Here is a 115343-nt window from a genome sequence, read left to right as displayed (position 1 = left end):
TTACGTCGACCATGATGAGTTTGTCACGAATCGAGGTATCCTTTTCTGCTGGCTCTGCTTTTGCCTCTTGTTGTTTATCCGTTAAGGACGGTTGATCGACCATCGCTTCATTTGAACAAGAGGGTAATGGTACGAATAATAAAATGATGAGCAGCAGGACGACGACGAGACCTGCTATCTGTTGCAAACGTGGAACGGTCAAGACGAATCCCTCCTTTTCCCACGACTCTAACAGGTCACTACAGACTTCAGGAAACGAAGGAATACGCACTAACCATTCTTTACAGCACGATCCTGCGGTGTTTCGTCGGATGAAAGTCCTACCATCCATACCGTTACTTTGAATTAGCATCTGTTTCACGAACAAAAAAATCCGTCTCCTTCAAGCAACACGAACGTGTATCGCTAAAAGAAGACGGATGAAATCACTTTTACATTTTTTCGGCAACGAAGAAGATCCGCTCGACTGTCTCAGAAGGAGCGTCCGGTCCAAAATCGCCTGTGACCGCGAGAACCCGGAATCCGGCTTCGCGTAACCATGTTACGTATTGTGCCGGAGGATACGTCCGCTGATGATGCGTTTCATCGACACGCTCATAGCGACCATCCTCCTCCTCGATGAAGAATGTCAGTTCATGGACGACAGAAAGCGGCGCTTCACCAGGATCCGCGAACCAGATATACGAGCTTTGTTCCGCATGTGTCGCATACGTCTTCCCATTGAACAGCGTCTCCATCTTGTAAGGGGAGTGTGTATCAAACAAAAGACGTCCACCCTCCTTTAGAATCGCTGCTACATGTGTAAATGTCTGTTTGACATCCTCTTCCGTCTGGAGATAATTCAAGGAGTCGCATAGGATCGTCACGGCATCGACAGGTGTCGGCAATTCGATTTCGCGCATGTCTTGCGCCCAGAATTGAATAGTCAATCCTTCTTCCATCGCTTTTTCCTGCGCGACTTCGAGCATCTCTTCAGATAAATCGATCCCGAGCATCTCATAGTGGGCTGCTAATGCAAGCGTCGCCGTACCCGTTCCACATCCGATATCAGCAATCGTACTTCCAATCGGAACGTATGCTTTGACCCAGTCAACCCATTGATCGTACGGGACGTCTTGCATCAATTCATCATAGATGTAGGCGAACTGTTCGTATGCCATTAGTTGACCTCGACTTCAACCTTTGGAGCATCTGCCCATAGTTTTTCGAGGTTATAGTAATCACGATCGTCACGGTGGAAGACATGAACGACGACGTTTTCAAGATCCGCCAACACCCAACGTGCCGCATCGAATCCTTCGAGGCGTTTGATCGGCAGGTTATGTTCGTGCGCGACTTCTTTGAGTTCACGCGCGATCGCCTGTACTTGTTTTTCTGAATTCCCTTCACAGATGACGAAATAGTCGGCAACTGGTGAGATGCTCGACATATTCAGGACGACGATATCTTCAGCACGTTTATCGTCGATGGCATTTACGATTAATTGTAATTCTTGTTCGACTGTCATAGGACGGTCCCCTTTCGTTTGGCCGCGACGAAGGCATTATAGGTCTCAATCGTTCGCGGAAAGATGATAGCTTGTTTCGTACATAAAAAATGAATCGTCTGACTGAGTGTTGCGATGACGGCGTCCGTCAAATCCTGCTCGGCTACTTCACGAAGCACTTCGACACCCGAATAACTACGATTCGGCTCAATCGCATCCGCGACGAAGATGATTTGATCAAGTAACGGCATACCAGGTGCCCCTGTTGTATGATTCGCGATGGCCTGATAAATCACGTCTGAATCAAGACCAAGTTCTCGACGCACAAGCTCCGCACCCACTGGCGCATGAAGTAGTTCGTCATCATAGTCGAGTAAGATCCGTTGATTCAATTCAACGGCAATCGAACGCATCTCATTCGTATCGCGGTATTTTGCATAATCATGGAGCATGGCAGCAAGTGTTGCTTCTTCTTCGTCAACACCATATTTAAGAGCCAAGTGTCGTGCCGTCTCGACGACACCTAACGTATGCACATAGCGTCGCTCAGGTAATGTGTTTTCAATGATTTGACGTGCTTCTTCAAGGCGCATATAGATTCCACTCCTCAATCCGTTGTCGAACGGCTTCCGGTACAAGGTAGCGAATGCTCCGTCCGCGCGCGACCCGTTGCCGGATATCCGTCGAAGAAATTTCTAGCAATGGCATATCGACCGCTTTCACACGGGCACCACGCGGAATCAAATACCGACTTCCCGGTCGAGCGACGGCACCAAAGACGACTTCCTCGTATAACCGTTCAGCTTGATACCACGTATCGAGACTAACGAGTGAATCTGCGCCGATTAGAAACAGAAACTCATGCTCCGGGTATCGGTGCTTGAGTGCACGAATCGTATCATACGTATAGGAAGGTTCTTTTCGCTCAAATTCAATCGCAGAGACAGAGAAGGCAGGGTTCAATGCAATTGCTTCTTCTACAAGACGGAGACGCTTAGTTGCGTCTGTGACAGTACGTTGTTTATGCGGTGGTACATTCGCTGGTAAAAACCAGACCGCATCAAGTTCGAGTTGTTCCTGCGCTTGTTCGGCAATCAGGAGATGACCGATATGCGGAGGGTCGAACGTTCCGCCCATCAGTCCGATTTTCATCGTGGCAATTCGAGCGTCTTGTTCTCTTTTGATTCTTTATAGAGAACGATGACTTTTCCGATGACTTGAACGAGTTCAGCATTCGTTCCTGCGACGAGTTCTTGTGCGACATCCTTTGGTGCGTCCGCACAATTTTGTAGTACTTGTACTTTCAAGAGTTCCCGCTTTTCGAGCGCATCCATCAAATCAGCGCACATCGCTTCACCGACTCCATTTTTACCGACTTGGAAAATCGGGTTTAAATCGTGAGCTGTCGCGCGTAAAAAACGTTTTTGTTTACCTGTTAACATGATTAAAATTCCTCCAATTGCTTTCGTATCACCTGCTCGCCAAGTGCGAGATCAGGTGCTTGTCCGGTGAAACGTTCAAATGCTTCAGCCGCTTGTAAGACGAACATCGGGACGCCGTCGAGTGTGTCGAGACCTTTTTCAGTCGCTTCACGCAATAGACGGGTCGGCGTCGGTCGATAAATAATATCACAAATCAAAGCGTTCGTCTCTGTCAATTCAATCGGACGTGCTTCGACATGTGGCGCCATCCCGACAGAGGTCGTATTGATGATGACGTCGTAACTCGTTAAATCAAATGTTTCGTGCCATGGCAAAACGTGTGTTCCGAATTCATCGGCAACCGCCCTAGAGCGTTCTTCTGTGCGGTTCGTGAGCGTCACATCTCCCGGTAGCGCAGCAATGATTCCTCGTGCTGCACCGCCCGCACCAAGGACAAGTGTCTTTTGAAATGACGGACGACGTTCTGTCAACGCACGGACGAATCCGATTCCATCTGTATTCGCACCAATCAACTGCCCATTCTTCCAGTATACCGTGTTGACGGCGCCCGCTTTTTGAGCTGCCGGCTCCAGCCGATCCAGGTACGGAATGATTGCTGTCTTATGGGGAATCGTCACATTGATTCCATCCAGCTGATGCATACGTAATTTTGTAATAATTCGTGGCAATTCATGCTCCGTTACATCGATAAGGTCATAACAGCCGAAAAGCCCAGCCGCTTCCAGCCAAGCTGTATGCAGCTCAGGTGAAAGTGAATGGGCAATCGGATGACCGATGACGGCAAAGCGCATCAGACGAGCGCCTCACGTAAAGATACAGCGACACCTTTCGGGGCATACGCAGCGACACGTCCACCTTTTCCATGAACCGCAACCCACCCGAGTCCACTGAAGACGATATCCGTCTTCATGTTGTCGCGGAGACTGAATTCATGACGGACGAGCGGAGGCAGCATCTCACGCGTCTTTTCGTTCGGCGGAGACAACAGCTCACCGTTATGGTTCGCATATAAATCGTCTGCTTTTTCAAGCTTCGTCCGGTGAACTTTCAATTCGTTCGACATATAGATGACGAATGAACGCTTGTTCCCTTCCATATAGTCCAATCGCGCAAGACCTCCAAAGAAGAGCGTCTGTTGCGGATGGATTTGGAAGACTTGCGGCTTGATCTCTTTTTTCGGTGTGATCAGCTTCAAGTCCTTCGCATCAACGTAGTGAGCCATTTGGTGATGATTAATGATCCCCGGTGTATCATACAGGTTACAGTTATCGTCAAGTGGGATGTCGATTAAATCTAGTGTCGTTCCTGGGAAGTGACTGACCGTGATGACGGCCTCATCCTCTTCACCGAAACGTTTGATGACTTGGTTGATCAGGGTCGATTTCCCGACATTTGTACAACCAACGACATAGACGTCGCGTCCTTTTCGATAATAATCGATTTTCTCAGCGAGTTCATCGACCCCGTGACCTTTTTTCGCACTGATCAGATGAACGTCAACTGGACGTAATCCAAGTTCTTTCGATGCTTGACGCATCCAGTTCATGAGACGGTTCGGATTTAATGACTTCGGTAATAAATCGGCTTTGTTCCCGACGAGTAAGACATCATTTTTTCCGACGAACCGATGTAATCCCGGTAACCAGCTCCCATTAAAATCGAAGATATCAACGATTTTAACGACAAGTGCATCTTTTTGACCGATTCCGTCTAAGATTTTAACGAAATCATCGTCCGATAAAGATACATCTTGAATTTGATTGTAGTGCTTTAATTTAAAACAACGTTGGCAAATGACCATTTCACGATCAAGTGCAGATTTAGGTGCGTATCCTGGTGCTTTTGTGTCTTCCGTTTGAATGGCGACACCACAACCAGCGCAGTGGATTTCTTCGATCATATTATGTTGAGCCGCATGCGGGAATGATTTCCCTTCTCTTTTCACCGTAGCGCCCTGCTCGCTACTCCAAGAGCGTAACTTCCGACCTCTCGCCGTACATGTTGCGACTACTGCCTTCCCTTTCATCTACCGATCTGACAGGGTTATTGTTGCTTATCCTGACGAAGTGTTTCGATCGGATGTTTCAGTGCAGAAGGATCTTCCTTGACGCGTTGTGTCAATTTATAGATTCCTTTGCGTTTCATCCGGTGGAAAATGACACGTTCCATCAGGCGATTGAATTTCGTGACGACACCGTCCGTCTTAACGACGGGTTGAACGTGGATGACTTCGATTCCAACGGAGTTTGCACCGAGTACATCCGTAAAGAGTTGGTCCCCTAAAAAGACGACTTCTTTCGCGTGATAGCCGAATTCCGTCAATGCCCGTTTAAACCCGATAGGAAGCGGTTTTCGAGCAGGCGCAATATAATGCAATCCGAGTGGATCCGCGAACTTCTTAACGCGGTCTCCGTTATTGTTCGATACGATGATGACGTCAAAACCATATTGATTATTCACCATATCCAGCCAAGCAACCAATTCGTCTGGAGCATCTGCGATATTCCATGCGACGAGCGTATTATCAAGATCGGTCAAAATAGCTTTGACACCGTTTCGTTTGAGCATTTCAAGGTCGATATCGTAGATCGAAGCCACGAAATGTTTCGGATAAAGTCGTTTGAACAAGAATAAAACCTCCAGATAATGGTCTAGCTCTATAGTTAAGTTTAAGAAACAGTTATGCTCTTATCGTTCGATTATAGCACAATCAGGTAGCAAGAGCGACGCACAAAAGAAAACGGAAGGCGAACCTCCCGTTTTCTTAATAATACCGAATCCACAAATAGAGTTGGGATAGGATCAACGTCACAATCGTGATCGGTGCTCCGTAAATCAAAAAGCGCATATAGGTGAATTTTTCACCTTGTCGTGTCGCAAGACCCGCGACAATGACGTTTGCCGATGCACCGATCAATGTCCCGTTACCACCGAGACATGCACCGAGTGCAAGGGACCACCATAAAACATCCACTTTCGCATCTGCTGGTGTAAGTCCGATCCCAGCAGCTACATCATTGATGAGCGGGATCATTGTCGCGACAAACGGAATGTTGTCAATCGTCGCACTCGCGATACCGGACAACCAAAGAACAGCAGTTGCTGTCGTCTGAATGTCACCGCCTGTCAAATCAATCGTCTTCTCCGCAAGATATCGAATGATACCTGCTTCCTGAATTCCACCAACAAGTACAAAGAGTCCGGCGAAGAAAAAAATCGTCGTCCATTCAACACGTGCAAAGATTCCTTCTAGCTGATGATCGTTTTCAATCGTCAGCAACATCAGGACGGTCGCTCCAAGAATTGCGATCGCTGGTGCTTCGAGATGGAGTCCGATTCGATCAAGCATCGGATGCAATACGAAGAGTGCAATCGTACTAACGAGTACGACACTACTCCGCGTGACGAGTTTTCGACTGACAATATAACTCTTTTCATCGATTTCCATCAATTTTTGTCGATCTTCTGCCTCGACGTGCAGTTGCTTCCGGAAGACGAAGTACAGAATGCCGATCGTCACGACCGTAATGATCAGGATGATTGGTGCAAGATTCAGCAAAAAGGCATTGAACGTTAAGTGTGGATTCGCGGCACCGATCATGATGTTCGGTGGATCGCCAATCAAGGTCGCCGTCCCACCGATGTTCGCAAATAATACTTCGGCGAGCAAAAACGGAAACGGCGCGATTTTAAGTATCTTTGTAATCGAGAAAGTGATCGGGACAATCAATAAGACTGTCGTGACGTTATCCAAAAAGGCAGATCCAAGTGCCGTCAATGCGGATAATAGAATCAACACTTTGATTGGGTCGCCTTTTGTTGTCTTCGCCGCACGAATCGCAATATATTCAAACAATCCAGATTGATTGGCAATCGTAACGAGAATCATCATCCCAATTAATAAGACGATTGTTCCCCACTCGATGTATTCAAATAATGCAGTCTCGAGATCCACAATGCCGACGATGACCATTGCGAGCGCTCCGAGTAGAGCGACGATCGCCCGGCTTACTTTTTCACTGATGATAAAGCCATAGGTCACTAAAAAAATGATAAGTGCGATATATGTCTGGACCTGTGTACTTCCGATTTCTGCTAATGCCATTGCCGGCATGATTCATTCCTCCTAAACGTAAGGAGACGCCCCGAACGGGCGCCTCGCTCTCATGAATGCCATTGTCCGAGGCGTTGCCCCATTAAAACTGGTCCAATCGCTTGTGTATCTAATGTCAATGCATCTTTCGGACAGATCAGGACGACCGTTGAACCGAAAGAAAAGTATCCGAACTCATCTCCTCGACGAAGTTCCTTTGCTTCGTTTGTCCGAACGATTGAGTTGACGTTGAGTGCACCGACCATGACATGTTCAAGTGCATGTTTTCCTTGGACGATACGTGTCACGCGACGATAGTTCCGTGTCAATGGACGAAGCGCATGTGTGAGACCGATCTCATTCACCGGTGCCGAATCCCGACCGAGCGTATAACTGGTCCGGATCGTTCCGTCCATCGGTACATGGACACGGTGGTAGTTTTGCGGACTCAAGTAAAAGATCATCACACGTCCCCCGACATATTGTTGCGCCTCGTAATGGGAACCGAGTAACTCTGATACCGTATACGATTGTCCTTTGACGGTAAAGCGGCTATCAGCCGTCAAGTCGTCAACGACAGACAACATACCGTCACACGGACTGACGAATGCGCCTTCTGATTGATCAATTGGTCGCATTTCCGGTTTGACATGACGAATGAAAACGTCATGTAAACTCGAATACGCTTCTAAATTCCGAGTCGCTTCTGCCATATTCAAATCATATGCCCGAACGAACGGACCGATGAACGGACGACTGACCCGGCTCATCGCAAACCGTTTCAGCTGTTTGGCAACAAGCGGGTGTCCATTTAACTCGAACACGCGAGAGTAGAACCATTTTTTAATCATTGAGATCACCGGATGATTCTTCTTTTGAATCCTTTACTTCTTTTCCAGCAAAGAACTCTTTGTAGCTGTCTTCTGTTTGTTCACCAGCTACCCGTCCGACTTCCTTACCGTCCTTAAAATGAACGACCGTCGGTGTACCCTCGATGCCAAACGTGTCCCAAGCTGACTGTTCGAAAGCAAGATCGATTTGTTCGAACGGAATGTCTTGTTTTTCACCAAGCGGAACAAGATATGGTTTTACTTTTTCGCAGTGCACGCATCCCGTTTGATAGAAATACGTATAGAATTCGTCACCGGATTTTACTTTATCCGAGACTTGTGTAGCTGTTAGATTGCCATTCTTCGATGCGGAATCATCACGATCCGTGAAGACGAGCAGTAATCCCCCAACCAATACGATCAAGGCAATGACTCCCGCTGTAATCCAGTTCGCTTTGGATTGCGGTTTTTTCGTGTTTTTTCGTTTCGACTTCTTTGACACGTCTATCCCTCCGTCATTCTGGTATAAGCCATTTTTTCTGAATCATTATAGCATGACCATTCGCAAGAATCGTATCGATTTGCAAAGCGTCATCAATCAGTAACAGATCAGCACGTTCTCCGGTCGCTACCTGCCCACCCGAAACGCCATATGCATCCGCGACATGTCGCGTGATCGTCGAGATTGCCTGATCAAAAGCAACACCATGCTCTACTGCATCGCGCACGGCTTGCATCAAGGAAGATGGTTTTCCTGTATCGATTCGCACTAATCGACCTGCATCATTAAACGCCGGAAGACTTGCACCAGCGTCGCTCGACATCGTGATCTGCTCGGGTGGGATTCCCGCTGCTAGAGCACGGGCAACAGCCTGCCCTGCCGGAATCTCTCCTTCATCAACGAAGCTTTCTGTCGTACACGTCGTGAAATCGATTCGTCCGCCCTGTTTCGCCCAAGCGAGTCCCGCCTCAAAAATCCGTTCACTCCGATTGATATGCGTCGGGAGAAATTGCCCTATTGGAATATCAGTCGTTTCAATCACTTCATGTAATAAATCAAGCCCTTGTTTCCCGTCTCCGATGTGGACGTTCATCGTTCCCGACACGCCTTTGACCATGCCGGCGATTCGAGCCTCTGATGCTAACCGCGCGAGTTCATGGGCAGTCGGCTGTGTCGATCGGTGATCATTGATGGCAATCTCTCCGATGCCAATCACTTCATTGATGAGGACGATATCATGCCCTGTCGAATGTGTCAGGAAGACGGGTGGCACCATGTAACTTCCGCTCAAGAGAAAGGGACGAATACCGGATGCGGCATATCCTCGTATGTGTGCCAGTAGATCAATTCCGGTTCGTGTCCAGCCATCTGTTCCGAGCAATCCGACGACTGTCGTGACACCGCCTTCGAATATGTCACGAACAGTCAACGGAGCCGTTCGTGTCGCAAATCCGCCTTCCCCTCCTCCACCAATTGGATGTAAGTGTCCATCGATGAAACCAGGAACTAGCCGTTTGCCGCGACCATCAATCCGGTGTGTAATCAGTGCTTCATCTATGGTATAGGAACCGATTCCGATGATCTGATTTCCTGCTATGTAGATATTTTGCGGCATCTGTTGCCACATGACCTGTTCGATAACGATCATCGCTCATTCCTCCTTAAGACAAAAAGCGAGCCTATCGTCCAAGTGACGATATCTCGCTTTTCCTTATTCTGCCTTAGTCCCTTGACCAAGACCTAAATCTTCATTGACGGCATCGAGTGCGAAGACGACAAGTGAAGTGACGACAGACATCGCTGTCGCGAATCCAAAGCTATACGATACTGCATCAACCGCTGATACGATGAACACGGCTGTGTTCACGAGTAAGAATGACCAAAAGAATGTAACGAGAAAACGCATGATTTCCCCTCCGTTTCCATAACGTACTATAGTGTTGTCCTACGATTTGTAGTATACCATTTTTTAATCTAAGCAACAGCCTTTCTCCGTTTTTTTCAAACGCTTTCTTTTCCTTGAAAAACTTCATCAATTCATACAGGCGACTGTCACTTCGTATGCTACAGTAGAACTAACGAAAAGAAAGCGGAGGATTTCATCATGACTCGTCACTTAATTGCTGTCGATCTCGACGGCACCCTTTTAAAGGATGATAAAACGATCAGTGTGGCGAACATCGCTGCGCTTCAACGTGCACGTGCAAACGGTCACGAAGTCGTCATTGCGACAGGACGACCGTTCCGTCACGCTCGAAAATATTACGAACAGCTTGGATTAACGACACCGATCGTTAATTTTAACGGTGGTCTCGTCCATCACCCGCAGAATGTTCATTTTGAAGTCCAGCACCATCCAATTCCACTCAAGACCGTCCAACATATTTTGGAATCCGTCGCTGAAACAAAGACACAAAATATCGTTTGTGAAGTCACGGATCATGTCTATTTTCAATATGATCCAGTCGGTATCTACGAATTTTATACCGATCATGCCTTGTCTGTCACAACAGGAGATTTACGAAAAGTACTTCTTCACGAACCAACGTCACTTTTGATTCATGCTAAAGGAGAACATGTCGATGAGATTCGTTCCGAACTATCCGGTGTCCATGCTGAGACAGTACTTAATCGTCAATGGGTAAAACCTGAATTCATGGTCGAAGTGATGCGAAAAGGTACAAGTAAGGCGATCGGTCTTGCTCACATCGCGCATCATCTCGGGATTGATTCCCGACAGATCGTCGCGTTTGGTGATGAGGAAAATGATTTGGAAATGATCGAGTATGCTGGTCATGGTGTTGCAATGGGAAACGCCATCCCTGCCTTAAAACACCTGGCAAATGGCACGACGAAGCGAAACGAGGACGATGGTATCGCGTACTATTTAAAACATGTCTTAGGACTCGCATGAAGAGATACGAAAAGGCACTTGCTGCATATCGCAGAGCAAGTGCCTTTTTCATTATCCTTTTCGGAAGTATCCAACGACCGAGTCCGTCGCGACGACGTTGATGAATACTGTCTCGTCCGCTTCCCGACAAATCCGTTCGATATCCCGCAATTCGTGACGCTCAATGACCATCATCAACGTCGCTTTCTCAGCTCGTGAATACGTACCGATCGAAGGAATCTGCGTGATTCCACGAATGATGTGCTGATGCAGAGCCGTCGTGATGTCATCCGCATGATTCGTGACAATAAAAATCGTCAAGCGTTGGTTACTTGTATGAATCTCATCGACGACCTTAGAAGTCACGTAGATGAAGACGATCGTATATAAGGCAGTCGACCAGCCGAACAACGCACCTGCCAATAATGCGATCAAAAAGTTCAAGACGAACAGATATAAGCCGACACTGCGATCGGAGAAACGGGCAAAGATGAGGGCGACGATATCAAACCCACCCGTTGAAGCACCGAATTTAATCGTGATACCGGTACCAATCGCAAGCAAGACCCCTCCAAACACTGCATTCAGTGTCTGATCACCTGGTATGACAGCATATTGAGGAATAAGACCAATAAAAATTGTCGTTGCCAGAACCGAAATCAACGTGACGATTGTAAAACTCCGACCTAACATGATCCATGCAAGCACGATCAAAGGTAAGTTCAGCGCTAAGAACCAAACGTTTTCACCAAACGCAAACGCTGTATTTTGAAGGACTTGCGTCAAGATTTGGGCAAGTCCTGTAAATCCAGTCGAATAAACACCACTTGGAATCAAAAACCAGTTCATGGCAACGGCAATGACGAATCCTCCGATCGTAGCCACGATCACTTTTAACATACTTTCCTTTACTACTGCTGTCACATGCCGTTCTCCTCTCATTCATAACTATCTTGAAACACTTTAGCACATTCAAATGTCGTCGGATAGTCAAGATTTCCAAAGATTGATGTTCTTTTTCATGATGGCGTTTTCATTTGTGACAAAGGTGTCCTCTAATTCGTGTTACACAAAAAAAGAACCGACTTGGCATCAGTTCTTTTTCATCGTATTTATACTGTCATCGAAGCAGGCACCGTAATATTTCCTCCTGCCGGAACTTCTACAGTCGTTCCATGAACGTTTAAGCTGAATGCTTCGCCTTCCGTCTGAGTGATTTCGACGGCGTTTGGCTGAACATGGACATGGATATGATGACCGCGCCACTGCATCCGGAACGCATAGCTCGTCCAGCCTTTTGGCAACATCGGCTTAAAGGACAACGTATCGTTCGCTACCCGTAATCCGGCGAATCCATGGACGATCGACATCCAAGATCCAACCATCGACGTGATGTGTAATCCGTCTTCTGTATCATTGTTGTAGTTATCGAGATCAAGTCGTGCCGAACGTTGGTACAATTCAACTGCCTTTTCCTCATAGCCGACTTCCGCTGCAATGATCGAGTAGATACATGGAGATAATGATGATTCGTGAACCGTACGTGGTTCATAGAAATCGAAGTTCGCTTTCTTCTCTTCTAGACTGAAGCGATCCGTCAAGAAGTAGAGACCTTGCAGGACATCTGCCTGTTTAATGAATACAGAGCGAAGGATCCGGTCCCAAGACCAATTCTGGTTCAGCGGAAGATGTTTTGGATCGAGTTCAGCGACCAAAATTTGTTCCTTATCCATGAAGCCATCCTGTTGCATGAAGATACCAGGAGCTGCTTCATCTTTTGAATAATACATCTTCGCGTCGATATCTGCCCACTTCGCCAGTTCCTCATCCGTCAACGCTAATTGATGCATGAGTTCTTGCAAACGTTCTGGTTCTTCTTGTGCTAGATGACGGTGAACGGTCTGTGTATATTCGAGACACCATGCTGCGATCAGATTCGTATACCAGTTGTTGTTCACGTTGTTCTCGTATTCATTTGGTCCCGTCACCCCAAGAATCATGTAGACATCCTTATGCACCACATAATTGACACGGCTTGCCCAATAACGAGCAATCTCGACTAACACTTCAAATCCGTATTGTCCGAGATACGACGTGTCACCCGTGTAGTTCGTGTAATTATAAATCGCATGCGCGATCGCGCCGTTCCTGTGAATCTCCTCATGCGTAATTTCCCACTCGTTGTGGCACTCTTCTCCATTCATCGTCACCATTGGATAAAGCGCACCCTTCATCCCGACATTCTTATCCGCGTTTTCTTTTGCTTGCGGTAATTGATTATGCCGATATTTGAGTAGGTTCCAAGCCACTTCCGGCTTCGACGTCGCGAGGTAGAAGTTCAAGCAGTACGCTTCTGTATCCCAATACGTCGCACCGCCATACTTTTCGCCCGTGAATCCTTTCGGTCCAATGTTAAGGCGTGAATCTTCGCCTGTGTATGTCTGGAACATATGGAAGATATTAAATCGAATCCCTTGTTGTGCTTCGACATCTCCTTCAATCTTCACGTCTGCTTCTTCCCAGTGATGCAACCACGCTGCTTCATGTGTCGCAAGTAATGTATCAAATCCGGATTCGAAAGCGGTATGAACCCGTTTCATCGCTTGTTCCAGTAATGCGTCGATGTCATAGTCACGATTCGTTACGAGCGCAACGAATTTCTCGACAGTGACACCTTCTCCGACTACTGCTTGTTTCGTAAAACGATTCGCGACATACTGCGTATTGCCGTCAACGACTTCACAACGTGCGCCTTCGACATCCGTGATCATAGCTGCTGTCACATGCCAATCAAGCTTTTTCGTCTTCGACGTGACGTAACCAAAACGCTCTTCGATTCCGTGTTCAACGGGAAGCCAGAACTTCTCATCATAGTTTGAGTCTTCATTCTCAACATCCGCATCGAGATACGATTCAATGATGATCTCTGCTTCGAAATTGACAGGTGTTACCGTATATTGCAAGGCTGCGATTTCTTTATCGACAATCGAGAAGAAACGTTTGGATTCAACTTTTATTTCCTCTTCCCCATGTTTCAACAGCATCGTCCGTGACAACACACCGTGTTGCATATCGAGTTCACGTTTGAAATCGACGACTTCCCACGTGTTCAAATCAACTGCTTTTCCATTAACGGATACTTTTAAGCCCATGATATTGACAGCATTGAGTACTTTCGCGAAGTATTCCGGATAACCATTTTTCCACCAACCAACACGTGTCTTATCTGGATAATAAACACCTGCGACATACATGCCTTGATGTGTGTCACCTGTGTACTCTTCTTCAAATGTACCGCGCATTCCCATATGACCGTTTCCGATCGATGTCATCGATTCTGCTAGTCGATTATCTTCTGGATGAAAACCAAGCTCTGTAATTTTCCACTCATTGACCTCAAAAAGTCGTTTCATCGTCAAGTCGCTCCTTTTATGCTAAACATGTCAGCTAGCCTGATCATGTAAGCGTTTCATCTGTACTCTACATTCTTTATTGTACACATAAAAAGCTTCAATGCAATCGTTTGCACGAAAATAAATTTCTTTTTCTGCAACCGCTTCCTTTTACTAGGAATAGATGTCTCTTGCATCAAAAAAAGTCTATGATTAAACCCGTCGGTTTAAACATAGACTTTCGTTTCATGCTTCGGATTTTCCGCCACAAGACTGACGGACGACAAGATAGTGTGGGACAATGACGCGTTTCCCATAAGGCGTCGCATCTTCATTGATTTGTTCAATCAAGCAATTCGTTGCTTCAAAGCCAAGTCCAAAGATATTGATTTCGACAGAAGTCAACGGTGGACTTGAGAATTCTGCGATGAACAAGTTATTGAAACTGACGACAGCCATTTGATCTGGTACACTGATGCCCATCTCATTGAGCGTACTCATGACACCAAGTGCCATCATGTCGTCACTGACAACGACAGCGGTCGGTGGGTGTTCAAGTGACATTAGTCGTTTGACTGCTTCAGCCCCTCCTGTCGTCATAAATGGTGCGCTGACAATATAAGACTCTTGAATTGGAATGCCCTCTTCCATGAGAGCCGTCTTGTATCCGCCGACACGCTCTTGCGTCACGGCTAAGTCCTGTGCGCCACCTACGAATGCGATGCACTCGTGTCCGAGTTGATGTAAATACTTCGTTACCTCTCGACCTGCCAGATAATTATCCGTATCGACATACGTGACGTGCGACGAATCACTGAATGGTTTCCCGACGACGACGAACGGGAACTTCGAGTCTTGCAAAAATTGAACGACTTTATCATCCGTTCGGGAATAAAGAACGACGACACCATCGACGCGGCGACCCTGAACCATCGAGACGACACCTTCGTAAACCTCTTCTTCCGAGACACCTGTCGTCATATAAAGCGAATATCCATTTTGATGCGCTTTTGTACTAATCCCTCGAATGACTTCCGAAAAGAATGGATTTTGAAGCGTTTTTGTTGCGGCACTCGGCATGACGAGACCAATCGCTTGTGTCGTCCGATTCGCTAGACTGCGCGCATGAACGTTCGGATAGTATCCGAGTTCATCCATCGCCTGTCGTACCCGTTCTTTCGTCTTTTGACTGATACGCGAACTGTTCGCGATGACGCGTGACACCGTCGAGGGTGCGACATTTGCCTCCCGTGCTACATCCTTGATTGTTACCTGCATCCCCTTCACCTCACATTTCCCCTACTTAAGTATTTTATTTCGTTTGACGTTGCATCCGTTTACGGTGAACGAGAAGAAGTATGAGCGCTAAAATTGGAGCGATTGCACCGATTGCGACGATCGACCACCAATTGACTTGTGATTTTTCGATGACGTAGCTATTTGCGCTACTTGCATCGAGCGTGATTTCATACGCGTCACCATCTTGACGCACCAAGTCTGAGAATAAAAGGCCTCTCAAACGCTGATCATTACCGATTTCCTTCGCAGATACACGTAAGCTCGTTTTTTTCTCCCCAAGATTAATCGCATAAACGACTTGTTGTTGTTTGGTTTCCCGTGAGTAGACCGCCATATGATCCGTTTTTGCGATCAAGCGTTGCTTCCCTGTGGCAAACGCTGGGTAGTCCTCGCGCATCTCATTCAACGTTTTTACGTACTGTTGCATCTTCTTGTTTTGATCAAATGTCATCATCATCCGGTTTCCGGGATCCTCACCGCCTGGCATCGCTACCTCTGTTCCTTGGTAGACGATTGGCATACCTGGAGCAGCATAGAGTGCAAACAGCGCTAATCGAAGTTGACGCTCCTCTTCTTTTGCGCCACTAATCTTCGCTTCCGTGATGAAACGTTTGACATCATGATTGTCAATGAAAGTTGCAAGTCCTTTAGCATTCGGATTAAACGTAGTATCTCGATTATAAACTGAATCGAGTTCTTCCGCTGAACCATTTTTGCGGGCAAACTGGTCCTTAACCCCATAATAAAACGGGAAATTCGTGACGGAATCAAAGCCTAATTTTGAATAGGAGGCAATTTTTCGCGGATTTCCGTCAAATACTTCAGCCAGTAAGAATAAGTTTGGATGCTTTTCCTTTACTGCAGGAATGAATGTTTTCCAAAATGCGGCTGGCACATGGCGAACCGTATCCAGTCGATAACCGTCTATACCCGTTTCATCGACCCAGTAGTTCGCAACATCAATTAAGTAATTCACAACTTCAGGATTTTCCGTATTGAAGTCTGGTAAATCAAATAACCAATTATTTTCGACTTCAGATGGGTTATTCCAGTTCATGATGGGTTGATTTTTATGGAACCAGTCCGGTTTTTCTTTGACCATTGGGTGATTCGGTCCTAAGTGATTGACGACAAGATCGAGAACGACCTTAATATCTCGGTCATGCGCTTCCTTGACGAGACGCTTGAACTCTTCTTTTGTTCCAAAATGCGGATCAATCTCGTAATAATCATCCGTCCAGTATCCATGATACCCATTTGGGCGGTTCTTAAAGATTGGTGTTAACCAAATTGATGTGAAGCCTTTTTTCTTGATGTAATCAAGACGTTTCGTCACCCCTGCTAAATCTCCACCTTGGAAGGCTTTTGGATTCTCAGGATCCGCCTCTCGGTCATTACTCGGGTCTCCGTTCTCGAACCGATCAACCATGATGAAATACATCCGTTCTTTTTCCCAACTTGCTGCTTCCCCGATCATCGGTTGAAGTCCGATAGACAAGAGAAGCGGCAAGAGGAGAAGCATTATGCCTCGTCTCATGCCGCTGATTTCCCCCTTATGATTATCCTTTCGTTCCACCAGCTGTCAAACCAGAAACGAAGAAACGCTGGAATGCGAAGAAAAGAAGAACGATTGGAACTGCTGATAATACGGCACCTGCCGCGAATAACGTAAAGTTGTTGTCGAACTGCTCTGACACCATGTTATACAACCCGACCGCAAGCGTCTGTTTCTCAGGAGAACGCAGCACAAGCGATGCTAAGATGAAATCGTTAAATGGAGCCATGAAGTTGAACAACGCGATGACGGCGACCATCGGCTTTGCGAGCGGTAAGATGATTTGCCAGAAGATTCGTAAGTGACCGGCACCATCCATCCGTGCCGCCTCATCAAGTTCTTTTGGAATCGTATCAAAATATCCTTTGGCAAGATACGTATTCATTGGAATCGCGCCACCTGAATAGAGTAAGATAAGCGCCAGATGCGTATCAAATAATTCTAACATATTAAGCAGGACATAAATCGCAATGATTGCAACGAATTGCGGTACCATCTGCAACACGAGGAATAGGATTAGTGAATTTTTCCGACCGACAAAGCGATAACGTGAAAAAATATATCCTGTTAACGTAATCAAAGCGACGGATACCACCATCGTGATGACGGCGATCTTAATCGTATTCAAGTACCACATGCCGTAATCCGTTTTTGCTGGATCAAACAAATCGAAATAGTGAATTAATGTCGGATTACTTGGGAAAATATCCGATGTAATGCTTTTCCCTGGGTTCAGTGAGGTACCCACGACCCAAAGAAGTGGATAGACGATAATGATGGAGGCGATCGTCAAAATGAGATATGACAACGCCATATTAATTCGGTTTTGTTTTCTCATATTAGATCATATCCTCATCTTTGAATGATTTTGAACGCTTGAACTGAATGACGGCAATCGTCATGATGAAGAACGACAACACAAGCGTGATGGCTGCTGCGAATCCGTATTGCGGATTTGAGCCGAGCGATAATTTGTAAATCCATGAAATCAAGATATCCGTTCCACCTGCTGATTGTCCCGGTACTGCCGGTCCACCATTGTTGAAGAGATAAATGATATTGAAGTTATTGAAGTTGAACGTATACTGCGTGATTAAGATTGGTGCCGTTGCAAATAGAATCATCGGTAACGTGATTAGGCGGAATTTCTCGCCTGCTGTTGCTCCGTCAATCGTCGCCGCTTCATAAAGATCTTCAGGAATCGACTGTAAGATTCCTGTCGTCAGCGTCATGATGTATGGGAATCCTAACCACCACTGAATACCAATCAAGGCAAGCTTCGTATACGTCGGATCCGTCATCCAGTCGAGACCATTCTCAAGACCGATCGCTGGTAACAATGTCGTATTGAAGACACCGAAAGTTTCATTGAACATCGAGCGGAAGATCAAAATCGTGATGAACGCTGGTACTGCCCATGAAAGAATCAAGATCGAACGGAAGAAACGTTTTCCTTTGAGTCCTTTTTGATTCAGCAAGACTGCAAGGCCGATTCCAATTGCGATGACCCCTGTCGTCGAAGCGACGGTCCAGACAAGCGTCCAACCAAGAACGCTCACGAACGTATCACGGAAAATATCGACGGTGAAAATGTTCAGGAAGTTTTGGATGCCGATCCAGTCGACCAGCTTCGCTGGTGGTGAGTTGTTGAATTTGTAGTTCGTAAACGCAATCAAGAATGTAAAGATCAACGGTAAGACGACCGTGAACACTAAAAGTACTAGTGAAGGAATCAACATCGCGTACGGGAACCCGTTATCGCGGAAGTTCCGTAGTTGCATCTTCAAGGAAGGTACTTCGAGGTTCATGTCACGTAACTTACCGATTCGATACGCATCGATAAAGTTCCAGACGTAAATGGCGATACCAAAGACAAGTAAAATCAAGGCAATGATGCCCTCGACCATTAGAAAGATCGAGTGATCCCCCCTTACGCCTGGTACCTCACCGAGTGTAATCAAGCCCCAGATCGCTCCGCGATCGCCAGGACCATTTCCGGCTCCTTTGAAGAACAGTTCAAAGTTAACGAGGAAATATGAAAGTACGACAATAAAAAATGTCGCGCCTTTAAGGAATTGTTTATTGTATAGTTGTCCTACTCCTGGAATGATCGACATCAGCGCCGCAATCTTGCGGTGGTTCGTCTTTTTTTCAGGCGTTGGATTCGTCGGGTGTGGTGTTGCAATCGCAGCCATCGTCCGTTCTCCTTTCCAAAGGTCATGTCTGACCTCAGGCTTCTCTTCCAACCATAAAGATGAGGGGGAATCCAAGATCCCCCTCTCTTTATCTCTTTGTCATGGATTCATGCGTTCCACTTACGCTTATTGATTGTTTGCTTCGATTTGTTGCTTGATTTGTTTGACAGCATCATCTGCTGATTTTTGTGCGTCTTGTTTGTTCGTTGCAACAAGTTGAAGTGCTGCTGCCATCGGCTCCCAAACTTGACCCATTTCAGCGATGTTCGGCATAGGTACACCGTTTTTCGCTTGCGCGAAGACTGCTGCTGCGACTTCATTGTCCTTGATTGTTGCATCTTCTTGAAGTTCAGTGACTGGTGGGATCTCGTTGTATTTCTCGAACATTGCTTTCGCGTTATCTTTACCAGTGAGAGAAGCCAAGAACTTTTCAGCCCACTCAGCATTTTCTGAGTATGCTGAAATTGCGTATGTTTTTACACCAACGAAAGTTTTGATCGGTTCACCGTTTGGAAGTTTTGGAAGTTCCGAAGCTCCAAGGTTGATACCTTTTTCCTTATAACTTGCAACAGCCCATGGTCCGTTCATGACAGCTGCGGCTTTTTTATCACCGAAGAGTTGGTCCATGGCTTGACCACCGCCACCACCGATGAGACCTTTCGGGAAGAGACCCTCTTTATACCATTTACCGATGTAATCCATTCCTTCGACGGCACCTTTATTGTTCAAGCCGATATCTGCTGGATCCAATTTGCCACCATTGTCTTTGAAGACATAACCGCCGTATCCACCGATTGGACCGTATGCGAAGTAGAAGTTGTCCCACAGAGCAAGGAATCCGTACTTACCATCTTTTTTCTTTTCAGTAGACAGTTTGTATAAGTCATCCATCGAAGTTGGTGCTTCTTTTAGTTCATCTTTATTGAAAAGGAGGATTGGTGTTTCAATGGCTTTCGGATATCCGTAGACTTTCCCGTCAAACGTTACTGCTGATTTTGCAGTATCGAGGAACGGCTCAAGTGCTTTTTCTCCGTCTTTAAGTTCAGCAATCAACCCTTGGTCAACGACTGTACCAATTTGATCGTGAGGAAGAAGCATGATGTCTGGTCCTTTACCTGCTGGTCCATCAAGTGCTACTTTCTTTTGCTGATCCGTCATTTTGACTTCTTTGACTTCGACTTTCACGCCTTCTTTTTCTTCGAACGCTTTAGCTGCCGCTTTTGTCGTTTCAGCTTTGTCTGTATCTTCCCAGACGACGATTTTAGATGGTTTTTTACTGCCTGATTCTGAAGATGAAGAATCAGAATCTGATCCACCGCCACATGCTGCAAGTGCACCCATTGCCATGACAGATACAGAAAGACCTGCTACGAATTTTTTCATTTCCATGATTGAAATTTCCTCCCCAAGTTAACTTATGAATGATACGTTTTAATGCACAGCGTTTGCATAAAGGCACAACCATTTTCCCATGATAACAACCAAATGGTTGTAAGCGTTTTATGAAAACGTTTGCATCACCTTTACATTTTTATTATACAATCTAAAATCCTTTTGACAAGACCTTTTAATCAATTATTTTCTTACATTTCAAAAACTTTTTATTTCTGATTTCATTATTTGAATCAAATGCTAGGTTGGATAAGCAAACAAAAAGAAAACGTTTTCATTTTTATCGTTTGCACAACATGATGCAAACGATTGCATCATACTCTCGACTTTTATCAGGAATCCTTGATTTCATGGGATTGCAATTGACTTTAAGAAAGCGCTTTACTATTCTTAGGTCGAAGATATAATCAATACGATGCAAGCGATTGCGTTAAGGAGTGACTGCCATGTTCAAAGAAGCTGTGTTTCACCGTGCGATGTCTCCCTTCGTCTATAAGTATGACGAGCGAACAATCCACATCCGTTTACAAACAAAAAAAAATGACGTTGATCGCGTCGATTTGATTTGGGGCGATCCGTATGATTGGCATACTGAAAACCCAGATGCCGCCGACTGGAACTTCGATCCCTCGAAATCAAACTACTGGAATACATTCGAAACGCCGATGAAGCGTAGTGGCTCTGATGAACTATATGATTATTGGTTCATTGATGTCGTTCCACCCTTCCGTCGTCTACGATATGGTTTCCGTCTCCATGACGGTGCGACAAGCCAAATCTTTACAGAGCGTGGATGGTTCGACGAAAAACCACTTGATGACACTGGATATTATTTCTGCGTTCCTTTCCTTAATGCAGTCGACGTATTTACTGCACCAGATTGGGTCCAGGATACGGTTTGGTATCAAATCTTCCCAGACCGCTTCGCAAATGGCGATACGACGAACGATCCGGCTGGTACACTTCCATGGAACAGCACGGCACCAACGACGACGAATCTCTTCGGTGGAGATTTCCAGGGTGTCATCGATCATATCGACTACCTTGTTGAGCTCGGTATTACTGGCATTTACTTCTGTCCGATCTTCTTGGCGAAATCGAATCATAAATACGATACGATTGATTACTTAGAAATTGATCCACAGTTCGGCACTAAAGAAAAATTCAAGGAAATGGTTGATTTGTTACATGCACATGGTATTCGCATCATGCTAGATGCCGTCTTTAATCACGCTGGCTTCCACCATAAAGCCTTTGCTGATATCCGTGAACATGGTAGTCATTCGACATATAAGGAATGGTTCCACTTGCGCGATTTCCCACTCGTGACCGAACCGCTACCGAACTACGATACATTTGCTTTCGTACCTGAGATGCCGAAATTCAATACCGAGAACGATGAAGTAAAGTCATACTTACTCCATGTCGCCCGCTATTGGGTCGAGGAATTCGGAATCGATGGCTGGCGACTCGACGTCGCCAACGAGGTCGATCACGCATTTTGGCGTGATTTCCGTCAAGTCGTCAAGGAAGTCAACCCTGACACGTATATCCTTGGTGAAATTTGGCATGACTCACAGGAATGGTTGCTCGGTGACCAGTTTGACGCCGTCATGAACTATCCATTTACGAATGCCGCTTTGAATTTCTTTGCTTTAGATAAGACTAAAGCAACTTCGTATGCGAACGATATGTCGCATGTATTGTTCTCAAACACGATGAATGTCAATGAAGTGACCTTTAATTTAATCGGTTCACACGATACACCACGTGCGTTGACGCGTGCTGGCAATAACAAACAAAAGCTTCGTCTTCTCTTGTTATCGATGTTGACGTTCTCGGGTAGTCCCGTCATCTATTATGGTGATGAAATCGGTCTCGATGGCGATCAAGATCCAGGCTGTCGGAAATGCATGCCATGGGATCCAGAGGAGCAGGATCAGGAGTTATTCGCCTATACGCGACACTTGTTACAGCTTCGAAAGCAGCATAAGACGCTTGCGAACCAAGGTCACATTTCTTTCGTTCATGCGAATGATGAGACGAATACGATCATCATGCGTCGCATGAGCTCGGAAGGATTGTATTATATCTACTTCAACAATTCAGATGTTCCTGTTTCGCTGACCGCTCCACAAGCTGGTCGAGGACTTGATTTATTGACGAACACGCACCAGCAGACACTCGATGTCTCACTCCCTGCGTATTCGGGAACCATCATTCAAGTGTTATAAAGAATGAAAATGTCTGTACATCTGTCTTCTACTATAGAAGCGCATGTACAGGCATTTTTCTGTCTTTACCTTCTATTTCATAGAAACACGTTAATCAATACTCATGGATTAGGGTATAGGGTACAGAAAGGAGGGCATCCTCCATGGAAATTTTCTTTTATGCCGGTCTCATCCTTATCGGCTTATTTACGATCAGTTATTTGAGTGAGCGATTCCATGTTCCAAGTATTTTAGCTTTCATCTTGATTGGTATCATCCTTGGATTCTACTACGATCCTCCAGAGGAGCTGAAACTTGGAGGGGAAGCGGGCATCATCGTCTTATTCTTTTTACTCGGTCTAAAATTTTCAGTAGCGGACTTGCTGATTCAGCTCCGTTCGATTTGGAAAGCAGGTATCATTGATATCATTCTCTCCTTTGGTGGTACGATTCTGTTGACCTTATCGTTCGGTTTTTCCATCGCCGAATCGTTTTTGATCGGTTGTGTCTTGTATGCGACAAGCTCTTCGATTTCTGCTCGATTGCTCGACCGCGAACCGGACAAACATCAGGACGTGAATCGCTTCGTGCTGTCCTTACTCGTCTTCGAAGATTTGATGGCACCGATCCTACTGACGACGGCCCCGTTCGTTTTAGGGACTGAGACGTTCTCGGTTGCCAAAATCAGCATCATCTTTCTCGGCTTCGCTTTCTTTTTCATCGCTTTAGTCATCATGACGTTGTTCATAAGAAGACGGAAACGACTCGTCGATTCACTCTATCGTCATCCTGATGCCGGCATCGGAATCATCGGCTTGATCTTATTATTTTCCGGAATCGGCATCTTGTTCGGATTGTCAGAAGTACTCGGTGCCTTCATCATCGGCATTCTATTAACTGAACTGGATGAGACGCGCTATCTTAAACGATTGGTCACGCCGTTCCAAGACTTATTGTTGCCCCTGTTCTTTATCACATTCGGAATGTCATTTGAATTGACTGATGGATTACCGATTGATCTGTTTTTTGTTGCACTTGTTATTTGGGGAGTCGTCTCGAAATTTTTAGTCGGCTACTTCGGCGGAAGGTCTTTTGGTCTATCGAATTATCATGCAATCGAATCTGGCTTCTGTCTTGGTCCACGCGGTGAATTTTCGATTCTCTTCATAACGCTCGCTAGTGGCGCTTTCGTGACATTGACTGGGATATACATCTTTGTTTCTGCTTTTCTCGGAATTCTACTATTCCGTATCTCTACGGGATTAACGAATCGCACCCATGCGACCGCACGAAAAATCAAAAAGAAATTGAAATAAAAAAGACGTCGGCGCATCGTGCGTCTCCGACGTCTTTCTTCTATAGATAACCTCGATTCATCGTCCGACAAAAACAGGGCGTTTTTTTTCGATGAAGGACTCAACCGCGTGACGGTGATCTTCTGTTTTTCCAGCACGTGACTGGTAGATGATTTCTTGAGCGAGCATTTCCTCCAAATTATTTTCATAACTCGCTGCTTGCAGCTGCTTAATGTACCCGATCACTTTCGTCGGACGATTCGCTAGCTGACGAGCAAAAGCTGTGACCTCTTCTCCAAATTTCTCTGATTCGATGCTTCGTGTCGCAAGATTGAGCGAAACGGCTTCGTCTGCTGATATCGTATCACCGAGTAACGCAAGCTCCGTTGCTTTTGCTGCACCGATTAGCCGAGGTAAGAAATACGGAGCCCCTGCATCCGGGACAAGACCGATATTGATGAATCCGAGCGACAATTTCGCTTCCGCGTGGACGAGCCGGAAATCGCAGGCAAGCGTCAATGATAAACCGGCACCTGCCGCTACACCATTGATGGCAGCAATCGTCGGTTTTTTCGATTTAGCGATTGCCCGAACGACAGGATGGTAATACTGCTTTAGATATTCACCATGGTCGAGCTCAGGAGAGACAGTTTTTAAGTCTTGTCCTGCGCAAAAACCGCGTCCTTCACCAGTCAAGACGATGACTCGTACTTCTTCATCTTGATTTGCTTCTTCTAAAGCGTCTGCGAGTTCTTCTAATAAATTCGAGGTTAATGCATTCAATTGTTTCGGTCGAGCGAGCGTTAACGTCGCAATCTGATCCTTGACGACATAATTCAGTTCTCGTTTCATCGGATTCCCCTACCTTTTAAAAATGAATGATTGTTCATTATGATGTATTCGTGATATTTTATGAAAATCCTTTTAAATCTCTATTTTTTCGATGAAAGACAAAAAACCCACTTTCATTATGAAAATTGAAGGCGTATAGTTTCAAAAAGATAAAGAAACACTATTCGTTTTATGAAACAAAGGGGATTTATTTTATGAAAACAGTCAAGCAACCAAGCTTATTCCACATTACGTGGCCATTATTCATTGAAATCGCACTGCATATGAGTCTCGGAATCATTGCAACGTTGATTTTAAGTTATTACTCGGATAGCGCTGCTGCGGCAGTCGGCGTATCCAATCAAATTTTGAATATCTTCATCATTTTATTCAATATCACATCGGTCGGTGCAACGATCATCATTGGTCAGTATCTTGGTGCAAGAAAGACACAAAATGCTCGCCAAACTGCTCGATCCGCTTTTGCAATTAACTTGTATACCGGTCTCATCGTTTCTCTGACCGTCGTCTTGTTCGGAAGACAACTTCTTGGATTTTTCTCATTAGAAGGAGAGACCCTCGTTTATGGCGAAACGTTCATTAAGATCGTTGGTTTGTTCCTTTTCTTAGAAGCCATCTCACTGACACTGGGTGCGATTCTTCGGAGCCATGGATTCACTAAAAATGCTATGTACGTCACGCTACTCATGAATTTCGTTAGTGCTTTTGGTAACGTCATCGCTGTTCTTGGACTCTTCGGCATTCCCGTTCTCGGTGTTGCTGGTGTCGCTTGGTCGATCGTCATCGCCCGGACAATCGCTGTCCTTGTGTTGTTCTTTGTCGTTTACCGCAAACTTTCTTTACGTTTTACAGTAAAAGACTTGATTCATTTCAATCGTGAGGATGTGAAACGAATCATGAACATCGGAATCCCATCTGCTGGTGAAGGGATCTCGTATCAATTCTCACAACTCATCATCACAGGATTCATCGCAACGATTGGTGAAGCAGCGTTGTCTGCTCGTGTTTATGTATCAAACATCACGATGCTTTGTTTCCTATTTACGCTTGCCATCGCTCAAGGAACTCAATTACTCGTCGCACGCCAAGTTGGTGCTCAACAATTTGAACAAGCATACGGACGTGCTGTGAAAACATTGAAGATCGCTGTTTTCGCAAGCTTCATCTCAGCTGTCGCTCTTGCTTCATTCGGTTCATCGATTCTATCAGCATTCACATCGAGTCCTGAAATCATTGCAATCGGTATCCCACTACTCTGGGCAAGTGTCATTCTTGAACCAGGTCGCGCAATGAACATCGTACTGATGGGAACTCTTAAATCGGCAGGAGATGTTCGTTTCCCTGTCGCCATCGGTATTCTATCGATGTGGGGAATCGCGGTCGTCCTCAGTTATACACTTGGTCTTGGTTTCGGTCTCGGTTTACTTGGAATCTGGATTGCCTTCTCTGCTGACGAATGGTTCCGTGGCATTTTCGCCATGAAACGTTGGCACGGACGGAAATGGGTTCAATACTCACTCGTCAAAGGAGAAACACATGAGCAAAACGAACGTCGAGAGGCTTCTGAAGCAGTCTAAGATTGACTTCGAATCCCTCACTTATCCTGTTGATCTTGATGATTTATCTGCTGAAGCCGCCGCTAGAAAGATTAATTACCCCCTTTCGACCATTTTTAAAACCCTTGTTTTGAAAATGGTCGAAAATAAATATGTCTTCGTCGTCATTTCGGGGGAAGAAGAACTCTCTCTAAAGGCAGCGGCTAAAGCATTGCATTCGAAAAAAGTCGCGCTTGTTCCGATGAAGGAGTTAGAATTCCTGACTGGCTATATTCGAGGTGGTGTCTCTGCCATCGGTGCTAAGAAGAATTTTCCGGTTCTTTTATCGGATCGTGCTATCCATGAACCATTCATCATCATATCCGCTGGAAAACGTGGACATCAAGTTCGATTGAATCCTCATGATTTTTTATCTTTCACTCAGGGGATTCTCTTTACGAACGGCTGAATTCCATCTCCTAATTATGGTATGATGAGTAGTATCGATGAAGTGGCAGGAGGAATCATTTTGTGGAAAGATCGTGTTCGTAATTCAATACCCAACCTATTTACGTTCGGAAATCTGTATTGTGGTTTTTTAGCTATCGTCATGGCAGCAAAAGGTGATTTTCAAAATGCCACCTTACTAATCGTCATCGCGATGATGCTTGATAGTCTGGACGGACGTCTTGCTCGGATGCTTGGTGTAGCAGGCGACTTCGGAAAAGAACTGGACTCATTAGCAGATATCGTGACATTCGGTGTCGCACCTGCAATGATGGCCTACTATACGTATTTCTATGAATTCGGAGAAGTTGGTTTACTAATCTCTGCTCTGTTCCCGTTGTTCGGCGCATTCCGTCTTGCCCGGTTTAATTTATCGGCAACGAATGTGGCATCTGCTTATTTTTCAGGTGTACCGATTACAGCGGCAGGTGGTATTTTGGCTGTCGTCACGTTGTTTAGCGGACGAATGAACGACTTGATGGTCCCACTCGTCTTTACAGGTCTTGCCTTCTTGATGGTCAGTCGTGTCAAGATTCCAAGCTTTAAAGACATTCCCGTTCCGCGCCATACGTTCGTCATCACCTTTACGTTGCTGTACGTGACGTATGTCATGATTGCGCGTAGCAATGAGTGGTCGACGTTTTGGTTCGTTGCTGTTCCGTTGTATATCGCGTTTCTCCTTTTCTCATTTATCAAAAAGAAGAAGCAAAAACAACATTCAAACGGATGATGATAGGAAGTGGTTCGGTTTCTCTTGCGAGAAGCCGGACCACTTTTTTTATAAGACCGCTTCTCCCTCGCTCGTTTTCAAGATATATGGGTATACTTATGACAGAAGCTATTTTGGAAATGGAGGAATGTCACGCATGGAGCAGTTTCATAAACGTCTTTGGATTTTCTTTTCGATTTGGTTCGCCATTGGCTTGATCTTAGTCGGTTTTTCGTTACTTCCCCCTTGGCTCGAGTGGGCCAATGCCGTCTTTTTATTCGCTTCCGGCTTATACGCAGCTCTCTATTTTTGGCATGTCTTACCGAAGGGACGTCTTGTCATCCCCTTCATCTTTTTTGGTTCGATCATCATTGAGTCGATTGGGGTCCATACCGGTTGGCCGTTCGGAACATATCGTTACGAGTCGGATTTCGGTGTCCAGTTATTAGGTGTGCCGATTACGATTGGGGCTGCATGGTTGTCGGTCATGGGTGCGAGTCTCGCTTTCTCCCGTTTGTTCTCATTTCGCTATAGTACACTGATTCTCGTTCCATTGTTTGCCGTTTGGCTCGATTTAGCGATCGATCCTGTTGCTGCTAACGTGAAATCGTATTGGCTTTGGCAAGACGGTGGCTGGTATTACGATATTCCGACACAGAATTTCTTCGGGTGGTATGGAACGGCGCTCGTCTTTTCCTTTTTCATCAATCGCTATCAAGTCAAAGCGACGGATGCCGCACTCGAACAAAACAATCAGTATCTCTTTTTGATGTTGCACACTTTATTCGGTGTAACAGCAGGAGTTGCTGGTCTCTATGGCGTCACTTTGGTCAGCTTAAGTGCGTTCATCGTCTATTTCATTGTGAAACGAGGGGTTATCGTTGAAAGAAGCAAACAAAAGCAAATTAGCTGAATCCGTATTTCATGCGTATGTTGATCATGCTTTGATCCGACGTCATTTCCATCGTGTCTTATATCGAGCAGACGATCTACCCGTCCCAGGACTCATGCTTGCTACGCATAGTTCTTGGTGGGATGGCATGATTCTCTTTCATTTAGATCAAACCTGTTTCCGTCATGATCCGTATGTCATGATTGACCAGGCAGGACTCGCCCGTTTTCCATTCTTCTCCCGTCTCGGAGCTTTCTCTGTCGACCGGACATCGTTCTCTGATATCAAAAAAAGCCTTCAATATGCAAAAGCACGACTCCAAAACGGTAGCAGCGTCTGGATGTTTCCTCAAGGTGAGGAACGGCATCAAGAAGAACGACCGATGCACTTAGCAAGTGGAGCAACGCAATTAATGCGTCATGCGGATACCGTGTCTCTCGTCGCCTTCTACTATTCGTACGGACATGAACAGCAACCGGATGTCTATGTAAGGACGCGTCGCTTTTATCCATTGTCTGACGAACGATCCAGTGTCCAAGTAAAACGTCTGACAGTAGAGCTAACAGCACTATATGACGACATACGAGCAGATGCGATGGCAGAGCGTGTTGATTTGTATCGCTGTATCTCAAAACGAAGGGAACCACTCCCTGCGCGAACGGAGCGCTGGTTACGGGCACTTCGGTCATGAGTTGGTTCTTTTTTTTCCTCGCTCTAGCTGTCTGTCTCTACACATGGGTCAATTTAGCTTTTTTACCTCGATTAACGGATGCCGTTCAACCAGATAGTCTAGCAATCTGCATCCCGTTACGTAACGAGGAGCGCAATGTACGAAAATTATTAGACGCACTGGAACCCGCTTTGACATCAGGTATGCACGTCTACTTATATGAAGATCGTTCGACCGATCGGACGCGTGAGTTATTGCTCGATCGGATTGGTCAAGACAATCGTTTTACGGTGATTGATGGTCTTCCCTTACCAGTAGGCTGGGCAGGAAAGGTCCATGCGTGTCATCAACTCGCGAGACGAACGACAGAGGACTATCTATTATTTCTCGATGCTGATGTGACACTGACACCTGATGCAATTTGTCGCTTATACGGAACGTTACGAACAGAACGAGCCGTTTTCCTTTCTGGTTTTCCGTCATTTCCTGTACCGACGTTTCTCGGGAAGTGTTTGATTCCGATACAACATGTTCTTATCGCACAGCATCTTCCGATTCCGTTTCGCAAGGTGAAACATCCGGCTTTTGCCGCTGCGAACGGAATGGTCGTCCTCGTCGAACGACATGCTTACGAACAAGTCGGTGGACATGACAGCATTCGAACGGCTCTTGTAGACGACCTAGAGCTTTGTCGTACATTTAAACGACATGGATGGACAACGACACTTGTCGAAGTCGCCCCAGTTGTTTCTTGCGACATGTACGCCACGAATGAAGAGGTCTGGCAAGGTTTTCTAAAGAATGTCTTTCGTGGGATGAACGATTCCTACGTCGTCGGATCATACTTTCTACTCTTTTACTTGATTCAAGCAAGTGTCCTACCTTATCTCATCCTTCACCCATCCTGGCAGATGGGTGGCGCACTGATTCTTCTTTACTTAGCAAGATTCCGGATCGATCGTGCGGCACAAATCCGACATGTTTGGTGGCTTCATCCACTGGCGGTACTCCTTTATGTCATCTTGCTAGCCAGTGCGATGATTCGAAGCTTTAGGAAACGGGAAATCACATGGAAGGGTCGAACCTATTCATAAGGAGGAATCAATAGTATGAAACATATAGCTGTCATCGGAGCCGGTCTTGGTGGACTCAGCGCCGCCATTTCATTAGCGGCAAAAGGGTTTCGTGTCACTGTCGTCGAGCGTAATGCACATATTGGCGGCAAGATGATGCCGATCGTCACAGAAGGACATCGCTTCGACTTCGGACCGAATACGATCACAATGCCGGAAGTCTTTCAGTCTGTCATTCTCGAGTCCGGAGCAGATCCCGATGAATACTTTACATTTACGAAACTCGAGCGCCATACGATCAATCACTTTTCAGACGGACGCACGTTAACCTTTTCGTCTGGGCGAGAAGCGATGCGAACAGAAGTAGATCGTTTCACGAACGGTCAGTTGGCGAAAAACGATATTACCGGTTACCAAGAGGAAGTCGCGAAGTTGCATACGATCGCCAAACGACAATTTTTCACAAATATCGATTCATATGTCCGCCCTTCCCTTTGGCGTGACATGCTAAAAGTGCATCCCTTTCAAAGTCTCCATGGACTGCATAAACACTACTTTAAGGATAAAGAGTTAATTCAGGCACTTGATCGTTATGCGACATATATCGGGAGCAGTCCGTATCAAACACCTGCTACCTTCAGTTTAATCGCTCATTTAGAACTAAATGACGGCGTCTACTTCACGAATGGCGGCAATACAGCAATCGCAGAAGGATTCGCTCGACGTGCAAAAGAACTCGGTGTCGTCTTCCGGCTTGGAGATGAGGTGACCCAGATCGAAGTCGTCGACGGACAAGCAACGGAAATCGAATTGAATCATTTAGAGTATCTACCCGTCGACTTCGTCGTCATGAACGGTGATTTGTTGACACAATATCCACGTCTGATCTCAGAAACCGCACGACCTGATTTTAAAAATCCGACGCCTGCTCAAGTCGAACCGTCCATTTCTGCCTATGTCCGTTGCATCGGTCTCTCACGGCGAATCGAAGGACTGGCTCATCATAACGTCTTCTTCTCTTCAGATTACGAAGCAGAGTTCAAAGCACTTTTTGATGAAAAACGTTATGCGGAGGAACCGACGATCTATATCTCCAATTCTTCCGTCACAGCCCCAGAAATGGGACAAGCGGGTGACAATCTGTTTGTACTCGTCAACGCGCCTGCGACAGATACTGGACATGCGATTGATTTTGATACGTATGATCAACTGATCAATCAACGGTTGCAGTCGTTTGGAATTGATATTTCATCAGATGTCGTCTACGAACAACGGGTCACACCACAGGATATCGAACAAACCTTCTTTGCTTATCACGGCTCGTTGTATGGCTTGTCATCCAATGGCATCCGGTCGTCTTTCCTCCGTCCGAGCAACCGTTCAAAGAATGTTCACAATTTGTTTTTTGCTGGTGGATCAACGCATCCTGGTGGTGGTAGTCCAATGGTGACGCTTTCAGGAAAACTAGCAAGTGAACGAATCGTCTCTGCTGTCGCCGCTACCCTGTGAACGTTATGTGAATTGCATATCAATCACTTGTACGGACAACTAAGATTTGATACGATTACTTCGAGTTCAAGAGGTAGTGATTGACCCCACATCCTCAATCAAGCGCAAGGTGACTTCCCCGAGTCAAGAGCGTTGAAGAACTTACTTTTTCTAACCAGCGAAATCAAATGGGACCCACCCATTTCATCACGTGACTCATCGTGTGTCCATTCGCATGACTTACGACGTTCCCCCTTAGATCGTCTCATCCGAATGGTCCACAGATAGCTCGATAAAGAAAAGACCATCCCCGTGGTCGAAACAGACCTATCTCGTAGTCCAGATGTTCGCTCTGGTGTAGAAGTAATCTGAGACTCCCCGGTCTCAGACCATAGAAAAAAGACCTTGGTCCCCGCCAAGGTCTTTTTTCTATGGTCTTATATTAAATCGTTGCGAGCAACTTCATCTTTTGCCAACGGCTGACGTACGCCCGCTTCGTAAAGACGTCGTAATGATTATCCCGTGCCGCATCGAGGATACCACGATATAAGAAGGCAGCTGCCTTTAAAGCGCGTCTGCTCTCCCGCGGATACCGATCAAACGATGGAATCGCCGCATCATACAGATGCTCTGCTCGAAGTGCAACCTCTTCCCAAAGACCAATGAAGTCTCCTGAAGGGCGACCAGCGAGTAATGACTCCGCTGTGACACCGTATGTCTCCATCCATGAATGGGGCAAGTAGATGCGGCCGCGTTTTGCATCTTCTCCGACGTCTCGCAATATATTCGTTAGTTGCATCGCGATTCCAAGATCAATAGCAGATTTACGGAGATCAGGCTGTTGCGGTGCAAGGATGGGCAACAACATCAAACCGACAGTACTCGCTACGTAGTAGCTGTATTGCTCTGTCTCCTCAAGCGTCTGATAACGATTTTTCTCGATGTCCCAACGCATACCTTCCGCAAGTTCGAGAAAGGGTGTCTCATCCATTTCGTAACGTTCAAATACATCTGCTAACGCAATCCATAACGGTTTATTTAGTACTTCACCATTGCGGAATCGTTTGAATTCATTCAAGAAAGCTAGTAAACTCTCTTTCGGCGTATCCGACTCATCGACGGTATCGTCAAGGAACCGGCAAAATGTATAAATCGCATAAACAGCTTGTCGATCTGCTTTTGGTAAGAGTGAAAAGGCTTTATAGAACGTTTTAGATCCGGACTGAATGACTTCCTCACATTTGATATACGCGTTCTGGATCGTCACTGAATTCATGTTTCCACCCCATCTCTTGTTCCATTCGGTTTACGAGTATCGTTGCGCCCATCATGACGACTGGTACTCCTCCACACGGATGCACCGATGCACCGACGGCATATAGTCGATCGATATCTGGATATGGTTTTGCCTGTGTTTTTAAGGCAGCTGATTGACGAATCGTCGGAGCAATTCCAAAACTGCCACCTTCGTATAGTCCAAATGCCTGTGCATCATTCGGTGTACGAATCTTCATTTCTTGTATCTTTTCCCGAAATCCGGGATGATGATGCTCGATTTTTTCGAGTACGGTCTCGACGAAGTCTACTTTTTCATAATCTTTCACACCATAGCCACGGGGAGAAGGAATTAATGAATAGACGACGCTATCGTCCGTTCCTGTTAAACTACGATCAATCTGACTCGGATGGAACAGATAGACTGCCGGATGTTCAGGTAATCGTCCTTTTTTAAAGATGTTTGTCATGAGTGGTTCCAAGTCATTCGGCATCAAAAATCGATGCACCGGTAAGTCAACTTTCCCTTTCATCTTGAAATACAGCAATAGCGTCCCGCCTGAAGGAGTATATGTTTTAGGTTGTTTACCTTCCACAAGACGTTCCATTAATGGAAACTCTCCATTTAGTACGATTTGATCGAATGCTTCATGTGTTCCACCTTGTAAGACGATTTCCTTCGCCTGTCCCTGGTCAACGACGACTCGTTCAACGGGTGCCTCGAAGACGAACCGGACACCTCGTTCGACTAATGTGTCATACATGCGTTCAGCAAGTGAGAAATAACCGCCTTTTACATACCAGACACCTTCTGCTTGTTCCCGGTATGGAATCAAACCATAGATGGATGGTGTCGTATACGGATTTCCTCCGATATAAAATGTTGGGAAACTGTATGCCATGCGCAAATATTTACTCTTGAAGTATCGCTTCAAATGATCATGCGCTGTCTCTAAAGCGTGCATCTGTAATAATGGACGCATCATTTCTGGGTGCAACAGCTCCGTTTTCCGACGATAACCACGTTCTAAAAATTTCGATACACTCGTCTTATAATCCTTTTCTTTTTGATGCATGAATTCATAAAATCCACGACCTTCGCCGAATTGGCGTTCGATCGCAATGGCTTGGTCCACGACATCAGATACTTTCGTAACGACGGTCCCGTCGTCGAAGTGAAGGTCATACAATGGATCCACCCGTTCGAGTTTTACTCCCGTCACGCCTGCTTCTGCCAACTGCTCTTTCAACTTACCTGGCATCAGGACGATTGTCGGACCTTCATCGATGCGTCCACCGGATTCAAAATCGACGGATCGTAATCGACCACCGACATGCGCTTCTTTTTCAAAAATCGTAATCTCGACTCCCGGATGTCTTGCTGTCAGCAAAAGTGCTGCATGCAGTGTTCCGACTCCTGCTCCTACGAATCCTATTTTCATGTCCGCACCCCTTCTTTTTTGAGCACGAGTTCTGCCGTAATACGCGCGGATTCGAAGATTGTTGGTAAGCCGCTCCCTGGGTGTGTGCCTCCCCCGACAAGATACAAGTGATCCAGCTCTTCAAACTGGTTATGCGGTCGGAAATACATCATCTGTGTCAACTGATGCCCAAGGTTAAACGTCGCTCCTTGATGGATCCCCATCGCTTCCCAATCGTCCGGCGTGAACATCTCTTCGACTTCGATTGCCGCTTCAATCCCTTGATACGGTGAACGCGTTTCAAGCGTATCCAGAACACGTCGACGTAATTTTGGTCCTTCGATCGACCAATCGAGTTCCGAGTAGTTGTTCGGAACCGGAACTAACACATACATGGCGGACTTTCCTTCAGGTGCTAGTGTCGGATCAAGAACGGATGGATTTTGAACATAAAATGAAAAATCATCGGATAATTCTAAAGTCTGCGTCATCTCGCGAACGTTTTTCTCGTAGTCTTCCGCAAAATAAATCGTGTGATGTGGCGCATCGAATGTCCGATTGACGCCAAGATACAACATAAACGTCGAACACGAGAATTTTTTGCGATCAATTTTTGGTCGGGACCATTTTTTCAGTACTCCTTCCGGTACAAGGTGATTCATCGCATGTGCGAAATCAGCACCGACGATGACTTCATCAAATAACTCATGCTGACCTGACTCAAGGATGACCCCTTCGACGACTTTGCCGTTTAAGATCAATTGCTTGATGCCTGTACCTAACTGAACCGTTCCACCGAGTTCTTCGATGGCACGTTGCATCGCAAGTGGCACCTGATGCATCCCACCAATCGGATGATGGACACCGTATGCATGTTCCATGTAAGACAAGATGGAGAAACCTCCTGGGCATTCCCAAGCCGACATCCCTAAGTACTTCGCTTGGAACGTAAAGGCATACTTCAGTTCTTCGCTCGTGAAATAGTCGGACAAGACATCATAAAGTGATCGCCCGAGTGAGAGACGCGGAAGTGCTGTTAAGACACGCGGTGACAAGTAGTCCGTTAATCGGTCATGACGTGTCTGTAGAATCGGCATCAACTTACCGAGCTTTAACGCTTGCTCTGCCATGAATCGATCGTACCCTTCCCCATTTCCCGGAAAGTGGCGCTCGATCGTCTCTTTCATCCGGTCCCGATCCGTCGTCATCGTGAACTGTTCTGTTCCACCTTTGAAATAGAGTGTATACATCGGATCAAGTGCCTTTAGATCTAAATAATCTTCTAACCGTAGACCGGCTTCGTGAAAGACGTTTTCTAAAATATGCGGCATATTAAGAAAAGTCGGTCCTCGATCAAATGTGTATTCACCTAGCTTGACGGCAGAAGTTCGTCCACCGACTTGCGGTTGTTTTTCATAAACGGTGACGTCTACTCCTTTTCCTGCTAATAACAAGGCACATGCAAGTCCCCCTGGTCCTGCTCCTATCACTGCTACGCGTCGCTTCACCCAAATCTCTCCTTTTTATCTCTCATCGTTTCAACTATTATACTAAGCACATAGTAAGAGCGACAAATTTGAACTGTCTTCCAACTGTAAAAACGCCAGACTTCGCTTAGGAAGTGGCGTTTGCAGTCACGATATACCAAGCACCTTCTTTTAAGAATGGTGTGATCGAAATATTTCCAAACCCAGCTTTCGATAAATCTTCTTTCAATTCTTCCTGGCTTGGTAATGGATACAAATTCTCATGCAGTGTCATAAAGGCATTGAATGCTGCTGAGAACGGTGCACCATGTGAACTGTCACGAAGTGGAGTGACGAGAATGACTGTTCCATCATCTTTGACGAAACGGCGTACCCCTTTTAGTAAAGCAAGACGTTCCGGTTGTGGGAAGTAATACAAAATATTATTCATCATGACACCATCATACGTTTCTTTTACGTCAAACGTTTTGATGTCTCCGACGACGAAGTCAATCTCTCCACTCGTATCTCGTCGTCTCGCTTCGGCGATGACCGACTCTTCAATATCGATTCCAGCGAGCCGCAATTCAGGTAACGCTTCATGAATTTTGCGAAGATAACCGCCATAGGCACAGCCGATATCGAGCAGTGATGTCAGATTGCGACTTCGAATGATATGACGTACAGCCGGGAAAGCAACGGTCTCGACAAGTGCCGACGTTTCGGCAACGATGTCGCCATGTTCTTCTCCATTAAAGACTTTCTGTTGCCCCTCTTCTAGGAATTGTGGATAAGAGAACAAGGCGGGTAAATGTAGCTCCATCATCTCAGATAACATAAAACCGATACTACGATCGTCTGATTGAGAAAGTTCTGGCAATACATGACGCGTCGCCGTATAACGTAAATCTTTTTTCTTTAAATGACCGACAGCTACGCCAACCTCAAACCAGCGGGATAACGCTTCCTGTGTCAGCGGACGTCGCATCCGTAGTTGCGCTTCCGCCTGCGTCGCTCCCGATTGAAGAGCATCGAATAACCCATATTTATAACCGATGTATCCATGCCAGAGTGGTAACACCGGTTCTGCGCGTTTCATCCATTTCCGTGCCCGGAAGACCTTCGTCCATTCCTTCAACTGTGCCACAAGCGTTCCCCTCTCTACTGTGTAATACATCCCTTTTCCCAAATAACAACCACTTGTAAACAAAAATTACTAGCAGACACGACAAAAAGAGTCCTTTCGACCCAAAAGGTCGAAAAGGACTCTTTGATTTCGCATAAAATCAGAAAAACTTCATACCGTATGGAAGCGAATAGCCAAGGAATACTGTCACAAGGACAAGCACGATGAATCCGATGACGAAACCGGAATAGGCTTTTCCTTTTTTGACACGAACGAGTGTCAATTCTCCGAAGATGAGCGTCAAAAGACCTGCTGTGATCTTCGCATGGTAGAGTGGATCTGGATTTTCAGACACCCCCATGATTTTAATGTACAGGTAAAGACCTGTCGCGAACGTCAATAAAAGCAGAAGACGGAACGCCATATGAATGCCTTTTGCGGCTTTCTTATTGTTCTTGTACATCGAAAACGCGACGAAGAACGTAACCAATAAAAGTACCCAAAGTAAGACGTGTGTGTGAACGAATGCTGTGATTGGCATTTCATTTCCTCCTTTCTTTTCCTATTTCATCGTATCTGATTTCCGTACGAACACCTAGTGTTATTTTGTTGCTATATGGTTTATTCAGGAGATTGTCACATGTGTGGACTGAACGAGTGGGAATTTGACAGTGAAAAGACTCCCTTCTCTTACGACCGATTCCACATGAATTTCTCCCCCATGACCGGTGACGATTTCTTTACAGATGGCTAGACCAAGGCCCGTACCACCGATTTTCCGACTATCCGAGTTATCGACGCGGTAAAACTTTTCGAATAGACGACTGAGTGATTGTTTCGGAATCCCGATTCCCTCATCCCGAACTTGAAGAATGACTTGATCACGTGATGTCGTGAGTACGACATCAATCGCACCACCAGATGGTGAGTATTTCACCGCATTATTCAATAAATTATTGAGTAACTGTCTGATTTTTTCTTCATCTGCTTCAATGACAGGCAACTGATTTCCTTCGTGACGGAACGTAATCCGGTGGGCTTGTGTCGAAGCCGCATAAAAGTGTGTCGTTTCTTCAGCAATCGCATGAATGTTCACAGATGTCTTTTTGTACGATTGTGTACCTGACTCCATGCGCTGGACGTCTAAGAAATCGTTGACGAGATTCGCAAGACGTTCTGTTTCGGAATGGATCGTCCGTAAGTATCGATCTTGGCGCGATTCTTCAATATCTCGATTGAGCATGAGCTCTGTAAAACCATAAATCGAAGAAAGCGGTGTTCGAAGTTCATGAGATACAGTCGAAACGAGTTCTGATTTCAAACGATCCATTTCGGTTTCTTTCGTCACATCCCGCATGACAAGCATCGTTCCTTTATGCACCTGATGAATGTGAATCACCTCGACATAAAATTGAATGAATACCGTTTCGTTTCTAATCGAGAACTGTAGACTATCTGTCGGTAATTCTCCACGAAGAACTGAATCAACATATCGACTGAAGTTTTCCGGTTCATCGACGACGGATTGAATGACTTCTAAGCATGTTTGAAGTGTTTCTTGTTCCGCCTGGACACCATATCGCAGTTCCGGGAATAGATCGTACAGTGGTCGATTGACGAAAACCTCTTCTTTCCCTGGCTCAAGATAGATGACCGCTTCACGAATTGAATCGAGAATCCGTTCCGTTTTCGTTTTTTCTCTCGTCATCTCGTCAAACAAACGCATCCGGAGAAGGGATAACGACAATTGACGAGAGAAGGACATGACATCCCGCATCTGTTCATTCGTAAACTGATCGCGGTAACGGACCAGATAGATATACGCGATGATATCATCTGCGGTTGGATCGAGAATCGGCACAGCCGTTTCATACATATAGTACGGGTACGGTAACGGATGATTGCTCACGACTTGTTTAGAGGAGTGAACTGGTGTCTTGAGTGATTCTGCTCGTTTTAACAGTGACGCATCGTTTTGAAGTAACTGCTCTGCCAGTTCATCCGTCATACCATAGGTGACGACGGAATAACTCTCTTCCTCATCGACGAATACTAATGCACCAATTTCAGAATCCGTGATCGTGACGAGCTTCTCGATGATTTCCGGATAAGCGGTCAACGATTCACGTGCCGCGAGCGTCTCTGTCAGATCATTCCGGTACTGAAGGTGTTGTTCATTGCGCATCGTCAGTTCCAATGCTTCTTCAAGTTCCTGTTGTTGTGCTTGCAATTCTTCTTGCTGCGCTTGTAATTCTTCCTGCTGGGCTTGCAACTCTTCATTTTTTGCCAATAGATGCTGTTTATTCTCAGAAATCGAACTTGCCATCTGATTAAACGATAGTGCTAAAATACCAATCTCATCTTTACGATTCGGTACTTTGACGCTTGAAACATCTTCACCATTCGCAAGCCGTTGACTGTTCTTCACGAGAGACAATAATTCAATCGTGATGCGACGAATGAATGGATAGATGAAGAAGATCAAAACAGCGATCAAAACGACGATATTCGCTAACCAAATCAGTTGCGTCGTTCGGATTTCCTGCTCCAATTGATCACTTGTCCGTTGTGCCCAATCTTCCAAAAATTCACGATAACCGCCGAGTGCCAGTTCACTTTTATTAATCTCTGATAATACATCGATGTTTCCTTGACTATCTAACTGAATCTTTCCTTCAGTTAACAACTTTTGACCGAGTGGCAATTCAGCTAGCGTCGTTCCTTTCAAGAAGGATTCTGTAATATCTCCTGACTCTTTCGCTTTGACATAGGATTGAACAAGCGGCAAGATTGCATCGAAATAGTATTGATATAGTTCTCTCGAGGACTGGGCGAATGCCTTTCCTTGATCGTAGATTGCATTTTTTTCGAACCAATCCGTTTGCTGAGCAATCTTATCTTGTTGAGCCATGACTTGGGTATACAATTCTTCATTTCCCATCAAGGCATAGCCACGCATGTTGAATTGAACATCCTGCCATTCTTCCCATAGAGCCCCTGCGCGTGCACTGCGATCTCGGATGTCTTCTAATTTCGCCCGTGTCGCTTGCAATTTCGTATCCGTGTAGTTGTAGACGATCAATGATGAAATCATCAATGTAGCTAATACGACATAAAAGGATGCCATAAGTTGGCGTCCGATTTTTCGATTAATCCACTTGGTGATCACTCAATATTCCTCCTACTACATCAATCAACTCAAGAGGACTAAAGGGTTTCGAAAAGAAGTAGTTTGCACCGATTTCTTCCGCGCGCTCTCGATCAGATTGTTGACTTTTAGCGGTCAACATCATAATTTTCAAGTGTTGCTTATCTGGATGTTGTCGAACTTTTTCGATGACTTCGATTCCTGTCATCCCAGGCATCATGTAATCCAACAGAACGAGGTCATATTCCGTGTTCATGATTTTTTGATATGCCTCGTCTCCGTCCGTCGCTTCATCAATCGTATATCCTTCATCTTCTAGTGTATCAAGTACCAACATACGTAAGACATCTTCATCTTCTGCTAATAAAATACGTGCCATCTATTAAAACCTCCCAAAATTATCCATCATTAAAGTGACATATCTTCTTTATTTTACACAGTTTTTTCACAATAAGAAACGGAAATCACTCCATACCTTGATTTTATTCCTTTATTCCTCATCCCTCTTTCGAACTATACTAAAACCTCCCTCGCCTCTACCTGAAGTAGGAGGACAAGAGAGGTCTCAGTCGTAAAATTAAACTAAATCAATCGTTTCTCCTAAAGCAAAAGCATAAATGACTTTCCGCGAGATTCGAATATGAAGAATAGCTTCTAATGCTTCTTGGTATAGATTCAATTGAGTCGCATACCGTTCACGTAACACATCAGCAGGTGTCTGTCCGACTTCCGTCGTAACGATTTGATCCGATTTATAGTCGAGTAAGATATATGACTCCCCATCCTGAATCAAGCAGTCGACGATTCCCTGCATGACTGCGTCATCCACTGGACCCGTCCAGTCTTTCCGAAAACGTGATGCTCCGATTTTATACGTAAACGGTAACTCTCGATAGACGTGGTTTGTCCGTAGTCGTTTGCTGAACAATTGTCCGATCTCGGAGTCTAGGAACTCTTGCAACTGTGGTGTTGCTTCCCGCATCGTCGTCGCTTCGATAGGTGTGATTCGTTCCATCGTTTCCCATTGATCGATCTGTTCTGAAATCGCTGTATCCGGTTTGTATAATTGCATCGCTAGGTGTAGGACCGTTCCTCGTTCCGCTCCACTAAGTACAGGTCCAAGGAATTGTGGCGTTCGGTAATACGTCGTCTGGCGATACGTCGTTTCAAATGCTGCGCGTTCCAACTGTTCCGCGCGCTTCAGTTCCGTAACGGTCTGTTTCGCTGCCGTCTCTGTCGCGAGTAGATGCGGATACTGATACGAAAATGCCGATTCAACGATTTCTTTGACGTGCGTATTGACGGGCACATCAATTTTTTCAAGCTTTTGGACGTGTTCGAGTTGCTCCACGAGTGTTGAGATTTCTTGATACGGTGCTAACTCCTCTAAAGACATCATGCGAATCGACCAGTTCGTCTCATCCGGACGTAGTAAACTACTGCGTAAGACTGCCGGAACGACCCATTCCGCATAACTCTTCGCTTGGCGCCGGTCATTTTCAGGTAGTAAGACTTCGTCGAGTGGCGTCATCTGCCAGGCCACCATTTGATCTTCTAAATCCTTGACTGTCCCGACGAGAATCAATTTTTCCTTCGCTCGAGTCATCGCAACATACAAGACGCGCATCTCTTCTGCCTTCATCTCGCGATCCATTTCCCGACGGATGACTTCCTTCAATAGCGTTCCAGATCGCAAACGACGAATCGGATCAATGGCGTCTAGAGCAATGCCATACGTCTTATGCAACTGAATGGCCTGCATTTGATCCTGTTTGTTGAATTGCTTCGTCAATTGGCTGACAATCGTCACGGGGAACTCGAGTCCTTTTGATTGGTGGATCGTCATGATTCGAACGACGTCCTCGTCTTCTCCAAGCGAACGGGCTTCTGCGAAGTCTTCTCCTCGTTCGATCAACCGATTGATCAGGCGTAGAAAACGATATAGCCCACGATAACCGGACGTCTCATATTGCTTTGCCCGCTCATATAAGGCATTTAAGTTAGCTTGACGACTTCTGCCTCCAGCGAGACAGCCGACATACTCAAAATAGCCAGTCTGATCAAACAATGATCGAATGAAGGCAGGAAGCGCACTCCCACGTGCTTCGGTTCGCCATGCTTGAATCTGACGGATGATCTCGTCTATTCGAATACCAAGTGCTGATTCCTCTGTCGCCATCGCGAGTGCCGCCTCATAAAAGCTTCCTTCTTTTTGTTTTGCTCGAATCCGCCCTAGATCACGATCCGCCACACCGAAAATCGGCGATCGTAACAGACTGGCGAACGGGATATCTTGAAGTGGATTATCGATTGTCTTGAGTAACGCCATCATGATTTGAATTTCCGTCGCTTGGAAATATCCGCCCGTCGTATCTGCATAGACCGGAATCTCATACTGTTCGAGTACTTCAACGAGTGCCTGAACACGCTTGCCGCGCGAACGGGCCAAGACGACGATGTCACGGTATTCGCATGTCCGGAATCGGTTCGATTTCGCATCGTAAATCAGATGTGGATGTTTAGAGTCGACGAGTTCTAGAATTCGTGTTGCAATCGCTCGTGCTTCAACTTCTTCTTTTTCACTATCAAGCGGATCAATCAAGAGTAATTCAGGGTCGACTTGCTCTGATTCTAAATAACTTATATTACCGAGTCGAAGGTGCGCCGCTTCATCGTAATCAATTTCTCCGACTGTCTCATCCATGACTTGGCGGAAGATTTGATTCGTTCCATCCAACACCTCGAGGCGACTGCGGAAGTTCTTTGTTAAATCGATGCGTGTTCCGACGTCGGTCTGCTGGAATCGTTTGAATTTCTCCAGGAACAATCCTGGTTCTGCATGTCGAAATTTGTAAATGGACTGTTTGACATCACCGACCATGAATAGATTCCCTGTTGCCTCGTCCGTTTTCGAAACCAGTTGAATGATGCGTTCCTGGACTTCATTCGTATCTTGGTATTCGTCGACCAGTACCTCAACGAAGCGTTCTTTTAGAAGTTTTGCCACATCCGACGGTTGTCCCTCTTCCGTCAAGATCTCTAATGCAAAATGTTCAAGATCCGAAAAATCAACAATTCCACGTTGTTGTTTCGCTTCGAGATAATCATTTGCGAATTGACGCACGAGTGTAACAATCGTTTCTACATGTCGGAGCTGTGATCGTAAATCCTCCAAGTAATCGACACCTGTTTTTTGAACAAACAGTTCTTTCATTTTCTTGAATTCTGCAACGAGTCGTGTCCGCTCTGTCTGGAACGGTTTGATGCCTTCATCTCCGCGCGGACTTTTCCAACGACCGAATTCTACTGCTTGAAACGCAAGAGCAACCATCGACCATTGCCGTACTGACGTTTCAAGTACTCCAAAAGGAGCGATATCCTGTCGCATCATCTGTCCCATTTCCGTATACCCGGACTGTTCCAATTCAAAAGCAAGTTCTCGATAACGTCCTAGTAGATTCGACAACGTCTCCCATTCCAGTTCGACCAATCGTTGCATGAGCGGAGACTCATCCGGATCGATTGGTTGATCGTACTGATTGATTAAATGCGCATAAAACGCTTCCGGATCAGGTAAGGATCGAGAAAAACGGTAGAGATTTGAAATCAGCGAAAGCATCGCTTGATCGTCCCGATCTGATGTATAACTATCGATCAAATCATAGAATCCTGGATCCTCAGAGGCATAGAACGACTCAAAGACCGCTTCTAAGACATCATCTTGCAGTAATAACAGTTCAGATTCGTCAGCAATCCGAAACGCCGGATCCAAACCGATCCGATAATAATTCTCACGTAGAATCGATAGACAGAATGAATGGATCGTCGTAATTTGTGCCCGGTTCATTAATTGACGTTGTTTTTTTAGATACAGATCATCCGGTGCCTCTTTGATACGCTGATCCATGACCTCAATGACTCGCGTTTTCATCTCACGCGCTGCTGCATTCGTAAAGGTAGCAACAAGAATCCGATCCGCCGACAACTCATCTTCGGGATCGATCAATCGTTGCGTCAGCCGTTCGACGAGGACAGCTGTTTTCCCTGATCCAGCAGCTGCTGAGACTAAGATATGTCCTCCCCTTGCTGAAATGGCTTGTTGTTGTTCTTCCGTCCAACGCACGCTCATTCTTCATCCTCCTTCAATCGTTCCAGTACCTCTTTTTCAGACATCGGTTTTAATGGACGATATTGATTTCCGAGTGATTCATCGAATTGACAGACTGAACGATATTCGCAGAAACTACACGGTGTCCGTTCCTGATAATCGAATGGATTGATTGCAATATCCCCATCATAGATATCTTGACTGCTGTCTTTTAATGCCTCCCACGCATGATCCATCAGTGCCGATAAATCTGCCTCTTGTACAACACCCTTCGTCTGTGATTTATGCAGTCCATTTTTCGTGAAGGTCACTTTGACGAGTGGGGATTTTTTTCGTTCATCGTATGCAATATGATCCATCGCTCGCAGTACCTCATCATTCTCGAGAATGACGCCTTGCATCTGATAGGACTCGAGTAATAGTCGATTACGTTCTGCTTCATCAGCAGATAAATCGCCTCGTAGCATCGGATTTTTAACATGGAAATACAGCGCACCAGCAGGTTTTGCCTGCTGTTGATACAGCAACTCTGACTGTTCCACGACTGTTTTCAAATACAGCAACATCTGTATGGCGAGTCCGTAATAGATTTCCGCAAAATCTAGTCCTCGTGCACTCGACTTATAATCTATGATACGGACGTATAACTGGTCACCGATCATCGCCTGATCAATACGGTCAATGCGTCCTGTGAATTCAATTTCCGTTCCGTCTGGTAGCGTAAAGCGTAATGGTGGAAACGTCGCATTCCCAAAACTGATTTCAAATAGATCTGGTTCAAAATCCGTTCGCTTCGCCTGCTCGACGAGCATCTTAGCGGTCTGTTCGACGACATCCGTCAACTTTTTCTTGATATAACCAAATCGACTTGAGCTCATCAAAATTGCATTCTGGATTTCTGGTGTCACCTTTTCAACAGCTTCCTTCGCAAGTGTTCCACATGTCTCACTATCGAGCTCGCGCCAGTGCCGTCCGGAAGCTTTGATACTGAGCGACAGATCATTTAATGCGCCGTGGAACAGATTTCCGATGTCCGGCGCTTCGAATTTATAGAGCTTTCGCTCGCGTAAACGAAGTCCATACCGAGCAAAATGTTTATACGAGCAAGCATTATACGTTTCAAAACGCGAAACGCTCGCTTGCAGAGACTCGCCATATAAGCGATGCGCCAACCCTTCCGGTAACGCTTCCGCTTGATTTTGATAGAACAAGGCACTTGAGAATAGACCCATTCGTTCGCGTCCTTGTCCGTTTTCAAGAAGTGAATTATATACTTGAAACCAAATTGGCTGAATCGGATAACGTCGTTGCAAACGGCGGAGTTCAATCGCCGTCGCTGCTGCCGCGCGATCGGGACTCGTCACGAAATCGAGTTGTTCTTGCGGTGCATGTTCGCCAGCCTCCGCAAACTGTGTTTTGATCGGACGATCAAGCAACAGTTGCCGCTTCAATTGTTTCGTGATTGCCGCCGGCTGCAACGCCTTTCCTTCTTCATCGACAAGCGCATAACTGACATACAATGCTTCACTTGGAGCCATCATCCCTTGATACAGATAAAATAGTTCATCATCAAACACATCGAGGGACGCTTTTCCGACCGGAATACCATGTTCATGTAAAAAGTCATGATCATTTTCGGACAGTAACTTCGATTGATCTTGGACGAACGGAATCAGACCATCATTCGCTCCCAGTAAAAAGACGACTTTCACTCGTTGCAATCGTCCACGCACATAATCCGTCGCAATGACTTGATCAAGCGATGGGGGGACAAGTGCAAAACGCAGACTCTCAAGTCCTGTCTCGACCATTTGGACGAACAAGTCCGTTGATAAAGTATGCTCAGGCGCAGCAGCTTCTAGCTGTTCGAATAGGTGAAGAATCGCTTCATACACTTGATCATGTTCCCGAGCAGCAAGTAACTGATCTTGCTCTAATGCTTGCTTGCGCCATTCCATTAAATGTTCTGCAATTTTTTGTTCTTCGAGGAATTGATAAAGACCTTTCGTATACGCGCTCATCGTCTTTGCCTGCTTTAACCGACGGTGTAACGGTTCAATCAAGTCGACGACGAACGTACGGAGATGATTCAATTCCTCTTCTTGCGCGATTTCCTCTTCCGTTAAGCGAACTTCCTCTGCTAAGCGTCGCTTTAATTGCCACGGTTGTTGCCACATCGACCCTTTGATGCCGCGTTCGAGCACGAACGTCTCGAAACGATCGAGCGCTAGACGCGCATCTTCTGCTGGAATCGGTAAGAGCTCCGTCTTCAGTAAACGAAAGACCGTTTCTTCCCGATAACCCGATGTCACGATGTCTAAAGCAGATTGAATCAAGTCAACGAGCGGATGATGGATCATCGACTCACGTTGATCCAAGAAATACGGAACATCATACATGTGGAAGGCTCGTTCCAAGTGATCCGCATACGGTTCAAGATGTCGTACGACGAATGCCATTTCATGAAATCGATATCCTTTTTGTCGAACAAGTTGAATCGCTTTCCGCACGGCTGATTCTGCTTCGACTTGCCGGTTGACTGCAGCTGTCATCTGAAAGCCGTCAACGTCATGATCGACAGATGGATAACCTGGCTTTAACAAGGCCTGCTCTAAATGCCGTAGCCCTTCTGATTGAAATTTGATTGGCTGTTCATACAAGACTTCTTCGTACGGAATCGATTGTTCCTGCATTTGCCCGATCAACTGCATGTAGCAACGCTGGGACACACCAAAAGACGTTTGTTTTGCATAAGGATCCGCCGCGTCCATTGTAAAACTAATATGCATTTCAGCCACTTGTTGCATCAAGGCAAGCAGTACTTGTTGTTCCTGAAGCGAAAACTCATAAAATCCGTCGACGATGATCGTCGCTTGATCCAGTCGCGCTTTCGGAAGCAACTCAAGTAACGTCGTATAATAATCATCCGCATGGAGTGCCTTATCGACGATTCGTTCCGCAAAGCGCTCATAAATCAACGCAAGGTCGTTCAATTTTGGTGACCGTTCGAGAGACCGATCACTCACTTGACGCAACATATCTGGCTCGATCAATGAGCGTTTAAACGACGCGATGAGTTCATCAAGTCCTTGGAAAAATCCTGGCATATTTTTCGTACGCTTAAAAATCTTTAACTCGTCTTCTGATTCCTCGACGACCTGTCGGAGTAATAATTGTGTTCCTGTCTCATCGAGAAATGGAATTGCTTGATTTCCGTAATCGCGTAAAATATGAAACGCAAAGCGCCGTAAACTCATGACTTCGAGACGAACAAGACCTGCTATCCGTTCATCTGTCGCAATCCGACGCTCCATTTCAAATGACATCTGATCCGGAACGATGAAATACATCTTCTCGCCTAGTGGTCGTTGCTCGAGTTCTTGTACGACGCGCTCAATCAATTGTGTCGTTTTCCCACTACCAGCACGACCAATGTGCATATGGTTCATCAAGAAAACCTCCTCTACGTTTTTATGTATCATTATTATCGCACAAATAAGAACAAATGTACTGTTTTCGACGCATGTCTTTTCGATATGGATTTGCTATAATCAGAACACATCCTAATGTAAGGCAGGTGATGATTTTTGTCGCTCTATGAAATGCTTGGAGGCGAGCAAGTACTCACCTCTTTGATTCATTCGTTCTATCATCAAGTCTACCATGATTCCTTATTGCGTCCGTTATTCCCTGATGATCGACACCGTGTCGAACAGGCACAATTCGCCTTCTTGACCCAAATGACAGGAGGTCCACGCGATCCGAATCAACCGCCGACGAGTTTAGCGATGATTCACCGGCTATTGCCGATTCAAAAAGAGCATGCCATCCGTTGGTTGGAACTGATGGAAATAGCTTCTCTTGATACGATTCCAAATGAAGAAGCGCGACTCCAACTCCTCGAGCGATTACGGATTGGCGCAACGAATGTCTTACGTGTTTGCGAAGCACACCAGATGGACTGAGGGATTTTTCTTTCTCATCTGTCCATTTCCATGTAAAATAATAAATGGAGGCGATATAACATGACGGAAGAACAAGAACAACGACCGGAACTCGTAAAGAATGCGATTGAGCAAGCAGAAGCATCGACGAACGAGGACGATACACTCGAAGAAGAACAAACCGAAGAACAAAAAAAATTGGACCATATCAAAGGTCTCGTCACCCTTGAACGCGGTTCTGATTACTACCGTGTCGTTTTTTATGACGATCATAAACACTTGATTTTCAAGGAACTCGATTACGACCGTGTCGACTTTGTAGGTCGGTTCTACAATGATAGCTTTGATCCGACGAACTTGACGGAACTAGAAGAAATCGCAGACAAAGCACTTTCGACTTCTTTACGGAAACGATTCCTTTAAGACATAAAAGAAGCCGTCCTCCCAACTGGAGAACGGCTTCTTTTTTATTGATCGGATTGTTTTTTCTTCCTACGAAGGACATAGGCAAGAACGCCACCTGCGACAGCGATTCCTGTTGCCGCCAAGATTGGAAGTAAGACTTTTTTATTAGATGCTAGTTTTTGTTTGACTTGTTCAAGTCGCGATTCATTCGTCTCTTTTAAGGCGATCGATGTTCGACGATTCATCGTGACATGCTTCGCAGCATCCGTCACAACGATTCGTTTCGTGACCCAACGGCGATTTCCGGCATCATCGACGACTAGTTGTCGCGCGCGTTTGATTCCTTTGATTCGTTTACCCGGTGTATTTTCCGGACGTACGATGCGAGAACTGATAAAGCGTCTGCCACCTGTCGCACCAAATCCAGGCTGCAATTTTCGGCGATTTAACCATTCATATGATTCATTCATCGTGTCGCGGTAAAAGTTACCGCTTCACCTCCCTATGATTTCTCTCTCTACTTCTTTCTCCTTACATAAGTAAGATTCCTGTTATGTGTTTCCACTTTTCATCGATTCTTAAACTCCGGCAATTGGAAGCGCCGTTGCATTTCATACGCCAGTTCCAACGTTTTGATTCGTTGCCGTTCGATGCTGTATGCGGATGCGTCCGTATCAATACATTGACCTGTCTGAAACTCTACCTGTACTTTTCCAGACTTTTTTTGAACAGTCTTCATTTGCTTGAAATTGATCCAAATGCATTCCGCCTTTTCTTTTGCGGTCGTCGGAAAAAATATCGTTTGTGCCTGCCAATCTACTAAAACAGGTGTCTTTCGGTTCGGACCAAGAATATGTCGCGCTGCTTCGATCCGTCCACGCATCGATGAACCAAAATATAAACAGGATTCTTCAATCAACTTAATCGGATGACCCTCTAAAATACTTTCCGAATGCTCCTTGATGACAAGTGTCTGTGGTTCACCATATTGACCATATCGTGGAATCAAAGCTAACGTTTCTTCCGTAACTGGGTATGACATCTCCTTCACTCCCTTCCTGAATTATATTGGTTATATCAAACTTCCTTCTACTCTGCATGAGTATACCGATTATTTCCTAACGAAAAAAACGAGATCCTAGGATCCCGTTTTTAAAATTCTTCTGGCTTTTTTTCCTCTTGTTCAATAAAGTGACGTGGGAAATTAAAAATCACACAAACTTTCCCGACTCCATTTCCCGCAGGGCGATTCTCAATTGCTACCGTACCATCATGACGCTCAACGATCCTTTTGACAATGTAAAGACCAAGCCCAAACTTCCCTTCTTTGCCCCGTGAAAATTGATGAAACAAGGGCGAAGAGTCATCAAGTGGCGGTCCATCATTTTCAATTTCGATATGAACCTGATCCGCTGTCCCAGACAGTCGGATGTCAATTTGTGTTTCAGCATAACGAATCGCGTTGTCCATGACGTTTTCGAGTGCAACTCGTAATTGTTCCCCTTCACCAAGGACGATTCCCGCTTCTCCACTAACATGCCATTCGAGTGACTTCGTTCCAGAAAAACGATTTTTCAGCAGGTGTATCATCCGATCGATATCGACATTATCCCACGTAGAACGATCGAGCTCGAAATAGTCGAGCTTCGTGACGTAAAGAAGAGCCGCCACTTTTTTCTCTAATCGTTCCGCTTCCTCATCAATGACCGATACGGAGCCGGTTAAATCACCATCTGGATAGATCCCATCTGAAATGGACTGAGCATAACTTCGAATGACCATGATTGGCGTCTTCAAATCATGTGAAATATTTTGAAGCAACGATTTTTGTGCCTTATCCTGCTTTTCAAGATCCATCCGCATCGCATCGACGGACCGTGCCAGTCGACCGATTTCATCCCCACGATCGAGCGGAAGTGGTGTATCCCACTTTTGAGCCGCGATTTTCCCGACTGCTCTTTCGATTTCGACGAGCGGATGTGTTAGACGACGCGCCAACCAGAAGGCAATGAATAACGTAAAGATACTACCGATGATGACGACGAAGCCGATTTTTGAAAACAGTTGTGTAATCAGTTCTTGTCGATAAGCATCCCAGACGTAAGAGACACGATAGTAGGTTTCGCCGCTCTCTTCCATTTTACGAATACTATAATAAACGTCTTCTTTATCAAGACGCGTCGTATACTTTGCCGTAACTGTTTTTTGATCAATTGCATCACGGTACATCTGATTGATCAGTTGTTGCGGTGCCCCACCGTAATAAAGTTTTCCGTTCTTAGATAGCAATAGGATATTAACTGATCGAGATTCTTGTTTTCGACGATCGAATTCAATCGGATTATCTTGTAGCATCTCGATGACAGAGGCATCCTTCGAGAAGAAGACCTCACTATTCTCAAGCGTCGAATAGACCTGTTCATCGATGAAATTTCCGATCGATGAGCGGATGACAAGGAGAATGACTGCAGATAATGTGACGATGACGAGCAGAAACATCGCCCAAATCTGAAATCCGAGACTGCGATTTTTCATGCAGACACCAAGCGATAGCCAATACCATAGATCGTTTCGAGTTCCAGTTTCGATAATTTTTTACGGACACGACGGACAAGATCATCGACGACGCGGTCCGAACCGAAATAATCGTCACCCCAGACACTGACGAGAATCTGCTCGCGAGACATCGGCGTCCCGATTTGTGTCGCAAATAAAATCAGTAGATCATACTCTTTTGAGGTTAGATCAATTTCTTGACCGTTCTCCTCGATGATTCGTTTCTCAGGATAAATCATATAATCGCCGTATTGAATGACGCCACTTTTCGGTGTCGCATACGTACGTGCTAAGATTTTTTTGACACGAATGACCAGTTCGCGCGGAAGGAACGGCTTCGCAATATAATCGTCCGATCCCATCTCAAGACCAATGATCTTATCGATATCCTCATCACGCGCCGAAATGAAAATGACGGGTGTCGTTTCATCATGCGCCTTGATTCGCTTAATCAATTGAAAACCATCCATATCCGGTAGCATGATATCTAAAATCCACAAATCTGGCTTCTCTACGATCGCAGAAGCAGCTGCCTCACCAGATGTAAACGATTTAACCTGCCAACCTTCTTGTTCCAAGTACTTTACGAGTACACGATTCAAGTTCACTTCATCATCAACCAAATAGATTGTATGCATGGCTCTCACTCCTCGACTAATGTGCTTTGTTTCAGTGTATCAAAGGAATTCCGCAAAATTATGGGAGAGTGGATAATAATTCAAAAAAACCTTTCTTTTCAAAAGAAAAGAAAGGCGAAGTCATAAATTTTCTATTATTTGACGAGACGGAGCGCTGGATACGCTACTTGCTCGTTCTTTGAAGTCGCAGGTGCCACCTGTTGACGTCGTTCCATTTTCACGACGTGCGTCAAAAATCCAACGCCGCCTCCTAGCAATACTGTTACACCCGTCATTAATAGAATCTCCATTTTCTTCGCCACCTTTTCCATCGCAATTGATAATCAGTATCATCCTCAAACTGACTATAGCATGCTTAAACGAAAATGAGAAGCGTTCTCACAAAATTAATCATCTAAAAACTTTTTTTGTTCTAGTTCATGACGTTTTCGAATGATCTCCTTCCAATCGAATTGTCCTTGTTCGAGTCCATTGATTAAAATTTCGGCAGTTCCGACATTCGTTGCGAGCGGCAGATCGTACACATCGCATAATCGAATGAGTGCGGAGACGTCCGGTTCATGCGGTTGCGCCGTTAGCGGATCGCGTAAAAAAATCACGATATCGATCTTTCCTTGCGCCACGAGGGCTCCGATTTCTTGATCACCGCCGAGTGGTCCAGATTTACAGCGATGAACATGTAAATCTGTCGCTTCCATGATCCGTTGCCCGGTCGTTCCTGTCGCATACAATGTATTTTTCTTGAAGAATGCAGCATAAGCTCGTGTAAACCCCATCATCTCATCTTTTTTTTCATCATGTGCGATCAATGCGATATTCATTCGTATCCCCTCCTTCTTGTCTATGCACAGAAAAAGAACTTCAGAAACCTGAAGTTCTTGAAACACTCATGAATTCGTCGGTTGCTTCTTCAACACGGTCCGTAAAATCTTTCCGGTCGTATTACGAGGTAATCGATCGATGAACTCAATCTGTGTCGGACATTTGTATTTCGCGAGTGATGTGCCACAGAATGTCCGCGCCTCCTCTTCTGTCATCGTCTCACGGACAACGACGAATGCTTTGACAGCTTCGCCCATCTCCTCGTCCGGTATGCCGATAACAGCGGCTTCAATGATATTTGGATGCTGATAGAGCACTTCTTCGACCTCACGTGGGTAGACGTTATAGCCACCGACGATGATCATATCTTTTATGCGATCGACGATATAGAAATAACCATCTTCATCACGACGAGCCAAATCACCCGTATATAACCAGCCATCGCGTAACGTCGCTTGCGACTCTTCTGGCATCTTGTAATAACCCGTCATGACGTTTGGTCCACGAACAATCAATTCTCCGACCTGACCATCTGGTAATTCCTGTCCGAGTTCATCGACAACTTTGTTTTCAACATCGACGATCGATGTACCGATCGAGCCTGGTTTCTGAACACCATCGACCGGATTGAAACAAGTGACGGGCGATGCTTCCGATAAACCGTATCCTTCGAGGATATGACACTGGAATGTCTGATCAAACGCTTCAAGGAGTGGTACTGGAAGACTCGCTCCTCCTGAGACGAATAGACGGGTTGACTCAAAATAGGTCGCGTATTCCGGATGTGCCTTCACGGTTTGCAGTAAGAAATTATACATCGTTGGCACGCCTGCAAAAATCGTCACCTGTTCTTTTTTCGCTAACTCAAACGTCTCTTGTGGTGAAAACCGTGAAGCAATGATGATTGAGGCTCCATGTGCGAGCGAAGCATTGATGACGACTGTCAAACAAAAGACATGGAACATTGGTAATACGGCAAGTGTCCGGTCTTTACTTGATACGTGTAGATAATCTCCGATTGAGCGCGCATTTGACGTCAGATTACGATGCGATAACATCGCACCTTTTGGTTTTCCTGTCGTCCCACTCGTATAGAGAATGACGGCGATGTCATCCAGTTCATTCGTCACGTCTGTCAATGGATGTTCGATTTCGAGCCAGCGATCGAGCGTGATGAACGTAACTTGTTGATGTGTTTCGTTTGGTCCTTCCTGATCCGCATAGGGAACAGAGACGACAATCTTGAGGTTCGGTAAATGAACGAGACGATCTTTTGCAGCTTCGACAAGCGGAGCAATGCCTAAAATCCCTTTCACATCACCGTTCATCAGGATATACCCGATTTCATCCGGCGTGTATGTAGGATTGATTGGAATTGCAATAGCTCCTTGTTTCATGATGGCATAGTACGCGACTAGGAAGGATGGACTGTTCCCTAAGATAAGCGCAACATGATCGCCCTTTCGAATTCCATTTGCTTCAAGCGCGCCGGCTGCCCGGTGAAACTTCTCGACGAACTCACGATAGCTGACTTGCGTGTCCTCAAACACATACGCCGTTGTGTCCGGATGTGTTCGAGCTGTCTCCTCAACGGATTGAATCAATCCAAGCATGAGCAAAATTCCCCTTTCGAATGAATGACTATTCATTTTTTACGTAAAAAAAATCCATACGTAGTCAAAAGCGACCGTATGGATAGTGTAACACTTTTTGGAAACGTTTTCACCGAGTTTCTTTTTAACCGTTAACGATGACACCACCATTTAAGTGAAGGACCTGTCCTGTCATATAACTTGAATCGTTACAGGCGAGGAAGACATAAGCAGATGCCATCTCGGCCGGTTGCCCTGGGCGATCCATAGGTGTATTCTTACCGAACGTCTTGACTGATTCATCCGGGAACGTCTCCGTGATGAGTGGTGTCCAAATCGGACCAGGCGCGACGGCGTTGACACGAATTCCCTCTTTTGCCAGATTCATTGAAAGACTCCGCGTGAAGCTAACGATTGCTCCTTTAGTAGCGGAGTAGTCGATCAATAATACGTTCCCCTCGTATGCTGTCGAAGATGTTGTATTGATGATGGCAGAACCAAGTGAAAGGTGCGGTAGTGCGGCACGGGCAAGACGCATCATTCCGAAGATATTTGTCTTGAACGTCTTCTCCATCGACTCATCCGTGATATCCTTCAGACTATCTTCTGGTTTTTGCATACTTGCATTGTTGACGACGATATCTAAGCGACCGAAATGGTCGATCGTTTTTTGAACAAGTGTTTCACAGTAGTCTGCGTCCCCAATATCTCCTTTAGAAAGTAGGACTTCGCCTCCTAATTCTTCAAGACGCGCCTTCGTTTCTTCTGCTCCTTCTTGATCGCCATAGAAAGCAATGACGACCTTTGCCCCTTCACGGACATAAGCAATCGAGACAGCACGACCAATTCCAGAATTGCCGCCTGTGACGATTGCGACCTTTCCTTCAAGCTTACCTGCTGCCTTATAATCATCACGCTCATAATAAGGTAACGGTTGTTCGTCCTCCGTCTTCGGTAATTGTTTTGAAATCTGTTCAAAATCGATAAAGTCCGTCAACGAACCTTCTAAAAAGTTATCTTTATTATAGCCCATGAAAAAAACTCCCCCTATGCTGTTGATAGAAGGAGTTTTCCCATAAAGACTTACGCTAAAACGTCTAGCACCTCATCAAGTTCGATGGCGCCGAAATATTTTTTCAATTCGTACCGACCGAGCACTTCGCGAAGAGACGCGCGATCATAACGTGTACCTTCAAGCGCCCGTGCGATTTCTTCCGCGTCCTCGACGCCAAAGAAGTCACCGTAAATCTTCGCTTCTTCAATGATGCCTTTTTTGACATTCAATCGGAAGTCAATCGTTCCGATCGGGAAACGTTTTTTTTGAATGACATCGAATTTCGGTGATTTTCCGAAATTCCATTCCCAGTTGCCATAACGTTCTGCCGAGATGGCACGTACTTTATCCCAGTCTTCTTCAGTTAAGATATACCGTTCAATCTCTTTCCCTTCATAGATCGAGGCAAGGAGATGATCGACGAATTGTTCCATCGTCAACGGTTCTGTCAGGAATTCCGAGATGTTTGCGACACGACTCCGAACCGATTTAATGCCTTTGGAACGCATCTTCTCTTCACTGACGACAAGCGCATTGACGACTTCTTCGATGTTCGAATCGAGCATCAGCGTACCATGACTAAACATCCGTCCTTTTGTCGTGAACTGGGCATTCCCGCTGATTTTCCGGCTTCCGACATGAATATCGTTTCGTCCAGATAATTCCGCTTCGACACCGAGTTTATGCAGCGCTTGCACGACCGGCTCCGTGAACTTTTTATAGTTGTTGAACGAATCACCGTCATCTTTCGTCAAGAAACTGAAGTTCAAGTTTCCTTCATCATGATAAACAGCGCCACCGCCGGAAAGACGACGGACGACGTGGATGCCGTTTTCCTCGACATACTTCAAATTAACTTCTTCATTCGTGTTCTGGTTTTTTCCGACGATGATGGATGGACCGTTGATATAAAACAAGAAATAGTCTTCTTCATTGACGTTCAGGTTGTTCAAGATGAATTCTTCGACAGCGAGATTGATTCGCGCATCACGAATCTCAGGATGGAAGATGAATTTCATAAGGGTTTCGTGCTCCTTTGTGATGGAATCATAATGTGATCAGTTACAGCCGTCGACACCACACGCATCACCTTCAGCGATGATTTCAAGTGTTTGTTCTTGGCGGATCTTCGTGAAGACTTGTTCGAATGCTTCTACTGGTTGTGCGCCGGAAATAGCATATTTTCGGTCGAAGACGAAGAACGGTACACCACGAACACCAAGTTGTTGTGCCATCGCCTCTTCTTCTCGAACATCTGTCGCCAGTTCTTTTGATGCGAGAAACGCTGTGACATCTGCTTCAGCAAGTCCTGCTTCTACTGCGATCCGCGTCAGAATGGCTGGGTCATTCAAATCTTCTCCATTCATGAAATAAGCTGTGAACAAAGCTTCCGATACTGCATTCATCTTACCATGTTTTTTTGCAAATTGAGTCAGGCGATGAGCCTCGAATGTATTGGCTGGGATGACACGATCCATCTCGTAGTGCAAGCCTTCCTGACGTGCCGTATCAACGACACCTTGCGACATATTCCGTGCTTGTTCGAGAGTCGTCCCATATTTCGAAGCAAGAATTTCGTATAACCCTTGCGTCGGCACTGCTGGTGCATCTGGGTCAAGTTCAAAGCTTTTGAATTCGACCTCAACATCCAACTTTTCGTTCGCAATTGCTTGTTCTAAACGACGCTTCCCAATATAACAAAACGGACATGCATAATCCGACCATACTTCTACTTTCATCTGTGTTCTCTCCTTTTGTGCAGTTTCATACATTAAGCATAGTCGCCTCTAGACAGAGTTGCAATCTTTCCGCCCAGGTCGATTCGAATATGTGCGAAAAAAGAACCAAGATCGTTTTGATCTTGGTTCTTTAGTGCGTTCATCGCTTATTCTGTTACAAGCGCGTGTGCTGCATCTTCGATCTCAATATCGAGTTCTTTCGTGTAAGCAGCTGTTTGTTCTGCTGTCCAGTTCAAGACAGTTTTCATTTCTTCGATGACCGCGTCTTTGTGAGCACGAGCCCAAGCGATGTCGAAGAAGACAGCACCTGTACGCCGGATGAAGAAGTCGATCGGACGAGCGACCATTTCATGTTCGATACCATAGTGAAGTTGTGCGTAGACAGAACGTGGAAGATCTGTCGTAGCAGCATCATATGCTGCTGCATATTCAAGCACTTTCGGTAGGTTCGAACCGTAGCGTTTTGCTAAGAATTGAACTTCCTCTGTTGTTAGACCATTCGTTGCTGTTTGAGCTTTTAGGAATTCAGCAAATCCTTTTGCTCCGCCGACATGTCCACCCGACATTGGCATGTTTTTCGTCGAGCAACGTGCATACGCAACATTTTCTTCTTTTTTCAAGAGTTTTGCAACGAGATCAACGACGTGCTCACCCATTTTACGGTATCCAGTCAATTTCCCACCAGCAATCGTGATGAGACCTGACTCAGATTGCCATACTTCATCTTTACGAGAGATTTCAGAAGGGTCTTTTCCTTGTTCATAGATCAACGGACGTACACCAGCCCAGCTTGATTCTATATCTTCCGCTGTTACTTTAACATCTGGGAACATATAGTGGATCGCGTCTAGGACGTAGTCTTGATCTTCGACTGTGAACTTCGGATGTGCTGTATCTTTATCGAAGAACGTATCTGTCGTACCAACGTATGCTTTTCCATCACGTGGAATCGCAAAAATCATACGACCGTCTGGTGTATCAAAGTAGACCGCTTGTTTGAGTGGGAATTTCGATTGATCGATGACAACGTGGACACCTTTTGTCAAACGAAGTTGTTTCCCGACTTTCGAGCCATCTTTTTCACGTAATTCATCAACCCATGGACCTGTCGCGTTGACGACTTTTTTCGCACGGATTTCATGCACGTCACCTGTCAAGAGGTCTGTCACACGCATCCCGACGACTTTTCCAGCATCGTAGATGATTTCTTCTGCTTTTGTATAGTTGACGACACGTGCGCCATGTTCGACTGCTTCTTTCATGACTTCAATCGTTAGACGAGCGTCATCTGTGCGGTACTCGACGTAGTAACCGCCACCTTTAAGACCTTGTTGTTTAACGAGTGGTTCTTTTGCTAATGTTTCTTTTGCAGATAACATCGTACGCCATTCAGAACGTTTAACACCTGCTAAGAAGTCATAGACACGAAGACCGATTGACGTACTGAACGGTCCGAATGTACCGCCCTTATGCATCGGAAGTAACATCCACTCTGGTGTCGTAACGTGTGGGCCGTTTTCGTAAACAATCGCACGTTCTTTACCGACTTCAGCGACCATTTGAACTTCGAATTGTTTTAAATAACGTAGACCACCATGGACTAATTTCGTTGAACGACTAGATGTACCAGATGCGAAATCCTGCATTTCGACGAGGCCAATCTTCATACCGCGTGACGCCGCATCGAGGGCGATTCCCGCACCTGTGATCCCGCCACCTACGACAAGTAGATCGAGTTCTTCACGTGTTAATCGATTATAGACATCTGCACGGTTTTTGCTTGAGAATGGTTGGTTAGCCATGAATAGTTCCTCCTGTTTAGGTTCGAAAAAAAAGAGACCACAACAAACACGCTGACTATGTCAACTGTTGCTGTGGTCTCTCCATATTCTCCGACCGGTTTATTAACTTGACCTTACTATAACATAGATCACATCATTTGAACAACATCGTAGCTTGAATAGCTTTTTGCCATCCGCCATAAAGCGCATCCGTCTCTTCTTTTGCCATACTCGGCTCGAAACGGCGTTCTTTTTTCCATTGCGTAGCAATTTGTTCACGGTTTTCAAAGAATCCGACAGCAAGACCTGCCAAGTAGGCTGCACCTAATGCCGTCGTCTCATTGATTTCCGGACGTTCGACCGGCGCTTGAATGATGTCACCTTGGAACTGCATTAAGAAGTTATTTTTAACCGCTCCACCGTCAACACGAAGTGTCTTCATCTCGATACCTGAATCTTGCTCCATCGCAGATAAGACGTCACGTGTTTGATAAGCGAGTGATTCTAATGTTGCGCGGATAAAGTGTTCTTTTTCCGTACCACGTGTCAAACCGAAGACTGCACCACGAACGTCTGAATCCCAGTAAGGTGTTCCAAGACCAACGAATGCCGGTACGACGTAGACACCTTCTGATGACGTGACACGCGTTGCGTATCCTTCTGATTCCTTTGCATCATCAATGATGCGTAATCCGTCTCGTAACCATTGGATTGCGGATCCTGCGACAAAGATACTTCCTTCTAAGGCATACTCAACTTTACCATCGACGCCCCACGCAATCGTTGTGAGCAGTCCATGATCTGATTTCACAGCCTCTTCGCCTGTGTTCATCAACATGAAGCAGCCTGTACCGTATGTGTTTTTCGCCATTCCTGTGTCAAAACACGCTTGACCAAACAAGGCGGCTTGTTGATCACCCGCTGCACCAGCGATCGGAACCGCTTCTCCGAAGAAATGATAACCTGCTGTTTCTGCGTACACTTCAGAAGAAGGTCGTACTTCTGGAAGCATCGCTTTCGGGACGTCTAAGATGTCGAGTAATTCGTCATCCCATTTTAATTCATGAATGTTGTACATCAACGTACGACTCGCATTCGAATAGTCGGTCACATGTGCTTTTCCGCCAGATAATTTCCAGATGAGCCACGTATCGATCGTCCCGAATAATAGTTCACCACGTTCAGCACGCGCTCGTGCTCCTTCGACATGATCCAAAATCCATTTGACTTTCGTACCAGAGAAATAAGCATCAATCAATAGACCTGTCTTCTCACGGAAGAGCTCGGCATGACCGGCTGCTCGAAGCGCTTCACAAATTTCAGCCGTTTGTCTCGATTGCCACACGACTGCATTGTGAATCGGTTTCCCTGTTTCTTTTTCCCAGACGACGGCTGTTTCACGTTGGTTCGTGATCCCGATGCCGGCAATCTGCGACGGTTTTATGTTTGCTTCCGTCAGACAAGTCGCCACGACCGCAAGGACACTTCCCCAAATCTCGTTTGCGTTGTGTTCGACCCAACCTGGTTTTGGAAAATACTGCGTGAATTCCTGTTGCGCTGAATGTACGATCTCACCAGCACGATTAAACAGGATCGCACGTGTACTTGTCGTTCCCTGATCCAATGACAAAATGTAGTTCTCCATCTCTTCCCCATCCTTTTGTATCTAAATAAGTTAAGCTGACTTTGACTTCACTGACGTTGTTTTGTTCGGACGAACACCGAATCTATAGCATAAGCCTAATATGATGATTGTCACAAGTCCTACAATCCAAAAAGCCGGTGTATCTTTTCCTGTGAAGACCGAACGATAAAACAATCCGCCAAGACTTCCACCAAGAACTGGTCCAAGAACCGGAATCCAAGAGTACCCCCAATTCGATGATCCTTTTCCATGAATCGGTAGGATGAAATGGGCAATACGAGGACCAAGGTCCCGCGCCGGGTTCATCGCATATCCTGTCGTACCTCCGAATGACATACCGAGGCTGACGATCAAGAAGCCGACAATTAGAGGATTCAGACCATCCGAGAACTTATTCGCTCCGATTGATAACAACCCGATAACAAGTAAGAACGTCGCAATCATTTCACTCATTAGATTAGCAAATGTGTATGGAATCGCTGGAGACGTTGCAAAGACGCCAAGCTTCGTTGCTGGATCCTTCGTTTCCGCCCAATGTGGTAAGTAGTGCACGAAAACAAGAATTGCACCTAATATCCCGCCGGCGATTTGAGCGACGATATAGCCTGGTACATCCGCCCATGCAAATGAGCCGTCAAATGCTAAACCAAGCGTCACTGCTGGATTAAGGTGTGCCCCACTGAATTGACCAACGGCATACGCGGCAATCGCTACGGCAAATCCCCATGCAAACGTGATGACGATCCATCCTGCGTCCTTCGCGAACGATTTCGTTAAGCTAACGCCTGCGCCAACACCATTTCCAAGCGCGACTAGCAAGGCTGTACCTAAAAATTCTGCTAATAAAGGTGACATAAGTGTTCCTCCTTTTTTATTATGTGAAAAAAGCAACATAAAAAGGAGATCCACGTCAGCTCATACTTGAATTTTCTTCAAGTAGAACTCACACGTGAATCTCCCTTTTCTCCGTCACTTTGTATCAACTTGATATCACTATAACAATCGGTGAAAACGCTGTCAAACGTTCCAAATGATTTTTCTCACAATCCGATTAAGAGCGTGGTTCAAAATGCCGCCATAAATCCTTATTTGATGTCGTAATGCTTGAGGCACCTGCTTCAATCGCTTGTTCGACTTCTTCTACTGTATCAATCAGTCCCCCTGCGAATACGAGACGTCCTGTCTTTTCCTTCACTTCTTGAATATACTTCGGCATCAACCCTGGTAATACTTCGATGTAATCAGGTTGTGTGCGTTCCATAAGTTGATAACTTTTTTCAAGTGAACTGGAATCGAGTAAGAACATACGCTGCATCGTCTTGACCTTTTTTTGACGTGCCTTCAAGATGACACTCGCCTTCGTCGAAATGACGCCATACGGTTTCAGTTCTTGGCAAACATATTCCGTCGCGTACTCATCATTTTTTAACCCCTGGACGAGATCCATATGCAAAAACATTTTTTTATCGTATCGATGTGCCATCTCATAGACTGCTTTTAAACGCGAGACGTGCATTTCGAGTAAGACCCCATACTCATATGGACTCTTCAGCATCTTTTCAAAGTCTTCTAATTTTCTAACGGAAGGCAGGATCTTCTGTCCAAAATAAGTCATGCGTTCTCCCCCTGATTCGTAATGTGTCCTAAGTATGTCGTGAAACTGAGGTATTAGGCAATGCTCTTTTCATGAAAATAAGTGAAAAGAGCGCTACGATTAGGGTATAGCTTAACGAAACGATTTATTTTCAGGAGGTGAATGCGCAGTCCTACCGTCTGTGCACGTCAATGAGTCAGCAAAAACGGATCACTATTTATTTATTCTCGATTTTAATTAATGCCCTAGGTAACAGCTTTATGGTGACCGCCTCGATCGGCAGTGCACCTTGGACATCCGCAAGCGAAGCTGTCGCGGCGATCTCACCGTTAACTGTCGGGCTGGCCATCATCGTTTTACATGTGCTTGCCTTGATTGCAGCGCTTTCTCTTGGAAGCCGCTTCAGTTGGTGGACGATCGTCCTCAGTTTCGCACTCGTCGTACTGTTCGGCGCCGCAATTGATTTCTTCTTATCAATCCATCAATTGATCTACACACCACAAGGACTATGGATGCGCGCCTTGTACATGTTAATCGGTATGCCGTTGATTTCACTTGGACTTGCACTTTATCTCCAGATCGGCTTCGTGTTGATGCCGCCAGATTACTTGATGAAATCACTCATCACCCGCTTTAAAAGTACATCAATCGGAGCAACGATTAGTCTCGGCATTCCTTTTTTGATTGCCAGTCTCTTTTCACTGATTGAACGTCAATTGATCGGCATCGGAGTCGGAACTTTTATTTTCTTACTATTGAATGGTCCGCTGATTGAATGGTTTCAGCGACTGTTCCCGATTACGGCTCGTCCGCCTAAACGAACTAGTTCTTAAATACTCAAAGAAAAGAGTTGCTCACAGACAAATTCGTCCGTGAGCAACTCTTTTCTTTACGTGTAGGATTTTCTCTGGAAAACAAGAATTGACGCGCCTAATAAGACGATGATATGCGCCATTACGAACAAGACGGAGAATGTTAAAGATGTTCCCATTGCTTCACTGATACCATAGGAAACAGAATCCTTGAAATACATCGACCAGTCCAAGTGCATGAATACGATCCATTTGGCAATCGCTGGTTTAAAGCCGATCAATAGACTTCCCGCAATGCTCGTAAAGAACTGCGCTAATACGGTAAAGCCAATGATCATACCGACCGAGCGGAATAATAATGAGAAGAACAACGTCATAAATATCGTAAAAATCGGACTGACGACCTCAACGATCGTGTCGCGGAACAGGATCGGATCTCCTACCTCTGAAAACACAAATGAGCCTGCGTAGACGATCGCAGCAATGAACACGAATTGGAATAACATGATCAAGATCGAGAAGATCAGCTTCGAGAAATAAATCGTCATTCGTGAATATGGACTCATTAATAGATGTTTCATCGTATCATACCGTACTTCATTCCCGATAGCTTCTGCCGTGAAGACGATCGTGATGATCCCTAATAAGGAGGTCAACAACACAAATGTTAAGGAATAGTAATCATAGCGTGTGAACTCAAAATCATTTGTCTTCGCCACAATGATAATACCAACCGCAATGACGACATATAGCGCTAAGACGATTTTCGCTTTTTTAGTCGTCCACCATTTCATCCATTCATTTTGTATGAGCGAAAGCATGTGAATCCCCCTCTTTTTTCGTTACTTGCAGGAATTGTTCTTCGAGCGTCAAGCGTTTGACGGTCAATTCATGTAAGTCAGCAATCGGCACGACAAGTCGGGCAATCGCCGGACACTCACTTTCTGGTGCTGTGATGATGATTTGTTCATCAAGTACTTCTGATGGATAGTTCGCGATGCGAAGGGCTTCAAGTACGTCAGTCATCGCTTCCTTATTGACGCGAAGTGCCACCTTTGCTCCGGTTTCGTTACGAACCGATTCGACCGACTTGATGACACCTTGATCAATGATGGCATATCGATCACTGATTTGTTCCATTTCACTCAGCATATGACTTGAGATCAAAATTGCGATATCCTGCTCACGCGCCATTTGTCGTAAATACTCACGAAGTTCTGCGATCCCGGACGGATCTAGACCATTTGTCGGTTCATCTAAAATCAAGACGCGCGGATTATGTAACAACGCGCGAGCAATTCCAAGACGTTGCTTCATTCCGAGTGAATACTCTCCAACTTTCTTCGAAAGCTTTCCTTCTAAACCAACGAGACGAGTAAGTGCGTCATAGTCGACTTGTCCGAGTCCTGGAATCAGGTTTTTTGCATGTATCAAGTTTTGTTTGCCTGTTAAATAAGGATAAAAAGCTGGATTTTCAACGATTGCTCCGATTTGCGTCAATGCCTTCGAACGCTCTTCTACGACATCATAGCCATTGACCGTGACTCGCCCAGCATCCTGCTCAAGCAGCCCCGTGATGATACGAATCGTTGTCGTCTTCCCTGCCCCATTTGGTCCGAGGAAGCCGAACACTTCTCCTGGGGATACCTCAAAACTGACGTCTTTTAGAATTTGCTCTTTTCCGAGACGCTTTGAGATATTTTCAATCTTTAACATCTGCTCTTCCTCCTCATTCATATTTTGTCTATGCTATATAGTGTACGTGAATTCCCTGCGAAAGTTTCTTTTCTTACAAATATGTAATCTGATTCCAAATAAAAATCCGCTAACGCAGAAATTTGAGACTAAATAAGGAATGGAGTCTTCAGATGATTCTTTTTGAAGAAATGACACGTGAACATTTTCCGATCGTTCAATCACTGTACGCAAGCGTTCCAGAGTATGCATGCCTAGAAGAACGGGCGCTACCACTCTCTGATTCGATCTTACAGGAGGAATTCTTGAATCCCGATACTGTATCGCTGATCGGGTATATCGATGGAGAACCTGTCTTACTGATTGACTACCTCTCAAAGCATCCGCAAGACGGTACAACGTGGATTGGTTTATTTTTACTTGATGCTTCTCATCATGGCACCGGAACGGGTAGTCGGTTACTGTCCGCCTTTTTCAATCAATTCTTAAGTCGAGAGTCACAGATTCATCTCGCCGTATTACCTGATAACGTAAAAGCCCGACGGTTTTGGGAAAAACATGGATTCCGCTACGTACGAACGAGCATCTCGAACCGTAAACAGCAAGTAGACGTCTATGTATATGAGTCAAACAAAAACAAATGAGAAACGTATGAATGGAGTATCACACAATGTCCAGACCCTCACTTCGCTTTGACATCCTGTTAGCGGGATTGATTTCCCTATTATTTTTAAGCATGACGCTGTTGTTGACCTTCTTCATCAGTCAACACGCGACAAGCCGACTCCAATCGGAAGTCGGAATGAATCTGTCAACGACTGCTCATCAACTATCCGACAAGCTCGATCATTACATGTGGTCACGCTATGCAGAAGTGAAGTTGCTTGGCTCTTTATCAACGATTCAACAAACAGATCAAAAAGTAGAAACACGTCGGACACTAGAGGAGTTACAACGACAGATTCCCGACTTTTCTTGGATTGGTCGTTTAGATGCGAACGGTAAAGTCATTGCGTCAACGAACCAGATTCTTGAAGGAACATCGATCAAAGAACGACCTGTTTTTCAAGAAGCATTATCGCAACCATTCATCGGTGATGTTCATGAAGCCGTCCTACTCGCAAAATTATTGCCGAATCCAAGTGGTGAGCCACTCCAATTTGTCGATATAAGTACACCTTTATATGATAAGGGACGATTTTCCGGCGTCCTCGCGACACACCTCAGTTTCGAATGGGCTAAAGCGATTGAACAAAGTTTCCAGAGCGCTACCTCTTCTCTCCAAAAAGTCGATGTCTTCATCGTTAGTCAAGATCGAAAGACGATTTTGCTTGGACCAAACGGATGGAGTGGTAAGACATTGCCTACTAGTGTAACGCTCACTTCGAATGCTCCTGCGACCGCTTTTTGGAAAGAGAAAGAATTCGTCTCTGGCCAAAGTACGAGCCGTGGTTACAAAGACTATGATGGACTAGGTTGGACGGTTCTTGTGCGTCAACCGACATCGATTGCCTTCGCTGATGCCGACGCTTTACGCCAAACGATTTTTATCGCTGGGTTAATTGCCTCTCTCATTACAGCTCTGCTTGGGTGGATGTTAGCGAAACTGCTGACTCGACCACTCTTAAAAATCACGCATGCCGCACAACAAATGCAAGGTGATCCTTCAAAATCACTTCCGAACCATCGTGGAATCCGAGAAATCGAGACATTGACAGATGCCCTACAGCAACTGATTCGTCGATTGCTGCATACCGAAAAAGAAAAACTGACGTTTGAACGATTATCGCAACGTGACAGTCTCACGGGTCTTGCGAATCGAAACGGTCTTGCTCAATACATCGAACAATTACCTATAGGAACGCATTCCATCTACCTTTGTCTCGATTTAGACGGTTTTAAAGCAGTTAACGACACATATGGGCACGCACTTGGTGATCTCCTCCTGATCGAGGTCGGTCAACGTCTCGAACAGTTACTTCCACCTGGTGGCTTCGTCGCTCGTCTTGGTGGCGATGAGTTCATCATCGTCTTAACACATCAGTCTGTAGTAGAAGCACAACACTTAGGTGAACAATGGATTGCCCATGTCTCGATGCCTTATCATTTAGAAGAACAGACCGTCCATATCGGAATGAGCATCGGACTCGCTGAACAGATAGCAGGTGAATCGCTCGAGCAAGTCATGCACCATGCGGATTTAGCGCTCTATCGTTCGAAGCAAGATGGTAAAGGATGTATGTCCGTTCATTGACCTTTTGGAACGGAAGATTGACAAGCGCGGTTCTCCTCCGTAAGGTGAACGAGAAGCGTATAAATTTTCAACAAGGAGCTGTCAGCATGAATCAATGGACACGTGAAGCACGATATCGTCCCCTCTCGGATGTCGATCCGACCGTATACCAAGCGATGAAGGAAGAAGTAAGAACATCTCCTTGGCGATTTTCTTACCATATCCAACCTCCAACCGGACTTTTGAATGATCCGAACGGCTTCGTCTACCACGACGGTCTTTATCATTTATTTTATCAATGGTTCCCACTCGGTCCTGTTCATGGTCTAAAGTACTGGTATCACATGACATCAAAAGACCTCGTACATTGGTTCGATGAAGGGGCCGCCTTGATTCCAAATGACGATCCTGATTCGCACGGCGCTTATTCCGGTAGTGGCTTCATCAAAGATGATCAAGTGCACATCATGTACACCGGTAACAAACGGGACGCAGAGTGGAATCGCCATACGAGTCAAATCGTTGGGCACCTTCGTTCGGATGGACGGATTGAAAAACACTTACCACCTGCTATTCCAACCGTTCCTGAAGGCTATACAGAACATTTTCGTGATCCGAAAGTCTTTCAAGATGCATCGGGCATCTGGTACTGCATACTTGGAGCACAGCGCACTGACTTGACAGGTTGTACTGTCATTTATCAGTCTCAAGATGCAGAGCACTGGACGTTTGTCGGTGAGTTACGGACGAACTACCCGACATTCGGTTATATGTGGGAATGTCCTGATTATTTCGAGCTTAATGGAAAAGGCGTCTTTCTCTTTAGTCCTCAAGGGATTGAGCCAGATGGTACGAACTATCAAAATATTTTCCAGTCCGGTTACTTCATCGGGGAACTGTTAGCTTTACCCAACTTAACATTCACACATGAACCTTTCCAAGAACTCGATTTCGGATTCGACTTCTATGCGCCACAAACAACTGAGGCGGCAGATGGTCGACGGATTCTTGTTGGTTGGATGGGTTTACCGGACATTAGTTATCCTTCTGACATTTATAACTGGGCACATGCTTTGACATTGCCACGTGAATTAACGATCGAACAGGGACAACTTCGTCAACGACCTGTCCATGAACTGACACAGCTACGAAAAGAAACCTTATTTGACGAAACGATTCTTTTCGAGCAAGATGTGACGGTTGCGGAAGCCGAGATTTTCGAACTCGTGATGACAGACTTGAAGCTGTCGTCGGATTCGTTCCGCTTCTCAATTCGTCAAGACGCTACAGAAGAAACCCTATTTAAATATGATGTCGTTTCGCGTCAATTTACGATTGACCGGAGTCGTTCGGGTGTGGACGTTCCTGCTGAATCATTTGGTACATCACGATCGACTGTCCTTTCGAAAGACTTGCAGACATTACGTTTGTTTGTGGACCGGTCCTCGTTCGAACTTTTCCTCAATGATGGAGAAGCCGTCGCAAGCGGACGTATTTTCCCAAAAGCAACGAGTCGAGGTATCGGATTCTCTGGTGAGGCGACTGCCCACCTCTCTATTTATGATTTATCTTAAATAACAAAAAGCATTTTCCTGAACATAATCAGGAAAATGCTTTTTTACTTCACTGCTTCAATCGTGATTCCTTTTCTAAATCGAAGGCGAGAATATGTTGCTCTCCGATTGGACCCATGACCGATTGTAACGTATCGACATATCCCGTCTTGAAATACAGTGATTTTGCAGCGATATTCTTTTTATTGACCGCAAGTGTAATCGATGTGACTTCCGGGAAATGATGATGAACGAACTCCGGTAACTGCATCATCGCTTCCTTCGCGTATCCTTGATGTTGATGCCGTTCATCAATCGAAAAGGCACGTAACAGGACACTTTGTTCATCCGTCCGGTGTGTTTTAGGGGGATTGAGATGGAGAATAAAAAATCCGACGACGAGCTCGTCTTTTTTAATAACAACCGGAAACTTATCGGGATGTGCAACCGCATCCGTAACGACATCCGTTGGAAAAGAAGTAAACTGAACTTGTTCTTCCGGAAGAATGAACGCCTCACATTGTTCATAATGTTCATTTGTATACATGTGTAATTTCACTACAGACATTCTCATTCCGCCTTCCCTCTTTGTACAGGACAAGAGAGTACTCTCTTACATCTATTCCCATTTTAATATTTTTGAGTCCATTTGCCTAGTCTTTTAAAGGCACTCCTCTTACATTGCTTCCAATAGTCTTTTGTCTCTTTATTCCACGGTTCGTCTTTCAGTAATCCAATCCGATCATTAAAAATGCTACACTAGGGAGAGTTCGATTTAATGGACACGAAATTAAACGCTCGAGGTGAACTGTATCATGCATGAAGATTTTTTCGAACAGATGGAGCGATTGACCGGCATTCAATTGAATCCTGTCCAACAACAGGCAATTGAACATGACCATGGTCCGTTGCTGTTACTCGCCTCACCCGGCTCTGGAAAAACAACGACCCTTAATTTTAAGATTGCCTATTTGATTTTACAAAAAAAAATTGAACCACATCGTATTCTTGGACTGACCTTCAGTAAAGCGGCAGCTCGCGAGATGGCGGATCGATTTTATCATTTATTCCATGAACTAATCGGAACAACAGCGGCTTTTTCGACAATCCACAGTTTTGCTTTTCAAGTCGTCCGGGACCATACGTCTCAACAACGCCTCTCCTATACGATCATCGAAGGACCGATGGATCAACAACATCCGAATGCGCCACATAAACGGATGTTACTGCGCCGTATTTTCCAGGAAATTAATCGAAGTGTCATTACCGATGATCAAATGGATGAGTTGTTACGGATGATTTCCTTTGTCAAAAATCGCCTTCTTTCTTTAAAAGAAATCAAGGCAGTACCGACGACGATCAAACACTTTCCTGACATCTACGTCGCATATGAACAATTCAAGTCTCGTGATCCTCTACATCCGTTACTTGATTTCGATGATATGTTGACGTATGCTAATACGATTTTGGAACAAGACCGTCGTCTATTGCAACATTACCAACGTCGCTTCGATTATATTCTGACAGATGAGAGTCAAGATACATCACTCGTTCAGCATCAACTGGTTGAAAAGTTAGCCTTACCCCACAATCGCCTTTGTGTCGTCGCGGACGATGACCAGACGCTTTACAGTTGGCGTGGCGCAGATGCATCCAAGATTCTCCACTTCAAGGATACGTATCCGAATGCGACGATTCTTTACATGGAACAAAATTATCGCTCATCAAAGGACATCGTCTCAGTCGCCAATCAGTTCATCCAACGTAATAAAGCACGTTATCCGAAACAGATGTTCACGGAGAATGCTGCGGTTCGTCCAATTATCTTAGAGACGCTACCGACTTATGAAGATCAGACTCGTTATTTATTGAATCAGTTACGGACGGAAACGAATTACCGCGAAGTCGCCATCTTATATCGCAACAATGCTTCTTCGATCAACGTCATGAATGCGTTAGATCAAGCAAACATTCCTTTTTACATTAAGGATGTTGATCATAAATTCTTCAGTCATTGGATTTTGAAGGATATTTTAAATTTCATGACATTCGCACAAGATCCAACAGATATCGAGATTCTAGCAACCATCCATACGAAGTTCGCCGGATATATCTCAAAAGCTCAACTGGCTCAATTGCAACAGTTTGGTTCGGGTGAATCTGTATTTGATCTACTCATAAACAAAATCGAGATGAAGTTTTATCAAAAGAAACAACTTCAACAAATGAAGCGCACATTCGCTTCCATTCAGACCGTTCGACCGTCTGCTGCCCTCTCATTGATTCGTCATGAACTGGGCTACGAAAAGAATTTGCGGAAAATGAGTGAGAGTCTCGGTTTTAGTCTCGATCACCTGCTTGAGACATTAAATACGATCGATAACATCGCAAGTGATGTACCGACGTTACTCGCCTTTCGTGAGCGGATCGCGCATCTCGAACAGTTGATGCGTGATGCGAAACAAAACAAAAATCAAAATGCGGTCACCCTTTCGACCTTTCACAGTGCAAAGGGGCTTGAATTTGATCGCGTCTTTATGATTGATCTCGTTGCTGGTATTCTTCCATCGGCTGACACGATCAAGGCGTACAAGAATGGACAACTCGATGATATGGAAGAAGCAGCACGCTTGTTTTACGTCGGGATGACACGGGCACGACACGAACTGCATCTCCTGTCTTATCGTTTTAAATCGAAATCGTTCGATGTCTCACCATTCGTCGAAGACGTTCATCGTCTTGTTACACCGGATTCCGCAAAACGAAAAATAGAACGCCAACGTCCTGCCATTGCAGCGCGAGCTAAAGTTCCTCCACTTCCGATCACTGAGAACATGCGTGTATCGCATACAGCATTTGGTCCCGGAACCGTCTTGCACCTGGTTGATGACGTGCTAGAAATTTCATTTGATCAAGGAATGAAAAAACAGCTTTCGTTACAAGTCTGCTCCGAAAATGCATTACTCGAAATTTTATGAGCCAAAAAAGCCTGTTTCACATAAATATGTGAGACAGGCTTTTGGTATATATCAGTTTTAGGGTGATGACTCATTTTGACGAATCAAGGCATCTCTGATTTCTGTCAATAGTTTTTCTTCTGTCGTTGGTACCGCTTCTTCTTCGACGACTTCTTCCTTCTTCCGGAACGAAGTGATTCCTTTGACGAAGATGAACAAAGCAAAGGCAATCAATAAGAATTCGATACTCGCCTGAAGGAACTGACCGTACTGTAATTTTGCATTTCCGACCATGATTGATAATCCTTTGACATCAATACCACCGATGATGATACCGATCAACGGCATGAAGACGCTGTCGACGAGTGATTTGATAATCCCGCTGAACGCAGCACCGAGAATGACTCCGACCGCTAAATCGATCACATTGCCTCGAAAAGCAAACTCCTTAAATGCCTTAAACATGAAACGTCCCCCTTACCAAGCACGGGACGCCAATTGCTGAATCGCATATCCGACGCCGTGCTCATCGTTTGTTTTCGTCACGTGATGCGCAATCGCTTTTGCTTCATCATGACCATTCCCCATCGCGATCGCCTTTCCAGCAACCTTAAACATGGGAAGATCGTTCAGATTATCACCGATGACAGCGACTTGTTCGATCGGCACACCAAGGTGGTCCGCGAGGATTTTAACTGCCGTTCCTTTATCGGCACCGACTGCCATGACTTCGATGTTATCGTGTCCTGACGACGTGACATAGACACCCTCGACTTTCTGCTCGATTTCCTGCCAGATTGTTTTCATCAATTCTTGATCAAATGAGAACGAAATGAACTTGAATACTTTTCCCGCTTGATTACGAATGTATGACCGGAATCCATCAATCATCTTGACGTCTTCGTGGACATAATAGCGATCGTGGAAGAAATCAAGCACTTGTTTTGCCCGATCACTTTCTTCACTTAATTCTTTTAACGAATCGTAGGCTGCATCAATCGTCGCTCCTTGCGCTGTCACGAGTCCTTGATCACAGAACATCTCGAAGAAGACTTCGTACTGGCTAATGATGCCGTAAATTTGCTGTGCTTGTTCTGTCGTCAGAGTCGTCGCACTCAACTCTTCTCCATCGACGGTCATCACACGTGCCCCGTTTGAAGCAATGATCGGACAATGAATTCCTGCGGCATCCGTCAATTCTTTAGCATTTAAGTAATTACGTCCTGTTGCAATTGCAAACTCGACACCTTGTTCGCGTGCTGCTTCAATTGCCTGAATCGTCTCCGGTTCTATTCGTTGTTTGCCCGAAAGAACGGTACCATCCATGTCTGATACGAGTAATTTAATTGGATTTGCCATCGTCTTCACTCTCCTCTTTTTCTATTTCCATACCACTATACCATTTTTCACATTTTGACTGGTCGTAAACACGGTTTACAAAATCGGTGACAACAAACGCGAAATACTTTCCTTGAATTTGATCATTCTTGAACGCGCAACATACGACTCGACCGTCATGAGCTTTGATACATCACAATCGGCTAAGAAGAGCCGTTCTAGTTCAATTGCTACTTCCTGATCATAGACAATTGTATTCATTTCGAAATTTAAACGGAAACTTCGTGCATCGATATTCGTCGTCCCGACTGAAGCAATCTCTCCATCAACAACAATCGTCTTCGCATGTAAAAATCCAGGTTCATACGTGTAGACTTTAGCTCCGTACGACAACAACTCTCCTACAGCAGCTGTCGTCGCCCAATAAACGAATGGATGGTCCGGCTTATTCGGAATCATGATGCGCACCTCCACTCCAGACAGAAGAGCTGCCTTACATGCATCTAAATAACTCGTGTCTGGAATGAAATAAGGCGATTGAATGTAAATCGTCCGCTTTGCCTCATTGATCATCTTGATCAAAGCAAGCTTCAGATATTCTGAACGGGAATCCGGACCCGACGTGACGATCTGCATCGGTAATATACTCTGAACCCTGTGTGTCCCGTAGTAGAACAATGATTTTTCTGTATAGACGTCACTCGCTTGATTCCAGTCAAGAATAAAACGGTCGAGCTGATCGTGAACGACATCACCTTTCAAGCGAAAATGCGTATCCCGCCAGTAGCCGAACTTTTCATCGATACCTAGATATTCCGTACCGACGTTAAATCCACCAATGTAGCCGATTCGACCGTCAATGATACAGGATTTACGGTGATTGCGGTTATTTAAGCGAAAATTAACGAAACCAATCGTCGACGGGAAAAAAGCGAACACTTCTCCCCCGTGTACCAGTAAATCTTTGAAATCCGTCCGTTTGAGACTACGTGATCCGACAGCATCATATAATAGACGGACTTTGATTCCACGACGGGCACATTCGGTTAATGTATCGATCAACGCTAGCCCAAGGCGATCTTTCTGAATGATGTAGTATTGAATATTCACTTCATGCTCTGCCTGGCGGATATCTTGAATCATCCGATTGAATTTCTGTTCTCCATCCGAAAGAATCTGCAGTTGATTCGAGAGACTGAGTAACGAACCGTTCGACATCAGATTCATCCGAATCATATCCCGGTGCTTTTGAATCATCGGGTGCCGCCCCATCGTCACGAGTTCTTTTTTCTGTAAGGCAATCCGTCTATCGTGTTCTAGTTGTTCTTCTTCCGTAATACGATAAAAATTCGATTTTTTCAACAATCTTCCGAAAAACAGATAGACGAGAAACCCAACGAGCGGAACGAAATACAAGATGAACACCCATGCCCACGTCGCACCAATATCGCGCCGTTCGAGAAAAATAACCGTTAGGACCGCCAAGATATTCATGATGAGCAATCCGTAGACGATGATGATCGTGAACGTACTCCATACTTCCACCATACGATTCCCTCCCGTTTCAACGGTATTGTTCGATTTTGGTCCCTTGTCTCCTATTCCCGTTTCCTTCCGCGTCATTCTTTTGAAGACAAAAAAACCTTTTTAAAGCACGAATGGCTTCAAAAAGGTTTAGGTCTTTCATGATTCTTGACATGGTTCCGGTTGTTGTAACGCCATTTGTTCAAGTGTCGCTTTGACACCTGCTACACAGTCTGGCAATCCAACACCATCATAAGCAAGTCCGGCTAAATGAATGTGTGGATAGTGCGAAGCGATGGTTTCTCGCACTTCTTGAATCCGCTGTGCATGCCCTACCGTGTAGGCCGGTAAGCCGTCTAATAGACGACTGATGACGACACGTTCCGGTTGCAACGGACGACCACAGATGGCTTCAAGATCTTCTAAGACGACCCGTTCAATCCTTTCGTCTGATTCACGAACGAGTGCATCTTTTCCGGGACGACCGATGAAGGCACGAAGCACGGTATGATTCGGTGCTGCATGATTCCACTTTTGATCAATCGCCGTACACGCTGTAATCGAATACGGTGCCTGACGGTTGACGATGAAACCTGTTCCATCGATCGGCAACGCTGTTTCCTTATCGAAAATCAACGTGACTGTCGCCGTCGAGTGTGTCGAGAGGTTCGCAAGCCCAGGCAGCGTCGCTTCTGATAACAGGGACACGACTTGGCGATGCGGAATCGTCAACAAAATATCATCGGCATACTCTGGACCATGATCCGTTTCGAGACGATACCGCCCATCTTCTTCCCGTTTAATCGAGCGAAGTGGTGTCTCAAGACGAATTTCTGTCCGTTCAAGCACCTCTTCTAGCCGCTCGACGAGAGACTCGAGTCCAGTAGCGAGCGATAAAAATTGACCTGTCGCTTTGAGCGTCGGACCTTGTTGTTGGTCAAGCGGACGCATGAGACGCATTCCTTCAAACAAACTTCCTGCCTTTTGTTCATTTGCAACAAATTGCGGGTAGGTCGCAAACGTACTCATCCGATCGATATCACCAGCATAAATGCCTGAAAGAAGTGGTTCGATCAGCTTCTCGACGAGCGCATCTCCAAGACGCGGACGCAAATACTCTCCTAGTGGGATATCTGTTTCTGGAATCGTCAAATCAGGAGCCGGGTGAAGCAATCGTTCTGACACTTCTGCTTTTTCTTCTTCCGTCAACAAAGAAGTCTCTGCAAATAACTCTAAATCCGTCGGGATACCCATGACGGCACCTTTTGGAATCGGGTGGAGACCTCGCGCATCCAATATATAGGCTTGCGACGTGTTATTACGAACGAGTTGCTCCCCTAATCCAATCTCTTCGATGAGATCCGTCAGTACGTGTTTTCGTGCTACATACGAATCTGGTCCCCGCTCGATCGTCAATCCTTCGTCCCGATATGTTGCCACCTTACCACCGAGACGACCTTCTGCCTCAAGTAACGTGATGTTCATTTCCGGAAACTGTTTCTCTGCATAATAGGCGGCCGCAAGTCCTGATATACCGCCGCCCACGATGACGAGACGTTTACTGGACATAACTACCCACCTGTTTCGCGACGGCTTCCGTGACAGCTTTCATGAAAGCAGGATCCGCGTTTGGCATGACAGGTCGCGCATAATGGATTCCGAGTTCGTCGCAGACGACTTTACACTCATAGTCATTATCGAATAATACTTCTAGATGGTCCGCAACGAAGCCGACTGGCACGTAAACGAACGCTTCGTATCCTTTTTCTTCGTAAACATCACGTGTCAGATCCTGAACATCAGGGCCGAGCCATGGCTCAGGTGTTTGTCCAGCTGATTGCCAACCTGTGATCATATGCGGTACACCGGCACGTTGTGCGATCAATTCGGCAGTTTCTTTCAATTGCTCTGGGTACGGATCGCCGTTTGCGATGATTTTCTCAGGCAGACTGTGCGCCGAAACGACGAGAACGGCTTTTTCTTCAGGAACTGGTAAAGCGTCGAACGTCTTACGGATTTCTTTCCCCCACCAATCGAGAAATGCTTCTTCTTTGTACCACGATTCAACGGATGCGAGACGAATACCGTGCTGATCTGCGACTTCCTTCGCACGACCATTATATGAACGAATACTGAACGTCGAATAGTGCGGTGCTAAAACGACTGTGACCGCTTCTGTGATGCCGTCTTTTGCCATTTGCTCGACAGCATCCTCAACGAATGGCTCGATGTGCTTTAGACCAAGATAAAGCTTAAACTCGATTTCACCGGCATATTTCTCAGACAATTGACGGTGCAGCTCTTCTGCCTGGTCAATCGTGACTTGTGCGAGTGGTGAGACTCCACCAATGGCTTCGTAGCGTTCCGTCAACTCTGCCAATGCTTCTGGAGACGGTTTGCGTCCGCGGCGGATATGCGTATAATACCGCTCGATATCTTCAGGTTTATACGGCGTACCATACGCCATGACAAGTAATCCTAACGTCTTCATTTTTCTACCTCCATTTTTTCTTTCGAATAATCATGGATAAATGCAGTCAAACGTTTCAATACTTCTGGATCAACTTCCGGGAAGATGCCGTGACCGAGGTTAAAGATGAACCCTGGTTGTTTCATTCCCATGTCGAGAATCTCCTTCGCTTTCGCTTCAAGGATATCCCATGGTGCTAACAGATAAGACGGATCGAGGTTCCCTTGGACGGGTTTCGTCAGCCCACGTTCACGTGCTTCATCGATCGATAAGCGCCAATCGAGTCCAACGACGTCTAACGGTAAGCTATGCCACTCTTCTGCCAAATGACTCGCCCCTACACCGAACATGATCATCGGCACGCCTGTATCTTTTAGTTCCGTGAAAATGCGTTCCATCGTCGGTTTGATGTAACGGACATAATCTTTCCGGCTTGTCGTTCCGACCCATGAATCAAAGATTTGGAACGCTTGAATCCCTGCATCTACTTGTGATTTGATGTAATCGATGACCATGTCACCTAGTTTCTCCATTAAGGCATGCCATACTTCAGGTTGTCCATACATCAATGCTTTCGTTTTATGGTATCCCTTTGAAGGTCCACCTTCAATCATATAGCTCGCAAGTGTAAATGGCGCCCCGGAAAAACCAATTAACGGCACTTCAAGTCGTTCCCGTAATAAACGAATTGTTTCATAAATGTACGGAATATCTTCACGGTTGAACGGTTGCAGTGCTTCGACATCTGCCATCGTGCGAATCGGATTCGCAATGACTGGACCGATGCCACTCTTGATTTCAACATCAACGCCCATCGACGGAAGTGGCGTCATGATATCTTTATATAGAATCGCTGCATCGACTCCTAGTTGTTTTACAGGTAGTTCTGTCACATATGCGCCTAGCTCCGAGTCATGTGTGATCTCGAAAAGCGTCCGTGTCTTCTTGATTTCACGATATTCCGCTTGATAACGACCTGCTTGTCGCATGTACCAGACGGGAACGTGATCAATCTGCTCGCCACGGATCGCCCGCAAAAACGTATCATTGAATTTCTTCATCATAACTACCCCTTTATACTCGTTCTAACGCCCCAAAAAACGTACGATAAGTTTGTGAACACAGAAACATTATATCTGAAATTAAGAAGTCTGTGCCAATAAATCGTTTACAAAATGACAGTTCTGTTACCAGTTCATGAAATGTTCACTGTTTCTTGTAAAGACCGAATGCAGCGTTTAACTGACCACGAATTAAGTCAGAACGTTGCTGTTCCGTTACCTTACGTTCTTTTTCTCGAATTTCGTGCGTGCGCCAACCATCCTCGATTTTTTCCGCGACTTCGACGAGTCGCTCGACATCCGTAAACGAATATTTTCGCGTCTTTCCATTTGTCCGTTCTGGAAAGATTAATTTCCGTTCTTCATAGTAACGAATCTGACGTTCTGACAAGCCGGTCAATTCACAGACGATTCCGATCGACATCACCTTTTTTTCGCGGTACTTCATCTTCGTCACTCCTTTCCACAAAAATACCATGTCAGATTTTCTGACACAACACGTTTCTTTGAAAGTATTTCCGTCTAAAGTAAACACATACTTTAAATGGATAAAGGAGGAACGACAATGAAACTGGAACAACTCGCAATTTCAGTCGATACGTTTTATGTCTTATTCGCAGCACTGCTCGTCTTTACGATGCAAATCGGATTCTTACTTCTGGAAACAGGGATGTTACGGGCAAAGAACGCGGGGCACGTCGCTGTTAAACAAATTATCAGCTTCTCAGTTGCCGCTCTCGCCTTTTGGGCTATCGGATTCGGATTGACGTTCGGTGATGGTAACTCCATTATTGGAACAGAAGGATTCTTCTTACATGGAGGATTCAGCAGCCTTGATTGGTCGAACATCACGATTGATGTAAAGTTCCTCTTCCAACTCTCGTTTGTCGCCGTCTCTCTCGCAATCGCTTGGGGCGGATTCGCAGAACGTGCTAAATTATCCGTTTACTTGTTGTTCGGAACGTTTTTCGTTGCTATCATCTATCCGATCATTGCTCGTTCCGTTTGGGCAGGTGGATTCCTTGGTTCGCTCGGAATGCAAGATTTCGCCGGGTCAACGGTCGTCCACTTACAAGGTGGGATTGCTGCACTTGTTGCTGCTTTACTGCTTAAGAAAAGAATCGGTGCTGAAAAAACACCGTTGCTTGGACACAATGTCATTTATTCTGTCGTCGGTGCCTTCATCCTCTGGTTATGTTGGTTCGGCTTCAACGCTGGTTCGACATTAACGATTGCCGACGGATTCTTTAGTTACGTTGCTTTGACGACGTTACTCGCGACTGCAGCAGGTGCCCTCGGCGCTCTTGCCATCTCGTTCTGGCACCGTCGCGTCGCAGATATTCCTTCGATCATCAACGGTGTATTAGCTGCACTCGTCGCCATTACTGCAGCCTGTGCCTTTGTGGAACCATGGGCAGCCGTCGTCATTGGTTTCCTTGCTGGTGTGATCACGTATGGAACGAGCATTCTTCTCGCAAGTCGCGTGGATGATCCACTTTGTGCCTTCTCCGTTCATGGCGTCGCTGGTATCTGGGGTACACTCGCAACTGGATTCTTCGCTTCACCACGACTCGTTGAAATCACAGGTATCGGACAAGCAGGACTCTTCTATGGAGGTGGCTTCACGCAACTCGGTGTTCAAGCTCTTGGTGTCGTCTTTGCTATCGTCATCGTCAGCGTCTTAAGTTATGCTTTCTTAAAAGTCCTCGACCTTACGATCGGACTTCGAATCACACGCGAAGATGAACTCCGTGGTCTTGACGTCGCGGAACATGGTCAAGCTTCTTACGATCTTCCTGCTCCTGTCAGCAAGGAATTGCATATGGTTGAAGAAGAAGATCTATCAAACGAACGTGTCAATTAATGGTTCATAACGAATAAGAGCCTATGCGATGAACATCCATCGCGTAGGCTCTTTCTTGTTTATTATTTTCGGGCATAGTATTCACCAATTACAAGTGCTATGGCTGCCCCACCAACGACATACATGGATCCACTTAAGAAGAATCCAAGTAGCGTCAAAACGATGCATTGACTGATTGCTGCGAAGCGGATGATTTTCTGTTTAGCATGTACGGCATTCCCAAATGGCAATAAGCGAGTCAACAGATGCTGATCGACTGCTTTCGTAAACGGCGCCAATTGAAAACTCGTTAATCCACCAAATGCAGGAATCGCAAGTGCAACGAACCAAACGTTACCGCTCGCCAACAACATGAACACAGCCCCGATCAGTGTTAAACGAACAATCAATCCGATGCCGTCCCCACTCCGGATGAACTGTTTGACATACAAATAATCAAATGTCGTCTGGGCTTGGTACGGAAACCGCTCGACCATGTTACTTAAGAGACGACGGTGTTTATACGTTGCCGATAGATGTGGAACATCGACGAACCAGTTGGCTAGTCGATAAAAACGATCACGTGATTCTCGTTCGAGCGCAATCCATTCACGTAACGGGAGATGATCCTGACGCTTCAGATGAAGGACGATCATTAACAGCAAGGCAACGACGATCGACATCCACGCCATATCGATGATGACGAGTAGTGCTGCTCCAAATGCATACAATAACACTGTTCGATGTGCGATGCCTTCAAGTTTCGACAAATTCGCTGCCGCTCCGAATAGGGCAAGAGATACGCCTATTAAGATAAGTTCAAACGGTGTCGTCTGTTCTGTCCGAACATAGAGAACAACGACTGCTAGAAACGGAATCACGGCACGAATGATACCAAAAATCGCATTATATGCGCGCACCTGCTGCATGAAACTGGATAACTTCGCTAACACGGGTAATAGAAACACTTGATCCGCCTCGACAAGAAACGTTCGACTTGTCCGGTAGAGCGGCAGAATCAGAAATAAGGCTGCCATGACGAATCGACCTGGAAATGATGGATCGAGTTGGTCGAGGAAACGACCGTAGACGACTAATGCGTATAAAATAACAAAGTAGACGGTGAATAATAGTCCACCATTCGCCATATATCGTGTATATTTCACTGTTTCCGTCATCGCCGCCTGATACCGTTCCTTCCATAAGGACTGGCTATTCATCGTTCTGCCTCCTCGATCGCAGCAACGTACAGATCATCCAGCGTTCCATCTTGTAGTCCATAGCGAGCTCGTAAAGCAGCCGTTGTCCCTTCCGCCGCAATATGTCCTTCATGTAAGAGAACGAATCGGTTGCAGTGGCGCTCGGCTGTCTCCAGGATATGCGTTGACATTAAAATTCCTTTACCGTCCTGCTTGAGTTCACTGAAAATCTGAAGCAACTCTCGGATTGCCAGTGGATCAAGTCCAACGAATGGTTCATCAACGATCAACAATTCACTCCCCGTGACAAGGGCGCACAAGATCATTGCTTTTTGTTTCATCCCTTTTGAGAAGACACTTGGAAACCACTCTAATTGTTTCGTCATCCGAAGACGTTCAGCATAATGATTTGCTCGTTCTATCGCTACTGCTTCTTCGACATCATATCCTTGTGCCATGAGGCGAAGGTGCTCCCGTAACGTTAGTTGTTCATATAACATCGGCTGTTCCGGAATATACGCGACTTGACGACGATACTCGGTTTCGTTCGTCGCTAAATCCAATCTATTGATTCGTACAGATCCCGTTTTGACCGGTAATAGACCGAGGATGTGTTTAATCGTCGTTGATTTCCCCGCACCATTTAAACCGATTAAACCAACGAGTTCCCCTTGATCCACTTCAATATTGATATCATGAAGGACTGTTTTAGATCCGTATCCTCCTGATAAACCCTTGATCTCTAATAACATGTTTGCCACTCCCTTTAAGCTCATCGTAAGGTAGATCTTCTTAGACTTTCTAGCTTCGTGCCTCATTTTTTAAAATATAATGTTTTAATACTTGTTTTTTCGGCAATTACTCTAAGTGTAATCGTTACATCAATATATGAAAACGATTTACATGCAAATCGAAAGTGAAAACGATGAATCGTTCATTTAATCTTTATCAAGTGGTCTAATCTTCTAGTCCTTTCAATGAATGAATGATTTCAATTTTTTCACTTTCACACGTGTTTATAACTGCCTGAAAACAGGTAAAACTAATATGTAGAGGAGTTGTTTAAAAATGGGATTCTTATGGGCATTAATCGTTGGTGGTCTCATCGGTTGGATCGCAAGTTTAATCATTGGAAAAGATGTACCGGGCGGCATCATCGGTAACATCATCGCTGGTTTCATCGGTTCGATGATTGGTCAAGCTATCTTTGGTTCAATGGGACCAGAAATTGGCGGATTTGCAGTCATTCCGGCTATTCTCGGGGCAGTCATTTTGATCTTCATCGTCTCACTTATTCTCCGGGCAGTACGCAAGTAATCATATATTTTAATCGAAAAGGAGTGTTTTGAAATGGGATTCTTATGGGCATTAATCGTTGGTGGTATTATTGGATGGTTAGCAAGTCTAATTTTAGGTAAAGACGTACCAGGCGGTATCATTGGTAACATCATCGCTGGTTTCGTTGGTGCATTGATCGGTCAAGCATTATTCGGAAATTGGGGTCCAATGGTTGCTGGATTCGCAATCGTACCTGCTTTACTCGGAGCTATCATTCTCATCCTCATTGTATCGTTCATTCTCCGTGCGGTGAATAAACGATAAACAGAAAATCCTCGGACATGATGTCCGAGGATTTTTTATGCGTTAGTTTTTTATACTTTAATCTTTTATTTGTAACCACATGCCATCTTCTCGCTCGAAGACACGTTTTTCCGATCGTAAATTCAACCATTCGAACACGCCTTCGAGAAAGCTAGACGGATATTCCCAAACCGTACCGACGCGCTCTCGCTTCTTTCGTTCTGGTTTTCCGGCGACAGCTTCCAATTCATCTGGAGTTTTATTCAATCGGATTAATAACTCCTCCACCTGTCCCGACTGATAGGTCACTTCATATCCATCGTACCGTGCTCGATTCGCAACTGTCGAATCAGGCGTTCCGAACGCGTTCTCGAATGCGTCGCGCGATTTCCCGAGATAGCTGGTCATCGTATCGATACTTTTTCCAGTTCGCGCTTTCACTTCCGTCTCAAGTAATGTTTTAATATCGACTGCATATTCGTTTGATACAGTCGTATTGAACTGATCAGCTAATTTAAAATCAACTGCCGTGTTTGGTTCATCACCGAGTTGAACGGTTTTTGAGTCCTGAACGGTCTGTCCTGATTGGTCGGCACTCACCTGGACATCATATTCTCCTGGAGAACGCTTGATTTCTAGTGATGTTCCATCCATCGTTCCAATGACTTCCCCGTCTAATGATACTTCTGTTTTAGGGACATCACTTGAAACGATCAGTCGTTGTGGATTCAGATCGAGAGAATACCGGTCATACCAAAGCCATCCATCCTCTTTTTGTAACGTAAATAGATGTGCCTTTACTTGTTTACCAGAGTCTTGATCCTGTTTGACTTGTTTGATGACCCGATCTGTTCGTTCTGATTCAGTCGTCAACCAAGTAATGAGTCGTGTCGCCTCACTCATCGGTAATAGTTTATCGTTCATCGTGACTAGTTGTTGGAATCCACGCTGATCCTTTTCCTTCAATAGAGTAGCAAGCCGCTCGTCCGTTTTCTCCATTTTTGCCGCCTCTTGCATGTTGCGCCCAAACCAAAAGGCAACTAACAAAAACAGACAGGCGATGAAGGCGCTACCAATGAGTAAACATCGTTTTCGTTTTTTCTGTGCCGTTGAGGCTATTCGTGATGCCATGCACTTCGCTCCTTTTTCTCCATTAGCTGTATGGTCTTAAGTGTATCGGGTTCAAGTTGACTGTCAATCATGCGGAAGGCGGAAACTTTCCGTATACTAATATTATCTTACCCAAAGGAGTGACTGTTCCATGCAAAAAGAATCATGTATCTTCTGTAAAATCGCTCGCAAAGAAGTCCCTGGTCATATCGTATTTGAGAACGAAACCGTTCTCGCCTTCCTCGACTTGTCACAAGTGACGAAAGGACATACGCTCGTTATCCCAAAACAGCATGCCGATAATATGTATGATCTCTCGCCTGAACAGGCACAGGACGTGTTTGCGACGATTCCGCAAATCAGCCGTGCGCTTCAACAAGAGACAAATGCAGCTGGTATGAACCTTCTATCCAATACAGGAAAAGTAGCTGGTCAATCAGTCTCACACTTCCATTTACATCTCATTCCTCGTCACGATAAACAAGACGGATTCGGCGCGAAGTGGGAAGTCCATAACGACGACTACACGGCAGAAGAATTGGCTGAACTCGCAAATTCAATCGCTTCGCATATCTAAGTCCGCTCTTTTTCTTCTCTTCTTAGAAAAATATTGCCGAAATAGGTTTCTTTCACTCAATTTTCGGTAAAATAATATGAAACAAATATTTTAATATTAAAAAGGAGGTTTATCATGTCGAAGCGTCCCGCCCGTAACTGGGTCGCTTTTGGTGCTACGCTAACACTTGTGACTTTTTATGGTCTAAAGGCGCTTCGCCAAGGTACGAAAAGCGACTCTTCGAACGGTCATCAACGTCGAAATTCTTATTCTACAATCGTAACGAATGTGCAGGATTTGACCCACGAGGGCAAGAACTTAGTAGAGACAGCAAAAGTGTCTGGTATGCACTTCAAGGAAGAAGTCATGCAGAGCGTCTCGGAATACCAAACGGAAGTCCAAGCATCGCTCACGAAGATCCAGTCTCTCGCTGATGAAGCGAAACAGGAAGCAGACCAGCTTTCTCCACAAAAGTAAGATCCGTTGCTTCGATTTGTTTTTGTATAGTTTGCATTTTGCGCGTTTGAGCCATTGTCACCTTTCGAAAGGATGAGTCAGATATGGAACACGAAAAGTTATATCCTGGACAAGAGGCATTATTGTATAGCCATAAAATTGTCCAATTAAGCAAAGCACTATGGAAAACGGTAGAAAAAGATTGGCAAAATTGGATCAAGCCTTTTGATCTGAACATCAACGAACACCATATTTTATGGATTTCGCATGCCCTAGGTGGTGCCTCGATTTCTGAGATCGCGAAGTATGGTGTCATGCACGTCTCGACGGCATTCAACTTCTCGAAGAAGTTAGAGGACCGCGGATTGTTGACGTTCTCGAAAAAGGAAACCGATAAACGAAATACCTATGTCCAGTTGACACCGGCAGGCGAATCGCTTTTACTCGAGACGATCCAAGCATTCCGTCCCGAAGAAAATGGCGTCTTCCGCGCATCACTTCCTCTTCAGGAATTGTACGGTAAGTTCCCAGAACTGACGGATATTTCTGCAATCGTGCGTCGTTTGTACGGAGACAGCTTCATGGACATCTTTGCCGAGACATCGAAGATGATCACGGAAGAAGCAGATCGCCGTCCGCAAGATCCTGTCATGGACTCGATAAAAAAAGCATAAGCATACTATCATCAAAAGCGTTTTAGCCTTCAGCTAGAATGCTTTTTTTAGGTCTTATTTCCTCATGACAGGGACATTACTACTATGTCTCAAGAGCGTTATTTCCCTCACAATTTCCCATAAAAATTATCCTCAACCGACTACCTGGATGTGATAGCATGGAAAAGAGCAAGTATCTCTTGGCATGACAAGATACAGCTGTCAACCAAACGAGAATATGATATGATAAAACGGTTGAAATAAATGGTAAATTAGGGGTGTATGTATGAAAAAGAAATTGCTAGGCGCAGCAGCAGTCGCAAGTGTATTTACGTTAGCAGCATGTGGATCAAATGACGAAGCCGTCATCAATTACAAAGGTGGCGAAGTCAACAAGGCTGACGTCCAAGATGAAGCATACGAAAAAGCTGGTGCTCAAATCGCCTTCCAGCAAACGATGAACAAATTGCTTGAAAAGAAATACGGTAAGGAAGTCACGGACAAAGAAGTCGAAGCAGAAGTCAAGAAAACAAAAGACCAGTTCCCGGATAAAGAGCAGTTCAGCTCAACACTGAAATCTGCTGGAATCAAGAACGAAAAAGAATTCGAAAAAGTACTTCGCACACAAATGCTCTTAACAGAAGCAAAATCTGCGAAATCCAAAGTAACAGATAAAGAAATCCAAGAGCGTTTCGATCAAGAAAAAGTCGAAGTCAAAGCAAGCCATATCCTTGTTGCGAAAGAGTCAGAAGCAAAAGACATCAAAAAACAATTGGATAAAGGCGCAGACTTCGCGAAACTTGCAAAAGAAAAATCAACAGATACAGGTAGCGGTGCAAAAGGTGGAGACCTCGGGTACTTCACAAAAGGTAAGATGGTCAAGGAATTCGAAGATTACGCGTTCAAGGATGGCGTTGAAGGTAAAATCTCCGATCCGATCAAAACACAGTTCGGCTATCACATCATTAAAGTAGTCGATCGTAAAGAGAAGAAAAACTTCACGCTCGATAAAGAAAAAGCACGTATTAAAAAAGCACTTGCTGAAGAAAAAGCAGCACAAGTCAACCCGAACGATATTTATCGTTCACTCATGAAAGAATACAATGTCAAAGTCGAAAACAAAGACTTCAAAGACGCTTTCGATCTAGACAAACAAGAACAACAACAAATGCAACAACAAATGATGCAACAACAGCAATAATCAAAAAAAGGAAGCCGTGAAGGCTTCCTTTTTTACGTTGTTTTTCATAGAGAGTGAAGAATTAGCGAACCGTCCGGATCGGAGCTCGTTCGTATTGCTTCGGCAAGGCGACCGTATCTCCTAGTTCGGCTGCCGCATGATAGACCCAATAAGGTTGGCGAAGAAGTTCACGTGCGAGCAGGACAATATCTGCTCGACCGTTACGGACGATCTCTTCTGCATGAGCTGCTGTCGTAATCAATCCAACCGCTCCTGTTGCCATGCCTGTCTCTCGTTTCAATTCTTCCGCATAGCTCACTTGATAGCCCGGATATACTTCCGGTACAGCATTGGCGACGACAGCACCTGAACTACAGTCGAGTAGGTCGATGTTACGTGCTGCTAGTTCTTTTGCAAGTGGAATATAATCCGTCGCCGTCATTCCCCCTGTTGCGTGATCCGCTGCTGAAATCCGGACCCAAATCGAGAGCTGTGAGACTGCTTGAATTCCATCAATGATTTCTAACAACAAGCGCATCCGATTTTCAGTCGATCCGCCGTACTGGTCTTCTCGAATATTGGATAACGGAGAGAGGAACGTGTTCAATAAATAACCATGTGCGCCATGGATTTCAATGAAGTCATATCCTGCTCGTTCCGCTCTTAATGCTGCATCGATGAACTGTTGTTTGATTGTCGCGATTTCCTCAAGTGTCAATGCATGTGGATGCATATACGTATCATCAAACGGTAAAGCGCTCGGTGCGACGGGTGGTTCTGCCGTCGTGCTTTTACGCCCGGCATGGGCCAGTTGGATCCCCGCTTTTGCGCCCGCTGCTTTGACTTGCTCTGCGATTCGTTGTAATCCTTCGATATGTGCATCTGACCAGATCCCAAGGTCCCCAGCTGAAATGCGACCGTCTGGCGTGACAGCACTCGCTTCTAAAATGACACCACCAACGCCTCCCATTGCACGGGTTGCATAGTGTGTGACGTGCCAATCCGTAACGAGTCCATCTTCTTTTGCACTGTACATGCACATTGGCGCCATAATGACCCGATTGCGGAACGTCAACGTTCCGAGTTGAACCGTATCAAACAACTTCGTCTTCATCTTTCTTCCCCCTTATAGCTTCGGACGGTAGAAAGCACGATTATCTAGTGCAAATGATCGTTCCGAGAACTGTCCCGGTTCGACATATTCAAGAAGACGATCCATCATCGTCATTCGCGCATCGAGGTTATCGATCAAGAACAAGACTTCAGCCTCACGCATTTGTGGTGCTACAGCAGATCCCCATTCCGGTCGTCCATGATGGCTTAAGACGAGATGTTGCAAGACAGTCAGTACTTCTGCGTCAATTTGTAATTCTGCTCCGACTTTTTCGAGTTCCGCTACCATCATCGTAATATGACCGACGAGTTTACCAGGCAACGTATATTCCGGTGCAACCGGATCGGATAACTCCTTGATTTTCGCATAATCGTGTAGAATGATGCCACTGATTAGCACGTCACGGTTTAAGGTCGGATAGAGTTGAGCGATTTGATCCGCTAAGCGCAACATCGAAAGGACGTGGTACGACAGTCCCGAGTAAAAGGCATGATGGTTCTTGACCGCTGCCGGATGCGTGAAGTAGGCGTCAAATCGTGAAGTGATCAAATGTTTGACGAGCTTTTTCATGTCACTGTTTTGAATCGATTCTACGAACGCGAGTACTTCCGTCTCAATCTGCTCTCGTGGAATAGGTGCTGATTGAACATAGTCCTCGACATTCGTCTCCTCTAGGACCGTAATTTGTTTGAGCTTCAGTTGTGTCCGTCCTCGATAGTCCATGACTTCTCCAGCAGCATGAACGATTGACTTTGGCGCATATTTTTCAAGGTCACTCGTATCCCACATCTTCGTCTCGATTTCGCCTGTCTTATCTGTCAAGATGAGCGTCAGGTATGGTTTCCCATTTGCTGCAATTCCTTTGACTGCTTGCTTGATCATCGCTCGTTGATCGAGCGTTTCTCCAACTGCTAATTTACCGATTCCTTTCATTCTTGAAACACGTCCTTTATCTGTAAAATAGGTGTCTTTTTTATATTCCATTGACTACACTTAAGGCATATACTATTTCATTCTACTATATGGGAGTCATGAACATGGAACTGGAACCTCAATTTAATTGGTCCCGCTATCTCGATTTAGCTGACTATGAACAAATATTTCCGACGGCTGCCGTCGACCAATCCGAAATGGACTGGATCACGCAGTTGCGATCGAAAGATATGAACTTCACGCGTTCAGAAAAAGGGGTTCTTTATGGTGCTGTCGTCACATGGCAAAACCCTGTCGACAAAAGTGACCGTCGCTCGATTTGCTTTTATGTAACGAAAGAAAAACTGATTACGATCGGATTGTCGGATTCAATCGTGTCCTTAGTCTCACCCTATTCTCCCGCTCATCCATTCGCGGCTTTTTATACGATTCTCGCTTTACAGTTGAATACGTATTTCGCCGGTATCGATCAGTTTGAGACAGAACTGTTTTCAAGACAAGATGAACTACGCGGCAGCATCAATGAAGATTCGCTTGATAGCATCTTCGCTTTACGCGACACGATTGAGAACTGGTCCGATTTGATCGTTCCATTTCAAGAACTCGTCATGGCTGGCGAAGAGTCGTTTCTCGAGGAAGAAACGTATCTTGAGGACATTTCCTTGAAACTAGCTATGAAACGTGTCCGCCGTCTGTTGATGCTCATTGAACACTACCAAAAAGACATTGAAGTCCTTCTCGACTTATCAACGACCGTTTCGAACTTCCGAGGAAACGAGATTATGAAGGCATTAACGATCTTTACTGCCGTCGCGACACCGACGATGGCCCTCGGTGCGATTTGGGGGATGAACTTTAAAATCATGCCGGAATTAGACTGGAAATACGGCTACGCCCTATCCCTCGGTCTAATCTTTTTATCGACTAGTGGTATCTTTTACTGGATGCGCTGGCGTGGATGGTTAGGCGCTCTTGTGCGTATGCCAAAGAATAGTCGACCAAAAAAATAGATATCAGAACATAAGTTCGTTATACTAATTGTATCATATCCACTGAAAGGAGACGCTTGTCCGATGGAACGAAAAATCATTCATATTGATATGGACGCCTTTTATGCTTCCGTCGAGCAACGCGATCGTCCTCGATTAAAAGGTGTTCCTGTCGTCGTTGGTGGACCGCCTCATGCCCGCGGTGTCGTAGCGACCTGTTCCTATGAAGCACGGAAATACGGTATCCATAGCGCGATGCCTTCAAGACGCGCGTTCCAACTGTGCCCTCGTGCCGTCTTCATTCGTCCTCGTTTTGACGTCTACCGGACCGTCAGTGCGCAAATCATGGAGCTTTTTCGAGAAGTGACACCGCTCGTCGAGCCGCTCTCGCTTGATGAGGCGTATCTTGACGTCACGGAAAATTATTTCGATCAAAAAAGTGCGACGTATATCGCGCAATATATCCTGAAACAAATTAAAGAACGAACGGGTCTGACAGCCTCTGCCGGTGTTTCGAACTCTAAGCTCGTCGCGAAGGTCGCTTCCGGATATGAAAAGCCAAACGGGATGACCGTCGTCCCACCAGAAGAAGTTCTCAATTTCTTGTCTCCATTGAAAATTGGAGATTTACATGGCGTCGGAAAAGTCACAGAACAAGCGTTACGAAAACAAGGGATTGAAACCGTCGCAGATGTTCAAGCAATGCCCGTCGAACAATTGCGGGCTTTGCTTGGACGCGATCGGGGAACGGAACTACATGCGATGGCGCATGGGATCGATGAACGACCAGTTCGTCCGGAACGCGAGCGAAAATCGATTGGTTCTGAGACTACCTTTGAAGAAGATACGGAGGATATCGATACGATATTTGAGACGTTGATTCGAGAATCAAAATCTGTCATTGCAAGTCTTCAAAAAAAAGAACTCGTCTGCCGAACGATTACGATCAAGTGGAAGACCGACACATTCCAGTCACGTTCGAAACGGCATACGTTTGCAGAAGAGACGGCGGACGAAGAACGATTACTTGAGGAAACAACGAAACTGTTCAATGGCATTACCTTCGATGGACCAATCCGCTTGATTGGTATGACGGTCAGTCACCTCACAGCTCCTCCCGCTGCGAGACAGTTGACGTGGCAGGACTTGGACTTACGCTTGTGAAATGAATAGCTATTCATTATACTGAGTACAAGACCAATCAGACAAGGGGGAACAAGTATGCAGTATACGATTACAGTATTTTCAGATCGTGGCGAAACGTTACTCGATGACGTCTTTGAAGCAGAGACGGATGGTCAGGCACGAGAAGAAGGGATTAGACGCTTGAATGAAAGCGGTTATGCCCATCATGCAGCTCGCGTTACACGTTCAGGTCGTCTCATTCATTTCGAGCGCGCTTACTTACCACGAATCGTTCCTGCTTCATCTTAAACCATACTAAAAAAGGAAGACGCGCTATATCGGCACGTCTTCCTTTTGTTTACTTATTGCACGTCGTCTTGTTGCTCCATCATCGGCGCGTAGAGTTCTTCTAACGGCTTCATGATGATTTGTGTGACTTCCGTCAACATCGTGTGCATCCGTTGCTCTTCTTGCATCAGCTGACTGATCAATGGGTTGTTTTGTACTTCAAGCATCTTTGTTTGTGCAGACGCCATATCGTCTGGTGTAATTTCTTCACCTTGCATCTGTTTTTGTTGTAATTCGAGTTGGATGTTACGGAACGACGCGAACAATTCGTTTGATTCCGGATCTGCGTTAACTTGCGTATACAAATCTTTTAATGTCGTGTACTCCGAAGTTTCGCGTAATGCACGCTCCAGCGTGTACGCGTGATCGTATAAGTTTGTTTCTGCCATGAGTAAAACCTCCAATTTGTTTAGACGAGATAAAGCCCCGCCTGTATCAATCCAATTAAACCACCTAACAACCCTCCAAGCCAAGTGATAGCACGGAATTCCCGCTTGGAAATCGATAAGACGATTTCCTCGAGATACGCAGTGTCAAGCAAATCGACTTCTTCTCGAACGATCGTTTCGAGGTCGAGCGTCTGTAGGATCTGCCCGATTTGATTCGTCGTCCGTTCGAATAGGTGATCGATGACGACAGGTACATGTTGCTCGAGTACTTGTGACTCGAGTGGATTCAACCAGACGCGTAACGGTGTAGCAAGCATCGACTCAATCGGTAAACGTGCCATGACTTGTTCTTTGACGGTCTGTCGAATCCGCAACTCCGTCTCTTCCATCATATAGGATGAAAGCGGACGATCCAGTCCCTTTTGCCATTCCTGACGTAATAAGGCAAGAATGAACTGAGACGTCGACTCTGATTGAAGTACCCGTTTCAGCTCCGGCTGAATCATATCGACGATGTTGACATTTGCGAGCAACATCCCGAACATTCCGCCACCCAGTCGCTGTTGGATGAAACGAGCAACGGTTTCCTCGAGTTGTAGACGTCCTTCTGGTCCGTCAAAGTATGCTTCTGCTTGGTGTAATACGGATGTGACGAGTCTTGGCATGACTTCCTCGATTTTTTGTTCTCCGCTTGCTCCGATCAAGTTTCGCACAGATTGCTCCCGCCATTTATTCATCAGACGCGAAAACTCCTGCTCCAAGTGATAACTGATCTTCCCTTGGATCCGTTGTTTTGGTTCATCGATAAAGCGACTGATCCATGCTTCTGTCGTCTCTTCCGAGCGTGTCCATTTCATGACTTCTTGTTCGACGAGACGCGTGACGGCTCCACGAACAGCTGGTGATGCGAGACGTTTCCCAATCCCTTCTGGCGTCAAGAGATGCTTGACGACCGTCCGTCCGAGATTTGCTGCCAGTTCATTCCGTCGTTTTGGAATCAGACCAGGCGTGAATGGTACGCGAAATTTTCCAATGTATTTCGGTTCAAGTGGTCGAAACAACATTCGGATCGCCAAATGGTTCGTGATCGCTCCGATGAGGGCACCGATGATGACGATTCCAACAAGCTTCAACACGAGTAACAAAGTGTCTGACATAAGTTATCATTCCTTCCGATTTTCGACTTATGGTAAAGTCGAGATAGTTAGTTATGTACGATTTAGGAGTGATGCCGTGTGTTACGACAACTGATGACTGTATTCAATGACCAGCTTACGACCGATCCGAATCTGTATTGCCAGGAACAGTATAGCGTATATCGTCTTACAGATGGGCTTTGTTTTGGGATCAAGACGACTGCCATCTCCGACCGTGAACAACAACTGCTTGATGTATTTGCCGAGCGCATCATCACGACGTCGCGGTCAGATATCGATCTATGGCGAGAACGTCTCCAATCTGCTCATGCTGTGGAAGATCGACCATTTCGACTTGTCCACTTTTTATTTAATCCAACTGATGAACGTACGAGTGAGGAAATCCAACAACTGCTCTCCTCTTTCTTTTCGCAGACCAGTACGCTCATTCCTTTCAGTACTCATCGTTTTACGATCATCGAACGAGAAGAATTCGTTATTGAGGCAGAACTACACGATTTATTTTTAGCACTACAATCTGATTTTGTGCTTGATGGTAAGGTGTTGCTTGGTCAACAGCGTGCTACCGGCGACATTGCCGTTCAATTTCAACTCGAACAAGCAGCGCTCACCTTCGTCCCTTCTACGCAAATCGAACGTTTTTTACCTGCCATGACTCGTCTTGCAAGTCTAGATGACCGATATCGGGCAACACTCGTCGATCAGTTCATCCTGTCCCTCGAGCCAGAGTCTCGTGAGACGATCCTCGCTTTTTGCCGAGCTAACTTGAATGTCTCTTTGACAGCAAAACATCTATACTTACATCGGAACAGTCTCCAGTATCGACTTGACCGCTTAACGGAACAGACAGAAATCGATGTTCGGTCGTTTGAAGGGGCCACTTTTCTTTATACCTTGTTACTTGTAGCATGATGCCTAATTGAAAACGTTTGCATTTAGTCAGGTTGTCCATAGGCAGACTACCTGACTTCTTTTATACTATTTCTTGTAAGCGTTATTATTTCATCATTTACTAGGGGGAACTACAACATGGCTGAAATTCGTCTTGAACATATCGATAAAATCTACTCAGGTGATGCAAAAGCGGTTGATGATTTCAATCTGCATATTAAAGATAAGGAATTCATCGTCTTCGTTGGACCATCTGGTTGTGGGAAATCGACGACACTCCGGATGATCGCTGGACTTGAAGAAATCTCAGGTGGAGACTTTATCATCGACGGTAAACGCATGAATGATGTAGCGCCAAAAGATCGCGATATCGCGATGGTCTTCCAAAACTACGCTTTGTATCCACACATGAACGTCTTCGATAACATGGCGTTCGGATTAAAGCTTCGGAAGTTCCCGAAAGATGAAATCAAGCAACGCGTTGATAACGCAGCTCGTATCCTTGGTCTTGAAGAATATCTCGAGCGGAAGCCAAAAGCACTCTCTGGTGGTCAGCGTCAACGGGTCGCGATTGGTCGCGCCATCGTTCGTGATGCTAAAGTCTTCTTAATGGATGAGCCGCTCTCGAACTTGGACGCTAAATTACGTGTACAAATGCGTAAGGAGATCATTCAGTTACACAAACGTCTTGAGACGACGACGATTTACGTCACGCACGATCAGACGGAAGCGATGACGCTTGCGACACGGATCGTCATCATGAAAGCCGGAATCATTCAACAAGTCGGTACGCCGAAGGAAGTCTATGATCACCCGGATAACATGTTCGTTGCTGGATTCATCGGTTCACCATCGATGAACTTCTTGACAGGTAAACTGGCAGAAGACGGTCTCTTCCATGTTTCAGGAACAGAAGAGAAATTCGAAGTACCAGAAGGAAAAATGAAAGTTCTCCGCGACCGCGGTTATACGAATAAAGATCTCGTCCTCGGAATTCGTCCAGAAGACATCCATGCGGAATTGATCTACCAAGACACTAAAACAGCACATCGTTTCCCAGCGCATATCGAAGTTTCTGAATTGATGGGTGCAGAGTCTTATCTCTACTCAAAAGTCGGACAACAAGCATTCACGGCACGTGTCGATTCACGTTCACATGTCGAGATGGGATCACAGCTTGATCTCTTCTTCGATATGACAAAAGCACACTTCTTCGATGCTTCAACAGAAGCAACGATTCGTTAATCACATCATCGATCAGTTATGATGTTTCAGACTGTCCATTTAAGGGCAGTCTTTTTTATTGACAGACGTTCCTGTAACTTTGTATGATACTGCTTGTAGCTTAAAATTAATCCTATTCGAAAACTAGGAATTGAAATCATTCATTTATAAAAGGAGAGAGCGCTATGAAACACGGTTTGAAATTAGCTGTAGCAGCATTATCGACAGCGGGGGTGCTTGCAGCATGCGGCGCTTCGAACGACAACGCAGGTTCTGGTAAAGAGTCAAAAGTCATTACAGTCGGAACGGAAGCAACATACCCACCATTCACGTACAAAGAAAAAGGAAAATTGATGGGTTATGACGTAGATGTCATGAACGAAGTCGCAAAACGTGCTGGCTATAAAGTCGATTACAAAGCGATGGACTTTAAAGGACTCATCCCGGCACTCGATTCAAAACGAATCGATGTCATTGCGAACCAAATGGGTATCACACCTGAGCGTCAAGAAAAGTACGCTTTTTCTGATGCGTATACTGTTTCTGGTTCAACGATCATCGTTAACAATAAAACGAATGACATCAAAACACTCGATGACTTAAAAGGAAAAACAGTCGGTTCGACACAAGGTTCACTTTATGCAAAAACGGCTGAAAAAGCAGGCGCTAAAGTAAAATACTATAAAGGTGCGAATCAAGTCTTAAAAGACCTTGAAGCGGGTCGCGTTGATGCAGCCATGAACGATCGCCTCTTCGTTTTGACGGAGTTGAAAAAAGCGGGGTATAAAGTCAAAGCTGTCGGTGAGACGTTCGATAAGAACGAATCCGGCTTCATGATGGCGAAAAATAGCAAGTATACAAAAGACTTCAACAAAGCACTCGCTGAGATGCAAGAAGACGGCACTCTTGCAAAAATCGGTAAGAAGTACTTCAACGAGGATATCAGTAAGTGAGTGAATTACTGACGATCGTCCGAGATAACTCGGACGTCTACGCAAAGGCGATTGGCACGACCCTTCTAGCAAGTGGTCTCGCCATCGTCTTTGCGCTTATTCTCGGGTTGATTCTTGCCGTCATGCGTGATAGCCGCGTTGCCGTTTTCAGCGGTTTTGCACGTTTATACGTCTCGTTCTTCCGCGGAACGCCACTCTTGTTGCAAATCTTGATTCTTTATAATGGTCTCGTCACGCTTCAATTAACTGGATTCCAAGCACTTGCCTTCGGTTTGTCGCTTCACTTTTCCGCATATATTTCGGAATCGTTCCGCGCTGCCATCTCCTCTGTCGATCGTGGACAATGGGAAGCTGCTGACTCACTTGGAATTCCGCGTCGCAAGACATTCAAGGACGTTATCTTGCCGCAAGCACTATCTCGGGCGATTCCACCGCTTTCGAACTCTGTCATCGATATCATCAAGTCGACATCACTCGGTACGATCGTTGCTGTCGAGGAATTAACGTACGTCTCTGACCAGATTTCAGCGACGACATACCTCGTCATGCCGCTACTTTTGTTCTCCGCTGCAATTTACTGGGTCATGTCAACACTTATTCAAAGCGTCCAACATCGTTTAGAAGCACGTTTCAGCATTCCAGAATGAATTTTTCACACTTGGAACCGTTAGGATTTCAAGTGTATTTTTTTAGATTTTTTGAGGTTTAGCACTAGTCAATCCGGGAATAATCAAGTATACTAATAAAAATCAGAATTATCTGACAAATTACAAAGGAGCGTGGCCGAGATGAAACAAGTAATTGAAGCTTTCCGTAGACAAGATGCAGAGCAGCGAATTCCAGTGCTACGTCTCGAAATCGATTATGAGCTCAGTACGCTCTTCGATGCGATTCAAGCCAATGACCAAGCTGGCATGTCAGCAAGTAAAGATCGTTTAGATAAATATCGTCAGGAGATGCTTCGCTTAGAAGCTTAACCTCATAGATCTCCCATCTCTCCTCCCCCTTGAGATGGGACTTTTTTTGTTTACTGTTACTCTATTCATAAACGAAAGAGAGGATCGTTTCCAGATCGTGTACTGGTCGATCCTCTCGCTTCATTTCTTAAACAGAAAATATTTTATGCGTTTATTTCTGTCTCACAGTCTAGATTAATCGACATCACGACCTCGTGATGCCTTCAAAATCTCAAACCATTGCTCGCGCGTCAACGACAGATTCGTCGAACGAACAGCAGATTCGATGCGTTCAATCTTACCAGAACCAACGATCGGCATGATACGTGCTGGATGTTTAAGTAACCATGCATATGCGACTTCGTCGATTTCTTTTGCCCCGATCTTTTCAGCGATCTCAGCTAATTTTTCACGTAACGGTGCGTATCGCTCGTCCTTAAAGAGACGACCGCCCGCAAGCGGACTCCATGCCATCAATGGCATCTCATTTTCATGACACAGATCGACGGATCCATCCTCGAAATGTTTCAGTTCCGAAACCGATAACTCGAGTTGGTTCGTCACGAGCATGAACGGTAAGCGTGATTGTATAAGACTCTGTTGTGCAGGTGTATGGTTCGATAGACCGAATGTCCGTACCTTACCCGCGTCCTTCAGCTCAACGAACGCTTCTGCAATCTCGTTCGGATCCATCAATGGATCTGGACGGTGAATCAACAACGTATCGACGTACTCGACACCGAGTTCTTGCAGGGAACGATTGACCTGTTTGATAATATGCTCTTTCGTCGTATCATAGAACGATAATGACTGATCCGAGAAATGATTCCCTTTCATCTTGATGCCCGTCTTCGTGACGATCTCCATCCGGTCACGTAATTCCGGTTTTAAGGCAAGAGCTTCCCCGAATAAGCGTTCATTCGTATAATCGCCATAGATATCTGCGTGATCAAACGTCGTAATTCCTAAAGCAAGGCATGCTTCAATCAATTCAAGACGCTCTTCCTTCGTCATTTCCCATTCATTCAATCGCCACAGACCATGAATGATCCGTGAGAATGATAAATCTTCTGTTAGCTGAATCCGTTCCATGTTTCTTCCACTCCTCTATCGTATGAACTCTATCTCGTTTACTGTACCTCAAAATGGTAACGGTTGCACGAATTTCAATTTTCAATGCTCTAAGACAAAAAACAGGATTCCGTCATCGACGGAATCCTGTTTAGGACTTATTGAATTTGCTCGACTTCCTGCATGACTTCATCTTCGATTTGCTGACGTTTTCGTGTCGTCTCAGCAGCATCTGGTGACGTGACGCTGAAATAGAACTTAATTTTTGGTTCCGTGCCCGATGGACGAAGGCAGAACCACGATCCATCACTGAGCGTGAACTTCAAGACATTGGATTTTGGCAGATTGATCGGTGAGGGTTGATGTGTCTTCAGATCGTGAGCGATGCTCGCATCATAATCCTCGAACAAGACGACCTGTTCTCCAGCCACTTGTTTTGGTGGATTCTCACGGAACGTATCCATGATACGACCAATCTGTGCCACGCCATCCTTCCCTTTGAGCGTCAGAGAGCGGAGTGACTCTTCAAAGTACCCGAACTGCTCGTAAATCGACTGTAATGCCTCATAGAGCGTCCGTCCTTCTTTTTTGTGATACGCAGCCATCTCAGCAGCTAACAAGCACGCTTGGACGGCATCCTTGTCGCGGCAGAAGTCCCCGATGAGATATCCATAGCTCTCTTCATAGCCGAAGAGATACTCATATTGACCCGATGCATTGTATTGTTTGATTTTTTCCCCGATGAACTTAAAGCCTGTCAACGTGTTCTCGACATGGAGATCATAATGACGTGCAATCAACGCACCTAGTTCTGAAGTAACGATTGTCTTCGCGACAAATCCGTTCTCTGGTAGTGTCCCCTGCGCCGCTTTTTGTGAAAGGATATAGTCGAGCAACAATGCCCCCGTCTGATTCCCTGTCAAGACTGTCCATTCTCCGTCTGCATCACGTGTTGCTACTCCGACGCGGTCAGCATCGGGATCCGTCGCAATCAAGATATCGGCATCTGTACGATCTCCGTATTCGATCGCCAGTTTAAAGGCAGCATGTTCTTCCGGGTTCGGTGACGTCACGGTCGGGAATGCACCGTCTGGCTCTGCTTGCTCCTTGACGACTGTCACGTGTTCGAAACCGTAACGTTTCAAGCCTTCTGTTACCGGTACAAGACCTGTTCCGTGAAGTGGAGTGAAAACGATTTTTAGTGGATCGGCTAATTCCGATTGGATTGAAGGTAAGACACGAATCGTCTGTAATTTTTCTTGATACGCTTCGTCAAGTTCTTCGCCGACACGGACGATTAAACCGTTCGCACGAAGGACTTCTTCTTGCTCAAGTTCAATCGACAGCTCGTCTTCGATTTGACTGACGTACGATACGAGTTCATCCGCTTCTTTTGGTGGAAGTTGTCCACCGTCGTCTCCGTACACTTTATATCCGTTGTATTCTGGTGGGTTGTGACTCGCCGTAATGACGATCCCGCCCGCTGCTTGTAAAGACCGAACCGCAAAAGAAAGTTCTGGTGTCGGACGTAGACCGTCGAACAGATACGCTTTGATGCCGTTACTTGCGAGCGTCCGTGCCGCCTCCAGCGCAAATTCTGGTGAGAAATGGCGTGAATCGTGTGCGATGACGATTCCTTTTGCTGCCGCTTCTTCTCCTGATGCCTTAATGAATGCTGCGAACCCTTGTGATGCTTTTCGAACCGTATACACATTCATCCGGTTCGTTCCGACACCGATCTCCCCGCGCATACCACCTGTTCCAAACTCGAGTTCTTTATAGAATGCTTCTTCAGCTGCTTTTTCATCCGCTGCTAGCGTGACGAGTTCTTCTTTTAATGTACTGTCAAGATCAGCGAACTGATCCCATTTTTGATAGGTTTCTTTCCATGACATAGTAAATCGACTCCTTTTTGAATGAGGGTAAGACTTGCGATGATGCGATACCTTTCATATGATTAACACTAGAAAGGGTAAGGTGATGAGGCATGTTTCCTACGATTCAAATGGCAGACCTTCAACAGCTCGTCCGTACGGATCAGATTCGCTGGTTTGACTGCCGCTATGACTTACAACAACCTGAATATGGACGAAATGCTTTCTTAGAACAACACGTCGAAGGTGCACAGCACCTGGATTTAACGACTGACCTTTCTGGTCCAATCGATGAGGTCGGCGGTCGGCATCCGCTTCCTTCAAAAGAAGCGTGGCAACACACACTGGAACAGCATGGTGTGACCCCGGAAGACTTCGTCGTTTTGTATGACGATGGTTTTCCATATGCCGCTCGTGCATGGTGGTTATTTAAATGGATCGGACATGAGCGTGTCGTCGTTCTCGAGGGCGGATTCTCCTCTTACCTAGCGTTCGATCTTCCGGTTACAGACGAGACTTTTACTTATGAACCCTCTCAGTACACGCCGCGTTTCCAAGACGAGATGCTCGTCTCGTTCGAAGTGCTAAAGGATCAGCTGACAGAAACGATGGTCATCGATTCCCGTGCGCCCGATCGGTATCGCGGAGAAATCGAACCACTCGATCATGTCGCCGGACACATTCCGGGTGCCGTAAATTGTTACTTTGAACAGGCACTCTCACCAGATGGTCGTTTACGAGATGCGGAAGATCTGAAAGAACTATACGCCGACATCCTGCCGGTCACGGCACCTATCCTCTACTGTGGAAGCGGTGTGACAGCGTGCGTCAATGTCATCGCTCTCCACTCACTCGGGAAAACCGATGTCCGGCTTTACGCCGGCTCTTATAGTGATTGGGTCAGCCGCGGTGAAGACGTCTCCCGTTCGTAAACATCAGACGCTGACAGAAACATCTGTCAGTGTCTTTTTGTTTAGAGTTGAATTGGTTTGATGTTCCAGATCGCATTCGCATACTCTTTAATCGTTCGATCACTTGAGAACACACCTGACCGAGCAATATTAAGAATGACACGTTTATACCATTCTTCCGGTTGCTGATACATCCGATCGATACGTTCCTGCGCTTGTTGATACGACATGAAGTCTTTCAGGATCAGATACTCATCATTATACGTCAATAATGAATCGTAAATTGCTTGGAATTCACCCGGAGCAAATAATGTCTCGTCGACGAGACTATCGATGATTCGTCGCAACTCGGGTTGGGCACTGTATTGATCATACGCACTATAACTGCCGTATTGCTTATAATTCATGACTTCCTGCGGCGTTAAGCCGAAGATGAAGATGTTCGCATCCCCAACTTCATCTCGAATTTCGATGTTCGCTCCGTCGAGCGTTCCAATCGTCAAAGCGCCATTCATCATGAACTTCATATTGCCGGTTCCAGAGGCTTCATAGCTGGCAGTCGAAATCTGCTCACTGACATCACTTGCCGGGAAAATCTTTTCAGCAAGCGATACACGATAGTTTTCTAGGAAGACGACTTTCAAGTATGGGCTGACCTCTGGATCCTGATTAATTAAGCGAGCTAACGCATTGATATAACGAATGACTTCTTTTGCATAATGATAGCCTGGCGCTGCCTTTGCACCAAAGATGAATGTCCGCGGTGTCATCGTAAAGGAACGGTCTTCCTTCAGACGATAATAGAGCGAATGAATGTGTAACGCATTTAAGAGTTGACGTTTGTACGCATGCAATCGCTTGACTTGAACATCAAAAATCGAGGTTGGATCAACGACGATACCTGTTTCCTTTTCAATGAGCAACGCTAATTCTTCCTTACGCTGAAGCTTGATCTCGGCGATGTCCTTCTGCAGTGCTGAATCCTCTGCCCATTTCGTCAATTTTTGCAAATCGGACGGATGCTGAATCCAACCATCCCCGATCGCTTCTGTCACACGGTTTGCCAGTGCTGGGTTCGATGAGAGAAGCCAGCGACGATGTGTAATCCCGTTCGTCTTATTATTAAATCGAAGCGGAAACATCTCATAAAATAGTCGCATCTCGCGCTGCTTCAGAATCTCAGTATGAATCTGAGCGACACCGTTCGTTGAATGCGTGCCGACGACAGCCAGATTCGCCATGTTGATCCGATCGTCCGCGATGATGGCGATATCTCGCATATGTGCTTCCATGTGTGGATAGTTCGCCAGCACATCTTTACAGAAGCGTCGGTTGATTTCCTCGATGATGAGATAGATGCGTGGCAACAAGCGACGGAACAAATCAACCGGCCAACGTTCGAGTGCTTCTGATAATAACGTGTGGTTCGTAAACGACATGACACTCTTCGTGATCCGCCATGCTTCTTCCCATCCAAACCTTTCTTCATCAACAAGAATCCGCATCAATTCCGGAATCGCGACGACCGGATGCGTATCATTGATATGAATGGCAATATGATTCCCGAGTTGCTTCAATGAATGGTTTCGTTTTTTAAAGGACGTCAAGATACTCCGTAATCCTGCAGAGACGAAGAAATATTGTTGCTTCAGACGGAGTTCTTTTCCTTCGTACGTCGTATCATCCGGATACAAGAACTCTGAAATCGTCTGAATCGATTGTTTATGTGCCAGTAAATCTTTATAGTTCCCACGGTATTGACTAAGTAATTCATCATCATCAAGTGGAGACTCAGCACTCCAGAGTCGCAGGTTATTGACAACCTTGTTTTGATAGCCAACGATCGGCATATCGTACGGAACAGCACGGACGATTTCAGTCGGTTCATGATGGACGCGATACCCATCACCGACTTCTTCGAGCCACACATGTCCACCGAATGAAATATCGACCGCTTTATCAGAACGTCTAATTTCCCACATGTTTCCGTTCTTCAGCCAGTTATCCGGTAGCTCGACTTGATAGCCATCGATGATTTTTTGCTTAAACAGACCATATTGGTATCGGATACCGTTCCCATGTCCCGGTAGACCAAGCGCAGCCAAGGAATCAAGAAAACAGGCTGCGAGACGACCGAGACCTCCGTTTCCGAGTCCTGGTTCCGGCTCTTCTTCTGTCAGATCACTGAGCTGATATCCGAGTTCTTCCAGTCCCCGTTCCACATCCTTTAAGACGTCAAGACTTAATAGGTTGTTATGCAAGAAACGTCCGAGCAAAAACTCGAGTGAAAAGTAATAGACTTGCTTACTTTTTTTATGGGTATATGTTTCCTTTGTCCGTAACCAATCGGTCGTGACCGTCTCACGTACCAGATAAGCAAGTGTCTGATAGATATCGTTTTCTGTTGCTTCCGTTATTGCCTTGCCATGCATCGAAACGAATCGTTCCGTAAACCTCTCCTTGAACTTCTCTATATCTTTGAACATGACGTAACTCCTTTTCCCAGTGATACGATCAAGTGGCGGACGGTGCAATCAAACGATATAACGCCAAGTATTCGTCGGCTGAACGCAACCAACTGAAATCCTCATTCATCGCAGTCTCAATCAAGTGCTCAAAGACCGGGCGATCATGATAGACCTCAATAGTACGTTTAATCGCTTCTAAAAACTCATGTGCATTATAATTCGCGAACGAGAATCCATTTCCTTCTAACGTAAACTGATTGAATGGCTTGACCGTATCACGAAGACCACCTGTTTCCCGGACGACTGGTAAACAGCCGTACTTCATCGAAATCAACTGACTGAGACCACATGGTTCAAAACGCGAAGGCATCAAGAAGGCGTCACTGCCCGCATAGATTCGTTGCGCGAGACCAACGTCGAACCCGATGTAAGAAGCGATTTTGTCTGGACGAATCGATGTCGCATGATGGAACAACCCTTCATATTCCGCTTCACCTGATCCAAGGATGATGAACTGCGCATCGAGTTCAAACAAATCTGGCAAGATATGCGCGAGCAAATCAATCCCCTTTTGGTCGACGAGACGAGAAACGAAACCAAACAATGGTACATCCGGATTGATGGGGAGACCTAGTTCTTCTTGTAAGGCAGCTTTGTTCTTCGCCTTTCCTTCCGTGACGGTATCGACCGAATACGTCTCAACGAGATGCGTATCATGTGCAGGATCAAATTGACGATAGTCGATTCCATTCAAGATTCCGCGTACGTCGACAGCGCGATGTTGTAAGACGGGTTCAAGCGTCTCACCGTAATACGGATCCATGATCTCATCACGATATGATGGACTGACTGTCGTGATTTGATTGGAATGGACGAGTCCTGCCTTCATGTAATTGACGAGACCGTTATGAGCAATACCATCGGCTGTGAAGTGTTCATGACTCAATCCAAGTAAATCACCGAGTACTTCCTCCGGGAAAACACCTTGATATTGTAGATTGTGAATCGTAAAGACCGTTTTAATATCTTGATAGCGCTCTAGGTGCTGATAATGGATTCGTAGGAACGCCGGAATCACACCTGTTTGCCAATCGTGACAATGGATGACGTCCGGTACTTCTTTCCGATCGAGATGTTGAATCATCTCAAGAACGGCACGTGAAAAATACGCAAATCGTTCCGCATCATCGTAATGTCCATAAATGACACCATCGCGTTTGAAATAGTACTCATTATCGATGAAATAGAACGTTACACCATCTTGTTTTAATCGGAGGACAGCACCAAATTGCTGTCGCCAGCCAACTGGTACGATGAAGTCGAATAAAAACTCCATCTCCGATTTGTATTGTTCCTTGATTTGACCATAATTGGGTAAGACGACCGAAACGTCTGCCCCTTCCTCAGCAAGCGCTAAAGGGAGCGAGCCGACGACGTCAGCTAGCCCCCCTGTCTTGATGAAGGGTGTCGCTTCCGTGGCAGCAAACCATACCTTCATGAATGACATCTCCTTTAAACGATTGTTTGTTTTTTGATGACGATTGGTTCTTCTGCCGTACCGCGAATGACTTGACCGCGTTTGACGGTCACTTCTTTGTCGAGAATCGCGTACTCAACGACCGCGCCTTCTTCAATGACCGATTTTTGCATGATGATCGAGTTTTTGACGCGCGCATGCTTTCCGACTTTAACACCACGGAACAGGATGCTATCCGTCGTCGTGCCTTCTAACTTACAGCCGTTTGCGACGAGTGAGTTCTTAATCGCTGAACCTGGCAAATAACGTGTCGGCGGTTCATGCTTGATTTTCGTGTAGACATGCTGGAAGTCATTGATTGCTCCCCACTGTTCAAGCAATAGCATGCTCTCACGGTAGTATGAACGAAGTGAGTGGATGACTTGTGATGTACCACGATATTCATAACCATGTACATGCAAGCGATTTAGCTGCGAACGGATGATGCTTTGTAGTAAATCGTACTCGCCACGCGCAATCGCCTCATCAATCAAACGAACGAATAGGTTCTTCGATAGAACGACCGTTTCCATGTAGAACGTCTCATCAGTCGGCTGGAACCCTCGTGATCCGATTGCAGTCACGCGGTTCTGCTCGCCAAAGCGAATTGGACGGCAGTATTTGCAAGGCAGTTCACGCTTCGTATAAACGACTGTGATATCCGCATTCGATTCTTTATGTTCGCGCAAGACATCACGATAATCTACGGCTGATAAGATGTTCGAACCAGAGACGACGACATAGTTTTCCTTACTGCGAAGGAAAAAATCACGGTGAAGGTGGAAGTTCGATAGATCCCCACGGAACTCGTTCGCATCTTGTGACAATGCAGGTGGGAAGATATAGAGTCCACCGTTTGAACGGTCAAGATCCCACTCTTTACCAGATCCAAGATGGTCCATCATGCCACGATATTTCTCGAGCGTAAAAATCCCGATGTTCGCGATATCGTTTTGTACCATGTTCGTTAATGTAAAATCGATCAATCGATAACGACCCGCAAATGGCACAGCTGCCAAGTTACGATGCTCTGTTAGTTCTTTGAAAAATCCTTCTTCACCACTTAGATTGATGACGCCTAATAAATCGACCTTCATTCGAATATCCCCCTTATTGAATTGCTTCTTTGATGACTTCGTTCTTTTTAACGATGCTGTCTGCTTCAATGACGAAGACTTCTCCGTCCGGAGATCCAATCGTCGCACCATCTTCAACGATGACACCATCTGCTAAAATCGCCCGGTGAATCGTGACGTCTCGTCCGATTTTGACGTTCGGGAAGATGACCGAGTCTTTGACGAGTGATCCTTCTGCTACATCGACACCGTAGAAGAGAACCGAATGATTGATTTCTCCTTCGATGTGGCATCCTTCGTTGATGATCGATGTCTCGACTGTCGCAGCGTTTCCAATGTATTGTGGTTGCTGATTCGGGTTGACCGAATGTACTTTCCATGACGGTTCATACAAATCGAATTCAGGCTCTGCCGTCAATAGATCCATGTTCGCTTCCCAAAGGGATTGAATCGTCCCGACGTCTTTCCAGTATCCTTTGAATTTATACGCACGGATATTGAGATTTTCAAAAAGCATGTTCGGGATGATATTTTTACCGAAGTCAAAGCTTGATTCCGCATCGCCGGCATCTTGAATCAAGTGGCGTTTTAAGATATCCCAGTTAAAGACATAAATCCCCATCGATGCAAGATTTGATTTCGGATTTTTTGGTTTTTCTTCGAATTCATTGATTCGTAAGTCATCGTCCGTATTGAGGATACCAAATCGCGGTGCCTCGTCCCATGGTACTTCACGTACGGAAATCGTCACGTCAGCTCCACCAAGTCGATGCTCCTCGATCATTTTTTCATAATCCATTTTATAAATATGGTCGCCTGATAGAACAAGAACATATTCAGGGTCAAATTGATTGATATAACTCATATTTCGATAAATAGCATTTGCTGTGCCCTCATACCAGTTTTTGCCGTTCTGTGCTTGGTATGGTGGAAGAATCGTTAATCCGCCATTACGGCGATCCAAATCCCATGGACTTCCAATGCCAAGGTATCGATTCAACTCTAATGGTTCGTATTGCGTCAACACGCCAACTGTATCGATTCCTGAGTTCGTACAGTTCGAAAGTGGGAAATCAATGATCCGGTATTTTCCTCCAAATGCAACAGCTGGTTTCGCAGTGTGTTTCGTTAAAGCTCCCAGACGTTTCCCTTCTCCGCCTGCAAGTAACATCGCAACGACATTCTTTTTAGCCATTTCGTCCCCTCCATTTATGCTCTTTTTTTACAGATGACTCGCGTTCTAAAATCCACAGATACTTCTATATACCCAATCTTTTCTCTTTTTAATATAACATTCCTGCAAAATAGGTTTATTAAAATACAAAAATCGAAAAAAAATCTATTGATTTCTCCATAAAAGACCGATAATAGGAATGAAATGGCTTTTTGAAAGGAGTTCTCATGCGAATTACGACAGGATATCTCGTCTTACTTGGTCTTACGATGATGCTTCTGTTTTCCTTATTTTCAATTAAAGATGAGTTAAAAACAGCACGCACACTTTTTTTCTGGGCCGATGAACAGACGACACGACATCCACTGACCTCCTACCAACCAATCACCGTAACCTATGAAAACAAACGGGTCGAGCTCTATGACGGATTGCGACGGGATGACTTAACGCCTCGAACATTGCCGAAAAAAGTCGAGCAAGCGTTTGTTGCTATCGAAGATCAGCGTTTCTATCAACATGACGGATATGACATCACAGGAATCTTACGCGCGTTTACGAAAAACCAGTCTGATTCTAAATCTCAAGGTGGCAGTACGATCACACAACAACTAGCAAGAATGACATATCTAACAAACGAAAAAACATATACTAGAAAAATAAAAGAGTTGCTAATTGCTGTGTCTTTGGAGCAAAAATATTCGAAAAAAGAACTGATGACAGCGTATGTCAATCAAGCATATTTCGCGAATAATATTTACGGGATCGAACTGGCCGCAAAATCATATTTCAATAAGCCAGCGCGCGAGTTGAATTGGTCTGAAATCAGCTTTTTGACAGCGATTCCGAACAATCCGTCACTCTACGATCCGCTTCGTTTTCCTGAAAATACAAAAAAACGTCAGCAACGAATCGCTCAAGCATTAGTGCGCGATCGTGTACTGACGAAAGATTTTACTATTTCTCATGTGACACCTCGATCTTATAAGCCGCGGGTTCCTTATCCGGACTATATCGATGCCACCGTTCAAGCTGCCGTTCGGATGACCGCTCAAAAAAAGGGTTGGAGTGAGAAGCATGCTGCAGAATATCTGCATCAACAAGGTGCGGTCATCTCGACATATCTCGACTCAGCAGAACAACGACGGGCTAAGGAAGCTCTTCGCAATCTACCCAACCCGATTGAGGGGGCTTATGTTGGCATCGACGGACAAACACACGGAGTCACGGCTCTTGTCGGCTACAAATCGAATTTGACAGGTCAGTTCAACCGAGCAGTGCAGTCGTACCGACAACCTGGTTCAGCCATCAAACCGTTACTTGTCTACGGTCCTTACCTTGAGAAGACGAAAGCCCGCTTGTCGAGCACGTTAGACGGTAGTCCCGTCTGTATCGATGGCTACTGTCCGTCAAATAGCGGAAATCGAATTCTCGGACAAGTAACGATTGCCGATGCGATCGCTTACTCCTATAACACACCAGCAATTCGAGCATTTGCTGTCTCTTTCCGGGAAGGATTGAAGTCCATCCGTCCATTCCAGTTTAGCCAATGGACACGTGAGGATGATGCCTTTACGAGTGCCCTAGGTGGGTTGCAATACGGGATCAGTCCATATGAACTGACGAACGCTTATTCCGTATTCGTCAATGACGGGATCTATCGACCGGCATCGATGATCAAAAGTATTACGCTTAAAAATGGAACGGTCGAACGACCACAAGAAAAAGAACAACGGATTTGGTCCAGTCAGACGAACCGGGAATTACGGGCTGGTTTAAAGAATGTCATGACGTATGGAACGGGACGCAAAGGATATGATTCCTCTGCGCGCTATATCGGAGGAAAAACAGGAACGACGAACGATAACAAAGACATGTGGTTCGTCGGTATTAAAAATCAACATATCGGAGGGATTTGGCTAGGGGCAGATCGCCCGCGTCCCTTCCCTGCTGAAGCCAATGCAACGTTACAGGTCCAGACGTGGGCGACGATTTTACGTCCTTGAGTCAACTCGGAAATAAAATTGCTTCTCCAAAGGAATTGAATAAGGTCAGACCAACCCATGATAGACCAGCGAGTAGAACGCCCCAGGCTAAGAAGGAGAAGATGATTAACCCAACAGCTCCAGCCGCACTCGTCATTTTACTAATCTGTACCGTGTAAAAGATAAAATAGATGAAGAAGGATACAAGCAATACGATCCCAACGTGCAAGAAGGACGTCATGAAAGCAAAGCTGACACATCCTCCGACGAGCAGGAGAATACTGCCCGGACGTAACATACCGAGTGTCGTTCCCTCTTGTTCTTTGATGAAAAAGGCGAAACCGAGCTGATTGATCGTGTCCGATAGTAGTTTAAGCGAACTAAAGATCATGAAATAGACGATCAAAAAACCAAGCCAAACGACGAGCTTCGTATCACGTGCCGTCAGTAGCTGGAGCAGTTCATCGTACACGCCGACTTGATCGAGCCAATGCAATGCAAGTTCCGTCGTCGCGATCGCAAGGGATGTACTAAATAACAAGATGCTGATCAGTGGGGCATAACTTAATAGGTAAACGTTCGTACGCATGTGGAGTCTCCATTCATAGAAAATTCATATGTAGCACACAATTTCACTTACAGGTATACTATAATAGATTATATCGGTTCAAGAGACTGAAGGGGGAAACAAAAATGGCATTTATCTTAATGGTCGGCGTAAGTCTTGCGTTTTTGACAGCAATCTTCACTGCAGGCTACAACAAAAAACCTGAAGGTAACGAATAACTCATAAAAGCTCCATCCTGAATCAGGATGGAGCTTTTGCTTTACAGAAGACCTGCGTATCCTTGCTGACGTAATGCTTCATAGACGATGATCGCTGCCGTGTTCGAGACGTTCAGTGAACGAACGAGATTCGATTGGGGTAAACGGATACACCGTTCTGCGTTTGCATCGATGACTTCAAGCGGCAATCCTTTTGTTTCCCGACCAAAGACGAAGAAATAGTCCTGTTCAACGTCCGATAAGTCAATCTGACTTGGGTACTGTTCCCCGTATTTCGTAATATAGTAGAAAATACCTTCCGGATGTTTTTCCCACAGTTCTTCTAACGAATCATGATAACGGACATCGACAAATTCCCAGTAGTCAAGACCTGCACGTTTAAGTTGCTTATCGTCTGTCGAGAAGCCGAGCGGTCGGATCAAGTGAAGGACGGAATGCGTCGCTGCACATGTTCGCGAAATATTACCTGTATTTTGAGGAATTTCCGGTTGATACATAACGACATGAATAGCCATGGTTCAATTCTCTCCTATCTCATGCGCTAAAAGCGCTTCTTTATGGGCAATTCCGCTTGCGAAACCCGTCAATTTACCGGTCGCCCCGATGACACGGTGGCATGGATAAATCAATGCGATCGGATTCCGATTCAAGGCACCGCCAACAGCTCGTGCTGCCTGTGGTTTTCCAATCATTCGAGCCAGTTCACCATAACTGATCGTCTGACCGAACGGAACGGTTCGCAAAGCTTGTAACACTTTCTCTGCAAATGGTGTGACACGCAACTGACAAGGAAGCGCATCAAGCGCTTGTACCTCTCCTTGTGCATAACGATCAAACGCCATACGCCAAGCTTTCGGTAATGTACCTTCGTCTGTCTCTTCTGCTAAATAGGTCCGAGCACGATCTTTATTCAACCCAAAGTCGAGGTACACGATTTGCTCTTTTTCCCATGCGACGAGCAATGTACCGAACTTATAAGTGAGCTGTTGAAATGGCATCTGCTTCCCCCCACTCTTCAATTAACCGTTGTCCTTCTGTCTGAACATCCACTGCAGTATCCGCTAAAAGACGGGATTCGATGTACGACTTCTCATCAATTCCGCCAATCCGACCGACTGCCCAGAGTGCAAGCGCCCGCATGTCTTCGCGGGCATCTGTTTCCGTCATTAACCGTAGCGCGTCAATAGCACTCTTGTCTCGATAATGAACAAGCGCACAAATCGCATTACGTTGAATCGGCTTCTTACCACGCCATGCTCCGGATAATGTTCCGAAACGACTCTTGAACTCACGGTTACTCATTGATAAGAGTGGAACAAGGAGCGGTTTGACCTGCTCCGGATCCGGTTGTAGTTCAACATGATGTGTCGCATTCTTCTTCCGGTTATATGGACATACTTGCTGACATGTATCACACCCATACAGACGGTTCCCAAGCGCCATCCGAAACGGTTCTGGCAGTAACGTTTTCGTCTGTGTTAAAAACGAGATACATCGTTTAGCGTCGATGACACCAGGTTCAACTAGCGCATCCGTCGGACAAGCATCGATACATTTATTGCATGTTCCACATAATTCTTCGACTGGCTGATCCGGCGGCAAGACGAGGTCAGTAATCAATTCACCAAGATAAAGATACGATCCGTGCTCTTCACTGATGATCGAGCAATTTTTACCACTGAATCCAATACCTGCTCGTTCTGCTACTGCACGATCGACGAGTTCTCCTGTATCGACCATCGAGCGCGTCCTTGCACCTGGACTCAACTCTTGAATTTTTTCTTCAAGCAACGTCAAACGTTGTCGCAACGCCTGATGGTAATCCAGTCCCCAGGACGATCGACAAAAAATACCCCGCCGCTCCCCTTCCTTGCCACGAGGTGCATTTTTGAGAGTACTTGGATACGCGACCGCAATGGCAATGATCGAAGCCGCATCTTCTACGAGTAACGAAGGAGTCGTTCGTAGATCGAGATCGGGCTCTTCAAAACCAGAAGCAAATCCTTTCTCCTGTTGTGCTTGAAGTCGACGTTTTAAGACAAGAAAAGGGTCAGCCGTCGTCACCTTCAGCTCATCGATTCCAATCTCAACTGCGTACTCTTGTAAAGCCAATTTCAATTGTACACCATCCATTACGACACGCTCCTTTCCTCTTAAGATTCCTTCCTAAACAAAAAGAGCAAGGTGTCAGCGAAAACGACACATTGCTCTTTTTAGGTAAGCGGGTGAAGGGAATCGAACCCTCGTCATCAGCTTGGAAGGCTGAGGTTTTACCATTAAACTACACCCGCATGATCAGGTGAAACATCAGATTGTGTAAAAAGTATAAAGCGGGTGAAGGGAATCGAACCCTCGTCATCAGCTTGGAAGGCTGAGGTTTTACCATTAAACTACACCCGCAAGATACCGGTGGTCGGAATCGAACCGACACTCCAAAGGAACACGATTTTGAGTCGTGCGCGTCTACCAGTTCCGCCACACCGGCACAATCTCTTGCAAAACTATTTAATTAGGAAATAGTTGGAGGCGCCAGTCAGAATCGAACTGACGATAAAGGAGTTGCAGTCCTCTGCCTTACCACTTGGCTATGGCGCCACTCATTGGAGCGGAAGACGGGATTCGAACCCGCGACCCCGACCTTGGCAAGGTCGTATTCTACCACTGAACTACTTCCGCTTGAAAAGCTGGGCTGGAAGGGATCGAACCTTCGCGTGCTGGAATCAAAATCCAGTGCCTTACCACTTGGCTACAGCCCAATAATAAGAGGGCGACTGATGGGAATTGAACCCACGAATGCCGGAATCACAATCCGGTGCGTTAACCACTTCGCCACAATCGCCATGGTAAACAGGGGCAGCAGGAATCGAACCCGCGCTGACGGTTTTGGAGACCGTAGTTCTACCGCTAAACTATGCCCCTATGGTGGTGGGGGGGGGCGGATTCGAACCGCCGAACCCGAGGGAGCGGATTTACAGTCCGCCGCGTTTAGCCACTTCGCTACCCCCCCACAAATGGGAAAATCATGTTGTTAATAAAGATGGTGGCTTTGGACGGAATCGAACCGCCGACACAAGGATTTTCAGTCCTTTGCTCTACCAACTGAGCTACAAAGCCTTAACAATGGCGGTCCTGACGGGATTCGAACCCGCGATCTCCTGCGTGACAGGCAGGCATGTTAACCGCTACACCACAGGACCGTATGTAATTGCGGGGGCCGGATTTGAACCGACGACCTTTGGGTTATGAGCCCAACGAGCTACCAGACTGCTCCACCCCGCGACGCTATAAATGGTGACCCGTACGGGATTCGAACCCGTGTTACCGCCGTGAAAGGGCGGTGTCTTAACCGCTTGACCAACGGGCCATTCTGAATTGAAAGTGATGATGGCGGAGAGCAAGGGATTCGAACCCTTGAGACGCTTTTGACGCCTACACGATTTCCAATCGTGCTCCTTCGGCCACTCGGACAGCTCTCCATTGTACGTGGTGAAGAAGTAATAAATGGCTCCGCAAGTAGGATTTGAACCTACGACCTACCGGTTAACAGCCGGTTGCTCTACCGCTGAGCTATTGCGGAACGATCGCCTGGCARCGTCCTATCCTCACAGGGGGAAGCCCCCAACTACTTTCGGCGTTCAAGTGCTTAACTTCCGTGTTCGGCATGGGAACGGGTGTGACCACTTGAGCCCCCAACTACTTTCGGCGTTCAAGTGCTTAACTTCCGTGTTCGGCATGGGAACGGGTGTGACCACTTGGCTATCGYCACCAGACATTTATTATCTTAACATTATRTTCACATAACGTCAAGACTTTTTTTCATTTTTTTGAAAGGCTCGCGCCCTCAAAACTGAAGTCATCAACAATGTGCATCTGCTAGAACAAGGCCTCGACCGATTAGTATCACTCAGCTCCACATGTCGCCATGCTTCCACCCGTGACCTATCTACCTCATCGTCTCTGAGGGGCATCTGCTAGAACAAGGCCTCGACCGATTAGTATCACTCAGCTCCACATGTCGCCATGCTTCCACCCGTGACCTATCTACCTCATCGTCTCTGAGGGGTCTTTCTTGATTACTCAAAGGGAAATCTCATCTTGGAGGGGGCTTCATGCTTAGATGCTTTCAGCATTTATCCCGTCCGCACGTAGCTACCCAGCGATGCTCCTGGCGGAACAACTGGTACACCAGCGGTGCGTCCATCCCGGTCCTCTCGTACTAAGGACAGCTCTCCTCAAATTTCCTGCGCCCACGACGGATAGGGACCGAACTGTCTCACGACGTTCTGAACCCAGCTCGCGTACCGCTTTAATGGGCGAACAGCCCAACCCTTGGGACCTACTCCAGCCCCAGGATGCGATGAGCCGACATCGAGGTGCCAAACCTCCCCGTCGATGTGGACTCTTGGGGGAGATCAGCCTGTTATCCCCAGGGTAGCTTTTATCCGTTGAGCGATGGCCCTTCCATGCGGAACCACCGGATCACTAAGCCCGACTTTCGTCCCTGCTCGACTTGTAGGTCTCGCAGTCAAGCTCCCTTCTGCCTTTGCGCTCTACGAATGATTTCCAACCATTCTGAGGGAACCTTTGGGCGCCTCCGTTACTGTTTAGGAGGCGACCGCCCCAGTCAAACTACCCGCCTGACACGGTCCTCCAGCCGGATCACGGCTGCGAGTTAGAGACTCTATGCATGAAGGGCGGTATCCCAAGGGTGACTCCTCCGAAGCTGGCGCTCCGGGCTCGACGTCTCCCGCCTATCCTGTACATCATGCACAAAGCCTCAATATCAGGCTGTAGTAAAGCTCCATGGGGTCTTTCCGTCCTGTCGCGGGTAACCTGCATCTTCACAGGTACTATGATTTCACCGGGTCTCTCGTTGAGACAGTGCCCAAATCGTTACGCCTTTCGTGCGGGTCGGAACTTACCCGACAAGGAATTTCGCTACCTTAGGACCGTTATAGTTACGGCCGCCGTTTACTGGGGCTTCGGTTCAAAGCTTCGCTTGCGCTAACCCATCCCCTTAACCTTCCAGCACCGGGCAGGCGTCAGCCCCTATACGTCATCTTGCGATTTAGCAGAGACCTGTGTTTTTGCTAAACAGTCGTTTGGGCCTATTCACTGCGGCTCTACATGTGTAGAGCGTCCCTTCTCCCGAAGTTACGGGACCATTTTGCCGAGTTCCTTAACGAGAGTTATCCCGCGCGTCTTAGAATTCTCATCTCGCCTACCTGTGTCGGTTTACGGTACTGGCGCCTTCCCCCTCACTAGAGGCTTTTCTTGGCAGTGTGAAATCGTGACCTACGTCCCTACGGGACTCCGCGTCGTTCCTTGACTKTGRTGCCTGACGGATTTGCCAATCAGACGGTCTTGAAACTTGCACATGCACTTCCATCCGCATGCGTCACTATCCTCCTGCGTCCCCCCATTGTTCAAACGGTGGATCGGCGGTACAGGAATATCAACCTGTTATCCATCGCCTACGCCTTTCGGCCTCGGCTTAGGTCCAGACTAACCCTGAGCGGACGAGCCTTCCTCAGGAAACCTTGGGCTTTCGACGGAGGGGATTCTCACCCCTCTTTTCGCTACTCACACCGGCATTCTCACTTCCAAACGCTCCACTGCTCCTTCCGGTACAGCTTCACAGCGGTTTGGAACGCTCCCCTACCATTCCTTACGGAATCCGCAGCTTCGGTGGTATGTTTAGCCCCGTTACATTTTCGGCGCGGCGCCACTCGACTAGTGAGCTATTACGCACTCTTTGAATGGTGGCTGCTTCTAAGCCAACATCCTAGCTGTCTAGGCAGCGCCACATCCTTTTCCACTTAACATACACTTGGGGACCTTAGCTGGCGGTCTGGGCTGTTTCCCTCTTGACTACGGATCTTATCACTCGCAGTCTGACTCCCGAGTATAAGTTGCTGGCATTCGGAGTTTAACTGAATTCGGTAACCCTGTGGGGGCCCCTAGTCCAATCAGTGCTCTACCTCCAGAACTCTCAACCTCGAGGCTAGCCCTAAAGCTATTTCGGGGAGAACCAGCTATCTCCAGGTTCGATTGGCATT

The 115343-nt window shown here is 45.8% G+C and carries 106 protein-coding genes, 15 tRNA genes and 2 rRNA genes (2 of these 123 cut by a window edge); 34 read left to right on the top strand and 89 right to left on the bottom strand.

The annotated features are described in order from the left end of the window. The 14 genes from ASG02_RS01035 to ASG02_RS00970 form a co-directional block, all read right to left on the bottom strand. Positions 1 to 202, bottom strand: the start of a protein-coding gene (locus tag ASG02_RS01035; protein WP_056060054.1) for a helix-hairpin-helix domain-containing protein. The gene continues 407 nt to the left of window position 1, outside the view; the window shows 202 of its 609 coding nt (coding positions 1–202); it begins with the start codon at positions 200 to 202; its stop codon lies off the left edge, out of view. Positions 203 to 431: 229 nt separating this feature from the next. Further along, positions 432 to 1160 carry a class I SAM-dependent methyltransferase gene (locus tag ASG02_RS01030; RefSeq protein WP_035409303.1) on the bottom strand — a complete coding sequence of 243 codons (729 nt, stop codon included), beginning with the start codon at positions 1158 to 1160 and terminating at the stop codon, positions 432 to 434. Beyond that, on the bottom strand, positions 1160 to 1507 hold the full coding sequence (gene rsfS / locus ASG02_RS01025; RefSeq protein ID WP_023467427.1) for a ribosome silencing factor: 348 nt from the start codon (positions 1505 to 1507) through the stop codon (positions 1160 to 1162). Before rsfS ends, ASG02_RS01030 begins: the two co-directional genes overlap by 1 nt. Beyond that, entirely contained in the window at positions 1504 to 2079 is a 576-nt protein-coding gene (gene yqeK, locus ASG02_RS01020) for a bis(5'-nucleosyl)-tetraphosphatase (symmetrical) YqeK (RefSeq protein ID WP_056060051.1), read from the bottom strand. Before yqeK ends, rsfS begins: the two co-directional genes overlap by 4 nt. Continuing rightward, positions 2069 to 2638 carry a nicotinate-nucleotide adenylyltransferase gene (nadD, locus tag ASG02_RS01015; RefSeq protein WP_035409307.1) on the bottom strand — a complete coding sequence of 190 codons (570 nt, stop codon included), beginning with the start codon at positions 2636 to 2638 and terminating at the stop codon, positions 2069 to 2071. The genes yqeK and nadD overlap by 11 nt, the downstream gene beginning before the upstream one ends. Then, complete coding sequence (gene yhbY, locus ASG02_RS01010; protein WP_023467424.1) at positions 2635 to 2928, bottom strand: ribosome assembly RNA-binding protein YhbY; 294 nt, start codon at positions 2926 to 2928, stop codon at positions 2635 to 2637. The genes nadD and yhbY overlap by 4 nt, the downstream gene beginning before the upstream one ends. A gap of 2 nt (positions 2929 to 2930) precedes the next feature. Next, positions 2931 to 3719, bottom strand: a complete 789-nt coding sequence (gene aroE, locus ASG02_RS01005; protein ID WP_056060048.1) for a shikimate dehydrogenase — start codon at positions 3717 to 3719, stop codon at positions 2931 to 2933. Next, positions 3719 to 4828, bottom strand: a complete 1110-nt coding sequence (gene yqeH / locus ASG02_RS01000) for a ribosome biogenesis GTPase YqeH (RefSeq protein ID WP_023467421.1) — start codon at positions 4826 to 4828, stop codon at positions 3719 to 3721. Before yqeH ends, aroE begins: the two co-directional genes overlap by 1 nt. 143 nt (positions 4829 to 4971) lie before the next feature. Then, positions 4972 to 5556, bottom strand: coding sequence for a YqeG family HAD IIIA-type phosphatase (locus ASG02_RS00995; RefSeq protein ID WP_035409311.1), 585 nt, complete (start codon positions 5554 to 5556; stop codon positions 4972 to 4974). A 136-nt stretch (positions 5557 to 5692) separates the two neighbouring features. Next, positions 5693 to 7033, bottom strand: coding sequence for an ArsB/NhaD family transporter (locus ASG02_RS00990; RefSeq protein WP_035409769.1), 1341 nt, complete (start codon positions 7031 to 7033; stop codon positions 5693 to 5695). A gap of 59 nt (positions 7034 to 7092) precedes the next feature. Next, on the bottom strand, positions 7093 to 7872 hold the full coding sequence (locus ASG02_RS00985) for a phosphatidylserine decarboxylase (RefSeq protein ID WP_082478675.1): 780 nt from the start codon (positions 7870 to 7872) through the stop codon (positions 7093 to 7095). Then, complete coding sequence (locus ASG02_RS00980; RefSeq protein WP_035409313.1) at positions 7865 to 8353, bottom strand: thioredoxin family protein; 489 nt, start codon at positions 8351 to 8353, stop codon at positions 7865 to 7867. Before ASG02_RS00980 ends, ASG02_RS00985 begins: the two co-directional genes overlap by 8 nt. A 13-nt stretch (positions 8354 to 8366) precedes the next feature. Then, positions 8367 to 9500 carry a beta-aspartyl-peptidase gene (gene iadA, locus ASG02_RS00975; RefSeq protein ID WP_056060043.1) on the bottom strand — a complete coding sequence of 378 codons (1134 nt, stop codon included), beginning with the start codon at positions 9498 to 9500 and terminating at the stop codon, positions 8367 to 8369. Between the two features lie 63 nt (positions 9501 to 9563). After that, on the bottom strand, positions 9564 to 9758 hold the full coding sequence (locus ASG02_RS00970) for a YjzD family protein (protein ID WP_035409317.1): 195 nt from the start codon (positions 9756 to 9758) through the stop codon (positions 9564 to 9566). A gap of 198 nt (positions 9759 to 9956) precedes the next feature. Here ASG02_RS00970 and ASG02_RS00965 point away from each other — a divergent pair, with 198 nt between their 5' ends. Next, a complete protein-coding gene (locus tag ASG02_RS00965) occupies positions 9957 to 10766 on the top strand; it encodes a Cof-type HAD-IIB family hydrolase (protein ID WP_056060040.1) in 810 nt (269 codons plus the stop codon). Positions 10767 to 10817: 51 nt separating this feature from the next. Here ASG02_RS00965 and ASG02_RS00960 read toward each other — a convergent pair whose 3' ends face one another. From ASG02_RS00960 to ASG02_RS00930, 7 genes are all read right to left on the bottom strand, one after another. Further along, positions 10818 to 11669 carry a YitT family protein gene (locus tag ASG02_RS00960; protein WP_035409321.1) on the bottom strand — a complete coding sequence of 284 codons (852 nt, stop codon included), beginning with the start codon at positions 11667 to 11669 and terminating at the stop codon, positions 10818 to 10820. Between the two features lie 188 nt (positions 11670 to 11857). Further along, positions 11858 to 14158, bottom strand: a complete 2301-nt coding sequence (locus ASG02_RS00955) for a glycoside hydrolase family 65 protein (RefSeq protein ID WP_056060037.1) — start codon at positions 14156 to 14158, stop codon at positions 11858 to 11860. 225 nt (positions 14159 to 14383) lie between these two features. Beyond that, positions 14384 to 15415 carry a LacI family DNA-binding transcriptional regulator gene (locus ASG02_RS00950; protein ID WP_056061891.1) on the bottom strand — a complete coding sequence of 344 codons (1032 nt, stop codon included), beginning with the start codon at positions 15413 to 15415 and terminating at the stop codon, positions 14384 to 14386. Between the two features lie 34 nt (positions 15416 to 15449). After that, complete coding sequence (locus tag ASG02_RS00945) at positions 15450 to 16973, bottom strand: alpha-amylase family glycosyl hydrolase (RefSeq protein WP_056060034.1); 1524 nt, start codon at positions 16971 to 16973, stop codon at positions 15450 to 15452. 22 nt (positions 16974 to 16995) lie between these two features. Further along, positions 16996 to 17829, bottom strand: coding sequence for a sugar ABC transporter permease (locus ASG02_RS00940; protein WP_035409327.1), 834 nt, complete (start codon positions 17827 to 17829; stop codon positions 16996 to 16998). A 1-nt stretch (position 17830) separates the two neighbouring features. Further along, complete coding sequence (locus ASG02_RS00935) at positions 17831 to 19186, bottom strand: carbohydrate ABC transporter permease (RefSeq protein ID WP_035409329.1); 1356 nt, start codon at positions 19184 to 19186, stop codon at positions 17831 to 17833. 126 nt (positions 19187 to 19312) lie between these two features. Further along, the gene (locus tag ASG02_RS00930; protein ID WP_035409778.1) at positions 19313 to 20569 is read right to left on the bottom strand and encodes an extracellular solute-binding protein; all 1257 of its coding nucleotides are present in this window, start codon (positions 20567 to 20569) and stop codon (positions 19313 to 19315) included. A 455-nt stretch (positions 20570 to 21024) separates the two neighbouring features. On the opposite strand from ASG02_RS00930, the gene ASG02_RS00925 reads away from it, so the two are divergent. Together ASG02_RS00925 and ASG02_RS00920 are read left to right on the top strand one after the other, a co-directional pair. After that, positions 21025 to 22812, top strand: coding sequence for a glycoside hydrolase family 13 protein (locus ASG02_RS00925; RefSeq protein ID WP_056060031.1), 1788 nt, complete (start codon positions 21025 to 21027; stop codon positions 22810 to 22812). A gap of 143 nt (positions 22813 to 22955) precedes the next feature. Beyond that, entirely contained in the window at positions 22956 to 24107 is a 1152-nt protein-coding gene (locus tag ASG02_RS00920) for a cation:proton antiporter (protein WP_056060028.1), read from the top strand. Positions 24108 to 24164: 57 nt separating this feature from the next. Here ASG02_RS00920 and ASG02_RS00915 read toward each other — a convergent pair whose 3' ends face one another. Beyond that, positions 24165 to 24938, bottom strand: a complete 774-nt coding sequence (locus ASG02_RS00915) for an enoyl-CoA hydratase/isomerase family protein (RefSeq protein ID WP_056060026.1) — start codon at positions 24936 to 24938, stop codon at positions 24165 to 24167. 194 nt (positions 24939 to 25132) lie between these two features. Here ASG02_RS00915 and ASG02_RS00910 point away from each other — a divergent pair, with 194 nt between their 5' ends. The 7 genes from ASG02_RS00910 to ASG02_RS00880 all read left to right on the top strand — a co-directional run bounded on the left by ASG02_RS00910 (position 25133) and on the right by ASG02_RS00880 (position 31833). Next, entirely contained in the window at positions 25133 to 26515 is a 1383-nt protein-coding gene (locus ASG02_RS00910) for an MATE family efflux transporter (RefSeq protein ID WP_035398439.1), read from the top strand. Further along, positions 26475 to 26942 carry an aminoacyl-tRNA deacylase gene (locus ASG02_RS00905; RefSeq protein ID WP_056060024.1) on the top strand — a complete coding sequence of 156 codons (468 nt, stop codon included), beginning with the start codon at positions 26475 to 26477 and terminating at the stop codon, positions 26940 to 26942. The genes ASG02_RS00910 and ASG02_RS00905 overlap by 41 nt, the downstream gene beginning before the upstream one ends. A gap of 21 nt (positions 26943 to 26963) precedes the next feature. After that, positions 26964 to 27710, top strand: a complete 747-nt coding sequence (gene pssA / locus ASG02_RS00900) for a CDP-diacylglycerol--serine O-phosphatidyltransferase (RefSeq protein ID WP_174316042.1) — start codon at positions 26964 to 26966, stop codon at positions 27708 to 27710. A gap of 136 nt (positions 27711 to 27846) precedes the next feature. Further along, positions 27847 to 28602 carry a carotenoid biosynthesis protein gene (locus ASG02_RS00895; RefSeq protein ID WP_035409339.1) on the top strand — a complete coding sequence of 252 codons (756 nt, stop codon included), beginning with the start codon at positions 27847 to 27849 and terminating at the stop codon, positions 28600 to 28602. Continuing rightward, positions 28571 to 29272 carry a lysophospholipid acyltransferase family protein gene (locus tag ASG02_RS00890; protein WP_056060020.1) on the top strand — a complete coding sequence of 234 codons (702 nt, stop codon included), beginning with the start codon at positions 28571 to 28573 and terminating at the stop codon, positions 29270 to 29272. The genes ASG02_RS00895 and ASG02_RS00890 overlap by 32 nt, the downstream gene beginning before the upstream one ends. After that, positions 29269 to 30345, top strand: a complete 1077-nt coding sequence (locus ASG02_RS00885) for a glycosyltransferase family 2 protein (protein WP_056060018.1) — start codon at positions 29269 to 29271, stop codon at positions 30343 to 30345. The genes ASG02_RS00890 and ASG02_RS00885 overlap by 4 nt, the downstream gene beginning before the upstream one ends. A gap of 15 nt (positions 30346 to 30360) precedes the next feature. Further along, on the top strand, positions 30361 to 31833 hold the full coding sequence (locus ASG02_RS00880; protein ID WP_035409346.1) for an NAD(P)/FAD-dependent oxidoreductase: 1473 nt from the start codon (positions 30361 to 30363) through the stop codon (positions 31831 to 31833). Between the two features lie 421 nt (positions 31834 to 32254). On the opposite strand, the gene ASG02_RS00875 is transcribed toward ASG02_RS00880, so the two are convergent. From ASG02_RS00875 to addB, 9 genes are all read right to left on the bottom strand, one after another. Continuing rightward, positions 32255 to 33088: a phytoene/squalene synthase family protein gene (locus ASG02_RS00875; protein WP_056060016.1), complete on the bottom strand. Its 834-nt coding sequence runs from the start codon at positions 33086 to 33088 to the stop codon at positions 32255 to 32257. After that, positions 33048 to 34529 carry an NAD(P)/FAD-dependent oxidoreductase gene (locus tag ASG02_RS00870; protein WP_035409351.1) on the bottom strand — a complete coding sequence of 494 codons (1482 nt, stop codon included), beginning with the start codon at positions 34527 to 34529 and terminating at the stop codon, positions 33048 to 33050. Before ASG02_RS00870 ends, ASG02_RS00875 begins: the two co-directional genes overlap by 41 nt. Then, complete coding sequence (locus ASG02_RS00865) at positions 34526 to 36016, bottom strand: NAD(P)/FAD-dependent oxidoreductase (RefSeq protein ID WP_035409353.1); 1491 nt, start codon at positions 36014 to 36016, stop codon at positions 34526 to 34528. The genes ASG02_RS00870 and ASG02_RS00865 overlap by 4 nt, the downstream gene beginning before the upstream one ends. Positions 36017 to 36122: 106 nt before the next feature. Further along, positions 36123 to 37121: a trans-aconitate 2-methyltransferase gene (locus ASG02_RS00860; RefSeq protein ID WP_035409355.1), complete on the bottom strand. Its 999-nt coding sequence runs from the start codon at positions 37119 to 37121 to the stop codon at positions 36123 to 36125. A gap of 139 nt (positions 37122 to 37260) precedes the next feature. After that, positions 37261 to 37641, bottom strand: coding sequence for a DUF1516 family protein (locus ASG02_RS00855; protein ID WP_056060012.1), 381 nt, complete (start codon positions 37639 to 37641; stop codon positions 37261 to 37263). Positions 37642 to 37725: 84 nt separating this feature from the next. Continuing rightward, the gene (locus tag ASG02_RS00850) at positions 37726 to 40269 is read right to left on the bottom strand and encodes a sensor histidine kinase (RefSeq protein WP_082478636.1); all 2544 of its coding nucleotides are present in this window, start codon (positions 40267 to 40269) and stop codon (positions 37726 to 37728) included. Then, complete coding sequence (locus tag ASG02_RS00845; RefSeq protein ID WP_035409361.1) at positions 40250 to 40627, bottom strand: response regulator; 378 nt, start codon at positions 40625 to 40627, stop codon at positions 40250 to 40252. Before ASG02_RS00845 ends, ASG02_RS00850 begins: the two co-directional genes overlap by 20 nt. A 198-nt stretch (positions 40628 to 40825) precedes the next feature. Beyond that, complete coding sequence (gene addA, locus ASG02_RS00840; protein WP_056060009.1) at positions 40826 to 44377, bottom strand: helicase-exonuclease AddAB subunit AddA; 3552 nt, start codon at positions 44375 to 44377, stop codon at positions 40826 to 40828. Beyond that, entirely contained in the window at positions 44374 to 47805 is a 3432-nt protein-coding gene (gene addB, locus ASG02_RS00835) for a helicase-exonuclease AddAB subunit AddB (protein ID WP_056060007.1), read from the bottom strand. The genes addA and addB overlap by 4 nt, the downstream gene beginning before the upstream one ends. A gap of 138 nt (positions 47806 to 47943) precedes the next feature. Between addB and ASG02_RS00830 the strand changes: the two genes are divergently transcribed. After that, positions 47944 to 48321, top strand: a complete 378-nt coding sequence (locus ASG02_RS00830) for a truncated hemoglobin (protein ID WP_231496881.1) — start codon at positions 47944 to 47946, stop codon at positions 48319 to 48321. A 60-nt stretch (positions 48322 to 48381) separates the two neighbouring features. After that, on the top strand, positions 48382 to 48723 hold the full coding sequence (locus ASG02_RS00825) for a hypothetical protein (protein ID WP_029340963.1): 342 nt from the start codon (positions 48382 to 48384) through the stop codon (positions 48721 to 48723). A gap of 44 nt (positions 48724 to 48767) precedes the next feature. Here ASG02_RS00825 and ASG02_RS00820 read toward each other — a convergent pair whose 3' ends face one another. The 14 genes from ASG02_RS00820 to ASG02_RS00760 all read right to left on the bottom strand — a co-directional run bounded on the left by ASG02_RS00820 (position 48768) and on the right by ASG02_RS00760 (position 62147). After that, positions 48768 to 49175 carry a hypothetical protein gene (locus ASG02_RS00820; protein WP_023467385.1) on the bottom strand — a complete coding sequence of 136 codons (408 nt, stop codon included), beginning with the start codon at positions 49173 to 49175 and terminating at the stop codon, positions 48768 to 48770. 98 nt (positions 49176 to 49273) lie between these two features. Continuing rightward, complete coding sequence (locus tag ASG02_RS00815) at positions 49274 to 49747, bottom strand: competence protein ComK (RefSeq protein ID WP_035409368.1); 474 nt, start codon at positions 49745 to 49747, stop codon at positions 49274 to 49276. Between the two features lie 110 nt (positions 49748 to 49857). After that, entirely contained in the window at positions 49858 to 51240 is a 1383-nt protein-coding gene (locus tag ASG02_RS00810) for a HAMP domain-containing sensor histidine kinase (RefSeq protein WP_035409370.1), read from the bottom strand. Continuing rightward, on the bottom strand, positions 51237 to 51899 hold the full coding sequence (locus tag ASG02_RS00805) for a response regulator transcription factor (protein WP_023467381.1): 663 nt from the start codon (positions 51897 to 51899) through the stop codon (positions 51237 to 51239). Before ASG02_RS00805 ends, ASG02_RS00810 begins: the two co-directional genes overlap by 4 nt. 134 nt (positions 51900 to 52033) lie before the next feature. Next, positions 52034 to 52189, bottom strand: a complete 156-nt coding sequence (locus tag ASG02_RS15670; protein ID WP_197026224.1) for a hypothetical protein — start codon at positions 52187 to 52189, stop codon at positions 52034 to 52036. A 96-nt stretch (positions 52190 to 52285) separates the two neighbouring features. After that, on the bottom strand, positions 52286 to 52720 hold the full coding sequence (gene mgsA, locus ASG02_RS00800; protein ID WP_029340960.1) for a methylglyoxal synthase: 435 nt from the start codon (positions 52718 to 52720) through the stop codon (positions 52286 to 52288). Positions 52721 to 52786: 66 nt separating this feature from the next. After that, positions 52787 to 54334, bottom strand: a complete 1548-nt coding sequence (locus ASG02_RS00795) for a fatty acid--CoA ligase family protein (RefSeq protein ID WP_056060004.1) — start codon at positions 54332 to 54334, stop codon at positions 52787 to 52789. Between the two features lie 124 nt (positions 54335 to 54458). Continuing rightward, positions 54459 to 55346: an SDR family oxidoreductase gene (locus tag ASG02_RS00790; protein ID WP_056060001.1), complete on the bottom strand. Its 888-nt coding sequence runs from the start codon at positions 55344 to 55346 to the stop codon at positions 54459 to 54461. A gap of 50 nt (positions 55347 to 55396) precedes the next feature. Continuing rightward, positions 55397 to 56386 carry a lipoate--protein ligase gene (locus ASG02_RS00785; protein ID WP_056059998.1) on the bottom strand — a complete coding sequence of 330 codons (990 nt, stop codon included), beginning with the start codon at positions 56384 to 56386 and terminating at the stop codon, positions 55397 to 55399. 39 nt (positions 56387 to 56425) lie between these two features. Then, positions 56426 to 57106 (bottom strand): DsbA family oxidoreductase, encoded by a 681-nt coding sequence (locus ASG02_RS00780; RefSeq protein WP_056059996.1) that lies wholly within the window; start codon positions 57104 to 57106, stop codon positions 56426 to 56428. Positions 57107 to 57252: 146 nt separating this feature from the next. Beyond that, positions 57253 to 58908 (bottom strand): glycerol-3-phosphate dehydrogenase/oxidase, encoded by a 1656-nt coding sequence (locus ASG02_RS00775; protein WP_035409379.1) that lies wholly within the window; start codon positions 58906 to 58908, stop codon positions 57253 to 57255. A 133-nt stretch (positions 58909 to 59041) separates the two neighbouring features. Beyond that, on the bottom strand, positions 59042 to 60532 hold the full coding sequence (gene glpK / locus ASG02_RS00770) for a glycerol kinase GlpK (RefSeq protein WP_035409380.1): 1491 nt from the start codon (positions 60530 to 60532) through the stop codon (positions 59042 to 59044). Positions 60533 to 60562: 30 nt separating this feature from the next. Then, the gene (locus ASG02_RS00765; protein WP_056059992.1) at positions 60563 to 61387 is read right to left on the bottom strand and encodes an MIP/aquaporin family protein; all 825 of its coding nucleotides are present in this window, start codon (positions 61385 to 61387) and stop codon (positions 60563 to 60565) included. A 196-nt stretch (positions 61388 to 61583) separates the two neighbouring features. Continuing rightward, positions 61584 to 62147: a glycerol-3-phosphate responsive antiterminator gene (locus ASG02_RS00760; RefSeq protein WP_023467370.1), complete on the bottom strand. Its 564-nt coding sequence runs from the start codon at positions 62145 to 62147 to the stop codon at positions 61584 to 61586. 239 nt (positions 62148 to 62386) lie between these two features. On the opposite strand from ASG02_RS00760, the gene ASG02_RS00755 reads away from it, so the two are divergent. Further along, positions 62387 to 62959 carry a hypothetical protein gene (locus ASG02_RS00755; RefSeq protein ID WP_231496882.1) on the top strand — a complete coding sequence of 191 codons (573 nt, stop codon included), beginning with the start codon at positions 62387 to 62389 and terminating at the stop codon, positions 62957 to 62959. 56 nt (positions 62960 to 63015) lie between these two features. Here the strand turns inward: ASG02_RS00755 and ASG02_RS00750 are convergent, their stop codons facing one another. Together ASG02_RS00750 and ASG02_RS00745 are read right to left on the bottom strand one after the other, a co-directional pair. After that, on the bottom strand, positions 63016 to 63759 hold the full coding sequence (locus ASG02_RS00750; protein WP_035409387.1) for an ABC transporter permease: 744 nt from the start codon (positions 63757 to 63759) through the stop codon (positions 63016 to 63018). Then, positions 63737 to 64654 (bottom strand): ABC transporter ATP-binding protein, encoded by a 918-nt coding sequence (locus ASG02_RS00745; RefSeq protein WP_056059989.1) that lies wholly within the window; start codon positions 64652 to 64654, stop codon positions 63737 to 63739. The genes ASG02_RS00750 and ASG02_RS00745 overlap by 23 nt, the downstream gene beginning before the upstream one ends. A gap of 152 nt (positions 64655 to 64806) precedes the next feature. Here ASG02_RS00745 and ASG02_RS00740 point away from each other — a divergent pair, with 152 nt between their 5' ends. From ASG02_RS00740 to ASG02_RS00730, 3 genes are all read left to right on the top strand, one after another. Beyond that, positions 64807 to 65277 carry an N-acetyltransferase gene (locus tag ASG02_RS00740; protein ID WP_056059986.1) on the top strand — a complete coding sequence of 157 codons (471 nt, stop codon included), beginning with the start codon at positions 64807 to 64809 and terminating at the stop codon, positions 65275 to 65277. Positions 65278 to 65303: 26 nt separating this feature from the next. Beyond that, positions 65304 to 66887 (top strand): diguanylate cyclase domain-containing protein, encoded by a 1584-nt coding sequence (locus tag ASG02_RS00735; RefSeq protein WP_035409390.1) that lies wholly within the window; start codon positions 65304 to 65306, stop codon positions 66885 to 66887. 86 nt (positions 66888 to 66973) lie between these two features. Beyond that, entirely contained in the window at positions 66974 to 68440 is a 1467-nt protein-coding gene (locus ASG02_RS00730) for a sucrose-6-phosphate hydrolase (protein WP_056059984.1), read from the top strand. A gap of 49 nt (positions 68441 to 68489) precedes the next feature. Here ASG02_RS00730 and ASG02_RS00725 read toward each other — a convergent pair whose 3' ends face one another. Beyond that, positions 68490 to 68987, bottom strand: a complete 498-nt coding sequence (locus ASG02_RS00725; protein ID WP_035409789.1) for a GNAT family N-acetyltransferase — start codon at positions 68985 to 68987, stop codon at positions 68490 to 68492. A 247-nt stretch (positions 68988 to 69234) separates the two neighbouring features. Here ASG02_RS00725 and ASG02_RS00720 point away from each other — a divergent pair, with 247 nt between their 5' ends. Continuing rightward, a complete protein-coding gene (locus ASG02_RS00720) occupies positions 69235 to 71397 on the top strand; it encodes an ATP-dependent helicase (protein ID WP_035409392.1) in 2163 nt (720 codons plus the stop codon). A gap of 57 nt (positions 71398 to 71454) precedes the next feature. Here the strand turns inward: ASG02_RS00720 and mscL are convergent, their stop codons facing one another. The 7 genes from mscL to ASG02_RS00685 all read right to left on the bottom strand — a co-directional run bounded on the left by mscL (position 71455) and on the right by ASG02_RS00685 (position 78217). After that, on the bottom strand, positions 71455 to 71841 hold the full coding sequence (mscL, locus tag ASG02_RS00715; protein ID WP_056059980.1) for a large-conductance mechanosensitive channel protein MscL: 387 nt from the start codon (positions 71839 to 71841) through the stop codon (positions 71455 to 71457). Positions 71842 to 71853: 12 nt separating this feature from the next. Continuing rightward, positions 71854 to 72735 carry a Cof-type HAD-IIB family hydrolase gene (locus ASG02_RS00710; RefSeq protein ID WP_056059977.1) on the bottom strand — a complete coding sequence of 294 codons (882 nt, stop codon included), beginning with the start codon at positions 72733 to 72735 and terminating at the stop codon, positions 71854 to 71856. A 75-nt stretch (positions 72736 to 72810) separates the two neighbouring features. After that, positions 72811 to 74262 (bottom strand): cardiolipin synthase, encoded by a 1452-nt coding sequence (gene cls / locus ASG02_RS00705; protein WP_056059974.1) that lies wholly within the window; start codon positions 74260 to 74262, stop codon positions 72811 to 72813. Positions 74263 to 74397: 135 nt separating this feature from the next. Beyond that, on the bottom strand, positions 74398 to 75807 hold the full coding sequence (hemG, locus tag ASG02_RS00700) for a protoporphyrinogen oxidase (protein WP_056059970.1): 1410 nt from the start codon (positions 75805 to 75807) through the stop codon (positions 74398 to 74400). Then, entirely contained in the window at positions 75797 to 76729 is a 933-nt protein-coding gene (gene hemH, locus ASG02_RS00695) for a ferrochelatase (RefSeq protein WP_023467355.1), read from the bottom strand. Before hemH ends, hemG begins: the two co-directional genes overlap by 11 nt. Then, entirely contained in the window at positions 76726 to 77772 is a 1047-nt protein-coding gene (gene hemE, locus ASG02_RS00690; protein WP_035409400.1) for a uroporphyrinogen decarboxylase, read from the bottom strand. The genes hemH and hemE overlap by 4 nt, the downstream gene beginning before the upstream one ends. A 142-nt stretch (positions 77773 to 77914) precedes the next feature. Then, on the bottom strand, positions 77915 to 78217 hold the full coding sequence (locus tag ASG02_RS00685) for a MerR family transcriptional regulator (protein ID WP_035409401.1): 303 nt from the start codon (positions 78215 to 78217) through the stop codon (positions 77915 to 77917). Positions 78218 to 78334: 117 nt separating this feature from the next. Here ASG02_RS00685 and ASG02_RS00680 point away from each other — a divergent pair, with 117 nt between their 5' ends. After that, entirely contained in the window at positions 78335 to 79633 is a 1299-nt protein-coding gene (locus tag ASG02_RS00680; RefSeq protein WP_035409402.1) for an ammonium transporter, read from the top strand. 62 nt (positions 79634 to 79695) lie between these two features. On the opposite strand, the gene ASG02_RS00675 is transcribed toward ASG02_RS00680, so the two are convergent. Beyond that, positions 79696 to 80832 (bottom strand): ABC transporter permease, encoded by a 1137-nt coding sequence (locus ASG02_RS00675; RefSeq protein WP_056059967.1) that lies wholly within the window; start codon positions 80830 to 80832, stop codon positions 79696 to 79698. Beyond that, positions 80829 to 81563, bottom strand: a complete 735-nt coding sequence (locus ASG02_RS00670; protein ID WP_035409404.1) for an ABC transporter ATP-binding protein — start codon at positions 81561 to 81563, stop codon at positions 80829 to 80831. Before ASG02_RS00670 ends, ASG02_RS00675 begins: the two co-directional genes overlap by 4 nt. Before the next feature lie 316 nt (positions 81564 to 81879). Between ASG02_RS00670 and ASG02_RS00665 the strand changes: the two genes are divergently transcribed. After that, the gene (locus tag ASG02_RS00665; RefSeq protein WP_035409405.1) at positions 81880 to 82128 is read left to right on the top strand and encodes a GlsB/YeaQ/YmgE family stress response membrane protein; all 249 of its coding nucleotides are present in this window, start codon (positions 81880 to 81882) and stop codon (positions 82126 to 82128) included. A 33-nt stretch (positions 82129 to 82161) separates the two neighbouring features. Next, positions 82162 to 82413, top strand: a complete 252-nt coding sequence (locus tag ASG02_RS00660; protein WP_023467348.1) for a GlsB/YeaQ/YmgE family stress response membrane protein — start codon at positions 82162 to 82164, stop codon at positions 82411 to 82413. A gap of 57 nt (positions 82414 to 82470) precedes the next feature. Here ASG02_RS00660 and ASG02_RS00655 read toward each other — a convergent pair whose 3' ends face one another. Then, on the bottom strand, positions 82471 to 83523 hold the full coding sequence (locus ASG02_RS00655; protein WP_056059964.1) for a hypothetical protein: 1053 nt from the start codon (positions 83521 to 83523) through the stop codon (positions 82471 to 82473). A 130-nt stretch (positions 83524 to 83653) separates the two neighbouring features. Between ASG02_RS00655 and ASG02_RS00650 the strand changes: the two genes are divergently transcribed. The 4 genes from ASG02_RS00650 to ASG02_RS00635 all read left to right on the top strand — a co-directional run bounded on the left by ASG02_RS00650 (position 83654) and on the right by ASG02_RS00635 (position 86368). Further along, positions 83654 to 84079, top strand: coding sequence for an HIT family protein (locus tag ASG02_RS00650; protein WP_056059960.1), 426 nt, complete (start codon positions 83654 to 83656; stop codon positions 84077 to 84079). Between the two features lie 114 nt (positions 84080 to 84193). Then, complete coding sequence (locus ASG02_RS00645; protein WP_035409409.1) at positions 84194 to 84535, top strand: hypothetical protein; 342 nt, start codon at positions 84194 to 84196, stop codon at positions 84533 to 84535. An 83-nt stretch (positions 84536 to 84618) separates the two neighbouring features. Further along, entirely contained in the window at positions 84619 to 85188 is a 570-nt protein-coding gene (locus ASG02_RS00640; RefSeq protein ID WP_035409411.1) for an HTH-type transcriptional regulator Hpr, read from the top strand. Positions 85189 to 85453: 265 nt separating this feature from the next. Continuing rightward, positions 85454 to 86368: a peptidylprolyl isomerase gene (locus tag ASG02_RS00635; RefSeq protein ID WP_035409413.1), complete on the top strand. Its 915-nt coding sequence runs from the start codon at positions 85454 to 85456 to the stop codon at positions 86366 to 86368. Between the two features lie 61 nt (positions 86369 to 86429). Here the strand turns inward: ASG02_RS00635 and namA are convergent, their stop codons facing one another. Then, the gene (namA, locus tag ASG02_RS00630) at positions 86430 to 87461 is read right to left on the bottom strand and encodes an NADPH dehydrogenase NamA (RefSeq protein WP_056059956.1); all 1032 of its coding nucleotides are present in this window, start codon (positions 87459 to 87461) and stop codon (positions 86430 to 86432) included. Positions 87462 to 87473: 12 nt separating this feature from the next. Continuing rightward, positions 87474 to 88394, bottom strand: a complete 921-nt coding sequence (locus ASG02_RS00625; protein WP_029340932.1) for an HD domain-containing protein — start codon at positions 88392 to 88394, stop codon at positions 87474 to 87476. 104 nt (positions 88395 to 88498) lie between these two features. Here ASG02_RS00625 and ASG02_RS00620 point away from each other — a divergent pair, with 104 nt between their 5' ends. From ASG02_RS00620 to ASG02_RS00610, 3 genes are all read left to right on the top strand, one after another. Beyond that, a complete protein-coding gene (locus tag ASG02_RS00620) occupies positions 88499 to 89404 on the top strand; it encodes a magnesium transporter CorA family protein (RefSeq protein WP_056059954.1) in 906 nt (301 codons plus the stop codon). Between the two features lie 63 nt (positions 89405 to 89467). After that, the gene (gene dinB, locus ASG02_RS00615) at positions 89468 to 90547 is read left to right on the top strand and encodes a DNA polymerase IV (protein ID WP_056059951.1); all 1080 of its coding nucleotides are present in this window, start codon (positions 89468 to 89470) and stop codon (positions 90545 to 90547) included. Between the two features lie 57 nt (positions 90548 to 90604). After that, the gene (locus tag ASG02_RS00610; protein ID WP_056059948.1) at positions 90605 to 90817 is read left to right on the top strand and encodes a YhzD family protein; all 213 of its coding nucleotides are present in this window, start codon (positions 90605 to 90607) and stop codon (positions 90815 to 90817) included. 53 nt (positions 90818 to 90870) lie between these two features. On the opposite strand, the gene ASG02_RS00605 is transcribed toward ASG02_RS00610, so the two are convergent. Together ASG02_RS00605 and ASG02_RS00600 are read right to left on the bottom strand one after the other, a co-directional pair. Then, positions 90871 to 91245, bottom strand: a complete 375-nt coding sequence (locus tag ASG02_RS00605) for a YlbF family regulator (protein WP_023467337.1) — start codon at positions 91243 to 91245, stop codon at positions 90871 to 90873. A 20-nt stretch (positions 91246 to 91265) separates the two neighbouring features. Further along, complete coding sequence (locus ASG02_RS00600; RefSeq protein WP_056059945.1) at positions 91266 to 92402, bottom strand: DUF445 family protein; 1137 nt, start codon at positions 92400 to 92402, stop codon at positions 91266 to 91268. Between the two features lie 78 nt (positions 92403 to 92480). Between ASG02_RS00600 and ASG02_RS00595 the strand changes: the two genes are divergently transcribed. The 5 genes from ASG02_RS00595 to ASG02_RS00575 all read left to right on the top strand — a co-directional run bounded on the left by ASG02_RS00595 (position 92481) and on the right by ASG02_RS00575 (position 96447). Continuing rightward, entirely contained in the window at positions 92481 to 93314 is an 834-nt protein-coding gene (locus ASG02_RS00595) for a CdaR family transcriptional regulator (RefSeq protein ID WP_056059943.1), read from the top strand. Between the two features lie 117 nt (positions 93315 to 93431). Continuing rightward, positions 93432 to 94538, top strand: a complete 1107-nt coding sequence (locus ASG02_RS00590) for an ABC transporter ATP-binding protein (protein ID WP_035409428.1) — start codon at positions 93432 to 93434, stop codon at positions 94536 to 94538. Between the two features lie 164 nt (positions 94539 to 94702). Continuing rightward, a complete protein-coding gene (locus ASG02_RS00585; RefSeq protein WP_056059940.1) occupies positions 94703 to 95470 on the top strand; it encodes a transporter substrate-binding domain-containing protein in 768 nt (255 codons plus the stop codon). Next, on the top strand, positions 95467 to 96117 hold the full coding sequence (locus ASG02_RS00580) for an amino acid ABC transporter permease (protein WP_056059938.1): 651 nt from the start codon (positions 95467 to 95469) through the stop codon (positions 96115 to 96117). The genes ASG02_RS00585 and ASG02_RS00580 overlap by 4 nt, the downstream gene beginning before the upstream one ends. Before the next feature lie 141 nt (positions 96118 to 96258). Continuing rightward, positions 96259 to 96447, top strand: a complete 189-nt coding sequence (locus ASG02_RS00575; RefSeq protein ID WP_035409434.1) for a hypothetical protein — start codon at positions 96259 to 96261, stop codon at positions 96445 to 96447. A 174-nt stretch (positions 96448 to 96621) separates the two neighbouring features. On the opposite strand, the gene ASG02_RS00570 is transcribed toward ASG02_RS00575, so the two are convergent. Together ASG02_RS00570 and ASG02_RS00565 are read right to left on the bottom strand one after the other, a co-directional pair. Continuing rightward, positions 96622 to 97518, bottom strand: coding sequence for an aldo/keto reductase family oxidoreductase (locus tag ASG02_RS00570; protein WP_056059936.1), 897 nt, complete (start codon positions 97516 to 97518; stop codon positions 96622 to 96624). Positions 97519 to 97655: 137 nt separating this feature from the next. Beyond that, positions 97656 to 99392 (bottom strand): phospho-sugar mutase, encoded by a 1737-nt coding sequence (locus ASG02_RS00565; protein WP_056059933.1) that lies wholly within the window; start codon positions 99390 to 99392, stop codon positions 97656 to 97658. A gap of 92 nt (positions 99393 to 99484) precedes the next feature. Here ASG02_RS00565 and ASG02_RS00560 point away from each other — a divergent pair, with 92 nt between their 5' ends. Further along, positions 99485 to 100303 carry a sulfurtransferase gene (locus tag ASG02_RS00560; RefSeq protein ID WP_056059930.1) on the top strand — a complete coding sequence of 273 codons (819 nt, stop codon included), beginning with the start codon at positions 99485 to 99487 and terminating at the stop codon, positions 100301 to 100303. Positions 100304 to 100344: 41 nt separating this feature from the next. Here ASG02_RS00560 and ASG02_RS00555 read toward each other — a convergent pair whose 3' ends face one another. The 4 genes from ASG02_RS00555 to ASG02_RS00540 are packed head-to-tail and all read right to left on the bottom strand — an operon-like array spanning position 100345 to position 106537. Beyond that, a complete protein-coding gene (locus tag ASG02_RS00555) occupies positions 100345 to 102768 on the bottom strand; it encodes a glycogen/starch/alpha-glucan phosphorylase (protein WP_056059928.1) in 2424 nt (807 codons plus the stop codon). Positions 102769 to 102796: 28 nt separating this feature from the next. After that, the gene (gene glgA, locus ASG02_RS00550; RefSeq protein WP_029340919.1) at positions 102797 to 104248 is read right to left on the bottom strand and encodes a glycogen synthase GlgA; all 1452 of its coding nucleotides are present in this window, start codon (positions 104246 to 104248) and stop codon (positions 102797 to 102799) included. Positions 104249 to 104262: 14 nt separating this feature from the next. Continuing rightward, entirely contained in the window at positions 104263 to 105363 is a 1101-nt protein-coding gene (gene glgD / locus ASG02_RS00545) for a glucose-1-phosphate adenylyltransferase subunit GlgD (protein ID WP_035409446.1), read from the bottom strand. A 13-nt stretch (positions 105364 to 105376) separates the two neighbouring features. Beyond that, positions 105377 to 106537, bottom strand: coding sequence for a glucose-1-phosphate adenylyltransferase (locus ASG02_RS00540; protein WP_035409448.1), 1161 nt, complete (start codon positions 106535 to 106537; stop codon positions 105377 to 105379). Positions 106538 to 106743: 206 nt separating this feature from the next. Between ASG02_RS00540 and ASG02_RS00535 the strand changes: the two genes are divergently transcribed. Then, positions 106744 to 108519: a transglycosylase domain-containing protein gene (locus tag ASG02_RS00535; RefSeq protein ID WP_056059926.1), complete on the top strand. Its 1776-nt coding sequence runs from the start codon at positions 106744 to 106746 to the stop codon at positions 108517 to 108519. 1 nt (position 108520) lies between these two features. Here ASG02_RS00535 and ASG02_RS00530 read toward each other — a convergent pair whose 3' ends face one another. From ASG02_RS00530 to ASG02_RS00430, 21 genes are all read right to left on the bottom strand, one after another. Beyond that, positions 108521 to 109087: a DUF5366 family protein gene (locus ASG02_RS00530; protein ID WP_035409453.1), complete on the bottom strand. Its 567-nt coding sequence runs from the start codon at positions 109085 to 109087 to the stop codon at positions 108521 to 108523. A 238-nt stretch (positions 109088 to 109325) separates the two neighbouring features. Continuing rightward, on the bottom strand, positions 109326 to 109799 hold the full coding sequence (gene trmL / locus ASG02_RS00525) for a tRNA (uridine(34)/cytosine(34)/5-carboxymethylaminomethyluridine(34)-2'-O)-methyltransferase TrmL (RefSeq protein WP_023467320.1): 474 nt from the start codon (positions 109797 to 109799) through the stop codon (positions 109326 to 109328). Between the two features lie 3 nt (positions 109800 to 109802). Next, positions 109803 to 110282 carry a methylated-DNA--[protein]-cysteine S-methyltransferase gene (locus tag ASG02_RS15915; protein ID WP_035409455.1) on the bottom strand — a complete coding sequence of 160 codons (480 nt, stop codon included), beginning with the start codon at positions 110280 to 110282 and terminating at the stop codon, positions 109803 to 109805. Then, positions 110257 to 111417, bottom strand: a complete 1161-nt coding sequence (queG, locus tag ASG02_RS00515; protein WP_035409457.1) for a tRNA epoxyqueuosine(34) reductase QueG — start codon at positions 111415 to 111417, stop codon at positions 110257 to 110259. Before queG ends, ASG02_RS15915 begins: the two co-directional genes overlap by 26 nt. Positions 111418 to 111504: 87 nt before the next feature. After that, positions 111505 to 111575 (bottom strand) — tRNA-Gly (locus tag ASG02_RS00510). 38 nt (positions 111576 to 111613) lie between these two features. Beyond that, positions 111614 to 111684, bottom strand: a tRNA-Gly gene (locus ASG02_RS00505). 4 nt (positions 111685 to 111688) lie between these two features. Next, positions 111689 to 111769 (bottom strand) — tRNA-Leu (locus ASG02_RS00500). A gap of 36 nt (positions 111770 to 111805) precedes the next feature. Further along, positions 111806 to 111879, bottom strand: a tRNA-Cys gene (locus ASG02_RS00495). A 6-nt stretch (positions 111880 to 111885) separates the two neighbouring features. After that, positions 111886 to 111960: transfer RNA gene (locus tag ASG02_RS00490), tRNA-Gly, on the bottom strand. A gap of 8 nt (positions 111961 to 111968) precedes the next feature. Further along, positions 111969 to 112040, bottom strand: a tRNA-Gln gene (locus tag ASG02_RS00485). Between the two features lie 10 nt (positions 112041 to 112050). Continuing rightward, positions 112051 to 112123 (bottom strand) — tRNA-His (locus ASG02_RS00480). A 9-nt stretch (positions 112124 to 112132) separates the two neighbouring features. Then, positions 112133 to 112203, bottom strand: a tRNA-Trp gene (locus ASG02_RS00475). A gap of 4 nt (positions 112204 to 112207) precedes the next feature. Continuing rightward, a tRNA-Tyr gene (locus ASG02_RS00470) sits at positions 112208 to 112291 on the bottom strand. A gap of 31 nt (positions 112292 to 112322) precedes the next feature. After that, a tRNA-Phe gene (locus tag ASG02_RS00465) sits at positions 112323 to 112398 on the bottom strand. Between the two features lie 7 nt (positions 112399 to 112405). Beyond that, positions 112406 to 112481: transfer RNA gene (locus ASG02_RS00460), tRNA-Asp, on the bottom strand. Between the two features lie 8 nt (positions 112482 to 112489). Beyond that, a tRNA-Met gene (locus tag ASG02_RS00455) sits at positions 112490 to 112563 on the bottom strand. Positions 112564 to 112573: 10 nt separating this feature from the next. Beyond that, positions 112574 to 112648 (bottom strand) — tRNA-Glu (locus tag ASG02_RS00450). Positions 112649 to 112669: 21 nt separating this feature from the next. Then, positions 112670 to 112760 (bottom strand) — tRNA-Ser (locus tag ASG02_RS00445). Between the two features lie 26 nt (positions 112761 to 112786). Beyond that, positions 112787 to 112861, bottom strand: a tRNA-Asn gene (locus ASG02_RS00440). Between the two features lie 6 nt (positions 112862 to 112867). Beyond that, positions 112868 to 112977 (bottom strand): 5S ribosomal RNA (gene rrf / locus ASG02_RS00435). A gap of 279 nt (positions 112978 to 113256) precedes the next feature. Next, positions 113257 to 115343 (bottom strand): 23S ribosomal RNA (locus tag ASG02_RS00430); it runs 827 nt beyond the window's last position.

This window comes from Exiguobacterium sp. Leaf196 (assembly GCF_001423965.1).
GTDB lineage: Bacteria > Bacillota > Bacilli > Exiguobacteriales > Exiguobacteriaceae > Exiguobacterium_A.
Note: the sequence above shows the minus strand (reverse complement) of the source record. Positions and strands in the feature narration are given on the sequence as shown.

Excerpts from the sequence above, each read along its gene's own strand:
- ASG02_RS01030 (WP_035409303.1), bottom strand. The coding sequence starts at position 1,160 with ATGGCATACGAACAGTTCGCCTACATCTATGATGAATTGATGCAAGAC.
- rsfS (WP_023467427.1), bottom strand. The coding sequence starts at position 1,507 with ATGACAGTCGAACAAGAATTACAATTAATCGTAAATGCCATCGACGAT.
- yqeK (WP_056060051.1), bottom strand. The coding sequence starts at position 2,079 with ATGCGCCTTGAAGAAGCACGTCAAATCATTGAAAACACATTACCTGAG.
- nadD (WP_035409307.1), bottom strand. The coding sequence starts at position 2,638 with ATGAAAATCGGACTGATGGGCGGAACGTTCGACCCTCCGCATATCGGT.
- yhbY (WP_023467424.1), bottom strand. The coding sequence starts at position 2,928 with ATGTTAACAGGTAAACAAAAACGTTTTTTACGCGCGACAGCTCACGAT.
- aroE (WP_056060048.1), bottom strand. The coding sequence starts at position 3,719 with ATGCGCTTTGCCGTCATCGGTCATCCGATTGCCCATTCACTTTCACCT.
- yqeH (WP_023467421.1), bottom strand. The coding sequence starts at position 4,828 with ATGATCGAAGAAATCCACTGCGCTGGTTGTGGTGTCGCCATTCAAACG.
- ASG02_RS00990 (WP_035409769.1), bottom strand. The coding sequence starts at position 7,033 with ATGGCATTAGCAGAAATCGGAAGTACACAGGTCCAGACATATATCGCA.
- ASG02_RS00985 (WP_082478675.1), bottom strand. The coding sequence starts at position 7,872 with ATGATTAAAAAATGGTTCTACTCTCGCGTGTTCGAGTTAAATGGACAC.
- iadA (WP_056060043.1), bottom strand. The coding sequence starts at position 9,500 with ATGATCGTTATCGAACAGGTCATGTGGCAACAGATGCCGCAAAATATC.
- ASG02_RS00970 (WP_035409317.1), bottom strand. The coding sequence starts at position 9,758 with ATGCGTTTTCTCGTTACATTCTTTTGGTCATTCTTACTCGTGAACACA.
- ASG02_RS00965 (WP_056060040.1), top strand. The coding sequence starts at position 9,957 with ATGACTCGTCACTTAATTGCTGTCGATCTCGACGGCACCCTTTTAAAG.
- ASG02_RS00955 (WP_056060037.1), bottom strand. The coding sequence starts at position 14,158 with ATGAAACGACTTTTTGAGGTCAATGAGTGGAAAATTACAGAGCTTGGT.
- ASG02_RS00950 (WP_056061891.1), bottom strand. The coding sequence starts at position 15,415 with ATGCAGGTAACAATCAAGGATGTAGCACGGGAGGCAAATGTCGCACCC.
- ASG02_RS00945 (WP_056060034.1), bottom strand. The coding sequence starts at position 16,973 with ATGAGACGAGGCATAATGCTTCTCCTCTTGCCGCTTCTCTTGTCTATC.
- ASG02_RS00940 (WP_035409327.1), bottom strand. The coding sequence starts at position 17,829 with ATGAGAAAACAAAACCGAATTAATATGGCGTTGTCATATCTCATTTTG.
- ASG02_RS00935 (WP_035409329.1), bottom strand. The coding sequence starts at position 19,186 with ATGGCTGCGATTGCAACACCACACCCGACGAATCCAACGCCTGAAAAA.
- ASG02_RS00930 (WP_035409778.1), bottom strand. The coding sequence starts at position 20,569 with ATGAAAAAATTCGTAGCAGGTCTTTCTGTATCTGTCATGGCAATGGGT.
- ASG02_RS00925 (WP_056060031.1), top strand. The coding sequence starts at position 21,025 with ATGTTCAAAGAAGCTGTGTTTCACCGTGCGATGTCTCCCTTCGTCTAT.
- ASG02_RS00920 (WP_056060028.1), top strand. The coding sequence starts at position 22,956 with ATGGAAATTTTCTTTTATGCCGGTCTCATCCTTATCGGCTTATTTACG.
- ASG02_RS00915 (WP_056060026.1), bottom strand. The coding sequence starts at position 24,938 with ATGAAACGAGAACTGAATTATGTCGTCAAGGATCAGATTGCGACGTTA.
- ASG02_RS00910 (WP_035398439.1), top strand. The coding sequence starts at position 25,133 with ATGAAAACAGTCAAGCAACCAAGCTTATTCCACATTACGTGGCCATTA.
- ASG02_RS00905 (WP_056060024.1), top strand. The coding sequence starts at position 26,475 with ATGAGCAAAACGAACGTCGAGAGGCTTCTGAAGCAGTCTAAGATTGAC.
- pssA (WP_174316042.1), top strand. The coding sequence starts at position 26,964 with ATGATGAGTAGTATCGATGAAGTGGCAGGAGGAATCATTTTGTGGAAA.
- ASG02_RS00895 (WP_035409339.1), top strand. The coding sequence starts at position 27,847 with ATGGAGCAGTTTCATAAACGTCTTTGGATTTTCTTTTCGATTTGGTTC.
- ASG02_RS00885 (WP_056060018.1), top strand. The coding sequence starts at position 29,269 with ATGAGTTGGTTCTTTTTTTTCCTCGCTCTAGCTGTCTGTCTCTACACA.
- ASG02_RS00880 (WP_035409346.1), top strand. The coding sequence starts at position 30,361 with ATGAAACATATAGCTGTCATCGGAGCCGGTCTTGGTGGACTCAGCGCC.
- ASG02_RS00875 (WP_056060016.1), bottom strand. The coding sequence starts at position 33,088 with ATGAATTCAGTGACGATCCAGAACGCGTATATCAAATGTGAGGAAGTC.
- ASG02_RS00870 (WP_035409351.1), bottom strand. The coding sequence starts at position 34,529 with ATGAAAATAGGATTCGTAGGAGCAGGAGTCGGAACACTGCATGCAGCA.
- ASG02_RS00855 (WP_056060012.1), bottom strand. The coding sequence starts at position 37,641 with ATGCCAATCACAGCATTCGTTCACACACACGTCTTACTTTGGGTACTT.
- ASG02_RS00845 (WP_035409361.1), bottom strand. The coding sequence starts at position 40,627 with ATGGCACGTATTTTATTAGCAGAAGATGAAGATGTCTTACGTATGTTG.
- addA (WP_056060009.1), bottom strand. The coding sequence starts at position 44,377 with ATGAGCGTGCGTTGGACGGAAGAACAACAACAAGCCATTTCAGCAAGG.
- addB (WP_056060007.1), bottom strand. The coding sequence starts at position 47,805 with ATGAACCATATGCACATTGGTCGTGCTGGTAGTGGGAAAACGACACAA.
- ASG02_RS00825 (WP_029340963.1), top strand. The coding sequence starts at position 48,382 with ATGACGGAAGAACAAGAACAACGACCGGAACTCGTAAAGAATGCGATT.
- ASG02_RS00820 (WP_023467385.1), bottom strand. The coding sequence starts at position 49,175 with ATGAATGAATCATATGAATGGTTAAATCGCCGAAAATTGCAGCCTGGA.
- ASG02_RS00815 (WP_035409368.1), bottom strand. The coding sequence starts at position 49,747 with ATGTCATACCCAGTTACGGAAGAAACGTTAGCTTTGATTCCACGATAT.
- ASG02_RS00810 (WP_035409370.1), bottom strand. The coding sequence starts at position 51,240 with ATGAAAAATCGCAGTCTCGGATTTCAGATTTGGGCGATGTTTCTGCTC.
- ASG02_RS00805 (WP_023467381.1), bottom strand. The coding sequence starts at position 51,899 with ATGCATACAATCTATTTGGTTGATGATGAAGTGAACTTGAATCGTGTA.
- ASG02_RS15670 (WP_197026224.1), bottom strand. The coding sequence starts at position 52,189 with ATGGAGATTCTATTAATGACGGGTGTAACAGTATTGCTAGGAGGCGGC.
- mgsA (WP_029340960.1), bottom strand. The coding sequence starts at position 52,720 with ATGAATATCGCATTGATCGCACATGATGAAAAAAAAGATGAGATGATG.
- ASG02_RS00795 (WP_056060004.1), bottom strand. The coding sequence starts at position 54,334 with ATGCTTGGATTGATTCAATCCGTTGAGGAGACAGCTCGAACACATCCG.
- ASG02_RS00790 (WP_056060001.1), bottom strand. The coding sequence starts at position 55,346 with ATGGGCTATAATAAAGATAACTTTTTAGAAGGTTCGTTGACGGACTTT.
- ASG02_RS00785 (WP_056059998.1), bottom strand. The coding sequence starts at position 56,386 with ATGAAATTCATCTTCCATCCTGAGATTCGTGATGCGCGAATCAATCTC.
- ASG02_RS00780 (WP_056059996.1), bottom strand. The coding sequence starts at position 57,106 with ATGAAAGTAGAAGTATGGTCGGATTATGCATGTCCGTTTTGTTATATT.
- ASG02_RS00775 (WP_035409379.1), bottom strand. The coding sequence starts at position 58,908 with ATGGCTAACCAACCATTCTCAAGCAAAAACCGTGCAGATGTCTATAAT.
- glpK (WP_035409380.1), bottom strand. The coding sequence starts at position 60,532 with ATGGAGAACTACATTTTGTCATTGGATCAGGGAACGACAAGTACACGT.
- ASG02_RS00765 (WP_056059992.1), bottom strand. The coding sequence starts at position 61,387 with ATGTCACCTTTATTAGCAGAATTTTTAGGTACAGCCTTGCTAGTCGCG.
- ASG02_RS00760 (WP_023467370.1), bottom strand. The coding sequence starts at position 62,147 with ATGACTTATTTTGGACAGAAGATCCTGCCTTCCGTTAGAAAATTAGAA.
- ASG02_RS00755 (WP_231496882.1), top strand. The coding sequence starts at position 62,387 with ATGGTGACCGCCTCGATCGGCAGTGCACCTTGGACATCCGCAAGCGAA.
- ASG02_RS00750 (WP_035409387.1), bottom strand. The coding sequence starts at position 63,759 with ATGCTTTCGCTCATACAAAATGAATGGATGAAATGGTGGACGACTAAA.
- ASG02_RS00745 (WP_056059989.1), bottom strand. The coding sequence starts at position 64,654 with ATGTTAAAGATTGAAAATATCTCAAAGCGTCTCGGAAAAGAGCAAATT.
- ASG02_RS00740 (WP_056059986.1), top strand. The coding sequence starts at position 64,807 with ATGATTCTTTTTGAAGAAATGACACGTGAACATTTTCCGATCGTTCAA.
- ASG02_RS00735 (WP_035409390.1), top strand. The coding sequence starts at position 65,304 with ATGTCCAGACCCTCACTTCGCTTTGACATCCTGTTAGCGGGATTGATT.
- ASG02_RS00730 (WP_056059984.1), top strand. The coding sequence starts at position 66,974 with ATGAATCAATGGACACGTGAAGCACGATATCGTCCCCTCTCGGATGTC.
- ASG02_RS00725 (WP_035409789.1), bottom strand. The coding sequence starts at position 68,987 with ATGTCTGTAGTGAAATTACACATGTATACAAATGAACATTATGAACAA.
- ASG02_RS00720 (WP_035409392.1), top strand. The coding sequence starts at position 69,235 with ATGCATGAAGATTTTTTCGAACAGATGGAGCGATTGACCGGCATTCAA.
- mscL (WP_056059980.1), bottom strand. The coding sequence starts at position 71,841 with ATGTTTAAGGCATTTAAGGAGTTTGCTTTTCGAGGCAATGTGATCGAT.
- ASG02_RS00710 (WP_056059977.1), bottom strand. The coding sequence starts at position 72,735 with ATGGCAAATCCAATTAAATTACTCGTATCAGACATGGATGGTACCGTT.
- cls (WP_056059974.1), bottom strand. The coding sequence starts at position 74,262 with ATGGTGGAAGTATGGAGTACGTTCACGATCATCATCGTCTACGGATTG.
- hemG (WP_056059970.1), bottom strand. The coding sequence starts at position 75,807 with ATGTCCAGTAAACGTCTCGTCATCGTGGGCGGCGGTATATCAGGACTT.
- hemH (WP_023467355.1), bottom strand. The coding sequence starts at position 76,729 with ATGAAGACGTTAGGATTACTTGTCATGGCGTATGGTACGCCGTATAAA.
- hemE (WP_035409400.1), bottom strand. The coding sequence starts at position 77,772 with ATGATGAAGAAATTCAATGATACGTTTTTGCGGGCGATCCGTGGCGAG.
- ASG02_RS00685 (WP_035409401.1), bottom strand. The coding sequence starts at position 78,217 with ATGAAGTACCGCGAAAAAAAGGTGATGTCGATCGGAATCGTCTGTGAA.
- ASG02_RS00680 (WP_035409402.1), top strand. The coding sequence starts at position 78,335 with ATGAAACTGGAACAACTCGCAATTTCAGTCGATACGTTTTATGTCTTA.
- ASG02_RS00675 (WP_056059967.1), bottom strand. The coding sequence starts at position 80,832 with ATGAATAGCCAGTCCTTATGGAAGGAACGGTATCAGGCGGCGATGACG.
- ASG02_RS00670 (WP_035409404.1), bottom strand. The coding sequence starts at position 81,563 with ATGTTATTAGAGATCAAGGGTTTATCAGGAGGATACGGATCTAAAACA.
- ASG02_RS00665 (WP_035409405.1), top strand. The coding sequence starts at position 81,880 with ATGGGATTCTTATGGGCATTAATCGTTGGTGGTCTCATCGGTTGGATC.
- ASG02_RS00660 (WP_023467348.1), top strand. The coding sequence starts at position 82,162 with ATGGGATTCTTATGGGCATTAATCGTTGGTGGTATTATTGGATGGTTA.
- ASG02_RS00655 (WP_056059964.1), bottom strand. The coding sequence starts at position 83,523 with ATGGCATCACGAATAGCCTCAACGGCACAGAAAAAACGAAAACGATGT.
- ASG02_RS00650 (WP_056059960.1), top strand. The coding sequence starts at position 83,654 with ATGCAAAAAGAATCATGTATCTTCTGTAAAATCGCTCGCAAAGAAGTC.
- ASG02_RS00645 (WP_035409409.1), top strand. The coding sequence starts at position 84,194 with ATGTCGAAGCGTCCCGCCCGTAACTGGGTCGCTTTTGGTGCTACGCTA.
- ASG02_RS00640 (WP_035409411.1), top strand. The coding sequence starts at position 84,619 with ATGGAACACGAAAAGTTATATCCTGGACAAGAGGCATTATTGTATAGC.
- ASG02_RS00635 (WP_035409413.1), top strand. The coding sequence starts at position 85,454 with ATGAAAAAGAAATTGCTAGGCGCAGCAGCAGTCGCAAGTGTATTTACG.
- namA (WP_056059956.1), bottom strand. The coding sequence starts at position 87,461 with ATGAAGACGAAGTTGTTTGATACGGTTCAACTCGGAACGTTGACGTTC.
- ASG02_RS00625 (WP_029340932.1), bottom strand. The coding sequence starts at position 88,394 with ATGAAAGGAATCGGTAAATTAGCAGTTGGAGAAACGCTCGATCAACGA.
- ASG02_RS00620 (WP_056059954.1), top strand. The coding sequence starts at position 88,499 with ATGGAACTGGAACCTCAATTTAATTGGTCCCGCTATCTCGATTTAGCT.
- dinB (WP_056059951.1), top strand. The coding sequence starts at position 89,468 with ATGGAACGAAAAATCATTCATATTGATATGGACGCCTTTTATGCTTCC.
- ASG02_RS00610 (WP_056059948.1), top strand. The coding sequence starts at position 90,605 with ATGCAGTATACGATTACAGTATTTTCAGATCGTGGCGAAACGTTACTC.
- ASG02_RS00605 (WP_023467337.1), bottom strand. The coding sequence starts at position 91,245 with ATGGCAGAAACAAACTTATACGATCACGCGTACACGCTGGAGCGTGCA.
- ASG02_RS00600 (WP_056059945.1), bottom strand. The coding sequence starts at position 92,402 with ATGTCAGACACTTTGTTACTCGTGTTGAAGCTTGTTGGAATCGTCATC.
- ASG02_RS00590 (WP_035409428.1), top strand. The coding sequence starts at position 93,432 with ATGGCTGAAATTCGTCTTGAACATATCGATAAAATCTACTCAGGTGAT.
- ASG02_RS00585 (WP_056059940.1), top strand. The coding sequence starts at position 94,703 with ATGAAACACGGTTTGAAATTAGCTGTAGCAGCATTATCGACAGCGGGG.
- ASG02_RS00575 (WP_035409434.1), top strand. The coding sequence starts at position 96,259 with ATGAAACAAGTAATTGAAGCTTTCCGTAGACAAGATGCAGAGCAGCGA.
- ASG02_RS00570 (WP_056059936.1), bottom strand. The coding sequence starts at position 97,518 with ATGGAACGGATTCAGCTAACAGAAGATTTATCATTCTCACGGATCATT.
- ASG02_RS00565 (WP_056059933.1), bottom strand. The coding sequence starts at position 99,392 with ATGTCATGGAAAGAAACCTATCAAAAATGGGATCAGTTCGCTGATCTT.
- ASG02_RS00560 (WP_056059930.1), top strand. The coding sequence starts at position 99,485 with ATGTTTCCTACGATTCAAATGGCAGACCTTCAACAGCTCGTCCGTACG.
- ASG02_RS00555 (WP_056059928.1), bottom strand. The coding sequence starts at position 102,768 with ATGTTCAAAGATATAGAGAAGTTCAAGGAGAGGTTTACGGAACGATTC.
- glgA (WP_029340919.1), bottom strand. The coding sequence starts at position 104,248 with ATGAAGGTATGGTTTGCTGCCACGGAAGCGACACCCTTCATCAAGACA.
- glgD (WP_035409446.1), bottom strand. The coding sequence starts at position 105,363 with ATGAAGGTCGATTTATTAGGCGTCATCAATCTAAGTGGTGAAGAAGGA.
- ASG02_RS00540 (WP_035409448.1), bottom strand. The coding sequence starts at position 106,537 with ATGGCTAAAAAGAATGTCGTTGCGATGTTACTTGCAGGCGGAGAAGGG.
- ASG02_RS00535 (WP_056059926.1), top strand. The coding sequence starts at position 106,744 with ATGCGAATTACGACAGGATATCTCGTCTTACTTGGTCTTACGATGATG.
- ASG02_RS00530 (WP_035409453.1), bottom strand. The coding sequence starts at position 109,087 with ATGCGTACGAACGTTTACCTATTAAGTTATGCCCCACTGATCAGCATC.
- trmL (WP_023467320.1), bottom strand. The coding sequence starts at position 109,799 with ATGGCTATTCATGTCGTTATGTATCAACCGGAAATTCCTCAAAATACA.
- ASG02_RS15915 (WP_035409455.1), bottom strand. The coding sequence starts at position 110,282 with ATGCCATTTCAACAGCTCACTTATAAGTTCGGTACATTGCTCGTCGCA.
- queG (WP_035409457.1), bottom strand. The coding sequence starts at position 111,417 with ATGGATGGTGTACAATTGAAATTGGCTTTACAAGAGTACGCAGTTGAG.